This is a genomic window from Pseudomonas sp. PDM24 (genome assembly GCF_019218905.1).
In the GTDB taxonomy this organism is placed as follows: Bacteria; Pseudomonadota; Gammaproteobacteria; order Pseudomonadales; family Pseudomonadaceae; genus Aquipseudomonas.
Genome location: NZ_JAHUWR010000006.1, coordinates 283,249 through 398,591 on the forward strand (window position 1 = coordinate 283,249; position 115,343 = coordinate 398,591).

The 115,343-nt window shown below is 58.6% G+C and carries 102 protein-coding genes, 2 tRNA genes and 3 pseudogenes (1 of these 107 running past the window's edge); 47 read left to right on the forward strand and 60 right to left on the reverse strand.

Going from position 1 to position 115,343, the window contains the following annotated elements; translation table 11 throughout:
• Positions 1-141 precede the first annotated feature (141 nt).
• The 9 genes and pseudogenes from KW837_RS20870 (at position 142) to KW837_RS20910 (ending at position 10,929) form a co-directional block, all read left to right on the forward strand.
• Positions 142-786, forward strand: a complete 645-nt coding sequence (locus tag KW837_RS20870) for a glutathione S-transferase N-terminal domain-containing protein (RefSeq protein ID WP_218398357.1) — start codon at positions 142-144, stop codon at positions 784-786.
• Between the two features lie 211 nt (positions 787-997).
• A complete protein-coding gene (locus KW837_RS20875) occupies positions 998-3,448 on the forward strand; it encodes a penicillin acylase family protein (protein WP_218398359.1) in 2,451 nt (816 codons plus the stop codon).
• A 251-nt stretch (positions 3,449-3,699) separates the two neighbouring features.
• Entirely contained in the window at positions 3,700-4,731 is a 1,032-nt protein-coding gene (locus KW837_RS20880; protein ID WP_218398361.1) for a ligase-associated DNA damage response exonuclease, read from the forward strand.
• A pseudogene (locus KW837_RS20885) lies at positions 4,728-6,415 on the forward strand (ATP-dependent DNA ligase). Before KW837_RS20880 ends, KW837_RS20885 begins: the two are co-directional and overlap by 4 nt.
• Before the next feature lie 330 nt (positions 6,416-6,745).
• Entirely contained in the window at positions 6,746-7,528 is a 783-nt protein-coding gene (locus tag KW837_RS20890; protein WP_218398362.1) for a transporter substrate-binding domain-containing protein, read from the forward strand.
• Positions 7,529-7,584: 56 nt separating this feature from the next.
• On the forward strand, positions 7,585-8,313 hold the full coding sequence (locus tag KW837_RS20895; protein WP_218398364.1) for an ABC transporter permease: 729 nt from the start codon (positions 7,585-7,587) through the stop codon (positions 8,311-8,313).
• Entirely contained in the window at positions 8,310-9,020 is a 711-nt protein-coding gene (locus KW837_RS20900) for an ABC transporter permease (protein WP_218398366.1), read from the forward strand. Before KW837_RS20895 ends, KW837_RS20900 begins: the two co-directional genes overlap by 4 nt.
• Before the next feature lie 12 nt (positions 9,021-9,032).
• The gene (locus KW837_RS20905) at positions 9,033-10,151 is read left to right on the forward strand and encodes a succinylglutamate desuccinylase/aspartoacylase family protein (protein WP_218398369.1); all 1,119 of its coding nucleotides are present in this window, start codon (positions 9,033-9,035) and stop codon (positions 10,149-10,151) included.
• 13 nt (positions 10,152-10,164) lie between these two features.
• Positions 10,165-10,929 (forward strand): ABC transporter ATP-binding protein, encoded by a 765-nt coding sequence (locus KW837_RS20910; RefSeq protein WP_007904656.1) that lies wholly within the window; start codon positions 10,165-10,167, stop codon positions 10,927-10,929.
• A gap of 124 nt (positions 10,930-11,053) precedes the next feature.
• Here KW837_RS20910 and KW837_RS20915 read toward each other — a convergent pair whose 3' ends face one another.
• Both KW837_RS20915 and dcd read right to left on the reverse strand, forming a co-directional pair.
• Positions 11,054-11,260 carry a hypothetical protein gene (locus tag KW837_RS20915; protein ID WP_218398371.1) on the reverse strand — a complete coding sequence of 69 codons (207 nt, stop codon included), beginning with the start codon at positions 11,258-11,260 and terminating at the stop codon, positions 11,054-11,056.
• A 107-nt stretch (positions 11,261-11,367) separates the two neighbouring features.
• Positions 11,368-11,934: a dCTP deaminase gene (dcd, locus tag KW837_RS20920; RefSeq protein ID WP_007904652.1), complete on the reverse strand. Its 567-nt coding sequence runs from the start codon at positions 11,932-11,934 to the stop codon at positions 11,368-11,370.
• A 354-nt stretch (positions 11,935-12,288) separates the two neighbouring features.
• On the opposite strand from dcd, the gene KW837_RS20925 reads away from it, so the two are divergent.
• Entirely contained in the window at positions 12,289-12,498 is a 210-nt protein-coding gene (locus tag KW837_RS20925; protein WP_002554837.1) for a cold-shock protein, read from the forward strand.
• A 166-nt stretch (positions 12,499-12,664) separates the two neighbouring features.
• Here the strand turns inward: KW837_RS20925 and KW837_RS20930 are convergent, their stop codons facing one another.
• The gene (locus KW837_RS20930; protein WP_123499324.1) at positions 12,665-13,672 is read right to left on the reverse strand and encodes a DUF481 domain-containing protein; all 1,008 of its coding nucleotides are present in this window, start codon (positions 13,670-13,672) and stop codon (positions 12,665-12,667) included.
• A 167-nt stretch (positions 13,673-13,839) separates the two neighbouring features.
• On the opposite strand from KW837_RS20930, the gene KW837_RS20935 reads away from it, so the two are divergent.
• The 4 genes from KW837_RS20935 (at position 13,840) to KW837_RS20950 (ending at position 18,625) form a co-directional block, all read left to right on the forward strand.
• Positions 13,840-14,193, forward strand: a complete 354-nt coding sequence (locus KW837_RS20935) for an MGMT family protein (RefSeq protein ID WP_007940587.1) — start codon at positions 13,840-13,842, stop codon at positions 14,191-14,193.
• 44 nt (positions 14,194-14,237) lie between these two features.
• Complete coding sequence (locus KW837_RS20940; protein WP_218398373.1) at positions 14,238-15,797, forward strand: AmpG family muropeptide MFS transporter; 1,560 nt, start codon at positions 14,238-14,240, stop codon at positions 15,795-15,797.
• Positions 15,798-15,938: 141 nt separating this feature from the next.
• The gene (locus KW837_RS20945; protein ID WP_218398376.1) at positions 15,939-17,654 is read left to right on the forward strand and encodes a proline--tRNA ligase; all 1,716 of its coding nucleotides are present in this window, start codon (positions 15,939-15,941) and stop codon (positions 17,652-17,654) included.
• Positions 17,655-17,671: 17 nt separating this feature from the next.
• Entirely contained in the window at positions 17,672-18,625 is a 954-nt protein-coding gene (locus KW837_RS20950; RefSeq protein WP_218398380.1) for a hypothetical protein, read from the forward strand.
• Positions 18,626-18,738: 113 nt separating this feature from the next.
• On the opposite strand, the gene dinB is transcribed toward KW837_RS20950, so the two are convergent.
• Positions 18,739-19,800, reverse strand: a complete 1,062-nt coding sequence (gene dinB / locus KW837_RS20955) for a DNA polymerase IV (protein ID WP_123499332.1) — start codon at positions 19,798-19,800, stop codon at positions 18,739-18,741.
• Between the two features lie 300 nt (positions 19,801-20,100).
• Between dinB and KW837_RS20960 the strand changes: the two genes are divergently transcribed.
• The 4 genes from KW837_RS20960 to KW837_RS20975 all read left to right on the forward strand — a co-directional run bounded on the left by KW837_RS20960 (position 20,101) and on the right by KW837_RS20975 (position 24,690).
• Positions 20,101-20,177, forward strand: a tRNA-Met gene (locus tag KW837_RS20960).
• Positions 20,178-20,398: 221 nt separating this feature from the next.
• Positions 20,399-20,475 (forward strand) — tRNA-Met (locus tag KW837_RS20965).
• 277 nt (positions 20,476-20,752) lie between these two features.
• On the forward strand, positions 20,753-23,395 hold the full coding sequence (mprF, locus tag KW837_RS20970; RefSeq protein WP_218398382.1) for a bifunctional lysylphosphatidylglycerol flippase/synthetase MprF: 2,643 nt from the start codon (positions 20,753-20,755) through the stop codon (positions 23,393-23,395).
• Positions 23,395-24,690, forward strand: a complete 1,296-nt coding sequence (locus KW837_RS20975) for a virulence factor family protein (RefSeq protein WP_218398384.1) — start codon at positions 23,395-23,397, stop codon at positions 24,688-24,690. Before mprF ends, KW837_RS20975 begins: the two co-directional genes overlap by 1 nt.
• A 248-nt stretch (positions 24,691-24,938) precedes the next feature.
• Here KW837_RS20975 and KW837_RS20980 read toward each other — a convergent pair whose 3' ends face one another.
• A complete protein-coding gene (locus KW837_RS20980) occupies positions 24,939-25,226 on the reverse strand; it encodes a type II toxin-antitoxin system RelE/ParE family toxin (RefSeq protein ID WP_218398386.1) in 288 nt (95 codons plus the stop codon).
• Between the two features lie 11 nt (positions 25,227-25,237).
• Positions 25,238-25,528 carry a Phd-YefM gene (locus KW837_RS20985; protein ID WP_007904631.1) on the reverse strand — a complete coding sequence of 97 codons (291 nt, stop codon included), beginning with the start codon at positions 25,526-25,528 and terminating at the stop codon, positions 25,238-25,240.
• 524 nt (positions 25,529-26,052) lie between these two features.
• Here KW837_RS20985 and KW837_RS20990 point away from each other — a divergent pair.
• A complete protein-coding gene (locus tag KW837_RS20990; protein ID WP_218398388.1) occupies positions 26,053-26,379 on the forward strand; it encodes a DUF3077 domain-containing protein in 327 nt (108 codons plus the stop codon).
• A gap of 186 nt (positions 26,380-26,565) precedes the next feature.
• Here the strand turns inward: KW837_RS20990 and KW837_RS20995 are convergent, their stop codons facing one another.
• Positions 26,566-28,467, reverse strand: a complete 1,902-nt coding sequence (locus tag KW837_RS20995; protein ID WP_218398390.1) for a potassium transporter Kup — start codon at positions 28,465-28,467, stop codon at positions 26,566-26,568.
• 290 nt (positions 28,468-28,757) lie between these two features.
• Between KW837_RS20995 and rimO the strand changes: the two genes are divergently transcribed.
• The 6 genes from rimO (at position 28,758) to tsaA (ending at position 33,964) form a co-directional block, all read left to right on the forward strand.
• Complete coding sequence (rimO, locus tag KW837_RS21000) at positions 28,758-30,095, forward strand: 30S ribosomal protein S12 methylthiotransferase RimO (protein WP_123499342.1); 1,338 nt, start codon at positions 28,758-28,760, stop codon at positions 30,093-30,095.
• Between the two features lie 111 nt (positions 30,096-30,206).
• Positions 30,207-30,680, forward strand: a complete 474-nt coding sequence (locus tag KW837_RS21005) for a GNAT family N-acetyltransferase (RefSeq protein WP_192344253.1) — start codon at positions 30,207-30,209, stop codon at positions 30,678-30,680.
• A gap of 191 nt (positions 30,681-30,871) precedes the next feature.
• A complete protein-coding gene (locus KW837_RS21010) occupies positions 30,872-31,582 on the forward strand; it encodes an rRNA pseudouridine synthase (protein ID WP_218398392.1) in 711 nt (236 codons plus the stop codon).
• A 75-nt stretch (positions 31,583-31,657) separates the two neighbouring features.
• On the forward strand, positions 31,658-32,128 hold the full coding sequence (locus KW837_RS21015; RefSeq protein ID WP_008010137.1) for a DUF1456 family protein: 471 nt from the start codon (positions 31,658-31,660) through the stop codon (positions 32,126-32,128).
• Positions 32,129-32,307: 179 nt separating this feature from the next.
• Positions 32,308-33,078 carry an SDR family oxidoreductase gene (locus KW837_RS21020; protein ID WP_218398395.1) on the forward strand — a complete coding sequence of 257 codons (771 nt, stop codon included), beginning with the start codon at positions 32,308-32,310 and terminating at the stop codon, positions 33,076-33,078.
• Between the two features lie 184 nt (positions 33,079-33,262).
• Positions 33,263-33,964, forward strand: a complete 702-nt coding sequence (gene tsaA, locus KW837_RS21025) for a tRNA (N6-threonylcarbamoyladenosine(37)-N6)-methyltransferase TrmO (protein WP_218398397.1) — start codon at positions 33,263-33,265, stop codon at positions 33,962-33,964.
• Positions 33,965-34,140: 176 nt separating this feature from the next.
• Here tsaA and fpr read toward each other — a convergent pair whose 3' ends face one another.
• Positions 34,141-34,920 (reverse strand): ferredoxin-NADP reductase, encoded by a 780-nt coding sequence (gene fpr, locus KW837_RS21030; protein WP_003443014.1) that lies wholly within the window; start codon positions 34,918-34,920, stop codon positions 34,141-34,143.
• Between the two features lie 121 nt (positions 34,921-35,041).
• On the opposite strand from fpr, the gene KW837_RS21035 reads away from it, so the two are divergent.
• Positions 35,042-35,968 carry a LysR family transcriptional regulator gene (locus tag KW837_RS21035; protein WP_192344250.1) on the forward strand — a complete coding sequence of 309 codons (927 nt, stop codon included), beginning with the start codon at positions 35,042-35,044 and terminating at the stop codon, positions 35,966-35,968.
• Here KW837_RS21035 and KW837_RS21040 read toward each other — a convergent pair.
• From KW837_RS21040 to KW837_RS21050, 3 genes are all read right to left on the reverse strand, one after another.
• Positions 35,965-36,327 carry a diacylglycerol kinase gene (locus KW837_RS21040; RefSeq protein ID WP_019580981.1) on the reverse strand — a complete coding sequence of 121 codons (363 nt, stop codon included), beginning with the start codon at positions 36,325-36,327 and terminating at the stop codon, positions 35,965-35,967. The genes KW837_RS21035 and KW837_RS21040 overlap by 4 nt on opposite strands.
• 75 nt (positions 36,328-36,402) lie before the next feature.
• Positions 36,403-37,053, reverse strand: a complete 651-nt coding sequence (gene erdR, locus KW837_RS21045) for a response regulator transcription factor ErdR (protein ID WP_007907284.1) — start codon at positions 37,051-37,053, stop codon at positions 36,403-36,405.
• 239 nt (positions 37,054-37,292) lie between these two features.
• Positions 37,293-38,036 carry a tRNA-uridine aminocarboxypropyltransferase gene (locus KW837_RS21050; protein WP_008072711.1) on the reverse strand — a complete coding sequence of 248 codons (744 nt, stop codon included), beginning with the start codon at positions 38,034-38,036 and terminating at the stop codon, positions 37,293-37,295.
• A gap of 189 nt (positions 38,037-38,225) precedes the next feature.
• Between KW837_RS21050 and KW837_RS21055 the strand changes: the two genes are divergently transcribed.
• The gene (locus KW837_RS21055) at positions 38,226-38,651 is read left to right on the forward strand and encodes a PA3611 family quorum-sensing-regulated virulence factor (protein ID WP_218398399.1); all 426 of its coding nucleotides are present in this window, start codon (positions 38,226-38,228) and stop codon (positions 38,649-38,651) included.
• Here KW837_RS21055 and KW837_RS21060 read toward each other — a convergent pair whose 3' ends face one another.
• Positions 38,652-38,846 (reverse strand): hypothetical protein, encoded by a 195-nt coding sequence (locus tag KW837_RS21060; RefSeq protein WP_007907277.1) that lies wholly within the window; start codon positions 38,844-38,846, stop codon positions 38,652-38,654. It abuts the gene before it with no gap.
• Between the two features lie 488 nt (positions 38,847-39,334).
• Between KW837_RS21060 and KW837_RS21065 the strand changes: the two genes are divergently transcribed.
• Positions 39,335-40,453 carry a TIGR00730 family Rossman fold protein gene (locus tag KW837_RS21065; RefSeq protein ID WP_218398401.1) on the forward strand — a complete coding sequence of 373 codons (1,119 nt, stop codon included), beginning with the start codon at positions 39,335-39,337 and terminating at the stop codon, positions 40,451-40,453.
• Between the two features lie 42 nt (positions 40,454-40,495).
• Here KW837_RS21065 and recX read toward each other — a convergent pair whose 3' ends face one another.
• From recX to KW837_RS21110, 9 genes and pseudogenes are all read right to left on the reverse strand, one after another.
• Positions 40,496-40,963 carry a recombination regulator RecX gene (gene recX, locus KW837_RS21070; protein ID WP_218398403.1) on the reverse strand — a complete coding sequence of 156 codons (468 nt, stop codon included), beginning with the start codon at positions 40,961-40,963 and terminating at the stop codon, positions 40,496-40,498.
• Between the two features lie 8 nt (positions 40,964-40,971).
• Complete coding sequence (gene recA, locus KW837_RS21075; protein ID WP_007907270.1) at positions 40,972-42,024, reverse strand: recombinase RecA; 1,053 nt, start codon at positions 42,022-42,024, stop codon at positions 40,972-40,974.
• Between the two features lie 83 nt (positions 42,025-42,107).
• The gene (locus tag KW837_RS21080) at positions 42,108-42,608 is read right to left on the reverse strand and encodes a CinA family protein (protein WP_218398405.1); all 501 of its coding nucleotides are present in this window, start codon (positions 42,606-42,608) and stop codon (positions 42,108-42,110) included.
• Positions 42,609-42,688: 80 nt separating this feature from the next.
• Positions 42,689-42,988 (reverse strand): annotated as a pseudogene (locus tag KW837_RS21085) (hypothetical protein).
• Positions 42,970-43,533 carry a glycoside hydrolase family 19 protein gene (locus KW837_RS21090; RefSeq protein ID WP_218398407.1) on the reverse strand — a complete coding sequence of 188 codons (564 nt, stop codon included), beginning with the start codon at positions 43,531-43,533 and terminating at the stop codon, positions 42,970-42,972. Before KW837_RS21090 ends, KW837_RS21085 begins: the two are co-directional and overlap by 19 nt.
• Positions 43,534-43,752: 219 nt before the next feature.
• The gene (locus KW837_RS21095) at positions 43,753-44,100 is read right to left on the reverse strand and encodes a phage holin family protein (RefSeq protein ID WP_218398409.1); all 348 of its coding nucleotides are present in this window, start codon (positions 44,098-44,100) and stop codon (positions 43,753-43,755) included.
• A 129-nt stretch (positions 44,101-44,229) separates the two neighbouring features.
• Positions 44,230-44,810 (reverse strand): annotated as a pseudogene (locus tag KW837_RS21100) (DUF642 domain-containing protein).
• A 7-nt stretch (positions 44,811-44,817) separates the two neighbouring features.
• Positions 44,818-45,006, reverse strand: coding sequence for a Com family DNA-binding transcriptional regulator (locus KW837_RS21105; RefSeq protein WP_218398411.1), 189 nt, complete (start codon positions 45,004-45,006; stop codon positions 44,818-44,820).
• Positions 45,007-45,483: 477 nt separating this feature from the next.
• Entirely contained in the window at positions 45,484-46,218 is a 735-nt protein-coding gene (locus KW837_RS21110; RefSeq protein WP_008072692.1) for an XRE family transcriptional regulator, read from the reverse strand.
• 200 nt (positions 46,219-46,418) lie between these two features.
• Here KW837_RS21110 and mutS point away from each other — a divergent pair, with 200 nt between their 5' ends.
• A complete protein-coding gene (gene mutS / locus KW837_RS21115; RefSeq protein ID WP_218398413.1) occupies positions 46,419-48,998 on the forward strand; it encodes a DNA mismatch repair protein MutS in 2,580 nt (859 codons plus the stop codon).
• A 142-nt stretch (positions 48,999-49,140) separates the two neighbouring features.
• Positions 49,141-49,464 carry a ferredoxin FdxA gene (fdxA, locus tag KW837_RS21120; RefSeq protein ID WP_003222178.1) on the forward strand — a complete coding sequence of 108 codons (324 nt, stop codon included), beginning with the start codon at positions 49,141-49,143 and terminating at the stop codon, positions 49,462-49,464.
• A gap of 617 nt (positions 49,465-50,081) precedes the next feature.
• Here fdxA and rpoS read toward each other — a convergent pair.
• From rpoS to KW837_RS21160, 8 genes are all read right to left on the reverse strand, one after another.
• The gene (rpoS, locus tag KW837_RS21125) at positions 50,082-51,089 is read right to left on the reverse strand and encodes an RNA polymerase sigma factor RpoS (RefSeq protein ID WP_008072688.1); all 1,008 of its coding nucleotides are present in this window, start codon (positions 51,087-51,089) and stop codon (positions 50,082-50,084) included.
• Positions 51,090-51,195: 106 nt separating this feature from the next.
• On the reverse strand, positions 51,196-52,053 hold the full coding sequence (locus tag KW837_RS21130; RefSeq protein ID WP_218398415.1) for a peptidoglycan DD-metalloendopeptidase family protein: 858 nt from the start codon (positions 52,051-52,053) through the stop codon (positions 51,196-51,198).
• Positions 52,054-52,264: 211 nt separating this feature from the next.
• On the reverse strand, positions 52,265-52,900 hold the full coding sequence (locus KW837_RS21135) for a protein-L-isoaspartate(D-aspartate) O-methyltransferase (protein ID WP_173667553.1): 636 nt from the start codon (positions 52,898-52,900) through the stop codon (positions 52,265-52,267).
• A gap of 41 nt (positions 52,901-52,941) precedes the next feature.
• Positions 52,942-53,691, reverse strand: a complete 750-nt coding sequence (surE, locus tag KW837_RS21140; protein WP_123501180.1) for a 5'/3'-nucleotidase SurE — start codon at positions 53,689-53,691, stop codon at positions 52,942-52,944.
• Positions 53,679-54,737 carry a tRNA pseudouridine(13) synthase TruD gene (gene truD / locus KW837_RS21145; protein WP_218398417.1) on the reverse strand — a complete coding sequence of 353 codons (1,059 nt, stop codon included), beginning with the start codon at positions 54,735-54,737 and terminating at the stop codon, positions 53,679-53,681. The genes surE and truD overlap by 13 nt, the downstream gene beginning before the upstream one ends.
• Positions 54,734-55,207 (reverse strand): 2-C-methyl-D-erythritol 2,4-cyclodiphosphate synthase, encoded by a 474-nt coding sequence (ispF, locus tag KW837_RS21150; protein ID WP_218398419.1) that lies wholly within the window; start codon positions 55,205-55,207, stop codon positions 54,734-54,736. Before ispF ends, truD begins: the two co-directional genes overlap by 4 nt.
• A 43-nt stretch (positions 55,208-55,250) precedes the next feature.
• Complete coding sequence (fghA, locus tag KW837_RS21155; protein ID WP_218398421.1) at positions 55,251-56,096, reverse strand: S-formylglutathione hydrolase; 846 nt, start codon at positions 56,094-56,096, stop codon at positions 55,251-55,253.
• 8 nt (positions 56,097-56,104) lie between these two features.
• Complete coding sequence (locus KW837_RS21160) at positions 56,105-57,217, reverse strand: S-(hydroxymethyl)glutathione dehydrogenase/class III alcohol dehydrogenase (protein ID WP_018927002.1); 1,113 nt, start codon at positions 57,215-57,217, stop codon at positions 56,105-56,107.
• Between the two features lie 106 nt (positions 57,218-57,323).
• Here KW837_RS21160 and KW837_RS21165 point away from each other — a divergent pair, with 106 nt between their 5' ends.
• A complete protein-coding gene (locus KW837_RS21165; RefSeq protein ID WP_218398423.1) occupies positions 57,324-58,220 on the forward strand; it encodes a LysR substrate-binding domain-containing protein in 897 nt (298 codons plus the stop codon).
• Between the two features lie 154 nt (positions 58,221-58,374).
• Here the strand turns inward: KW837_RS21165 and ispD are convergent, their stop codons facing one another.
• The 23 genes from ispD to rpsB all read right to left on the reverse strand — a co-directional run bounded on the left by ispD (position 58,375) and on the right by rpsB (position 84,530).
• Positions 58,375-59,082 carry a 2-C-methyl-D-erythritol 4-phosphate cytidylyltransferase gene (ispD, locus tag KW837_RS21170; RefSeq protein WP_218398425.1) on the reverse strand — a complete coding sequence of 236 codons (708 nt, stop codon included), beginning with the start codon at positions 59,080-59,082 and terminating at the stop codon, positions 58,375-58,377.
• On the reverse strand, positions 59,079-59,357 hold the full coding sequence (gene ftsB, locus KW837_RS21175; protein WP_007907178.1) for a cell division protein FtsB: 279 nt from the start codon (positions 59,355-59,357) through the stop codon (positions 59,079-59,081). The genes ispD and ftsB overlap by 4 nt, the downstream gene beginning before the upstream one ends.
• A gap of 171 nt (positions 59,358-59,528) precedes the next feature.
• Positions 59,529-60,818, reverse strand: coding sequence for a phosphopyruvate hydratase (gene eno, locus KW837_RS21180; RefSeq protein WP_008072676.1), 1,290 nt, complete (start codon positions 60,816-60,818; stop codon positions 59,529-59,531).
• A gap of 155 nt (positions 60,819-60,973) precedes the next feature.
• The gene (gene kdsA / locus KW837_RS21185) at positions 60,974-61,819 is read right to left on the reverse strand and encodes a 3-deoxy-8-phosphooctulonate synthase (RefSeq protein ID WP_008072675.1); all 846 of its coding nucleotides are present in this window, start codon (positions 61,817-61,819) and stop codon (positions 60,974-60,976) included.
• A 5-nt stretch (positions 61,820-61,824) separates the two neighbouring features.
• A complete protein-coding gene (locus KW837_RS21190) occupies positions 61,825-63,456 on the reverse strand; it encodes a CTP synthase (RefSeq protein WP_008072674.1) in 1,632 nt (543 codons plus the stop codon).
• Positions 63,457-63,730: 274 nt separating this feature from the next.
• Positions 63,731-65,059: a tRNA lysidine(34) synthetase TilS gene (gene tilS / locus KW837_RS21195; protein ID WP_218398427.1), complete on the reverse strand. Its 1,329-nt coding sequence runs from the start codon at positions 65,057-65,059 to the stop codon at positions 63,731-63,733.
• Between the two features lie 134 nt (positions 65,060-65,193).
• On the reverse strand, positions 65,194-66,141 hold the full coding sequence (locus tag KW837_RS21200) for an acetyl-CoA carboxylase carboxyltransferase subunit alpha (RefSeq protein WP_007907168.1): 948 nt from the start codon (positions 66,139-66,141) through the stop codon (positions 65,194-65,196).
• A 152-nt stretch (positions 66,142-66,293) separates the two neighbouring features.
• Entirely contained in the window at positions 66,294-69,815 is a 3,522-nt protein-coding gene (dnaE, locus tag KW837_RS21205) for a DNA polymerase III subunit alpha (RefSeq protein ID WP_218398429.1), read from the reverse strand.
• 82 nt (positions 69,816-69,897) lie between these two features.
• Positions 69,898-70,539: a ribonuclease HII gene (rnhB, locus tag KW837_RS21210; RefSeq protein ID WP_063342641.1), complete on the reverse strand. Its 642-nt coding sequence runs from the start codon at positions 70,537-70,539 to the stop codon at positions 69,898-69,900.
• The gene (gene lpxB / locus KW837_RS21215) at positions 70,539-71,666 is read right to left on the reverse strand and encodes a lipid-A-disaccharide synthase (RefSeq protein WP_008072670.1); all 1,128 of its coding nucleotides are present in this window, start codon (positions 71,664-71,666) and stop codon (positions 70,539-70,541) included. The genes rnhB and lpxB overlap by 1 nt, the downstream gene beginning before the upstream one ends.
• A gap of 2 nt (positions 71,667-71,668) precedes the next feature.
• Positions 71,669-72,445 (reverse strand): acyl-ACP--UDP-N-acetylglucosamine O-acyltransferase, encoded by a 777-nt coding sequence (gene lpxA, locus KW837_RS21220; protein WP_063342640.1) that lies wholly within the window; start codon positions 72,443-72,445, stop codon positions 71,669-71,671.
• Positions 72,442-72,882 (reverse strand): 3-hydroxyacyl-ACP dehydratase FabZ, encoded by a 441-nt coding sequence (gene fabZ, locus KW837_RS21225; protein ID WP_008154051.1) that lies wholly within the window; start codon positions 72,880-72,882, stop codon positions 72,442-72,444. The genes lpxA and fabZ overlap by 4 nt, the downstream gene beginning before the upstream one ends.
• Positions 72,883-72,990: 108 nt before the next feature.
• Complete coding sequence (gene lpxD, locus KW837_RS21230) at positions 72,991-74,046, reverse strand: UDP-3-O-(3-hydroxymyristoyl)glucosamine N-acyltransferase (protein ID WP_218398432.1); 1,056 nt, start codon at positions 74,044-74,046, stop codon at positions 72,991-72,993.
• A gap of 3 nt (positions 74,047-74,049) precedes the next feature.
• Complete coding sequence (locus tag KW837_RS21235) at positions 74,050-74,553, reverse strand: OmpH family outer membrane protein (protein ID WP_007907155.1); 504 nt, start codon at positions 74,551-74,553, stop codon at positions 74,050-74,052.
• A gap of 45 nt (positions 74,554-74,598) precedes the next feature.
• Complete coding sequence (gene bamA / locus KW837_RS21240; RefSeq protein WP_218398434.1) at positions 74,599-76,989, reverse strand: outer membrane protein assembly factor BamA; 2,391 nt, start codon at positions 76,987-76,989, stop codon at positions 74,599-74,601.
• Positions 76,990-77,061: 72 nt separating this feature from the next.
• A complete protein-coding gene (gene rseP, locus KW837_RS21245; RefSeq protein ID WP_192344216.1) occupies positions 77,062-78,414 on the reverse strand; it encodes an RIP metalloprotease RseP in 1,353 nt (450 codons plus the stop codon).
• Between the two features lie 52 nt (positions 78,415-78,466).
• The gene (gene ispC / locus KW837_RS21250) at positions 78,467-79,657 is read right to left on the reverse strand and encodes a 1-deoxy-D-xylulose-5-phosphate reductoisomerase (RefSeq protein ID WP_218398436.1); all 1,191 of its coding nucleotides are present in this window, start codon (positions 79,655-79,657) and stop codon (positions 78,467-78,469) included.
• Complete coding sequence (locus KW837_RS21255) at positions 79,654-80,460, reverse strand: phosphatidate cytidylyltransferase (protein ID WP_218398438.1); 807 nt, start codon at positions 80,458-80,460, stop codon at positions 79,654-79,656. Before KW837_RS21255 ends, ispC begins: the two co-directional genes overlap by 4 nt.
• Complete coding sequence (uppS, locus tag KW837_RS21260) at positions 80,460-81,215, reverse strand: polyprenyl diphosphate synthase (protein ID WP_095631671.1); 756 nt, start codon at positions 81,213-81,215, stop codon at positions 80,460-80,462. The genes KW837_RS21255 and uppS overlap by 1 nt, the downstream gene beginning before the upstream one ends.
• Positions 81,216-81,228: 13 nt before the next feature.
• Positions 81,229-81,786, reverse strand: a complete 558-nt coding sequence (frr, locus tag KW837_RS21265) for a ribosome recycling factor (protein ID WP_007907979.1) — start codon at positions 81,784-81,786, stop codon at positions 81,229-81,231.
• Positions 81,783-82,526, reverse strand: coding sequence for a UMP kinase (pyrH, locus tag KW837_RS21270; RefSeq protein WP_003172271.1), 744 nt, complete (start codon positions 82,524-82,526; stop codon positions 81,783-81,785). Before pyrH ends, frr begins: the two co-directional genes overlap by 4 nt.
• Positions 82,527-82,736: 210 nt before the next feature.
• Entirely contained in the window at positions 82,737-83,600 is an 864-nt protein-coding gene (gene tsf, locus KW837_RS21275) for a translation elongation factor Ts (RefSeq protein ID WP_123501154.1), read from the reverse strand.
• A 192-nt stretch (positions 83,601-83,792) separates the two neighbouring features.
• Positions 83,793-84,530 (reverse strand): 30S ribosomal protein S2, encoded by a 738-nt coding sequence (gene rpsB / locus KW837_RS21280; protein WP_007907989.1) that lies wholly within the window; start codon positions 84,528-84,530, stop codon positions 83,793-83,795.
• A 373-nt stretch (positions 84,531-84,903) separates the two neighbouring features.
• On the opposite strand from rpsB, the gene map reads away from it, so the two are divergent.
• From map to KW837_RS21300, 4 genes are all read left to right on the forward strand, one after another.
• The gene (gene map / locus KW837_RS21285; protein WP_095631674.1) at positions 84,904-85,686 is read left to right on the forward strand and encodes a type I methionyl aminopeptidase; all 783 of its coding nucleotides are present in this window, start codon (positions 84,904-84,906) and stop codon (positions 85,684-85,686) included.
• Between the two features lie 45 nt (positions 85,687-85,731).
• On the forward strand, positions 85,732-88,434 hold the full coding sequence (locus KW837_RS21290; protein WP_123501152.1) for a [protein-PII] uridylyltransferase: 2,703 nt from the start codon (positions 85,732-85,734) through the stop codon (positions 88,432-88,434).
• 124 nt (positions 88,435-88,558) lie between these two features.
• Complete coding sequence (gene dapC / locus KW837_RS21295; protein ID WP_218398440.1) at positions 88,559-89,761, forward strand: succinyldiaminopimelate transaminase; 1,203 nt, start codon at positions 88,559-88,561, stop codon at positions 89,759-89,761.
• Positions 89,762-89,949: 188 nt separating this feature from the next.
• Complete coding sequence (locus tag KW837_RS21300; RefSeq protein WP_218398442.1) at positions 89,950-90,705, forward strand: M12 family metallopeptidase; 756 nt, start codon at positions 89,950-89,952, stop codon at positions 90,703-90,705.
• 22 nt (positions 90,706-90,727) lie between these two features.
• Here KW837_RS21300 and KW837_RS21305 read toward each other — a convergent pair whose 3' ends face one another.
• Positions 90,728-90,886, reverse strand: a complete 159-nt coding sequence (locus KW837_RS21305; RefSeq protein WP_218398586.1) for a hypothetical protein — start codon at positions 90,884-90,886, stop codon at positions 90,728-90,730.
• 409 nt (positions 90,887-91,295) lie between these two features.
• Between KW837_RS21305 and KW837_RS21310 the strand changes: the two genes are divergently transcribed.
• From KW837_RS21310 to KW837_RS21325, 4 genes are all read left to right on the forward strand, one after another.
• Positions 91,296-91,658, forward strand: coding sequence for an ArsC family reductase (locus KW837_RS21310; protein WP_007907995.1), 363 nt, complete (start codon positions 91,296-91,298; stop codon positions 91,656-91,658).
• Positions 91,659-91,691: 33 nt separating this feature from the next.
• Positions 91,692-92,726, forward strand: coding sequence for a 2,3,4,5-tetrahydropyridine-2,6-dicarboxylate N-succinyltransferase (gene dapD / locus KW837_RS21315; protein ID WP_123501148.1), 1,035 nt, complete (start codon positions 91,692-91,694; stop codon positions 92,724-92,726).
• Between the two features lie 170 nt (positions 92,727-92,896).
• Complete coding sequence (locus KW837_RS21320) at positions 92,897-94,102, forward strand: aminotransferase class V-fold PLP-dependent enzyme (protein WP_218398445.1); 1,206 nt, start codon at positions 92,897-92,899, stop codon at positions 94,100-94,102.
• Positions 94,099-94,509 (forward strand): SufE family protein, encoded by a 411-nt coding sequence (locus tag KW837_RS21325; protein ID WP_218398447.1) that lies wholly within the window; start codon positions 94,099-94,101, stop codon positions 94,507-94,509. The genes KW837_RS21320 and KW837_RS21325 overlap by 4 nt, the downstream gene beginning before the upstream one ends.
• 80 nt (positions 94,510-94,589) lie before the next feature.
• On the opposite strand, the gene tcdA is transcribed toward KW837_RS21325, so the two are convergent.
• On the reverse strand, positions 94,590-95,402 hold the full coding sequence (gene tcdA, locus KW837_RS21330) for a tRNA cyclic N6-threonylcarbamoyladenosine(37) synthase TcdA (protein ID WP_371317155.1): 813 nt from the start codon (positions 95,400-95,402) through the stop codon (positions 94,590-94,592).
• A 287-nt stretch (positions 95,403-95,689) separates the two neighbouring features.
• On the opposite strand from tcdA, the gene KW837_RS21335 reads away from it, so the two are divergent.
• The 4 genes from KW837_RS21335 (at position 95,690) to KW837_RS21350 (ending at position 100,923) form a co-directional block, all read left to right on the forward strand.
• Positions 95,690-98,281 (forward strand): glycosyltransferase, encoded by a 2,592-nt coding sequence (locus KW837_RS21335; RefSeq protein ID WP_218398451.1) that lies wholly within the window; start codon positions 95,690-95,692, stop codon positions 98,279-98,281.
• Between the two features lie 219 nt (positions 98,282-98,500).
• Positions 98,501-99,652 carry a succinyl-diaminopimelate desuccinylase gene (gene dapE, locus KW837_RS21340; RefSeq protein ID WP_123501141.1) on the forward strand — a complete coding sequence of 384 codons (1,152 nt, stop codon included), beginning with the start codon at positions 98,501-98,503 and terminating at the stop codon, positions 99,650-99,652.
• Positions 99,652-100,461 carry a putative RNA methyltransferase gene (locus tag KW837_RS21345; RefSeq protein ID WP_218398453.1) on the forward strand — a complete coding sequence of 270 codons (810 nt, stop codon included), beginning with the start codon at positions 99,652-99,654 and terminating at the stop codon, positions 100,459-100,461. Before dapE ends, KW837_RS21345 begins: the two co-directional genes overlap by 1 nt.
• Positions 100,462-100,545: 84 nt before the next feature.
• Positions 100,546-100,923: a hypothetical protein gene (locus KW837_RS21350; RefSeq protein WP_218398455.1), complete on the forward strand. Its 378-nt coding sequence runs from the start codon at positions 100,546-100,548 to the stop codon at positions 100,921-100,923.
• Positions 100,924-100,969: 46 nt separating this feature from the next.
• On the opposite strand, the gene KW837_RS21355 is transcribed toward KW837_RS21350, so the two are convergent.
• The 3 genes from KW837_RS21355 to KW837_RS21365 form a co-directional block, all read right to left on the reverse strand.
• A complete protein-coding gene (locus KW837_RS21355) occupies positions 100,970-102,562 on the reverse strand; it encodes a hypothetical protein (protein ID WP_218398457.1) in 1,593 nt (530 codons plus the stop codon).
• 356 nt (positions 102,563-102,918) lie between these two features.
• Complete coding sequence (locus tag KW837_RS21360) at positions 102,919-104,754, reverse strand: hypothetical protein (protein WP_218398459.1); 1,836 nt, start codon at positions 104,752-104,754, stop codon at positions 102,919-102,921.
• Positions 104,755-105,094: 340 nt separating this feature from the next.
• Positions 105,095-105,304, reverse strand: coding sequence for a cold shock domain-containing protein (locus KW837_RS21365; protein WP_218398461.1), 210 nt, complete (start codon positions 105,302-105,304; stop codon positions 105,095-105,097).
• Positions 105,305-105,471: 167 nt separating this feature from the next.
• Between KW837_RS21365 and plsB the strand changes: the two genes are divergently transcribed.
• The 4 genes from plsB to KW837_RS21385 all read left to right on the forward strand — a co-directional run bounded on the left by plsB (position 105,472) and on the right by KW837_RS21385 (position 109,891).
• Positions 105,472-107,955 (forward strand): glycerol-3-phosphate 1-O-acyltransferase PlsB, encoded by a 2,484-nt coding sequence (plsB, locus tag KW837_RS21370; protein ID WP_218398463.1) that lies wholly within the window; start codon positions 105,472-105,474, stop codon positions 107,953-107,955.
• Positions 107,956-108,069: 114 nt separating this feature from the next.
• The gene (locus KW837_RS21375; protein WP_218398465.1) at positions 108,070-108,672 is read left to right on the forward strand and encodes a hypothetical protein; all 603 of its coding nucleotides are present in this window, start codon (positions 108,070-108,072) and stop codon (positions 108,670-108,672) included.
• Between the two features lie 103 nt (positions 108,673-108,775).
• On the forward strand, positions 108,776-109,174 hold the full coding sequence (locus tag KW837_RS21380; protein ID WP_123498137.1) for a YbaY family lipoprotein: 399 nt from the start codon (positions 108,776-108,778) through the stop codon (positions 109,172-109,174).
• Between the two features lie 27 nt (positions 109,175-109,201).
• Positions 109,202-109,891, forward strand: coding sequence for a DUF4197 domain-containing protein (locus tag KW837_RS21385; RefSeq protein ID WP_218398467.1), 690 nt, complete (start codon positions 109,202-109,204; stop codon positions 109,889-109,891).
• A 108-nt stretch (positions 109,892-109,999) separates the two neighbouring features.
• Here the strand turns inward: KW837_RS21385 and KW837_RS21390 are convergent, their stop codons facing one another.
• The 3 genes from KW837_RS21390 to KW837_RS21400 form a co-directional block, all read right to left on the reverse strand.
• Entirely contained in the window at positions 110,000-111,346 is a 1,347-nt protein-coding gene (locus tag KW837_RS21390) for a Fic family protein (protein ID WP_218398469.1), read from the reverse strand.
• A 175-nt stretch (positions 111,347-111,521) separates the two neighbouring features.
• A complete protein-coding gene (locus tag KW837_RS21395) occupies positions 111,522-114,593 on the reverse strand; it encodes an efflux RND transporter permease subunit (protein WP_218398471.1) in 3,072 nt (1,023 codons plus the stop codon).
• 6 nt (positions 114,594-114,599) lie between these two features.
• A protein-coding gene (locus tag KW837_RS21400; protein ID WP_218398473.1) for an efflux RND transporter periplasmic adaptor subunit crosses the window boundary here: on the reverse strand, positions 114,600-115,343 show its 3' portion. The gene runs 357 nt beyond the window's last position; the window shows 744 of its 1,101 coding nt (coding positions 358-1,101); its start codon lies off the right edge, out of view; its stop codon occupies positions 114,600-114,602.

Genomic DNA, 115,343 nt, shown 5'->3' on the forward strand with positions numbered 1-115,343 from the left:
CTTTTCTCCTGCTGGGGCATTGAATTTCCCGCACTTCAGCATCACCTCTTCCTGCTGGCAAGCCATCAAACGCAAACAGGACGACCTGATGCCGGCGGTCGCTGTCCGTACCTGACGATATCTCTTGATTTGGAGTACTTCATGATCGACTTGTATTACTGGACCACCCCCAACGGGCACAAGATTTCGATATTCCTGGAAGAAGCCGGCCTGCCGTACAACGTTTACCCGATCAACATCAGCCAGAACGACCAGTTCAAACCCGAATTCCTGAAGATCTCGCCGAATAATAAAATCCCGGCCATCGTCGATCATGAGCCGGCCGATGGCGGTGAACCGTTGGCACTGTTCGAGTCGGGGGCGATTCTGCTGTACCTCGCGGAGAAAACCGGCAAGTTCCTGCCCAAGGATCTGCGCGGACGCCAGCAAGCGTTGCAATGGTTGTTCTGGCAGATGGGTGGACTGGGGCCAATGGCCGGGCAAAATCATCACTTCAGCCAATTCGCACCAGAGAAAATCCCCTACGCGATCAAGCGCTACATCGACGAAACCGCCCGCCTCTATGGGGTGCTCGACAAGCAACTGGCCAACGATGACTTTGTCGCCGGCAGCGAATACAGCATTGCCGACATGGCGATCTACCCGTGGATCGTTTCTCACAAGTGGCAAAGCCAGAACCTGGAAGACTTCCCCAACGTATTGCGCTGGTTCACCCACATCCAGAACCGCCCGGCGACGGTGAAGGCATATGCGCTGGTGGCCAAGGTCAATCCGCCTAAATCCTGATAGAAGATCAAAAGATCGCAGCCTCGTTTCACTCGACAGCTCCTACACGGTTTTGCATGCCCTGTAGGAGCTGTCGAGTGAAACGAGGCTGCGATCTTTTTTGCGTTCCACAAACAATTCCTGAAATAACCCCATACCCCGCTTGCGCGGCTTCCTCCTGCTCACTAACGTAGCGCCTTTATTGCGTCACTACCCCCGCAGGAGCTTTGCCATGGCCTCGCCAGCCCTCACACATTTTCTTCCCCGGTTCGGCGTTGCCGCAGCAGTGGCCGGTGTTTTAAGCCTGACCGGTTGTCAGACCTGGAACACTCAAGACACCCTCCCGCCGACCTCCGGCGTGCAACCGCTCAAGGGCCTGGCGCAGAACGTTTCGATTCGGCGCAATGCCATGGGCATGCCGCTGATTGAGAGCAACAGCTTCCACGATGCGCTGTTCACCCTCGGTTACGTGCATGCCAGCGACCGCATCAGCCAAATGGTCACTCTGCGTTTGCTGGCCCAGGGCCGTCTGGCGGAGATGTCCGGTTCGGACTTGCTCGACGCCGACCGCTACATGCGTGCGGTCAATCTGAAGAAAAGTGCGGGTGAGCTGTACAAAGCCTCTTCGCCGCGCCTCAAGCGTTTCTTCGAAGTCTATGCCCGTGGGGTCAACGCCTACCTGTTCCGCTACCGCGACAAATTGCCTGCGGACCTGGCCGCCACTGGCTACAAGCCTGAGTACTGGAAACCGGAAGATTCGGCGCTGATTTTCTGCCTGCTGAATTTCAGTCAATCGGCGAACCTGCCGGAAGAAATTTCCTCATTGATGCTGGCCCAGACAGTCAGTACCGACAAGCTGGCGTGGCTTGCACCGTCCGCTCCCGATGAAAAACTGCCAGTCGCAGAAGCGGAAAAACTTCAGGGCATCAAACTCAATGGGCAAATCCCGGGGCTGAGCGAAATCAGCAAAGCCACGGGCCAACTGTCCGACCTGAATCTGCTGGGCGCCACGTCTTCGAACAACTGGGCGATTGCCCCGCAGCGCAGCCGCAGCGGCAAAAGCCTGTTGGCCAGCGACAGCCATGGGCCGCTGGGCGTGCCGTCGCTGTTCAGCTACGTGCAGATTCGCGCGCCGAAATACCAGGCCTCCGGCGTGACCATTGCCGGGCTACCGATGGTGCTCGGTGGTTTCAACGGCAAAGTGGCGTGGAGCATGACCACGGTCATGGGCGACAACCAGGACCTGTTCCTGGAAAAAATCAAACGCCAGGGCAACGGCCTTTCCTACGAAGTCAGCGGCAAATGGCAGCCGGTGATCGTGCGCAACGAAACCTACTTCGTCAAAGGCCAGAAGCCGATTCGCGAAGCGGTGTACGAAACCCGCCACGGGTCGCTGCTCAACAGCGCCCAAGGCACTGCACTGGCGAATGGTTTCGGCCTGGCCTTGCAGACGCCGAACTTCACCGACGACAAAACCCTGGATGCGTTTTTCGACCTGTCTCGAGCGCAGAGCGTCGAGAAAGCCTCGGACGCCAGCCGTGAAATACGCGCCATCGCCCTGAATCTGGTGTTTGCCGATGCCAGCAACATCGGTTGGCAAGTCACCGGTCGCTACCCGAACCGTCGCGAAGGCGAAGGCTTGCTGCCGTCGCCGGGCTGGGAAGGTCGTTACGACTGGGACGGTTACGCCGACCCGATGCTCCATCCGTATGACCAGGACCCGGCTCAAGGCTGGCTCGGCACCGCCAACCAGCGGGTCATTCCCCATGGCTACGGCATGCAGCTGTCCAATTCCTGGTCGGCGCCGGAGCGCGGTGAACGCATGGCCGAACTGGCGGGCGTCGGCAAACACGACACGCGTAGCCTGATCGCCATGCAATACGACCAGACCACCACCTTCGCTGCCAAGCTGAAGAAGATGTTTGAAGCACCGGGCATGTCCCAGCCACTCAAGCAAGCCATCGAAGCGTTGCCGGTGGCCGATCGCGGCAAGGCTCGCGAGGCTTATACGCGCTTGATGGCTTTCGACGGCAAACTCAGCCCGACCTCCGCCGACGCGGCGATTTACGAGCTGTTCCTGCAGGAAAGCACTAAACAGATTTTCCTCGACGAACTGGGCCCGGAAAGCAGCCCGGCGTGGAAAGCCTTTATCGCCAACGGCAAGTTGTCCTACGCGGCGCAGGCCGATCATCTGCTGAGCCGTGAGGACAGTCCGTTCTGGGACGACCTGCGCACCTCCCAGAAAGAAGACAAACCGGCGATTCTCGCCCGTAGCCTCGCGGCCGCGATCAGTGCGGGTGACAGCCAGTTGGGTGGCGATCACAAAGCCTGGCAGTGGGGCAAACTGCATCGCTACGAATGGAAGAACGCCAGCGGCCAGACCGTGCGCGGTCCGCTGGCAGCCGGCGGCGACCACACCACGCTCAACACCGCCGCGTTCACCTGGGGCCAGGACTTCAACACCACGCTGGCGCCGGCCATGCGCTTTATCGTCGATTTCGGCCAGGCCGAACCACTGATGGGCCAGAACGGTAGCGGCCAGTCCGGCAACCCGGCCAGCGCGCACTATCTCGACAGCGTCGAGCCATGGCTCAAGGGGCAATACATCAGCCTGCCGATGCAGCCACAGAACTTTGACAAGGTGTATGGCAAGACGCGGTTGACGCTGACGCCTGGCAAGTAACCTCGAGTGGGACCGGGCTTGCTCGCGAAAGCATGCTGCCGGTCCCATTGATGTTGAATGTGCCGCCGTCTTCGCGAGCAAGCCCGCTCCCACATTTGATCGCATTCTTTCTGGCAGAACTCGATTGAATGTGGGAGCGGGCTTGCTCGCGAAAGCGGCCTGTTTAACGCCTCCATCTTCCCCAAAATAAATAGAACTTCTCGTCTCGCGCGAACCTCCTAGCTAACAGGCCTCTCCATTTGGGTAACAACATGGACCTTGTTATCGCTCGTCCTGAAGGTTTGTACTGCCCGCCCGGTGATTTCTATATCGACCCATGGCAGCCGGTCGAACGCTCGATCATCACCCACGCCCACAGCGACCATGCTCGCCATGGCAATCAACATTATCTGGCCGCGGCGCCGGGTGCAGGCATCCTGCGTGCGCGTCTGGGCCAGGACATCAACCTGCAAACCTTGCCTTATGGCGAGCCATTGCTGCACCGCGGTGTAAAACTGAGTTTTCACCCCGCGGGCCACGTACTCGGCTCCGCCCAGGTACGTCTGGAATATGGCGGGGAAGTCTGGGTCGCCTCGGGGGATTACAAGACCGAGCCCGATGGCACCTGTGCGCCATTCGAACCGGTGCGTTGCCATACGTTCATCACGGAATCGACGTTCGGCCTGCCGATTTACCGCTGGCAACCCCAGACGCAGATCTTTGCCGAGATCAATCAGTGGTGGCGGGCCAATGCGGCGGCCGACAAGACCAGCGTGCTGTTCTGCTATGCCTTCGGCAAGGCCCAGCGGATTCTCCACGGCATCGATGCCAGCCTCGGCCCCATTCTGGTCCACGGCGCGGTTGAACCCATCAATCGGATTTATCGTCAGAGCGGCATTTATTTACCGCCAACGGTCTATGCCGGCGACGTTAAAAAGCATGACCCGATGATGCGCAAGGCCTTGGTCCTCGCGCCTCCTTCGGCGGGTGCCAGCCCTTGGGTACGGCGTTTCGGTGATTACAGCGATGGCTTCGCCAGCGGTTGGATGCGCTTGCGCGGTACACGGCGCCGGCGCAGTGTGGACCGCGGCTTTGTGCTATCGGATCACGCCGACTGGCCCGGCCTGCTTTGGGCCATCGAACAAACCGGAGCCGAACGCGTGATCGTCACCCATGGTTCGATCGGGGTATTGGTGCGCTATCTGCGCGAACAAGGCCTGGATGCCATGAGTTTCAGCACCGAATATGGCGATGATGAAGAAACCACAGTCCTCGAACCCGAGAGCGCCGAGGTGCTGGCATGAAAGCCTTCGCCGACTTGTATGCCGAACTCGACGCCACCACCTCGAGCAACGCCAAACTGGCGGCGATGCAGAGCTATTTCGCCCAGGCCGCACCCGAAGATGCCGCCTGGGCGGTGTACTTTCTGTCCGGTGGGCGCCCTCGACAATTGGTGCCGGTACGAATGCTGCGGGAAATGGCCACAGCGTTTTCCGGGCTCCCACCCTGGTTGTTCGAAGAGAGTTATCAGGCCGTCGGTGATCTGGCGGAAACCATTTCGCTGGTGCTGCCCGAAATGTCCCACACCTCTACCGATGGCCTGGCCGTGTGGATTGAAGACAAACTGCTGCCGCTGCGTAACGCGCCCCCGCTGACTCTCGCCGAATGCTTGCCCGCCTTGTGGGCGCAACTGGATCGCCAGAGCCTGATGCTGTGCATCAAACTGATCACCGGCAGTTTCCGTGTCGGGGTCTCCAAATTGCTGGTTACCCGCGCCTTGGCGGCGATGGCTGGGCTCGACAGCAAACGCGTGGCCCAGCGGCTGGTGGGTTACACCGATTTGTCTAACCGCCCAAGCGCCGCCAGTTACCTGAAGCTGATCGCCCCCGAATCACCCAATGAGCATGCCCAACGGGGTGGTCAGCCCTACCCGTTTTTCCTCGCCCATGCGTTGTCGCACCCGGTCGAACAGTTCGAAAACCTGCTCGGACCGGCCAGCCAATGGCAAGTGGAATGGAAGTGGGACGGCATCCGCGCCCAGGTGGTCAAGCGTGACGGGCGCTTGTGGATCTGGTCGCGTGGTGAAGAATTGGTGAGTGACCGTTTCCCCGAACTGGACAGCCTGGTTTATGACTTACCCGACGGCACGGTGATTGACGGTGAAATCGTCGCCTGGAAAACCGCACAACCAGGCACCGAGGACGCCTTCGACCCGAGTCGACGTCGTCACCCGCCGTGCAACCCTTCGCGCTGTTGCAACAGCGGATCAGCCGTAGAACGCTGAGCAGGAAAATCCTCGATGAGGTGCCCGTGGTGATCCTGGCCTATGACCTGCTGGAATGGCAGGGTGAGGATTGGCGTAACCAGACTCAAGCCACGCGCCGCACTCAGCTGGAGCAACTGATCCTCAACTGCGCAAACCCGGTATTAATGAGCTCGCCGGTGCTGACCGGCGAAGACTGGTTCGACCTTGGCCGTCAACGGGAAGCCTCCCGCAGACTGGGCGTCGAAGGCATGATGCTCAAGGCCCGCGATGCGCTGTATGGCGTCGGGCGGACCAAGGACATGGGCGTGTGGTGGAAATGGAAAGTCGACCCGTTCAGCGTTGATGCGGTGCTGATCTATGCCCAGCAGGGCCATGGCCGCCGGGCCAGCCTCTACTCTGATTACACGTTCGCGGTGTGGGACGGTCCTCCCTCTGCCCGCGAGCGAACGCTGGTGCCTTTCGCCAAGGCTTACTCCGGGTTGACTGACGAAGAAATGCGTCAGGTCGACAGCATCGTACGCAAGACCACGGTGGAAAAATTCGGACCGGTGAGTAGTGTGAAACCGACTTTGGTGTTTGAGCTGGGATTCGAGGGTATTGCCCTGTCGAAGCGGCATAAGAGCGGGATTGCAGTGCGGTTCCCGAGGATGCTGCGTTGGCGGCAGGACAAGTCGGTGGAGGACGCTGACAACTTGGCGACATTGCAGGATTTGCTCGCCTGACCTGATTTCGGTGAGCTGATCCTGTAGGAGCGAGGCTTGCCCGCGAAGGCGTCCCCAGGTACGCCAAAAGCTTCGCGGGCAAGCCTCGCTCCTACAGACAGATTGGGCATTAGGACAAGCCCTCTCCCCACATTTAGCACCATCCTGGCGCAGGGATCTGGCGATGCCCGTTTTCGTGCATAAAATCCCGCTTTGCCGCTTCTTGTATTACCTTTTAAACGCTTGTTCGGGACTCTGGTTCGGAAATTGCTACTTTTAATAGGTCTTACGCTTTTCAGTAACAGTACTTCTGCGCCACAAGCGCTCATATTGGTTCTTAGGGATTGAATAATGAAAAAAGCATTGCTGACCCTTTCTGCACTGGCGTTGTGCATGGCTGCCGGCTCCGCGCTGGCCAAGGAATACAAAGAATTGCGTTTTGGCGTTGACCCTTCTTACGCGCCGTTCGAGTCCAAAGCAGCCGACGGTAGCCTGGTAGGCTTCGACATCGACCTGGGCAATGCCATTTGCGCCGAGCTGAAGGTCAAGTGCAAATGGGTCGAAAGCGATTTCGACGGCATGATTCCGGGCTTGAAAGCCAATAAATTCGACGGTGTGATCTCTTCGATGACCGTCACCCCGGCCCGCGAAAAAGTCATCGACTTCTCAAACGAGTTGTTCTCCGGCCCAACCGCTTACGTGTTCAAGAAAGGTTCCGGCCTGACCGAAGACGTCGCTTCGCTGAAGGGTAAAACCGTCGGTTACGAGCAAGGCACCATCCAGGAAGCGTACGCCAAAGCGGTGCTGGACAAGGCTGGCGTAAAAACCCAGGCCTATCAGAACCAGGATCAGGTGTATTCCGACCTGACTTCCGGCCGTCTCGATGCAGCGATCCAGGACATGCTGCAAGCCGAACTGGGCTTCTTGAAGTCGCCAAAAGGCACCGATTACGAAATCAGCAAGCCAGTCGACAGCGAATTGCTGCCTTCCAAAACAGCGATCGGTATCTCGAAAGGTAACAAAGACCTCAAGGCACTTTTGGATAAAGGTATCAAAGCGTTACACGACGATGGCACCTACGCCACCATTCAGAAGAAACACTTTGGCGATCTGAATCTGTACAGCGGCAAATAATGCCCGGCGCCCATCTCGCGATGGGCGCTTTTTTCACCCGATCAGGTTGCTGATTTATGTTCGAAAACCTATTACAAAACCTGGGGCTCTCAGCCTTCAGCCTCCAGGGCTTCGGTCCGTTGCTGATGGAAGGCACCTGGATGACCATCAAATTATCGGTGTTGTCGCTGTTGGTGGCCGTTTTGCTCGGCTTGCTGGGCGCCAGTGCCAAGCTGTCAAAAGTCAAACTGGTGCGGGTACCGGCCCAGCTCTACACCACGCTGATTCGTGGGGTGCCCGACCTGGTGCTGATGCTGCTGATCTTCTACAGTCTGCAAACCTGGCTGACCTCGTTTACCGACTTCATGGAATGGGAATACATCGAGATCAACCCGTTCAGCGCCGGGGTCATCACCCTGGGCTTCATTTATGGTGCGTACTTCACCGAAACGTTTCGCGGGGCGATCCTCGCCGTGCCACGGGGCCAGGTCGAAGCCGCCACCGCCTACGGCCTCAAACGCGGCCAGCGTTTTCGTTTCGTGGTGTTCCCGCAAATGATGCGCTTCGCCCTGCCGGGTATCGGCAACAACTGGATGGTGATGCTCAAGGCCACCGCGCTGGTCTCGATCATCGGCCTGGCCGACTTGGTCAAAGCCGCGCAGGACGCCGGTAAAAGCACTTATCAACTGTTCTATTTCCTGGTGCTGGCTGCGCTGATTTACCTGCTGATCACCAGCGCCTCCAACGTCGTCCTGCGCTGGCTCGAACGCCGCTACGCCGCCGGCTCCCGGGAGGCCGTACGATGATCGAACTCTTGCAGGAATACTGGAAACCCTTCCTTTATACCGACGGTTACAACATCACCGGCCTGGCCATGACCCTGTGGCTGCTCAGCGCTTCGATCTTCATCGGCTTTCTGGCGTCGATCCCGCTGTCCATCGCCAGGGTTTCGCCCAAGATCTACATCCGCTGGCCAGTGCAGTTTTACGTCTACCTGTTCCGGGGTACACCGCTGTATATCCAGCTGCTGATTTGCTACACCGGTATCTACAGCCTGGCGGCCGTGCGCGCCCAGCCGGTCCTCGATGCGTTCTTTCGCGATGCGATGAACTGCACGATCCTGGCCTTTGCCCTGAACACCTGCGCCTACACCACGGAGATCTTCGCCGGGGCGATTCGCAGCCTGCCTCACGGAGAAATCGAAGCGGCCAAGGCTTACGGCCTGTCAGGCTGGAAGCTCTACGCCTACGTGATCATGCCGTCAGCCCTGCGTCGCTCGTTGCCCTATTACAGCAACGAAGTGATTCTGATGCTGCACTCGACCACCGTGGCGTTCACCGCGACCATCCCGGATGTATTGAAAGTCGCTCGCGATGCGAACTCTGCGACCTTCCTGACATTCCAGTCGTTCGGCATCGCCGCGCTGATCTACCTGACCGTTACCTTTGCGCTGGTCGGCCTGTTCCGTCTCGCCGAACGCCGATGGCTGGCCTTCCTCGGGCCGACTCACTAGGACAACTCGTACATGCGCCACCAGATTCATGACCTGCTGGCCCCGCTGCCGGGGACCGTGCGACAGATTCACAGTTTCCACTTCGGCCCGTCGTCGGCCAAAGGCAAGATTTACATTCAGTCCTCCCTGCATGCCGATGAATTGCCTGGCATGCTGGTGGCCTGGCACCTCAAGCGACGTCTGGCGGAGCTGGAAGCCGCCGGCCGGCTGCGCAGCGAAATCGTACTGGTGCCCGTGGCCAACCCGGTCGGCCTGGAACAAGTGTTGATGGACGTTCCACTGGGCCGCTACGAGCTGGAAAGCGGGCAGAACTTCAATCGCTGGTTCGTCGACTTGAGTGAAGAAGTCGGCAACGAGATCGAAGGCCTGCTCGGCGACGATCCGCAATGTAACCTCGAACTGATCCGCGACAGCCTGCGCAAGGCGTTGGCGCGGCAGACCGCAGGCACTCAACTGCAATCCCAGCGCCTGACCCTGCAACGGCTGGCCTGTGATGCAGACATGGTGCTGGACCTGCATTGCGATTTCGAAGCCGTGGCGCACCTTTACACCACGCCCGAGGCCTGGCCGCAGGTCGAGCCGCTGGCGCGCTACATCGGTTCCGAAGCCAGCCTGCTGGCCACCGACTCGGGTGGCCAATCGTTCGATGAATGCTTCACTCTGCTCTGGTGGCAGTTGAAAGAGCGCTTCGGCGAGCAGTTCGAGATTCCGCTGGGCAGTTTTTCAGTCACTGTCGAATTACGCGGCCAGGGTGACGTCAATCACCCGCTGGCCAGCCTCGACAGCCAGGCGCTGATCGATTATCTGATTCATTTCGGCGCGATTGCCGGTGAGCCGGCGCCATTACCGGAACTGCCCTACCCGGCCACCCCGCTGGCCGGCGTTGAACCGGTGGCGACGCCGGTGGGCGGGCTGCTGGTGTTCACGGCCCTGCCCGGGGAATACCTGGAGGCCGGACAACTGATCGCCGAAGTCATCGACCCGATCAATGATCGCGTCACCCCTGTTCATTGCACCGCCGCCGGGCTGATGTACGCCCGTTCGCTGCGACGCATGGCCACTGCCGGCATGGTGATCGCCCACGTCGCGGGCACCGAAGCCTATCGCAGTGGCTACCTACTTTCGCCTTGAGGATGCATGCCCCATGTACAAACTGACCATTGAAGGCCTGCATAAAAGCTATGGCGATCATCAGGTGCTCAAAGGCGTTTCGCTCAAGGCCAAAACCGGCGACGTCATCAGCCTGATCGGCGCCAGCGGCTCGGGTAAAAGCACCTTTTTGCGCTGCATCAACTTTCTCGAACAACCCAACGACGGAGCCATGAGCCTGGATGGCCAGACGATCCGCATGATCCACGACCGTCACGGCATGCGCGTGGCCGATGCAGATGAGCTGCAGCGGATTCGCACCCGCCTGGCCATGGTGTTCCAGCACTTCAACCTGTGGAGCCACATGACGGTGCTGGAAAACATCACCATGGCCCCGCGCCGGGTCTTGGGTTGCAGCAAGCAAGAGGCCGAAGACCGTGCCCGACGTTACCTCGACAAGGTTGGCCTGGCGGCGCGCGTAGCGGATCAGTACCCGGCGTTCCTGTCGGGCGGCCAGCAACAGCGGGTAGCCATTGCCCGTGCACTGGCCATGGAACCGGAAGTCATGCTGTTCGACGAACCGACCTCGGCGCTCGACCCGGAACTGGTGGGCGAAGTGCTCAAGGTCATCCAGGGCCTGGCCGAAGAAGGCCGGACCATGATCATGGTCACCCACGAAATGAGCTTCGCCCGTAAGGTATCGAGCCAGGTGCTGTTCCTGCACCAGGGGCTGGTGGAAGAAGAAGGCGCGCCGGAAGACGTGCTGGGCAACCCGAAGAGCGAGCGGTTGAAGCAGTTCCTCAGCGGCAACCTGAAGTAACTTCCGCCCTTGTAGGAGCGAGGCTTGCCCGCGAAGGTGTCGGCACATTGCGCATTGATATGACTGGAAGGACGCCTTCGCGGGCAAGCCTCGCTCCTACAGAAATCAGGTTGTCCCACAGGCATCAGACAACAGGCGCGGGAGGCGGCTCATCCGGCAGGGTGGGCTCCCCGGGTTCTGTCGGATCTTCATTGGGTGTGTCGGGATCAGGCTGATGGGGGATGCCCCCTGCCATGACGGGCGGATGTGCCAACAAGGACCAGGCCAGCACGCCAACCTGATTGGGCTCAAGCCTTGCCAGTTCGGCACTTATTCGCGGATCGATCTTCATGAAGCACTCCTGAGCGATGGCCCGATCCGCCTTGCGCGAATCGGAGCAGTACATTCCATAGAGTGTACGCCCGCTCAGGAATTCCAACGGCTTGTCAGACGGCTGACTCAGGTACGCGGCAGGGTCACGCCACGCTGCCCCTGATACTTGCCGCCACGGTCCTTGTAGGAGACTTCGCACTCTTCGTCCGACTCAAGGAACAACATCTGCGCCACGCCTTCGTTCGCGTAGATTTTCGCCGGCAGATTGGTGGTGTTGGAGAACTCCAGGGTCACGTGACCTTCCCACTCAGGCTCGAGCGGCGTGACGTTGACGATGATGCCGCAACGCGCGTAGGTGCTTTTACCCAGGCAAATGGTCAATACGTTACGCGGGATACGGAAGTATTCGACGGTGCTGGCCAGAGCGAAGGAGTTCGGCGGAATGATGCACACGTCGCTGTGGATGTCGACGAAGCTGCCAGCATCGAAGTTTTTCGGGTCGACGATCGCCGAATTGATGTTGGTAAACACCTTGAAGTGATTGGTGCAACGCACATCGTAGCCGTAGCTGGACACGCCGTAGGAGATCACACGGCTATCGTCGCTACCGCGCACCTGGCGCTCGACGAAAGGCTCGATCATGCCGTGTTCCTGCGCCATGCGGCGAATCCACTTGTCCGATTTGATGCTCATGGCGGGTGTCCTGAATAGCGAGGTAGAAAAATTCTGTCCGGCATCTTACCGGGCAGGCGCGCCGGGTTCAAAGTCCGGGAGACAATTCTCGCCGATCCCCCGTGAATCCCGGGTCTTCACCGCCATTCAATGCACCGTCAGTCATGAAAACAGAGAAACCTTCGCAAGAAACATTGGCACGTTCCGGAAAAAGGGTTAAGGTGGCGCCACTGTGCTGCTTGTGTCACTGAGAATCTCTACACGATATGTTGAATTTCGATCCAACCATCTACAAGAATTTTTCCTGCTCTTTGCACTCAGTCTCGGCCAGGGTTCTTCCTGCGTCGCAGTTATCTTTGTTCAAGGAGTTACACCATGTCTAATCGCCAAACCGGTACCGTTAAGTGGTTCAACGATGAAAAAGGCTTCGGCTTCATCACTCCACAATCCGGTGACGACCTGTTCGTTCACTTCAAAGCTATCCAATCCGACGGCTTCAAAAGCCTGAAAGAAGGCCAACAGGTTTCTTTCATCGCTACCCGCGGTCAGAAAGGCATGCAAGCTGAAGAAGTTCAAGTTATCTAACTTTTACTTGCTTTAGTAAAAAGCCCCGCCCTCAAAAGCGGGGCTTTTTTGTGCCTGTGTGTTTTGCATGGCAAAAAAGATCGCAGCCTTCGACAACTCCTACAGGACGTACCTCAATCCTGTGTAGGAGCTGCCGAAGGCTGCGATCTTTTGATCTTTCAGCGTGTTACCAGGTCACGCCAAACCCTGCGGTGTATCGAGTCTTGCTCAGGTCGGCCTCTTCGCTACCGCTGATGATGTCTTTCTCGGCCTTCAGGTTCAGCGACGCCCAATCGGTGACTTTGTAGCGCAGGCCGACCTCGGCATCGAGGGCGTAATCCGCCACGCCCGACAGCGGCTTGCCGACCTCGCCATTGGTGAAGAATTCGACCTTCTTGCCGACCAGATAACGGTTGTAGTCCCACTTCATCGCCAGGGAGTAGAAGTTTTCCTTGTTGCCGTTGGAATATTCATAGTCCGTGTTGTTCAGCAGCGAGCCCAAGGAGAAAGCGCCCAGCTCGTTATCCCAGAATTGATAACCGGGGCCGGTACCGATGGTGCGCTGACGGGCGAGCTCTTCGACCTTGTCGCGCTTATAGTTCAAACGACCTTGCCAGAACCATTTCTCGGTAAGAAAACGGTCGAGGGCGTACTCACCCCGCCAATTATCCGTGGTGACCACGTCATCCTGGAATTCGCGGTTGTACTCGCCTTCTGCCGTGTGTCGCCATCTGCCATGGCGCGCACTGGTCTTGAAGTCGACGTCATAATCATCCGTGTCTTTTTCGGCACGCTGGTAATCCAGCGCCATATCGACATGCCCCTTCCAGACCAGATCCTCAACCACCGGTTTAGGCTTGAGCATCTGCTGGATACTGGCCAGCTCCACGGTCTTGGGGCCATCGCCGTTGGCCAGGGTGACTTTGCCGTCCTCTGCCGCGTGCAGCGACTTGGCCTTCTCACCGGTGTAGGCATCCTGTTTGACCAGCAGTTGCTGATCGCTTTCCAGGGTTTTGACCTGATTCCAGTCGATCGGAACCGCGCCCGCGTACTCGGTCTGAATCAGCAGCTTGCCACCATCGAATACGGTGATTTTGCCGCTCAGTTTGTCACCGTTCTTCAACCAGACGGTATCGGCAAGCAAGGGAGTGGAAGCACTGACGACAGCGAGGCACAGCAAGGTTCTGGACAACATAAGCGAATCGAAGGCTCAACTTTGCGAAAAAAAGTCGGCATTATCCTTACGAATAAGGCCATGACAAGGACTGACCCGACTTTTTCTATTGAGTTCATTTCTCAATCGGCGATCCTGGATTTACTCTACAGACGGTCAAATGCGCATTTTTTCAGGAAGCCCGGGACGTGACCGACTCAACCGCTGAAACCGAAAGCGCAGCGCAAATCCGACGCACGGCGCTCTACCTGACCCTGGCGCAAGTGCCTGAGGGCAAAGTCGTGAGTTACGGCCAGCTCGCCGAGCTAGCCGGACTGGGTCGTGCTGCCCGCTGGGTCGGGCGAACACTGAGCCAATTGCCCGGTGACACCAAACTTCCCTGGCACCGGGTACTGGGTGCCGGCGGTCGGATCAGCCTGCCTGTGGGCAGCCCTTCGGGGGATGAACAACGGGCCCGATTGCGCATGGAAGGCATCAGTGTCCTGAACAATCGTGTTGATATTCAGCGCCATGGGTGGCGCCCGGTAGAGCACAGCGGTTAGAGTGCGCGCTTTGTTTCCGTAATCCTTGAGGCAGACTCCAGCCCATGCCCCGTAAAACCTGGCGCGCCGCGCTCGCCGCCTATGCCAGCCCCTCGACGCTCGTGCTGTTGCTGCTTGGTTTCGCCGCCGGCTTGCCCTACATGCTGGTGTTTTCGACGCTTTCAGTCTGGCTGCGCGAGGCCGGTGTTGCCCGCGAAACCATCGGCTATGCAAGCCTGATCGGCCTGGCCTACGCCTTTAAATGGGTCTGGTCCCCGCTGCTCGACCAATGGCGCCTGCCACTTCTGGGCAAGCTTGGTCGACGACGCTCCTGGCTGGTACTGGCCCAGGCACTCGTCATCCTTGGCCTGATCGGCATGGGATTCTGCGACCCGCAAAAGCACCTGTCCTGGTTGATCGCGATCGCCGTGGTCGTCGCCTTCGCCTCGGCGACGCAAGACATCGCCGTCGACGCTTATCGCCTGGAAATCGCCGACGAAACCCGCCAAGCCGCGCTGGCGGCCAGTTACATGGCCGGTTATCGGGTCGCGGCCCTGCTGGCGACGGCCGGCGCACTGTTCTTCGCCGAAGGCTTCGGCTCCACTGGCTTCAACTATAGGCATGCAGCGTGGACCGGCACCTACGTGCTGTTCGGCGTCTTGATGGTCCCGGCGCTGCTGACCACCCTGTTCATGCGCGAACCACCGGTGCCTCTGCGTACTCAATTACAGGCCGGGCGCTACAGCTTTGTGCACCAATTGGCGTCGGTGTTCGTGCTGATCGTGCTGCTGGTGTCCGTACCGGCCATGTTCACCCAGCTCTACAACACTGACTTCGCCAGCGTACTGTTCAACGGCGTCAGCGTACTGGACCTGCTGCTTGAAGACCGTGCGTTCCTGCGGGCGATTCTCTATATCACGCTTACCGGCCTGTGCTTGTCGGCCATGGGCCGCCGTGGCTTGGCCCCGGTGCTGACACCAGTCAATGACTTCATCCTGCGTTACCGCTGGCAAGCCCTGCTGCTGCTCGGACTGATCGCCACCTATCGGATGTCCGATACGGTCATGGGCGTGATGGCCAACGTGTTCTACATCGACCAGGGGTTCACCAAGGATCAGATTGCCAGCGTCAGCAAGATATTCGGCCTGATCATGACGCTGGTCGGTGCCGGCATGGGCGGCCTGCTGATCGTGCGCTTCGGCATCCTGCCTATCCTGTTCATTGGCGGCGTTGCATCGGCCGGTACCAACCTGCTGTTCCTGATGCTCACGGATATGGGTGCCAATCTGCAGATGCTGATTGTCACTATTTCACTGGATAACTTCAGCTCGGGGCTGGCGACTTCGGCATTTGTCGCTTACCTGTCGAGCCTGACCAATCTCAAGTTCTCCGCCACCCAGTACGCCCTGCTCAGCTCGATCATGCTCCTGCTGCCCCGCCTCATCGGCGGCTACTCAGGGGTCATGGTGGAAAAATTCGGCTATCACAACTTCTTCCTGATCACCGCCCTGCTGGGCGTTCCGACTCTCCTGTTGATCGCGCTGCACTGGTTCCAGGAAAACCGCCGCGCGGGTCCGACACCGACGCCGGAACCGGTGCAGTCCCAGGTCGCGGAAGAATCGTAGGCACTTAAGCCAGAAGTGTCGCAGAGGGCGGGCAGATTCTCGCCCTCTGCGACACTGCCGGCCGCACTCCTGTACGCCAGCTGATCTCGCCCGTACAATGTTCCGTCATTTCTCGTCATCAGCAACCGACAACGGCCAACCATGCGCACCAGTCAATTTTTGCTCGCCACACAGAAAGAAACGCCTTCCGACGCGGTCGTCATCAGCCATCAGCTGATGCTGCGCGCCGGCATGATCCGCAAACTCGCCTCGGGCCTGTACACCTGGCTGCCCATGGGCTTGCGAGTGATGCGCAAGGTTGAAGCCATCGTGCGTGAAGAAATGAACGCCGCCGGCTCTCTCGAAGTGTTGATGCCGAGCACTCAACCGGCTGAACTGTGGCAGGAATCCGGTCGCTGGGAAGAGTACGGCCCTGAATTGCTGCGCTTCAAGGATCGCCACGGTCGCGACTTCTGTGCCGGCCCGACTCACGAAGAAGTCATCACCGACCTGATGCGCAACGAGCTGAGCAGCTATAAACAGCTGCCGATCAACCTGTATCAGATCCAGACCAAATTCCGTGACGAAATCCGCCCACGCTTCGGTTTGATGCGCGGCCGCGAATTCATCATGAAGGACGCCTATTCGTTCCACGCTGATCAGCCTTCGCTGCAGATCACCTACGACCGCATGCACCAGGCGTACTGCAACGTGTTCACCCGTCTGGGCCTGAAGTTCCGCCCGGTTGAAGCCGACAACGGCTCGATCGGTGGTGCCGGCTCCCACGAGTTCCACGTGCTGGCCGAATCCGGCGAAGACGACATCGTCTTCAGCAACGGTTCCGACTACGCAGCGAACATCGAAAAGGCCGAAGCCGTGCCGCGCGAAACCTCTCGTGCCGCGCCTACCGAAGAACTGCGCCTGGTCGACACGCCGAACGCCAAGACCATTGCGCAACTGGTCGAAGGCTTCAATCTGCCGATCGAAAAAACCATCAAGACCTTGGTGGTGCACGCTGAAGAGAAAGGCAAACTGATTGCCCTGATCATTCGTGGCGATCACGAGCTGAACGAAATCAAGGCCGCCAACCAGCCTGGCGTTGCCAGCCCGCTGGTCATGGCTTCCGAAGCCGAACTGCGCGACGCCATTGGCGCCGGCGCCGGTTCTCTTGGCCCGTTGAACCTGCCACTGCCGATCATCATCGACCGTTCCGTCGAGCTGATGAGCGACTTCGGCATCGGTGCCAACATCGACGACAAGCACTACTTCGGCGTGAACTGGGAACGTGATCTGCCGGTTCCGACCGTTGCCGACCTGCGCAATGTCGTGGCCGGTGATCCGAGCCCTGACGGCAACGGCACCCTGGAAATCAAGCGCGGCATCGAAGTCGGGCACATCTTCCAGCTGGGCAACAAGTACAGCAAAGCGATGAAGTGCGAAGTGCTGGGTGAGAACGGCAAGCCGGTCACCCTGGAAATGGGCTGCTATGGCATTGGCGTATCTCGTGTAGTGGCGGCTGCCATCGAACAGAACAACGACGAGAACGGGATTATCTGGAGCGACGCTCTGGCTCCGTTCCAGGTTGCCCTGGTTCCGCTGCGCTACGAAACCGAACAGGTTCGTGAAGCCACCGACAAGCTTTACGCAGAACTGACTGCCGCCGGCTTCGACGTGCTGCTGGACGACCGCGACAAGAAAACCAGCCCGGGCATCAAGTTCGCGGACATGGAGCTGATCGGCATTCCACACCGGATCGTGGTCAGTGACCGCGGCCTCGCCGACGGCAATCTGGAATACAAGAGCCGCACAGAGGCCGAGGCGCAAGCGCTGCCGGTCGCTGACGTGCTGTCTTTCCTCCAGGCCCGTATCCGCCGCTGACACCAGATAGAGACGTCATGTTCAAGCGAAACACCTTAGGCCTCGGTGGCGCCGCCCTGTGCGGCGCCCTGCTGGTCAGCGGCTGTGCCAATCAGATGTCACAACGCAGCGAGCACGAGGAACGGGTCGAGCGCAAATTGCTCGACCACAGCCTGCAGATCGATGTCGGCGAGCCCAAGGTGCTTGAGCTGCCACAACGTCGGGTGAAAATCCACGAGCAGAAGACTTTCGAAGTCACCGAGTTCGAAGTCACGCGCCGCTATGATCGCTATACACCTTACCAACCCTGGAGGGAGGTCTATGAGATCCCGCTGGGCGCGGTGGCCGTGGTGGCCGGTGTCGGTGCGAACGTGGTCAACGTGTTCGCCCTTGGCAATCTGCCGGACAGTGTGACGAAGGACTGGCTCAGCTATGGTTTCGCCGGGCTCAACCCGTTCATGAACGCGCAGTCCCATGGCCGGGCGCAACAGAACCTGGCGGGTATCGACGAAGTCCAGCGCGACAAGCGCACGGAATACTCGAGCCTGCCGTGGAGCGAGCGCCCGGTGCAGGTCAAGGCGGGCAAGAACACCTTCGAACTGACCACCGACCGTAACGGCGTGTTGCGCCTGAACCTGCTGGACAGCCCGTTCGCCGAACATGAGCTCAATCATCTGGGCAAGCTGCAGATCAGTGTCGAGGACAACAAGGACGATGTGCATACCGACTCGTCCCTGGCGATCAGCAGCAACTTGCGCGGCAAGCTGCTCGAAGCGCATGGGTTGATTTACGACGACCTCGAAGACGACGAAGTGAGCCAGTGGGTATACCGGGTCAAACGCCTGTCGGAACTGGGTCTGGAAGAAGAAGCCAGTGAACTGGAACAGAGCCTGATCGAACTGACCCGCAACGATCCCGAGTTGCAGACCGAATTCCTCAAGTCATTGACCAAGGATGCCGGGCGACTGGTGGCGGATCCGGGGCCGAATTAAGGCCAAAAGCTTCGCGGGCAAGCCTCGCTCCTACAAGGATTACGCAATACCTGTAGGAGCGAGGCTTGCCCGCGAAGGCGTCATTGCATACACCACCGCACAAAAACCTGCCCCTACCGCTCAAACAACTCCATCTGCTCAAACCCGCCCCGCAAATCCTCCAGCCTCACCCCAACCCCCAACAACCGCACCGGTTTCCCACCACGGTTAAAGGCCTGGGTCAGCAGCAACTGATAACTCCCCAGATCCCGCCCGGCCCCGGCCTGCTCCAAAGTAGTCTGGGTAAAGTCATGAAATTTCACTTTGACGAACGGCTTGCCCGGGCGATAGCTGCTATCGATCCGTGCCATACGGCCATTCAGGGAGTCCAGCAACTCGGGCAATTTATCCAGACAACTCACCAGATCCGGCAGATCCGTGTCGTAGGTATTTTCGACGCTGATCGATTGCCGCCGACTGTCGTTATGCACCAACCGCTCATCGATCCCCCGGGCCAGGCTCCAGAGCCGCTCGCCGAAGCTGCCGAATTCGCGCACCAGCGCCAACTTGTCCCATTCGCGCAAATGCGAGCAATCGACGATGCCGAGCCTGCCGAGTTTGTCGGCGGTCACTTTGCCGACACCGTGCAGCTTGCTCACTGGCAAACCACTGACAAAGTCTTCCACCTGATCCGGCGTGATCACGAACAAACCGTTAGGCTTCTTCCAGTCACTGGCGATCTTGGCGAGAAACTTGTTCGGCGCCACGCCGGCCGACACGGTGATGTGCAACTGATTGGAGACACGGCGGCGAATGTCCTGGGCGATTCGCGTGGCGCTGCCGCCAAAATGCGCGCTGTCCGACACGTCGAGGTAGGCCTCATCCAGGGAAAGCGGCTCGATCAGGTCGGTGTAATCGCGAAAGATCGTATGAATTTCCTTCGATGCTTCTCGATAGGCCTCCATGCGCGGCTTGACGATGGTCAGGTCCGGACAGAGTTTCAAGGCATGTCCGGAAGACATGGCCGAGCGAACGCCATAAGCCCGCGCTTCATAGTTACAGGTGGCAATCACCCCACGCCGATCCGCCGAGCCGCCCACCGCCAATGGCTTACCGGCCAGGCGCGGGTCGTCACGCATCTCGATAGCGGCGTAGAAACAGTCACAATCGACGTGGATGATTTTTCGCTGCGTCATATAAAAGCAGTGTTCATGGCGAAGAAATGAGGTGTGGGTTGAGTCATATCGGCAGTATCTCACTGACACCTGTATATAGCACCAGTACTCTGAATGTTCTTTTTCCTTTGTAGGAAAAGCACCGGAGATTTATTTTCTCAATCGAAAGAGCCCCCTCAATAGAGCCACAACCCTTGCCCTGCCTGCCTTTCAGGCCGATCAGCAGCTCCTTGTTTCACCTAAGCGCTTGAACAGGAACAGGTTTTATCGAGATTGAAGGTTGACAGCCCTGCGATCCGCAGTAGAATGCCGACACACAGACGCGGGATGGAGCAGTCTGGTAGCTCGTCGGGCTCATAACCCGAAGGTCGTCGGTTCAAATCCGGCTCCCGCAACCAAACATCAAAAAAGGCTACTCGAAAGAGTGGCCTTTTTTGTGCGTGCCTGTTTTATAAAAAATCAGCGGTCTATGCCTTACCGCACAGAAACAAGAAATCGTTCTGATTCCGAAACTTAGGTCTCCCCTTCGACCATTCGCCGTCGTTTTAAACTTATTTGAGCCATACTGGGATTAACGGTTGACACTCCGGCGTTCGCCTGTAGAATGCCGCCACACAGACGCGGGATGGAGCAGTCTGGTAGCTCGTCGGGCTCATAACCCGAAGGTCGTCGGTTCAAATCCGGCTCCCGCAACCAAACATCAAAAAAGGCTACTCGAAAGAGTGGCCTTTTTTGTATCTGTTGAAAAAGTCCTTTCGCAACAATGATCTGTCACTGTGCAGTGAGCCGTTCGGGATCGCCGGACTGTGACTTCAGCCCAGGCTGAACCACAGGCAGAACCCTCTACGACTGATAACGCGCCATCGCCCACATCTGGTGAGAGGCGTTAATATTTGTGATTATTTTTTTCCACAGGGATTGGTAACTTGGCTGGATACCTCCATCCTGTCGCGCACAATCCAAGAGGTGATTGATGCGCGCCAACTCGTCTGATTCACAAGACACCGTCACAGCGACACAACCGATCAAAGCCGAGCGTTTACGCTTGCTTGATCGAATCAGCAAATACCGTCAGCCCATCGGGCTGGCAGTCACTTTGCTTTTGTTCGCCATTGCGCTGATTGCCTGTCGTCACCTGCTGAGCGAACTCGATCTGTACGCGCTGCACGACTCGATTCTGGAAGTGCCGAAACCGGCCTTGCTAGGTGCGCTCGGCGCGACCGTCATCGGCTTCATCATTCTGCTGGGTTACGAATGGTCGGCCAGCCGTTATGCCGGCGTGACGCTGGCGCCGCGAATATTGGCATTGGGCGGCTTCACCGCATTTGCCATTGGCAATGCCATCGGCCTGTCGCTGTTGTCAGGCGGCTCGGTTCGCTACCGTTTATATGCACGGCATGGTGTGGGGGCTTCGGAAGTCGCGCACATGACCTTGTTTGCCAGCCTCTCGCTCGGCTGCGCCCTGCCGCCCCTGGCCGCCCTCGCCACCCTCAGCAACCTGCCCGCCGCCTCCGTGGCCCTGGGTTTCTCCGAGACGTTGCTGGGTGCGATTGCAGTGGCCGTGCTGCTGCTCTCAACAGTACTGGCCATCGGCATCTATCGCCGTCGCTTGCCGGAACAGCCTTATCCCGACAACCTGCTGGTCAAGGTCGGTCGCCGCACCTTGCGCCTGCCGGGTCGCCGCCTGACGTTCCTGCAACTGGTCATTACCGCCCTGGACGTGGCCGCCGCCGCGACGGTGCTCTATCTGTTGCTACCGGAAGCACCGCCCTTTGGTGCCTTCCTGCTGGTTTATCTATTGGCCCTGGCCGCTGGCGTGCTCAGCCATGTACCGGGTGGTGTCGGGGTATTCGAAGCGATTTTACTCGCCGCCTTCGCCGACAAGCTCGGCGCCGCACCACTGGCCGCCGCCCTGCTGCTCTACCGTCTGATCTACGTGGTGTTGCCGCTGCTGGTGGCTTGCGTACTGCTGCTGATCAACGAAGGCCAGCGCCTGTTTCAAACGCGCCAGTCGTTGCGTGCTGCATCTGGCATGGCCGCACCGATTCTGGCGGTGCTGGTGTTCCTGTCCGGCGTGGTGCTGCTGTTTTCCGGCGTGACGCCGGAGATCGATACCCGCCTTGAACACATCGGTTTTCTGATACCACATCGACTGGTCGACGCTTCGCACTTCGGCGCCAGCCTGGTGGGCGTGCTCTGCCTGCTGCTGGCTCAGGGGCTGCGTCGCCGCCTGTCAGCCGCGTGGATGCTGACCACCATTCTGTTGTTGGTCGGCGCCCTGCTCTCACTGCTTAAAGGGTTCGACTGGGAAGAGGCTTGCCTGATGACCCTGACGGCGAGTTTGCTGGGGGTTTTCCGGCGCTCGTTCTATCGCCCCAGCCGCCTGACCGAAGTGCCGTTTTCGCCGCTGTATCTGGTGGCCAGCCTCTGCGTACTCGGCGCGTCGATCTGGTTGCTGCTGTTCGCCTATCAGGATGTTCCGTACAGCCATCAACTCTGGTGGCAGTTCACCCTCGACGCCGATGCCCCGCGAGGCTTGCGCTCGTTGCTTGGCGCCGCGGTCCTGCTGGTGGTGGTGTCCCTGACCTGGCTGCTGCGCACCGCGCGCCCGGTGATCCATCTGCCAACGCCCGATGAACTGGACCGCGCGGTAAAGATTCTCATGGCCTCAGCCCAACCGGATGGCGGCCTGGCCCTGACCGGTGACAAGGCGCTGCTGTTTCACCCCAACGACGAGGCGTTTCTGATGTACGCCCGCCGTGGCCGCAGCCTGGTGGCGTTGTATGACCCGATCGGCCCGTCCCAGCAACGGGCGGAAATGATCTGGCAGTTCCGCGACCTCTGCGATATCCACCACGCCCGCCCTGTGTTCTATCAAGTGCGCGCGGAGAATTTGCCGTACTACATGGACATCGGCCTGACCGCGATCAAGCTCGGCGAAGAAGCCCGGGTTGATCTCAAGCGTTTCGATCTCGAGGCCAAAGGCAAAGAGATGAAGGACCTGCGCTACACCTGGAACCGCGGCACCCGTGACGGCCTGTCACTGGAGATCCATGAGCCGGGGCAAGCGCCGATGGATGAGCTCAAGGTGATTTCGGACGCCTGGCTGACCGGCAAGAACGTGCGCGAGAAAGGCTTCTCGCTCGGGCGTTTCAGTGATGATTACCTCAAGCACTTCCGTGTCGCGGTGATTCGTTTCGAAGGGCGCCCGGTGGCGTTCGCCAACCTGCTCGAGACCTACGGCCATGAACTGGCCAGCCTCGACCTGATGCGCGCGCACCCCGACGCCCCCAAGCTGACCATGGAGTTCATGATGGTCGGCCTGATTCAACATTATAAAAATCATGGATACGCGCGCTTCAGCCTGGGCATGGTGCCGTTGTCGGGGTTGCAACCCCGGCGCGGCGCACCACTGACCCAGCGCTTGGGCTCGATGGTATTCCGCCGTGGTGAGCAGCTGTACAACTTCCAAGGTTTGCGCCGCTTCAAAGACAAGTTCCAGCCCGACTGGGAACCCCGTTATATGGCCGTGCCCGCCGGACTCGATCCGCTGGTTGCCCTGGCCGACACTGCCGCCCTGATAGCAGGCGGCTTGACTGGATTGGTGAAACGCTGATGATTCAACGCTCCCTGCGGTACGTACTGGCCACACTGGTAGTGCTGGCCCTGATGGTCGGTGGCGGTTACTGGTACCTGAAACGCCCGGCGCCAGAACCGACCCTCGAACTGCTGGCGCCGGCCGATGGCGCCGCGATGACCCGCGTCATCCCCGGCAACACGCCGCGCGCCCAGGTGCTGGTGGCGGTCAATGAAGAGCAGAAGCTCAGCGACAAACAATTGCTGACCCTGAGCCGCAGCGGCTCGGCGCAGATCGTCCAGGTGATCCTGCCCAAGGACTGCATCCTGCAAGGTCGCGCCCTGCAAGCCGGCCTCAGGCAACTCAAAGGCCCGGCAACCCTGGTCAGCGGCATCGGCCCTGGCGCCGTGCTGGCGTGGCGCTGGCTGGCCGAACAGAAGGACGACAAGGCCCAGGCCATTTCGGTTGACCTGGCCCTGGAAAAACCCGGCTGCACGCACCTGCTGCCAAAAATTGCCGCTCACGGTCACTGGCTGGTGGCCTGGAACGACAACCCGGACGATACCAGCGCCGGCTTCGTGCGTGACCAGCCCAACGCCGAAACCAGCATCAGCGACTACGACATCAACCTGCCGCAAGTGCTGAACAACGAACTGCGCAAAATCCTCGTCGGCGGCGATAAAGCTGCTGGTGGCCTGCAGATCCCGGTGGTCGAAGTCCCGGCCGGTCAAGCCAAGGACACCGTCACCCTGTTCCTTTCCGGCGACGGCGGCTGGCGCGACCTGGACCGTGATGTAGCCGGCGAAATGGCCAAGATCGGCTACCCGGTGGTCGGCATCGACACCCTGCGCTACTACTGGCAGCACAAGAGCCCTGAGCAAAGCGCGTTGGACCTGACCGAACTGATGCAGCACTACCGGCAGAAATGGGGCACCAAGCGCTTCATCCTGACCGGTTACTCATTCGGCGCCGACGTACTGCCCGCCATCTACAACCGCCTGCCGGAAGCGGAGCAGCAGCGGGTCGACGCAATCATCCTGCTGGCCTTCGCCCGCACCGGCAGCTTCGAAATCGAAGTCGAAGGCTGGCTCGGCAACGCCGGCAAAGAAGCCGCCACCGGCCCGGAAATGGCCAAGCTGCCCGCCGCAAAAGTGGTGTGCATCTACGGTGAAGAAGAAGTCGATGAGAGCGGCTGCACCGACAAGACCGCCGTGGGCGAAGCGATGAAACTGCCTGGCGGCCACCACTTCGACGAGAACTACCCGGCTTTGGCACAGCGGTTGGTGGATGCTATCGAGAAGCGTCAAGCCAAAGAGACGGCCGCTCAAGAGTGATCTGAGCCGCGCTCACAAAAAAGCCCCCGCAGCCCTAAGGTGAGGGGGCTTTTCATATTTACCTGCTCAACTACACACCATAGATCCCTGTGGGAGCGGGCTTGCCCGCGATAGCGGTATGTCTGTCACATCAATATCGGATCTGCCGCCGCCATCGCGGGCAAGCCCGCTCCCACAGGATCTGCGCTGCACTCAGATAAATGGCTACAAAGAAGCCCACGCTGCCGCAAGGCGGCAGGGCTTTTTAATTAGAGACGGCGCTCTGCCGCGTCGTAAACCTCTTCATCACGTCGCGCACCGACGGCGACGATCAAAACCTGGATCGCCTGTCCATCGACTCGATAAACAATCCGCGTGTCACCTGTGCGGATCCGTCTGCAACCTGCAAGACTGGCTCTTAGGGGCTTGCCGCTCTTGTCCGGCTCGCCGTTGATAATCCGCTCTTCGATAACATCAAGAATGCGATTCGCCGCCACAGCTCCCAGCAGATCCAGATCCTTCTGAACCTGCGGATGATAGATAACGCCCCAAACCATCCACAGCTCCTTTAGTCTTTCCTGGCGTACCGCGCCCGCATATCGTCGTGGCTGACGGCCTTGGCCTGATCAAAACCTATCAATCGTTCCCGAGCCGCTGCTTCAACCCGAAGGTCCTCAAGCTCGTCGAGCATTTCCTGATACGCATCGACATTGATAATGACCGCTGCCGGCTGATTGTCTTTGAAAATGACCAGCCGCTCAGTGGCTCGGCTGGAAATCTCTTTTAGCCTCGCGCTGAACCCCCTGACCATTGCCGTCACCGAAATCGCTTGGTCAGCACGCTCCAGTAATGCCGTCATACTCACCTCTCTACACACTCATGCAAATTTGAACACACAGTTCTACGCAGAGTATCGCGTCGAATTCCACATACAGCAAGCTGCAAAAAACGCGAATCTACCAACCTGCGTTTTTCCATGTCTACAAAAAATGAGCCGAACGACTTGTGAATTCTTTCGCCACGTTTAGTTTCGTTTACTTAAGGTTTCGCAATATCAGATGACGTCCGCAGACCTTGTAGGCAAACTCCGAATCGTCCTTTTTGGGCACTTTGCCGCCTTGTTGCGTTTTTCTTCGACGGGATACTCTCCGGACGTCGCTGACCATTCAGCGATCGGGCTTGGAAACCCGTCGAGTTAAGTGCAACAGCGCCCCCCATCAGTACGGCAGCGGTTTTTACAGCTGCGATCCTGTTATGGCGGCTGTGCGTGGGACGCCTTCGGGCGTGCCGGTTCCTTAGCTCCCGGTTTTCCAACCTGCGCACAGCTGCCACCCATTCGCTTGGAAACGAACGTGGCCGCTCCCTCGGGTTAAGGAGTTAGACATGAGCAAAACAGATTCGCCCGCCCCCTCAGAACTGAAAACCATCGGCTTCACGCCACTCATCTACTGCTCCGATCAGGCGTTGTTCAACGTCCGCGCCGGTGTCCCCATCGTTGATGCCTTGTCGCAAGCCTCCGACCTGCTGTTCCTCGCCAAATCGTTTGCCGAGGATGCGGCCTACATAAAAGACACCGACCGCCACGCCTGGGCCGCGCATTATTTGACGGCTATGTCCAAGGCCGTGATTGATGATGTGGTGAAGGTACTGACCCCGCGACCTGCCCGGACGAAGGCTGAATCTGAAGAAGAGCTGCCTGGAAGCCAGTAAAGGCTCAAATCCCCTGTGGGAGCGGGCTTGCCCGCGATGACGGTGGCAGATCCGGCATTGATGTGACAGACATACAGCTATCGCGGGCAAGCCCGCTCCCACAGGGATTTTCGTAGGTTCGGATCAAGTGCCAGACACAAAAAAGCCCCCGCTACCTTCATGGCAACGGGGGCTTTTCGTTGTGGCTTACATCTCGACTTGCGTACCCAACTCAATCACCCGGTTCAACGGCAAATTGAAGAACCGCAAATTGCCATTGGCATTCTTCAACATGAAGGCGAACAACGCCTCGCGCCAGCGGGCCATGCCTTCGAGTTTGGAGGCAATAACCGTCTCGCGGCTGAGGAAGTAGGTAGTGCGCATCGGGCTGAAATTCAGGTCATCCAGATGGCACAGTTTCAAGGCCTCAGGCACGTCCGGCTCGTCGGTGAAGCCGAAGTGCAGGATCACCCGGAAGAACCCTTCGCCGTAGGAATCGACCGCGAAACGCCGTTGCGGCGGGACGCGCGGGATGTCTTCGTACACCACTGTCAGCAACACTACTTGTTCGTGCAGCACCTGGTTATGCAGCAGGTTATGCAACAGCGCGTGAGGCACGGCGTCCGGACGGGCGGAGAGGAACACCGCCGTGCCCTGGACCCGATGCGGCGGTTGCACGCGGATGCTGCTGATGAAGATCGGCAGCGGCAACCCGCCCTCGTCCATTCGCTCCACCAGCAGTTGCTTGCCGCGTTTCCAAGTGGTCATCAACACGAACAGCACGATACCGGCAATCACCGGGAACGCACCGCCCTGAATGATTTTCGGCACGTTGGCGGCGAAGTACAGACCGTCTACCAACAGGAAACCCAGCAACACCGGAACAGCGAGGATCGGTGGCCACTTCCACAGCAGCAGCATCACCGCCGACACCAGGACGGTGGTCATCAGCATCGTGCCCGTCACCGCCACGCCGTAGGCCGAAGCCAACGCGCCGGAGGACTCGAAGCCCAGCACCAATAGAATTACGCCAACCATCAATGCCCAATTCACCGCGCCGATATAGATCTGGCCTTGCTCGGCACTGGACGTGTGCTGGATGTGCATGCGCGGAATGTAGCCGAGCTGGATCGCCTGACGAGTCAGGGAGAACGCACCAGAAATCACCGCCTGAGAGGCAATTACCGTGGCCAGGGTCGACAACCCCACCAACGGAATCAGCGCCCAGCTCGGTGCCAACAAGTAGAACGGGTTACGGGCGGCTTCCGGATCACCGAGCAGCAACGCACCCTGACCGAAGTAGTTCAGCACCAGGGCCGGCAGCACCAGAATGAACCAGGCCCGGGCGATCGGCTTGCGGCCGAAGTGGCCCATGTCGGCGTATAACGCCTCGGCACCGGTCAATGCCAGCACCACAGCGCCAAGAATCGCGATCCCCATGCCCGGGTGGACCATGAAGAAGCGCACGCCCCACACCGGATTCATCGCCTGCAACACTTCCGGATGCTGACTGATGCCATACACGCCCAGCGCGCCCAGCACCAGAAACCAGGTGACCATGATCGGCCCGAACAGAATGCCGATCCGCGCCGTACCGTGACGCTGAATCAGGAACAATGCCACCAGCACGATCAACGACAGCGGCACCACCCAATGGTCGATGCCCTCGAATGCCAGCCCAAGGCCTTCAATCGCCGAGAGAACGGAAATCGCCGGGGTGATCATGCTGTCGCCATAGAACAGCGCCGCGCCGATCAGCCCGCAGACTACCAGCAGCGTGCGCAATTTTGCATGTCCCCCCGCCGCTCGTCGCGCCAGCGCGGTCAAGGCCATGATCCCGCCTTCGCCCTGGTTGTCGGCACGCAGCACAAACATCATGTATTTGATGGAGACGACCCAGATCAGCGACCAGAAGATCAGCGCCAGAATGCCCAGCACGCCGTCATGGTTGACCGGCACGCCATAGCCACCGGAAAACACTTCTTTGAGGGTGTACAGCGGACTCGTGCCGATATCGCCATAAACCACCCCGACTGCTGCGACCAGCATGCCGATCGGCTTCGCCGCCGAATGCTCGCTGACCGCCACCTGACTACTTGCCTGCCCCATCCAAAAACTCCTACTGCTCAGACTCGGACTTCTTATAAGAAGCACTATGCTTTGTGGCGCAGCATGCGCTGTTTTACGTGTTGTTACAGACGTTTTATTGACTGTAGAAAATCGGTAAAGCGTAAAGGCGCGAAGCATAGCGCAGCACTCGTCGCATTTCCCTGCATAAAGCTGGTCAAGTGCGCCTCTCATCGCTAGAATTGCGCACTTTTTGACCAGAGACGCAACATAGCGTCCGTCTGTCGCCTTGCCGACTTCGGCTGGAGGCGTCCCAAATACCGAGGTTAGACATGTCCACCACTCCTGCGCCGGCCAATCCAAAGGTTGGCTTCGTATCCCTGGGTTGCCCGAAAGCACTGGTCGACTCCGAGCGCATCCTTACCCAGCTGCGCATGGAAGGCTATGACGTTGTGTCCACCTATCAGGACGCCGATGTCGTGGTGGTCAACACCTGCGGCTTCATCGACTCGGCCAAGGCGGAGTCCCTGGAAGTGATCGGCGAAGCCATCAAGGAAAACGGCAAGGTCATCGTGACCGGCTGCATGGGCGTCGAAGAAGGCAACATTCGCAACGTACACCCAAGCGTGCTGGCCGTGACCGGTCCGCAGCAGTACGAGCAAGTGGTCAACGCCGTGCACGACGCCGTGCCGCCGCGTCAGGATCACAACCCGCTGATTGACCTGGTGCCGCCGCAAGGCATTAAGCTGACCCCGCGCCACTACGCCTATCTGAAGATTTCCGAAGGCTGCAACCACAGCTGCAGCTTCTGCATCATCCCGTCGATGCGCGGCAAACTGGTCAGCCGCCCGGTCGGTGACGTGCTCGACGAGGCTCAGCGCCTGGTCAAGGCCGGCGTCAAAGAGCTGTTGGTGATTTCCCAGGACACCAGCGCCTACGGCGTCGACGTGAAATACCGCACCGGCTTCTGGAACGGCGCGCCGGTGAAAACCCGCATGACCGAACTCTGCGAAGCCCTCAGCACCCTCGGTGTCTGGGTGCGCCTGCACTACGTGTACCCGTACCCACACGTCGACGAGCTGATCCCGCTGATGGCCGCCGGGAAAATCCTGCCGTACCTGGACATCCCGTTCCAGCACGCCAGCCCGAAAGTCCTCAAAGCCATGAAACGCCCGGCCTTCGAAGACAAAACCCTGGCGCGGATCAAGAACTGGCGCGAAATCTGCCCGGACCTGATCATCCGTTCGACCTTCATCGTCGGCTTCCCTGGCGAAACCGAAGAAGACTTCCAGTACCTGCTGAACTGGCTGACCGAAGCCCAGCTGGACCGCGTTGGTTGCTTCCAGTACTCGCCGGTCGAAGGTGCACCGGCCAATCTGCTGGACGCGGCCATTGTGCCGGACGACGTCAAGCAAGACCGTTGGGACCGCTTTATGGCGCACCAGCAGGCCATCAGCTCGGCGCGCCTGCAAATGCGCATCGGCCGTGAAATCGAAGTGCTGGTCGATGAAGTCGACGAGCAAGGTGCGGTCGGCCGTTGCTTCTTCGATGCCCCGGAAATCGACGGCAACGTCTTCATCGACAACGGCAGCAACTTGAAGCCAGGCGACAAAGTCTGGTGCAAAGTGACCGACGCCGACGAATACGACCTGTGGGCTGAACAGATCTAAACGCAAAAAATACAAAAAGCCCCGCTCTCTTGACGAGATGCGGGGCTTTTTTACGTCTATCGTTTTGTGAGAGAAGAACTCGCGTCATCCACGCAACAGAGGCCAGCGGGCATGCGCCAACACTCGGTCATTCACACACCGAAACAGAGCGACTACGAAGAACTCACCCAAGTGTGGGAAGCCTCGGTGCGCGCCACCCATGACTTTCTGCCCGACAGCTACATCGACCTGCTGAAGAATCTGGTGCTGACCCGCTACCTCGACGCGGTGATGCTGATCTGTACCAAAGACTCACGCCAGCGCATCACCGGGTTCGCCGGCGTGGCGGCGGGCAAGATCGAAATGCTCTTCATCGACCCGGCGCATCGCGGCAAAGGCCTGGGCAAGCAATTGCTGCGCTATGCCCTGGAACACCTGAACGCCGATGAGCTGGACGTCAATGAGCAGAATCCGCAGGCCTTGGGATTCTACTTCAAGCAGGGTTTTGAGGTGATCGGTCGCTCCGAGCACGACGGTATGGGTCAGCCGTATCCGTTGCTGCACATGCGCTTACGCCAAAACCAGCAACACTCGCAGCACGGCTGACACAACACAGAACAAAATGTGGGAGCGGGCTTGCTCGCGAATACGGTGTGTCATTCAACAGATAATTTGACTGATCTACCGCCTTCGCGAGCAAGCCCGCTCCCACAAAAAGCCGTACAGCGCAAATGGAGCCGGGATTAACCGGCGCCCAGCAGGTACAATGCCCACCCCTTTTTTGTTACGGCCCTGTCATGACTGACCCGATTCGTCTCTCCAAACGCCTCATCGAACTCGTCGGCTGTTCCCGTCGGGAGGCTGAGCTGTTCATCGAGGGCGGCTGGGTCACCGTGGACGGCGAGGTCATCGACGAGCCGCAGTTCAAGGTCGACACCCAAAAAGTCGAGCTCGATCCCGAAGCCAAGGCAACCGCGCCGGAGCCGGTGACCATCCTGTTCAACGTCCCTGCGGGCATGAACGCGGAAACGGCCATGGCGACCATCAGCGCCGAGACCCTGAGCGAAGAACACCGCTACGGCAAACGCCCGCTCAAGGGCCACTTCCTGCGCCTGACCGCCAGCACCGATCTGCAGGCCAATGCCAGCGGTCTGCTGGTGTTCACACAGGACTGGAAGATCCTGCGCAAACTCACTGCCGACTCCGCCAAAATCGAGCAGGAATACGTGGTGGAGGTTGAAGGCGACATGGTGGCTCACGGCCTCAACCGCCTGAACCATGGCCTGACCTACAAGGGCAAGGAATTGCCGCCGGTCAAAGCCAGCTGGCAGAACGAAAACCGCCTGCGCTTTGCGATGAAGAACCCACAACCGGGCGTGATCGCCCTGTTCTGCCAGGCCGTCGGCCTGAAGGTCGTCGCCATCCGCCGCATCCGCATCGGCGGCGTGTCCATCGGCAAAGTGCCGTTGGGGCAATGGCGCTACCTGTCCGGCAAAGAGAAGTTCTAAGACTTTTCACGCCGCCCTACATTTCGGCGCCGCGGCTTATGCGACGCCCACTGCTGAATATCAGGATTGCACACCATGATTCATAACGACGTACTGCGCAGCGTGCGCTACATGCTCGACATCAGCGACAAGAAAGTCATCGAGATCATCAAGCTCGGCGGCATGGACGTGTCCATGGAAGACCTGCTGACGTACCTCGACAAGAAAGAGGAAGACGAGGAAGGCTTCGTACGCTGCCCGGACGAAGTCATGGCGCATTTCCTAGATGGCCTGGTGATCTTCAAGCGCGGCAAGGACGAAAGCCGTCCGCCGCAGCCGATCGAAGTGCCGGTGACCAACAACATCATCCTGAAGAAACTGCGTGTGGCCTTCGAACTGAAGGAAGACGACATGCACGCGATCCTCAAGGCGGCCGAGTTCCCGGTGTCCAAGCCTGAGCTGAGCGCGTTGTTCCGCAAGTTCGGCCACACCAACTACCGCACCTGCGGCGACCAGTTGCTGCGTAACTTCCTCAAGGGCCTGACCCTGCGCGTTCGCCCGCAGTAAATCGCCCACGAACCTGTAGGAGCACAGCTTGCTGGCGAAGGCGATCTTCAAAACGCCATCGCCAGCAAGCCGTGCTCCTACAGGGCTGTATAGACCCCCATTCCTCGCAAAAATAGTGGCTCCGCTTCCAGCGGCTGACGACTAGGGTGTACTGACCCTTTGCCTTCAGGACTCGCCCTATGCACCCGTATTTTTCTCTCGCAGGCCGCACCGCTCTGGTGACCGGCGGCACCCGCGGTATCGGCAAAATGATCGCCAAGGCTTATGTCGAGGCTGGCGCCACTGTGTACGTGTGTGCCCGCGATGCCGACGCCTGTCAGCAAACTGCCAACGAACTGAGTGCCTTCGGGGTTTGTCATGCGGTAGCTGCCAACCTGGCCCACGAAGAAGGCGTCCAGCAATTGGCTGCGCACCTGAGTGAACAGATCGGTCAGCTGGATATTCTGGTGAACAACGCCGGCACCACCTGGGGCGCGCCGCTGGAGAGTTACCCGGTCAAGGGCTGGGAAAAGGTCATGCAGCTCAACGTGACCTCGGTATTCAACTGCATCCAGCAATTTCTGCCGCTGCTGCGCAAGGCCGGTTCGGCGGCGAATCCGGCACGGATCATCAACATTGGTTCGGTCGCCGGGATTTCGTCCTTCGGCGAACAGGCGTATGCCTACGGCCCGAGCAAGGCTGCCCTGCATCAACTGTCGCGGATTCTGGCGCGGGAGCTGGTGAGCCAACACATCAACGTCAATGTGATTGCACCGGGACGGTTCCCGAGCAAGATGACGCAGCACATTGGCAATGATGAGCAGGCGTTGGCGGAGGATACGGCGCTGATTCCGATGAAGCGCTGGGGCCGGGAGGAAGAGATGGCTGCCTTGGCGATCAGTTTGGCGAGTACGGCAGGCGCGTATATGACTGGGAATATTATTCCTTTGGATGGTGGGTTCAGCCTTTAATCCGTGGTGCGGCCTTCGCGAGCAAGCCCGCTCCCACATTGGATCTCCTGTGGCCGCACCATTTGTGGCCAGCATCAATCCAGTGTGGGAGCGGGCTTGCTCGCGAAGGCGATCTGTCAGTCACCGCCGACCCAAGGGTCAATCGGGTATCATGCCCGCCCACACCCCGCCTCGACCCCAAACCATGACCTACAGCGTTTCCCCCATCGGCTTCGTGCGCTCCTGCTTCAAGGAGAAGTTCGCCATTCCGCGCCAGCCGCAGCTGGCCCCGGCCGCTCGAGGCGTGCTGGAACTGGTCGCGCCGTTCGATCAGGGTGATGCGGTGCAGGGGCTGGAACAGGTCAGTCATGTCTGGCTGCTGTTCCTGTTCCATCAGGCCCTGGAAGAAAAGCCACGCCTGAAAGTCCGCCCTCCCCGCCTGGGCGGCAACAAATCCATGGGCGTATTTGCCACTCGGGCAACGCATCGACCCAATGGCATCGGTCAATCGGTGGTCAAACTGGACAAAGTCGAAGCCAATCGGCTGTGGATCTCCGGCATCGACTTGCTCGACGGTACGCCGGTGCTCGACATCAAACCCTATGTGCCTTATGCAGACATCATCGATACGGCGTCCAACAGCATCGCCAGCGCCCCGCCATCGCTGATTCCCGTGCAGTGGACAGACTCAGCACTGCAACAGGCTCACAGCCACGCTCAACGGCTTGATGAGCCCTTGGTTGAGCTGATCGAACAATGCCTGGCACAAGACCCACGCCCGGCGTACCAGATTCCTACGCCAGAAAGGGAATACGGCGCGCAGTTCTGGGATGTGGATGTGCGCTGGCATTACCCCACGCCCGACCTGATCCGCGTCCTCGAAGTCATTCCCGTATCCAACGCGTAGGAAATTTCCGGCATAAAAAAGCCCGCGCAGCCTTAAGGCAACGCGGGCTTTTTATGGTCAACACCAAACCAATGTGGGAGCGAGCTTGCTCGCGAAAGCGGACTCTCAGTCAACATCATCGTTGAATGTTAAACCGTCTTCGCGAGCAAGCCCGCTCCCACATTTTTCAGCGAAAGTTACTTCTCGACGAACGCACGCTCGATCAGGTAATCACCTGGCTCGCGCATCCGCGGCGAAACTTTCAGGCCGAAGCTGTTCAACACTTCGCTGGTCTCGTCGAGCATGCTCGGGCTACCGCACAGCATGGCGCGGTCGTCCTGCGGGTTGATCGGTGGCAGACCGATGTCGCTGAACAGCTTGCCGCTGCGCATCAGGTCGGTCAGGCGGCCTTCATTCTCGAACGGCTCGCGGGTCACGGTCGGGTAGTAGATCAACTTGTCACGCAGCGCCTCGCCGAAGAACTCGTTCTGCGGCAGGTGCTCGGTGATGAACTCGCGGTAAGCGACTTCATTGACGTAACGCACGCCGTGGCACAGGATCACTTTTTCGAAACGCTCGTAGGTTTCCGGGTCCTGGATCACGCTCATGAACGGCGCCAGACCGGTACCGGTGCTGAGCAGGTACAAATGTTTGCCCGGCTTCAAGTCATCCAGCACCAGGGTGCCGGTAGGCTTTTTGCTGATGATGATCTCGTCGCCTTCCTTCAGATGCTGCAACTGGGAAGTCAGCGGGCCATCAGGCACTTTGATGCTGAAGAACTCGAGATGCTCTTCCCAGTTCGGGCTGGCAATCGAGTAAGCGCGCATAAGCGGGCGGCCGTTGGGCTGTTGCAGGCCGATCATCACGAACTGACCGTTCTCGAAGCGCAGGCCCGGATCGCGGGTGCACTTGAAGCTGAACAGAGTGTCGTTCCAGTGGTGAACACTGAGGACACGCTCGTGGTTCATGTTGCTCATGTACGTGGGACTCCTGGAGATTTGCCTGCGCCGATGATGTGCGCAATTGCAGCGCATTCTAATGGCAGCGACAATATCTGTTAACTGGATTATTAAGATAAGGGTTATCGGTTATATCGATATGCGATTTACTCTCCGTCAACTTCAAGTATTCGTCGCCGTCGCCCAGCAGGAAAGCGTATCCCGTGCTGCATTGACGCTCAACCTCTCACAATCGGCGGCGAGCACTTCAATCACCGAGCTGGAGCGTCAGTGCAGCTGCCAACTGTTCGATCGCGCCGGCAAACGGCTGAGCCTCAACGCCCTCGGCAAACAACTGTTGCCGCAGGCGGTGGCCCTGCTCGACCAGGCCAAGGAGATCGAAGACTTGCTCAACGGCAAGTCCGGTTTCGGCTCTTTGGCGGTCGGCGCGACCCTGACCATCGGCAATTACCTCGCCACTCTACTGATCGGCAGCTTCATGCAGCGTCATCCGGAAAGCCAGGTGAAGCTGCATGTGCAGAACACTGCCAACATCGTGCAACAGGTCGCGCATTATGAAATTGATCTGGGTCTAATCGAAGGCGACTGCAGCCATCCGGACATCGAAGTGCAGAGTTGGGTCGAAGATGAGCTGGTGGTGTTCTGTGCGCCTCAGCACCCCTTGGCCAAACGTGGCATTGCGACCATGGAGGCGCTGAGTCATGAGGCGTGGATTCTCCGCGAACAAGGCTCGGGCACACGGCTGACGTTCGACCAGGCCATGCGACACCATCGCAGCGCGCTGAACATTCGCCTGGAACTGGAACACACCGAAGCGATCAAGCGCGCGGTGGAATCAGGTTTGGGGATTGGCTGCATTTCGCGCCTGGCGCTGCGCGATGCGTTCCGCCGCGGCAGCCTGGTGCCCGTGGAAACACCGGATCTGGACCTGGCGCGGCAGTTCTATTTCATCTGGCACAAACAGAAATATCAGACATCGGCGATGCGCGAATTCCTCGAACTGTGCCGCGCGTTCACCGCCGGGGTTCAGCGCAGCGACGAGATCGTCCTGCCCACCATCGCCTAAAGCAGAATCACCGCCCACACCAGCGCGATCATGCTCAACGCCACTAATTGAGCAGCGCTGCCCATGTCCTTGGCGTTCTTGGACAGTGGATGCAACTCAAGGGAAATGCGGTCGATGGCCGCTTCCACCGCCGAATTGAGCAGCTCGACGATCAAGGCCAACAGGCAGACCGCAATCAGTAGCGCCTGCTCGACGCGGCTGACGTTGAGGAAGAATGACAACGGAATCAGGATGGCATTAAGCAACACCAGTTGCCGGAAGGCTGCTTCCCCAGTGAAGGCCGCGCGCAGGCCGTCCAGGGAGTAACCAGAGGCGTTGAGAATGCGTTTGAGGCCGGTCTGGCCTTTGAAAGGTGACATAAAGTAGGCAACTGACCAAAAAGGAGTGGGAAAGCTAGATGAAGCAAAGTCAAAAAAGCGTGAACACGTAGCTCCTTAGTTGCTCGAAATTGACTCAAGTTGTTGCAAGAGCAGCGCCGCCTGAGTCCGGGTCCGCACATTCAGCTTACGGAAAATGGCCGTGACGTGGGCCTTGATCGTCGCCTCGGAAACACTCAACTCATAAGCAATCTGCTTGTTCAGCAAACCTTCACAGACCATGGTCAATACACGGAACTGCTGGGGTGTCAGGCTGGCGAGGCCTTCGCTGGCAGCCTTGGCTTCGGCGGAAACGCTGACCGCTTCGAAGGCCTGGGGCGGCCAGAAAACGTCGCCATCCAGCACCGCGCGTACGGCTTTCTGAATGACGCTCAAATCACTGGACTTGGGAATGAAACCGCTGGCGCCGAATTCACGGGATTTCACCATGATCGATGCTTCTTCCTGAGCCGACACCATCACCACCGGAATCTGCGGGTACTGCCCACGCAACAGCACCAACCCGGAAAAACCGTAAGCCCCCGGCATGTTCAGGTCCAGCAATACCAGATCCCAGTCGGCCTTTTCGTCCAGACGGGTTTCCAGCTCGGCAATGCTCGCCACTTCCACCAGACGGACATCCGGGCCCAGGCCCAGGGTCAACGCTTGATGCAGGGCGCTACGAAAAAGAGGGTGGTCATCGGCAATCAGGATTTCGTATGTGGCCATTTTTCAAATGATCCTGTTTTTTTATGGGACGCCTGATGCATTCAGGCCTCGCCAAAACAACTCGAGGTGCAGCCACGCAGCAGCACCAACAGGGCACGTTCAACGCCAATTACGTAAAAAAAGCAGCGTTTCAAACCTTGGCCGCGCCCTAATCGGCGCCAAGCATGCCCAGCGAAACCGGGGTGGTCAAGTTGCGTGGCCCTGCCAGCGAGCCTGGTTCCTTGCAGTATGGGCGATGCTCAGCAGATCACGGGCGCCGCGTGCTGTACAAAGGGCATCAGCTCGGCATGGGCCGGTGTTGCAACATTCATATCCAGCTGATGTTTAGCGTCCAGATAATGCTGGCTGAACACATCAAAATAAGCGTCCAGCGCCGAAGCAGCGTCTGTATCACCGGCAAGATCGAGGCACAGCGCCGCCACTTCCGCCGTGCACAGGTGCTCGCTGCGAGTGGACCTGCGCAATCGGTATCGTGAAAGTTTCTCAGGAAGCAGGCTCAGAATCGGGAACGCATCAAAATAGGGGCTTTTACGGAAAATCTTCCGGGCTTCGGTCCAGGTGGCGTCCAGCAGAATGAACAATGGGCGCTTGGTGCTATCGACCTCGACGCTGTGGGTAACTCGCTCGGGCTCGACGTATTCGCCAGGAAACACCAGATAGGGTTGCCATTGCGGGTCGGCCAACAGCGCCAGCAGTTGTTCATCGATTTCCGTGCGCGACCAGATGAATGCGTGGTTGTCGCGCACCACATCGGCAATCAGCCAACCGGTATTGCTCGGTTTGAATACTTCTTTATTGGTCATGATCAGGCACACGCCGCTACGGGTGTCGACCTGCGGGCGCCAGGCACACAGGCAGTGACTCTCGATCACACGGCAGGCACGGCAACGGGTTGCTCGCCAACCACGGGCCTGAATCGGCTTGATACCCTCTTCCTCTCGCTGATCGCGCAAGCGGGCTACGGCGTTGGGGGCGTGGTTCATCGTTGGCAACACCGGCAGACAGGAAAACTCGACACAAACGGCACTCGGCAAGGCAATAAAGGCCAGCAGTTTATCAGAGCAGCCGGCGCAAGCCTGTACCGTCCAGGCCGCCTCCCCTATAATTCGCCGCCACTGAACGCATAGTCACGTGACGGGTCGAACCACCAGTCACTGAACCAGGAGAGTTTCATGCTGCGCCTTATCGTTCCCACCGCTGCCATTCTGCTGGCGTCGTCCTTCAATGCTCAGGCTGCTTCCTTGAGTGAGCAGAATCTGAACAGAGAGCTGCGAAACGTCGCCGTACAAAGCAGTGTCGGCACTCCACGGGCGATCAACGAAGACCTTCTGGATCAGGGTTATACCGTCGAAGGCAATCAGCTGATCAATCATCTGAGCGTTCAGAGCAGCCACGCCGACAAGATGCGCGCCGATCCGAAAGCCGTGTACTTCCAGCTTGGCGCCTCCGTCTGCAGAAACGACGGGTTCCGCAAGCTGATGGCCAAGGGGGCGGTCATGCGTTATGACTTCACCGAAGTGAAAACCAATCGCCCGGTCGGCTCCGCAAGCTTCCAGGAATCGGATTGCCCGAAAGCCACACCGGCCAAGAAAAAGTAATCAACGAGAATTGGCGCGCCGCTGTTCATCCTCGGCGCGCAGTTCCGCCAACAACGCCTGCAAGTAGCGCGAACGTCGCTCCCCACCCTCCAGACGCCGGCAGCACTCCTCTTCGAGACTCAAATGATTGGTCTCGGCTGACAACTTCAGCAATCGATACAGTTGCGCATCGATTTCCAGAGTGACTCTGGGCATGGTTTCCCGCCTCCGTGCACGCATTGATCGTCGTTGATCACGCGAAAAATCCCTGAATTGCTTGAACGTTGCGTCCTGCCATTGACGCAAAGTTGTCGTGTCACGCCTGTAACTTAGTAAATCAGAGCGCAGGACAAACGGCTTGCGTTCAGACGAGCGGTGAAAGCACCTTGCAAATCGTCAATAAGCGATTGCCAGGAAAGACTTTGCGGCGCAATGATCAAGCAGCAAAAATCGTCGCGAGGGTCTAAATTCAAAGTGTTCATGTGGTTTTTTTCAGGGCAGAAAAGGGGCTGCCCATTGCGTGTCTTATTGTGCGAACGTTTCTTTCATTCAAGGGATAAGCAGAGCCCGTATGGATGGCTCGATTGCAACCGAGTCAGGTGGAGCGCCCAGGCAAGGGCTTGGGCAGACAGCGACACAAGGGGTGTCGCGGCGCCGACGATTGTTTTGTCGGGCCAAGGGTTCTGTGCAGAAGGAGAAGTTGAATGCCTTACCAACCGAATGACCTCCTGAGCCGTCATTTTCAAGAAAGCGGCCACGACCTCACCAGCAAGGTCGAAGAACAACTCAACCTGGTTTCCCCCAACAGCCCCAACATCCCGATTTACCGCGACATGATCCTGACTGTGCTGCGCATGGCCCAGGAAGATCACAACCGCTGGAATGCCAAGATCACCCTGCAAGCCTTGCGCGAACTCGAACACGCCTTCCGTGTGATGGAGCAGTTCAAAGGACGACGCAAAGTCACTGTTTTCGGCTCGGCCCGCACGCCGATAGAACACCCGTTGTATGGTTTGGCCCGAGAGCTTGGCGCCGCACTGGCGCGCTCGGACATGATGGTCATCACCGGTGCCGGCGGCGGCATCATGGCGGCGGCCCACGAAGGTGCAGGTCTGGAACACAGCTTGGGATTCAATATCACTCTGCCCTTCGAGCAACATGCCAATCCCACGGTCAATGGCACCGGGAATCTACTGCCCTTCCACTTTTTCTTTACCCGAAAGCTGTTCTTCGTCAAGGAAGCCGATGCGCTGGTCCTGTGCCCAGGCGGTTTCGGTACGCTGGATGAAGCGCTGGAAGTGCTGACCCTGATTCAGACGGGCAAAAGCCCATTGGTGCCCGTGGTGCTACTGGATGCGCCGGGCGGCAAGTTCTGGCAAGGCGCGCTGGACTTCATTCACCATCAACTGGAGGAAAATCGCTACATCCTGCCAACCGACATGAAGCTGTTGAGTCTGGTCTACAGTGCCGAAGAGGCAGTGGAGCAGATCAATCAGTTCTACAGCAACTTCCACTCCAGCCGCTGGCTCAAGCATCAGTTCGTGATTCGCATGAACCACAAACTCAGCGACCGGGCGCTCGAACATATACAGGAGGCATTCGCCGACCTGTGCCTGAGCGACCATTTCCATCAGCACGCCTACAGCGGTGAGGAGCACGACGAAGCACAGTTCAGCCATCTGGCGCGACTTTCCTTCACCTTCAACGCCCGCGATCATGGCCGTCTGCGGGAGCTAGTGGATTACATCAACCTGCCGGAAAACTGGGCCCAGTCCAAACCCCAGGCGCAACAACGCACACGGGAACCGTCCAAGGTAACGTGAGGCAAAAAAAACGGCCCGCTATCGAAATAGCGAGCCGTTCATTCAATCGTTCATCCCTCGGCCACTGAACAAGCGGCTGATCATTTCCATGGAATATCCCCGATAACTCAGGAACCTGCCCTGTTTGGCACGTTCCCGGGCGTCTATCGGTAAGTGCCCGGAGAATTTTCGCCGCCAGGTGTCTTCCAGTTGTTCCTGCCAGTTGATACAGCTCTCGCGCAAGGCGAGTTCGATATCGGTACGTTGCAGACCGCGCTGGCTCAACTCTTCGCGAATTCGCAAAGGGCCATAACCGGAACGGGCGCGGTAGGAAACGAAGCTCTCGAGGTAACGGGACTCGGACAACAGGCCCTCTTCCGTCAAGCGGTCGAGTGCTGTGTCGATCATTTCAGGGAGGGCGCCGCGCTGACGCAGTTTACGCGTCAGCTCGACTCGACCATGCTCGCGTCGCGCGAGCAGGTCCATTGCGGTTCGCCGCACCGCGACGAGTGTATCGAGTACGGCGGTCATCGGATCAATCAGATATCAGCGTCAGCCAGGTCATCAGCCGTCTCTTTGACCGGCGATGCTTTGACGTCCGGCGCTGGGGTCAGCAACTTGTCACGCAGTTGCTTCTCGAGCTTGGCGGCGATTTCTGGATTGTCTGCCAGGAACTTGGCCGAGTTGGCCTTGCCCTGACCGATCTTGGTGCCTTCGTAGGCATACCATGCACCGGATTTCTCGACGAAACCGTGCAGAACACCCAGGTCGATCATCTCACCGTTGAGGTAGATGCCCTTGCCGTAAAGAATCTGGAACTCGGCCTGACGGAACGGCGAAGCCACCTTGTTCTTCACAACCTTGACGCGGGTTTCGCTACCGACGACTTCATCACCTTCTTTCACCGCGCCAGTACGGCGGATGTCCAGACGAACCGAAGCGTAGAACTTCAGCGCGTTACCACCGGTGGTGGTTTCCGGGCTGCCGAACATCACGCCGATTTTCATGCGGATCTGGTTGATGAAGATCACCAGGCAGTTGGCGTTCTTGATGTTACCGGTGATTTTACGCAGCGCCTGGGACATCAGACGGGCTTGCAGGCCCACGTGCATGTCGCCCATTTCGCCTTCGATTTCAGCCTTCGGCACCAGAGCAGCCACGGAGTCGACGATGATCACGTCAACCGCGTTGGAACGCACCAGCATGTCGGTGATTTCCAGGGCTTGCTCGCCGGTGTCCGGCTGGGAAACCAGCAGGTCGTCGACGTTGACGCCCAATTTGCCGGCGTACTCAGGGTCGAGGGCGTGTTCGGCGTCGACGAATGCGCAGGTCGCGCCGGCTTTTTGAGCCTGGGCGATCACCGACAGTGTCAGGGTGGTTTTACCGGAGGATTCAGGACCGTAGATCTCAACGATACGGCCTTTTGGCAGACCGCCAATGCCGAGCGCGATATCCAGACCCAGAGAGCCAGTGGAAATAGCCGGGATCGCCTGACGGTCCTGATCGCCCATACGCATTACGGCACCCTTGCCGAATTGACGTTCGATCTGACCCAGGGCCGCAGCCAAGGCTTTCTTCTTGTTGTCGTCCATTAAAGTCCTCACGTAATCAATAAGGCCTGACGGCCAACACCTGTATAAGTAGCCAGTATTATTCCACAGCGTTTCAGGATCGCCTACCCCTGATTTGAGATTTCTCCAGCGGCATGGCGCAGCAGCCCCTCTAGCGCGGCCTTCACCGTTTGTCGGCGGACCTCGTCACGGTTACCGGCAAAGTACTGCACCTCGCTGAACACCTGCTCACCCACCCCCCAGGCCAGCCACACCGTGCCCACGGGCTTGCCCGGCGAACCACCATCCGGCCCCGCCACACCGCTAACGGCCACGGCAAAACGCGCCCGGCTTTTTTCCTGCGCGCCGCGGACCATGGCCTCGACCACCTCGCGACTGACCGCCCCGACAGTTGGAAACAACTCAGCCGGGACATCCAGTTGCTGGGTTTTCTGACGGTTGGAGTAGGTGACATAACCGGCCTCGAACCACGCCGAACTCCCCGGAATACGGGTGATTGCCTCGGCAATCCCGCCACCGGTACAGGATTCGGCGGTGGTGACGTGGGCATTGAGAACCTGCAAGCGTCTGCCAAGTTCAGCGGCCAACTGAGTGATATCTTTCACGGCTCTCTCCTGATCGAGCGGAATGAGGCCTACCGTACACGAGCCGATCACGCTTGCAAGGTTCAGGATCGATCAAAATGTTAGCGAGCAAAGGCTCTGATATAAGCCTGACGGCCTGCAAGGCAATCAATCCGCGGTCGCCGGCATTGGTGATAGCGACAATTCGTTGAGCATGCACCGGGGGCTCGCTACGTCGCGGGTGCCACCGTCAACTGGTCGAGTTTCTCGGCCTGCAACCCGGCCAGTTCCGCCAGTTGCCGGCCATAACGCCAGTCCTGAAGTCGCCAGGCCAGCGCCGCCGAGCCGCCGGCCAACACAACCGGAAACACAACAACGCCAATGATGCGGTAAGACATCGGGATCAAACCGAAGGCTGGCATAACACCGCCCTCGCCCGCGCCCAGAGATGCAAGCGATCCTGCAAACCGTTCAGGCCGCCGTTGATGCGGCGGGTGATGCTGTTGAACTGGTCGCGGTCGGCCAGTTCATTGAAGCCATTTTGCTCCCAGAACCAGGCAGCCGATTCAGCGGCCCACCGCGGCTTTTCCAGAAGTCCTGGCAAAAACAGCAAACGATCATCACCGAAGAGTCCGAGACTGCACTGACGGTAATTGTCGCGACCCGTGATCTGAATCAGGCCTCGGCCACGGTATTTTTGACCGTCGCCGTCGGGCTCTGGCGTATTACCCAGGCGCACAGTCAGTGCGCCGGTGTCGTACTTGCTCAAGTATTGAGCGCAGCCCAACTCACGTACGTACTGCAACTGCCCCGACTCATGACCGACTTGCGCAAGGAACGCAGCGATGCGTTTCGGGGTATTGATGTTGCGGTGGGTCATGGCGATGTTGAGCGCAGAAATGAAAACGCCTGCTTGGGAGCTGGCGTTGGGCATAACGATCTGTAGTTGTTGCTGCGTAACAGTCATATAGCCTCCAGAATGCCGGCGGCGACTCGATCTACAAGACTTGGGCAGTGATCACGCAGTTGGTCAATCAGTGGAATGATCTTCATCGTGTTTTCACCGGGTAATAAAACCCCGCTTGAGTGCGGGTTTGAGTGAAAGGTACTGGCCGTGGGAAACCCGCGTCCGTGCGGGTCGGATGCCGGTAGGCATCGCTGCTCGCCATTCCATTGGGCTTTGTATTCAGTGATCCTGGCGGGTATCTGGCGGCGGCACTTCGCAAACGCCAATCCGCTTGGCCGCCCAGCGCTCATAAAGACCGATGGAAACATCCGCTCCGGCCATCGCCGTCAGACAACCGAACGCGCCAGCCGCCCAGATCGACATGCCTGCGGCGTACAGCAACATGATGGCCGAGACTCCGCAGACCATGCAGGCCCCGGATCGCAAGGCCAGACGCCGCAGCAATGACCACCCGCGAGCGCCCTCCTTGTCGGCGCGCCACATTTCACCAGACACCCCACCCACCAGGGCGAGAACGATGACCAGCCAGATCGGCATGTCCAGCAACGCTTGTTGCTCGTTTGTCATGTCACGCCTCCTGGGGGTGATTAATGAGTAATTGATGGTGTGTTTCGGATGCAGCCTTGGTGATCAGCGGTCGCCGCTCAAGCGCAGAGAAACGACTGCAAATCCTGTTGATGGCAGGCGACCAGGTGGTTAAACAGGCTCAACGATTACGTTGTCGATGAAGGCAAAGTTGGCGTACGGGTTCTGCTCGTTGGGGAAGGCCAGGGTCGTTTTAGCCGTGGTGGCGGTGAAGTCGTAAGTGATGGTGCTCCACTCGACTGTTGTACCGTTGGCGGACGGGGTGTTGAAGGTGACGGTTTTCCCCGCCACATTCACCTGGATGACACCGTCGCCGGAGCGACCGGCGTAGCGCGAATTACCCGCGCTGAGGTCAATCGGTACTGGGCGCCGACCGTGGTAGCAAAGTTCTGCTGAATGCCGCCGCCGTTGCCATAAACGTAGTTGGCCAGGTCGACGATCACAACGCCATCCGCGGCGACGGAGCCGCCGATCGCGGCAGGCATATTGAAGTACTCGGCACCGGACAGAAACGTCGTCCAACCCGTGATGAAGTTGGCTTGCTCCGTGGTATCCAGTATGCAACTACCGCTGCAGCCTGGCTGTTCAAAGCTGCCGTTGACCAAAAGGTTGGCGGCAACAGCGTTGCCCCCAGCGCCGAGCAGAGCAACGGCCAGCAACAGCGGGGCAATGTATTCCCTGAAACCGTTCATGATTCACCTAGTGAGTTAATTGAGTTATTTGCGCTGCTGATGCAGTGCTCATGTCGCTCACAGGCGATCGCTCGAGGCTCGTTGCCTTCACATGATTCAGCGTCCCGCATCGGGAACATTTGATCTGGAGCTCGGTGTACTCACCCACTCGGGCGAGAAGTCTTTTGCACTGCCCACATCTGCAATCTTTCAACATCGAGATGCCTCCTGGCTTCTGCCGAGTCCTTTCTGTAATTGAGGTTGATAAACCTCGGACGAGGTGGGCATTCCCGGCGCTAACCGGAATGCGATCCTTCGCATTGACCTTTCGGCGCTACTGGCGCGGTACGAGTCCATTCAAATTGTTTTTCCGACCGCGGCCCCTGCCCGCCGGATAACTGCTTGTGGTGCTTTACGCTGCACACCCGGGTCAGTTGCCAACCCTCTGAACCGTTGAGGCCGGTTCATCGCTGCCTTTGTGGTGGAACTAAAGAGCTTCGTTTCGAGCCGCCTTGTCGGGCGGCTTGAGACAAAGAATATGCATGGATGCATATACAGTCAATGCATAAATGCATTTATTTATGCATTATAAATGCACAGGCGCATGAAAGCCCCGCAAGCAAAGGCGTTGGCGGTTTTTCGATAGGCGAAAAAAAACCCGCCGGGCAGCGGGTTTTATCTGACAGCGGTGAGGTTAACGGGCGTACATGCCCCACCAGAAGACGTGACCGAGGATGACGATCTGCTCTTCCTGGATTTCCTGGAAGCTGTAGTCCTCGTCCGGATGCTCATCGCGGTTGAAGCTGCGCAGGCGAATCCCTGTCGGCAGGCGATAAAGCTGTTTCACCCGCAACTGGCCGTTGTGGTTGATGGCGTAGAGGTCACCGTCGACGATGTCACCAATCCCGCATTTACCGGCATTCACCCCGACCGTGGCGCCATCGCGCAGCACCGGCAACATGCTGTTGCCGCGCACGGTCACGCATTTGGCCTGATCGAACTGCACGCCGTTATGGCGCAGGCTGCGCTTGCCGAAGCGCAGGCTAGAGCGCTCGCTCTCTTCGATGACGAATCTTCCTGATCCAGCAGCCAATTCAACCTCGCGAAGAAAGGGGACCGACACCTCGTCGTCATCGACGGGCGTATCGTCGTCCCACAGGCTTATGTCCTTGAGTTCCGAATGCGACTCATCGCGCCCGGCGCTGGCGGCGTGCGCGACATCCGCACGGCCACGCAACTGGTCGGTGCTCACGGCGAAGTATTCGGCAATCTTCGAAATATGTTTATCCGAAGGATCGACGATCTTCCCGCTGAGGATCCGCGAGAGAGTGGATTGAGGCACGCCGGTGCGACGGTGAAGCTCCGTGGGGGAGATCCCGTGCTGATCGAGCAGTGCTCTTAAGACGGTAGAAACATTGCGTTTTTGCATAACGTGCATAGTGCTTGATCTTTTTTCGGAAGACAAATGCTGATTTGCATAGATCGTGCATAGAGAGCAGAAATGTGCCTTGGCGCTTTCATGCCTGCGTAGGTCGGACTGCCCATGTTAACCTTGCGCCCATCGCGGAAAAGCCGGGCCGATGCCCCTCCTTTGCCCTACACCTTTCAACGAGTTTTCCTGAATTTCCGATGAATAAAGCCCTCTCCGATCTGTCCTCCCACACCCCGATGATGCAGCAGTACTGGCGCCTGAAGAACCAGCACCCTGATCAGCTGATGTTCTACCGCATGGGTGACTTCTACGAGATCTTCTATGAAGACGCGAAGAAGGCCGCCAAGTTGCTGGACATCACTTTGACGGCTCGTGGGCAATCGGCGGGGCAGGCGATTCCGATGTGTGGGATTCCTTACCACGCCGCGGAAGGTTACCTGGCGAAACTGGTGAAGCTCGGCGAGTCGGTGGTGATTTGTGAGCAGGTCGGCGACCCGGCCACCAGCAAAGGCCCGGTGGATCGTCAGGTGGTGCGGATCATCACCCCTGGCACAGTCAGCGATGAAGCGCTGCTGGATGAGCGCAGGGACAACCTGATCGCGGCGGTGCTGGGTGACGAGCGTCTGTTCGGGCTGGCGGTGCTGGACATCACCAGCGGCAACTTCACCGTGCTGGAGATCAAGGGCTGGGAAAACCTGTTGGCGGAACTGGAGCGCGTCAATCCGGTGGAGCTGATGATCCCGGATGATTGGCCGAAAGACCTGCCGGCGGAAAAACGTCGTGGGGTTCGTCGCCGTGCGCCGTGGGATTTTGAACGTGACTCGGCACTGAAAAGTCTTTGCCAGCAGTTTTCCACCCAGGACCTGAAAGGATTCGGCTGCGAGAACCTGACCCTGGCGATCGGCGCCGCCGGTTGCCTGCTCAGCTACGCCAAGGAAACCCAGCGCACCGCCCTGCCGCATTTGCGCAGCCTGCGTCATGAACGCCTGGATGACACCGTGGTGCTGGACGGCGCGAGCCGTCGCAACCTGGAACTGGACACCAACCTGGCCGGCGGTCGCGACAACACCTTGCAATCGGTGGTCGACCGCTGTCAGACCGCCATGGGCAGCCGCTTGCTGACTCGCTGGCTGAACCGTCCGCTGCGGGATTTGACCGTATTGCTGGCGCGTCAGAGCTCGATCACCTGCCTGCTCGACGGTTACCGTTTCGAAAAGCTGCAACCGCAGCTCAAGGAAATCGGTGACATCGAGCGGATTCTGGCGCGGATCGGCCTGCGCAATGCCCGTCCTCGTGACTTGGCGCGCCTTCGCGACGCCCTCGGTGCACTGCCAGAGTTGCAAGTGGCGATGGCCGAGCTTGAAGCCCCGCACATCATTCAATTGGCGACGACCACCAGCACCTATCCGGAACTGGCGGCATTGCTGGAAAAAGCCATTATCGACAACCCGCCCGCCGTCATCCGTGACGGCGGCGTGTTGAAAACCGGTTACGACAGCGAACTCGACGAACTGCAATCGCTCAGCGAAAACGCCGGGCAGTTCCTGATCGATCTCGAAGCGCGTGAAAAGGCCCGCACCGGCCTGTCGCACTTGAAGGTCGGCTATAACCGGATTCACGGATACTTCATCGAGTTGCCGAGCAAGCAGGCCGAATCGGCGCCTGCGGACTATATTCGGCGGCAGACCCTCAAAGGTGCCGAGCGCTTCATCACGCCGGAACTGAAGGCGTTCGAGGACAAGGCGCTGTCCGCCAAGAGCCGCGCCCTGGCCCGCGAGAAAATGCTCTACGAAGCGTTGCTCGAAGACTTGATCGCCCAGTTGCCGCCCTTGCAAGACACCGCCGCAGCCTTGGCCGAGCTGGATGTGCTGAGCAACCTCGCCGAGCGCGCACTGAATCTGGACCTGAACTGCCCGCGTTTTGTCAGCGAGCCGTGCATGCGCATCACCCAGGGTCGTCACCCGGTGGTCGAGCAAGTACTCACCACGCCGTTCGTGGCCAATGACCTGAGCCTTGACGACAATACCCGCATGCTGGTGATTACCGGTCCGAACATGGGCGGTAAATCCACCTACATGCGTCAGACCGCATTGATCGTGCTACTGGCGCATATCGGCAGTTTCGTGCCGGCGGCCAGTTGCGAATTGTCCTTGGTAGACCGAATCTTCACCCGAATCGGCTCCAGCGATGACTTGGCGGGCGGGCGCTCGACCTTCATGGTTGAAATGAGCGAAACCGCGAACATTTTGCACAACGCCACCGAACGCAGCCTGGTGCTGATGGACGAAGTCGGTCGCGGCACCAGCACCTTCGACGGTCTGTCCCTGGCCTGGGCGGCGGCTGAGCGTCTCGCGCACCTGCGGGCCTACACCCTATTCGCCACCCACTATTTCGAGCTGACAGTGCTGCCGGAAGCCCAGCCACTGGTGGCCAACGTGCACCTCAATGCCACCGAACACAACGAACGCATCGTGTTCCTGCACCACGTGCTGCCTGGGCCTGCCAGCCAGAGCTATGGCTTGGCGGTTGCGCAGTTGGCCGGTGTACCGAGCGAAGTGATCGTGCGGGCTCGCGAGCATCTGAGCCGACTGGAATCCACAGCGCTGCCTCATGAGGTTGCGAAGCCGGCCAAAGGCAAACCGGTCACGCCGCAGCAGAGCGACATGTTCGCCAGCCTGCCGCATCCGGTGCTGGATGAACTGGCCAAACTTGATCTGGACGACATGTCACCGCGTCGTGCGCTCGAAATGCTCTATACACTAAAGACACGGATCTAACGCACTTGCCTGCAAGCTGTTAGAATCTCGCGCGGTTTGGGATGCTGCAGGCCAATAGCCTGACCTGCAGACTATCGCTCCCGAACCTGGCGACCCCAACGTGAAGGGGCTCCGCTGCCGCCGCCTGAGGAGAAAATTAGAAATGACCTTCGTCGTCACCGACAACTGCATCAAGTGCAAGTACACCGACTGCGTAGAAGTCTGTCCGGTGGACTGCTTTTACGAAGGCCCGAACTTCCTGGTGATTCACCCGGATGAGTGCATCGACTGCGCACTGTGCGAACCAGAATGCCCTGCCGTGGCCATCTTCTCCGAAGATGAAGTTCCGGAAGATATGCAGGAGTTCATTCAGCTGAACGTTGAGCTGGCGGAAATCTGGCCCAACATCACCGAGAAGAAAGAATCGTTGCCCGATGCCGAAGAGTGGGATGGCGTCAAAGGCAAGATCAAAGACCTCGAACGCTGATTACCCCGTGTTCTCGAAAAGGCCCCTTGTGGGCCTTTTTGCTTTTCCAAAGATCAAAAGATCGCAGCCTTCGGCGGCTCCTACAGAGATTGCGCATGCTCGTGAAATCATGGGTGTACGTGGTTTGTGTAGGAGCTGCCGAAGGCTGCGATCTTTTGATTCTTGATGTTTTGCTTTTCTGCAGGCAAAAAAAGGGGCGGTATGACCCGCCCACATTTTTTCCCTATTCCTTGTGTTCCTTTTCATCGTCCTGATGAATCGCTTCCTGCGATGTCCGTTCCCCTCTTCCTTGAAGGGCGTGTCTATCCGTCGACACAGTTCAAATATTAGAGAATTCCCCACTAAGAGCAATCGGCCTCTGTCGCGGAAAGCGTCTGTCACACGCTGTTAATCTAAAAAAATAATCATACAAATCAATAATATAAACGAATACCACAAGTTAAATAGACAACTGCCAGGGTGTAAAAATAACGAACACTTACGAAAGAGTAAGCAAAGACTTACAACACGAGACTACAAACCTGAGGTGGTGCAAAAGAACAACGCAATTCTTAAATTCCGGGCAACAAAAAGCCCCAAACCAGTCGGGGCTATTCGTTACCGGTTGAACGAGTTGCTTATTGGAACAGCGACTCACTCGACAGGCCGTTTTTCTCGAGAATCTCCCGAAGACGCTTGAGGCCTTCAACCTGAATTTGCCTGACCCGCTCCCGGGTCAAGCCGATTTCCAGGCCTACGTCTTCAAGCGTGCTGCTCTCGTGACCTCGCAAGCCAAAGCGGCGAATGACCACCTCGCGTTGCTTGTCGGTCAGCTCCGAGAGCCACTGATCGATGCTCTGTGACAGGTCGTCGTCCTGCAACAGTTCGCATGGATCGGTCGGGCGGTCATCGGTAAGGGTGTCCAGCAGGGTTTTATCCGAATCCGGACCCAGCGAGACGTCGACCGAAGAAACCCGCTCGTTCAGGCCTAGCATGCGCTTGACCTCGCCTACCGGTTTCTCCAGCAGGTTGGCGATTTCTTCGGGTGAGGGTTCATGATCGAGCTTTTGAGTCAGCTCCCGTGCAGCCCGCAAGTACACATTGAGCTCTTTGACCACATGGATCGGCAACCGGATGGTCCGGGTCTGATTCATGATCGCGCGCTCGATGGTCTGACGAATCCACCAGGTGGCGTAGGTCGAAAAGCGGAAACCGCGTTCAGGATCGAACTTTTCTACTGCCCGGATCAGGCCGAGGTTGCCCTCTTCGATCAGGTCCAGCAGCGACAGCCCACGATTGACGTAACGACGGGCGATTTTCACCACCAGCCGCAGGTTGCTTTCAATCATGCGCTTGCGCCCGGCCGGATCGCCACTTTGCGACAAGCGCGCAAAATGAACTTCTTCCTCCGGGGAGAGCAATGGGGAAAAGCCGATTTCGTTGAGGTACAGCTGAGTGGCATCGAGTGCCCGTGTGTAATCGATGTACTTGTGTTGCTTAAGCGAAGCGGAGTGTTTGGATTTGGCACGAACGGAAGGTGGTGCATCCCCTTCATCATTCGACATCGAATCCGTGGCGATGCCGGTCTCCATCAGGAGAACCTCATCGTCGATGTCAAACTCCGGCACTTCTTTACTGAGAGCCATTGTTATAGTCCTTTGGTGAGTTCGACCTCAAGCTCAAGCGGCGCCTTGATCCCTGGCAACGCTGGAGCCTGTTCCCTCTACGTGACGGAACAGGCTGGTTAACAAATCAACGACGTGGCAGGAATTGCAGCGGATCTACAGGTTTACCTTGTCGGCGAATCTCAAAATGCAGTTTCACCCGGTCTGTACCCGTTGACCCCATTTCGGCAATTGTCTGTCCGACTTTGACCTGCTGCCCCTCCCGAACCAACAGCCTGCGGTTATGTCCGTAGGCACTGACGTAGGTGTCGCTGTGTTTGATGATGACTAATTCGCCGTAGCCCCTTAAGCCACTCCCGGCGTATACCACCGTCCCATCAGACGCAGCTAAAACAGGCTGTCCCAAATCTCCGGCGATATCAATTCCTTTATTCAAACTACCGTTTGAAGAGAATTTACCAATCAGAATGCCATTAGAAGGCCACCCCCAGCCCGTCGGGGCCGGACCGGCAGGAGGAAGTGGAGCGGGTGCCGGCTTGTTGGCGACGGACGGTGCAAGCACTGTTGTAGTGGTTGTAGCGCCATTTGCCTGGCGCCGAATTACGGTGGTTTTACTCGACGACGAAGGTGAGGAACTGGACGAACTCACTACCGCCGTCGGCGTTGAACCGCTGCGACCGTCGAAGCGAATTGTCTGACCCGGATGGATCGTGTAAGGCGTAGGAATGTTGTTCCGTGCTGCGAGGGCTTTGTAGTCCCAACCGTAGCGAAAAGCGATGGAGAACAAAGTGTCCTTGGGTCGGACAACATATTGGCCGGTGGTCACGGCCGGACGCTGGGCGACCGCGTTGTTGCGATCGACGACGCTCGCACTACCTGATTTGGTGCTGGAACATCCGACCAGCAAGGTACTCAAGACAAGGCCAGTCACCAGACGCTGAAAGCTCGTTATACCCATTCGCTGCGCAATGACTGTGAGACTCACCCGCCGCTCCCTTTGTGGTGGCTGAAAATATGGATTGCCGTGCTCCGGCACGAAATGTCGCAAGTATAACGGGCCGAACAGGCTTTAACTTTAATGAAGCGGATTCGCTTCGCGCACACGTTTGCTGCCTGAAGATGAATTGCGTTTAACCAATCGATGCCGCTGTAAGACCCGGGCAATCGAAGAGAATTCAGCGCGCTGAAACAAATGCTCAGGCCAACGGCCCGTTGAGCAATGGGACAAAGCGCACCGCCCCCAGAACACGTCTGGAAAAGCCCTGTTCCTCACGGATGATCAACATCAATTGTTGAACTTCACCGGAGCCGACCGGAATCACCAGTCGCCCACCCGGTGCCAACTGATCGAGCAGTGCCTGAGGCACATCGGTGGCCACGGCGGTGACGATGATGCCGTTGTAAGGCGCCAATGCCGGCCAGCCTTCCCAACCATCGCCCCAGCGAAATACCACGTTGCGCAGGTTCAGTTCCACCAGGCGCTCCTTGGCCCGGTCTTGCAGAACCTTGATTCGCTCCACGGAAAAAACCCGCTCGACCAATTGCGACAGCACGGCCGTCTGGTAACCCGAACCGGTGCCGATTTCCATCACCTTGTCCAACGGACCGGCTTCCAGCAGCAGCTCGCTCATGCGCGCCACCATATAAGGCTGGGAGATGGTCTGGTTATGCCCGATCGGCAGCGCCGTATCTTCATAGGCTCGATGAGACAACGCCTCATCGACGAACAGATGACGCGGGGTGCGACGGATGACTTCCAGCACCTTGGCGTTGGAAATACCTTCTTCATAGAGGCGCTGAATCAGACGCTCACGGGTCCGTTGCGAGGTCATCCCGATACCGCGATGCAGAATATGATCTTGTTCACGAGCCATTAACGCAGACCCTCCAGCCAGCCATCGAGACTTCTGAAGGCATCATTAAAGGTGCGATCCAGTTGCAGTGGCGTGATTGAAACATAGCCTTGCATCACCGCATGGAAATCGGTACCCGGGCCGCCATCTTCAGCGTCCCCCGCCGCGGCGATCCAGTAACCGGATTTACCCCGCGGGTCGACCACTTTCATCGGTGCCGCAGCGCGGGCGCGATGACCGAGGCGGGTCAGCTGGATACCACGGATGTGCTCCAGCGGCAGGTTGGGAATGTTCACGTTCAGTACCGTGCGCGGTGGCAGATCAAGGTCCGCGTGAGCCTCTACCAGTTTGCGCGCAAAGTAAGCGGCTGTGGGAAGGTTCTCTACTTGCCGTGAGACGAACGAAAAGGCAAACGAAGGACGCCCAAGGAAGCGCCCTTCGAGGGCCGCCGCCACAGTGCCGGAATACAGCACGTCATCCCCCAGGTTGGCCCCTAGGTTGATGCCGGAAACCACCATGTCCGGCTCAAGCTCCAGCAAGCCGTTAAGGCCCAGGTGCACGCAGTCGGTGGGTGTGCCGTTAAGGCTGATAAAGCCGTTGGCCAGGGTTTGCGGGTGCAACGGACGGTCGAGCGTCAGCGAGCTGCTGGCGCCGCTTTTGTCCTGGTCCGGGGCGATAACCACGCATTCGGTGTAATCCGCCAGCGCAGCATAAAGCGCGGCGAGACCGGGTGCGGTTACCCCATCGTCGTTAGAAATCAGAATACGCATGGGCTGTCCGTCTGCCCCACCGGCACCAGATCGACGAGTTCACGCACCAATACGGTGGCGAAGCATCCGGCCGGCAGGACGAATTCCAGTTGCAGAATGTCAGGCTCGGGATAATGCCACGTCAACCCGCCAATGGGCAGCCGCAGGATGCGACGTTCGTGGCTCATTCCGGCGTTAATCAACCAATCGCGCAGATCCGCTTCGCGCGCGGCGATAGCCTGCTCCAGTTCATGGACTGCGCCTGACGTCGGCGAGTCACCTTTGCCCCACTGCGGGCCGGTCGGGTGCAGGTCGAGAATCGCCAGACGAGGATCGCTGCATTCGGCTTCACCCGCCGGGAAGAAACTGCGGCTGTCGGTGAACGCCAGCAGATCGCCCACCTGCGCGCGCTGCCAGGTGCCATCGGCGACCCGCGCCGCCAACACTTGATTGAACAGAAAACTGCGCGCGGTGGAAAGCAGCCGCGAACGCACATTGCGTTGCTCCGGCAGGGCCTTGCGCGCCGCCCAGGCACGAGCATCGACCACGTTACCGCCGTCAAAGCCGAAACGCTGGGCGCCGAAATAATTGGGAATACCTTGCTTGGCGATCAGTTGCAGACGCGCTTCGATCGCTGCCTTGTCACCGGCGAACTGGGTCAAGCGCAAGGTGAAGCCGTTGGCCGAGTGGGCACCGCGTTGCAGTTTGCGTTTATGCCGACCGGTCTTGAGGATTTTCAACGTGTCGTTTTCCGCCGCCGACAGATCAGGATCAGCCTTGCCCGGCAGTTGCACGCTGAACCACTGGCGCGTCAGCGCCTGACGGTCCTTGAGGCCGGCATAGCTGACGGTGCGCAACGGCACACCCGCCGCCTTGGCGATGCGCCGTGCCGCTTCTTCGGTATTGAGACCGCGCTTTTCCACCCAGATCCATAGGTGTTCGCCATCGCCGCTCAGGGGAATATCAAGGACTTCGTCGACCTGGAAATCTTCAGCCGTGGCTTTCAGTACCGCGCTGCCCAGGGATTCACCATAAGCCCGGGGGCCAAGCAATTGCGCCTCGTTCATGTGCGCAGCAACAAGGCAACGGAGTGCACGGCAATACCTTCTTCGCGACCGACAAAGCCAAGCTTTTCGGTGGTGGTAGCTTTCACGTTCACTTGATCCAACTCAACTTGAAGATCCGCGGCAATCAGCGCGCGCATCGATTCGATATGGGGGGCCATTTTCGGGGCTTGGGCGACGATGGTGTTATCGACGTTGCCGATTTTCCAGCCCTTGGCGTGGATCAGCGCGACAACGTGACGCAACAGCACACGGCTGTCGGCGCCCTTGAATTGCGGGTCGGTGTCCGGAAAATGCTTGCCGATATCACCCAGCGCGGCAGCGCCGAGCAACGCGTCGCTCAAGGCGTGCAGCAGGACGTCACCGTCGGAGTGAGCGAGCAGCCCGAAGCCGTGTGCAATCCGCACGCCGCCCAGAGTGATGAAATCGCCTTCAGCGAAACGGTGCACATCATAGCCGTGGCCAATACGCATAAAAAAACGCCCCGATTGTTGTCAGGGCGTGATTCTACCTGCATTAGAGGCCTAGAGCGCGTGCGTGATGTTGCAAGTGGTCGTCAATGAAGCTGGCGATGAAGAAATAACTGTGGTCGTAGCCCGGTTGCAGACGCAACGTCAGCGGATGACCTGCCAGTTTGGCGGCCTGTTGCAAGGCTTCAGGCTTGAGCTGGGTGGCCAGGAAATCATCGCGATCACCCTGATCGACCAGCAGCGGCAGCTTCTCGTCAGCCTCGGCGATCAATGCACAGGCATCCCATTCGCGCCACTTCGAACGGTCTTCGCCCAAGTAACGGGAAAAAGCTTTCTGGCCCCAAGGGCAATCCATTGGATTGTTGATCGGCGAGAACGCCGACACCGACAGATAACGCCCCGGATTGCGCAACGCACAGACCAACGCGCCGTGGCCGCCCATGGAGTGACCACTGATGCCACGCTTGTCCGATGTCGGGAAATGCGCTTCGACCAATGCCGGCAATTCCTGCACGACATAGTCATGCATCCGATAGTGGCGGGACCACGGTTCCTGCGTAGCATTCAGATAAAATCCGGCACCGAGGCCGAAGTCCCAGGCGCCATCCGGATCACCCGGCACATCAGGACCGCGAGGGCTGGTGTCCGGTGCGACGATGATCAGCCCCAGCTCGGCGGCCATGCGCATGGCGCCGGCCTTTTGCATGAAGTTCTCGTCGGTGCAGGTCAGGCCAGACAACCAGTACAGCACCGGCAGCTTACCGCCCTGCTCCGCTTGCGGCGGCAGGTACACGGCAAACACCATGTCGCAACCGAGCACGTCGGAGCGGTGCCGGTAGCGCTTGTGCCAGCCACCGAAGCTTTTCTGGCAGGAGATATTTTCCAGGCTCATGACCGACCTCAGAAATGGATGACGCTACGGATGCTTTTGCCTTCATGCATCAGGTCAAACGCCTTGTTGATATCTTCCAGGCCCATGGTGTGGGTGATGAAGGTATCCAGCGGGATCTCGCCGGTCTGGGCCATTTCGACATAGCTCGGCAACTCGGTACGCCCACGCACACCACCGAATGCCGAACCGCGCCAGACGCGACCGGTCACCAGTTGGAATGGACGGGTGGAGATTTCCTGACCGGCACCGGCCACGCCGATGATCACCGACTCACCCCAACCCTTGTGGCAGCATTCAAGTGCAGCACGCATCAACTGGACGTTGCCGATGCATTCGAAGGAAAAGTCGACGCCGCCATCAGTCATGTCGACGATCACTTCCTGAATCGGACGATCGAAGTCTTTCGGGTTTACACAATCGGTAGCGCCCAATTGCCTGGCGATCTCGAACTTGGCCGGATTGATGTCGATGGCGATGATCCGCCCAGCCTTCGCTTTGACCGCGCCAATCACCGCCGACAGACCGATGCCGCCCAGACCGAAGATCGCGACGGTGTCACCCGGTTTGACCTTGGCGGTGTTGATCACCGCGCCGATGCCGGTGGTGACGCCACAACCCAGCAGGCAGACTTTTTCCAAGGGTGCTTCTTTAGGAATTTTGGCGACGGAGATTTCCGGCAGCACGGTGTACTCGGAGAAGGTCGAGGTGCCCATGTAGTGGAAAATCGTTTCGCCCTTGTAGGAAAAACGCGAAGTCCCATCCGGCATCAGACCTTTACCCTGGGTCGCACGAATCGCCTGGCAGAGGTTGGTTTTGCCCGACAGACAGAATTTGCACTTGCCGCATTCCGGGGTGTACAGCGGGATCACATGGTCGCCGACGGCAACCGAAGTCACGCCCTCGCCGATCGCTTCGACCACCGCGCCACCTTCGTGACCCAGGATCGACGGGAAGATGCCTTCCGGGTCCGCGCCCGAGAGGGTGTAGGCATCGGTATGGCAAACACCGGAGGCGACGACGCGCAGCAGAACTTCCCCAGCCTTGGGCATGGCGACATCGACTTCAACGATCTCGAGGGGTTTCTTGGCCTCGAAGGCAACGGCGGCGCGCGACTTGATCATGCTGACTCTCCAGTGAATAAAAACAAGACAAGGAGTGTAATACAGCGGCTTACGATGAATAATCTGGACAAAAGCAAAACATTATTGCCATACAGGGATAATCCTGATGTCCGAAAACCGCTGGGAAGGCATCGATGAGTTCGTTGCCGTGGCCGAGTGCAGCCAATTCACTGCCGCGGCCGAACGCCTTGGGGTGTCTTCTTCTCATATCAGTCGCCAAATCGTACGACTGGAAGAGCGCCTGCAAACCCGTTTGCTCTATCGCAGCACCCGCCGGGTCACCTTGACTGAGGCGGGGCAAACCTTTTTGCAACATTGCCAGCGTTTGCAGGACGGTCGCGAAGAAGCCTTGCGCGCTGTCGGCGACCTGACCAGCGAACCCAAGGGCATGCTGCGCATGACCTGTGCCGTGGCCTACGGCGAACGATTCATCGTGCCGCTGGTGACTCGCTTCATGGGGCTGTATCCACAACTGCGCGTCGACATCGAGCTGAGCAACCGCCCGCTCGATCTGGTGCATGAAGGGCTGGACCTGGCCATCCGCCTCGGCCGCTTGCAGGATTCCAGATTGGTCGCGACGCGCCTGGCACCACGGCGCATGTACCTGTGCGCCTCACCGTCCTACCTGGAACGGTATGGTCGCCCACACAGCTTGTCGGAATTGAGTCGCCATAACTGCCTAATCGGTAGCTCGGACATCTGGCAACTGGAACAGAACGGGCGGGAATTTTCCCAGCGAGTACAGGGAAACTGGCGCTGCAACAGTGGGCAGGCGGTGCTGGATGCCGCGCTACAAGGGGTTGGGTTATGTCAGTTGCCGGATTACTACGTGCTGGAATACCTGAAAAACGGCGAATTGATTTCGCTGCTGGAAGCCCATCAGCCGCCGAACACAGCGGTTTGGGCGCTTTACCCACAGCAACGGCATCTGTCGCCGAAAGTGCGCAAGTTGGTGGATTACTTGAAGGAGGGGTTGGCCAAACGGCCGGAGTATCGTGGTTAGATCTGCCAATGCATTCAGCGATAGATTCGTTGACTGGACCACCGCTTTCGCGAGCAAGCCCGCTCCCACATTGGTTCTGTGTCATACCCCAAACACGTAACCGACGGAGATCAAATGTGGGAGCGGGCTTGCTCGCGAAAGGCGCGACTCGGGCTTAGCGGCGGTTAGCCCAACGCTGGCGCAACCACTCAAGGTCTTCGGGACGAGTGACTTTGATGTTATCGGATCGCCCTTCAATCAGGCGCGGCGCCAATCCCGCCCATTCCATGGCCGAAGCTTCATCGGTGATGACAACGTCGGCCACCAGACTATCGGCCAATGCCCGATGCAACGCGCCAAGGCGAAACATCTGCGGCGTATAGGCCTGCCAGATCACGCTGCGATCCACCGTTTCCAGCACGCGCCCATGCTTGTCGACCCGCTTGAGGGTATCGCGCGCAGGCACCGCCAATAGACCGCCAACCGGATCATCAGCCAGCTCACTGAGCAATTTATCGAGATCATCACGCGCCAGATTCGGTCGTGCAGCATCGTGCACCAACACCCAATCCTCATCGTCAGCGCCTTGGGCATGCAAATGTAGCAAGGCATTGAGTACCGACCCGGAGCGCTCGGCGCCACCTTCGACCCGCTGAATACGCGGATCGGCAGCACAGGCCAGGTTCGGCCAGTAAGGATCGTCGACTGCAAGACTGACCACCAACCCCTTCAGGGCAGGATGATCGAGGAAACAGCCGAGGCTGTGTTCGAGAATAGTGCGCCCGCCCAGTTGCAAGTATTGCTTGGGACGGTCCGCGGCCATACGGGCACCGACGCCCGCGGCAGGAATCACGGCCCAGAAGGCCGGTAGCGAATTAATCATTGGGCCAACTGGTAAAGGGTTTCACCGTCCTTGACCATGCCCAACTCATGACGAGCCCGTTCTTCAACGGTCTCCATGCCCTTTTTCAATTCGCTGACTTCGGCGTCCATCACCCGATTGCGCTCCAGCAACGCCTCGTTCTCGGCGTGTTGATCCGCAATCTGCTGCTTCAGCTCGGCCACTTGCGCCAGACTGCCATTACCCACCCACAGGCGGTACTGCAGGCCGGCCAGCAGCAAAAGCAAGACGAGAAACAACCAATTGGGACTGCGCATCGAATATCAGGTATCCAGTGAAAAAAGACAGCCATGCCATAACTTTGAAGCTTCTGATAGCACGAAGCCTGGAAGAACCAGGCTTGTGCTAATAAGGCATCAGATTAGTGGCAAATTCATCGCTGTCGCGATTTTTCGACACAATCCGGTGTCTTTTTTACTCTTTGCTACTCAGCCGCGGAATTCGCTACGGCCGTTGTACTTGGCTTTGCCATTCAACTGCTCTTCGATACGCAGCAGTTGGTTGTACTTGGAAACACGGTCGGAACGGCACAGGGAGCCGGTCTTGATCTGGCCAGCCGCAGTGCCCACAGCCAGGTCGGCAATGGTCGAATCTTCGGTTTCGCCGGAGCGGTGCGAGATTACGGCGGTGTAACCAGCGGCCTTGGCCATCTGGATCGCTTCCAGAGTTTCGGTCAGGGTGCCGATCTGGTTGAACTTGATCAGGATCGAGTTGGCGATCTTTTTATCGATGCCTTCTTTCAGGATCTTGGTGTTGGTCACGAACAGGTCGTCGCCTACCAGCTGAGTCTTCTCGCCGATTTTGTCGGTGAGGATTTTCCAGCCCGCCCAGTCGGACTCGTCCAGACCGTCTTCGATGGAGATGATCGGGTAACGCTCGGTCAGGCCTTTCAGGTAGTCAGCGAAACCTTCAGCGGTGAACACCTGGCCTTCGCCGGACAGGTTGTACTTTCCGTCTTCGTAGAATTCGCTGGCCGCGCAGTCCAGGGCCAGGGTCACGTCGGTGCCCAGCTTGTAACCGGCGTTGGCCACGGCTTCGGAGATCACTTTCAAAGCGTCTTCGTTGGAGGCCAGGTTCGGCGCGAAACCACCTTCATCACCAACGGCAGTGCTCAGGCCGCGAGCCTTCAGAACGGCTTTGAGGTGATGGAAAATCTCGGTGCCCATGCGCAGACCTTCCGAGAAAGACTTGGCGCCGACTGGCTGAACCATGAATTCCTGGATGTCGACGTTGTTATCGGCGTGCTCGCCACCGTTGATGATGTTCATCATCGGAACCGGCATCGAGTAAACACCCGGGGTGCCGTTCAGGTTGGCGATGTGAGCGTACAGCGGCAGGTCCTGGTCCTGAGCGGCTGCCTTGGCCGCGGCCAGGGAAACGGCGAGGATCGCGTTGGCGCCCAGGGTCGCTTTGTTTTCGGTGCCGTCCAGCTTGATCATCGCGTGATCCAGCGCTTTCTGGTCGCTTGGGTCTGTACCCAGCAACAGGTCGCGGATCGGACCGTTGATGTTGGCGACGGCTTTCAGAACGCCTTTGCCCAGGTAACGGCTCTTGTCGCCATCACGCAGCTCGAGTGCTTCACGCGAGCCAGTGGAAGCACCGGATGGCGCGCAAGCGCTGCCGATGATGCCGTTATCGAGAAGCACATCTGCTTCCACAGTGGGATTGCCACGGGAGTCGAGAACTTCACGACCTTTGATGTCGACGATTTTTGCCATTGTTGTGAACACTCCAAAGTTGACGAAAACGACGCAGCTGAAGGAAATCTTTATCGTCGGCAAGCGACAGACAGGGGGCAGGCTTGCGGACGATAAGGCTCAAGCCCGAGGGCCTGAGCGTTAAACCGTGCAGTACTTTACCGGAGAATCGGGGTTTACGCGGTTTCTACTGTCGGAAAACTTTTAACCAATTCGTCCAGTGCCTTGAGCTGGGCCAGGAAGGGTTCCAGTTTGTCCAGACGCAAGGCGCAAGGGCCGTCGCATTTGGCGTTGTCCGGGTCCGGGTGCGCTTCGAGGAACAGACCGGCCAGCGACTGGCTCATGCCGGCCTTGGCCAGGTCGGTGACCTGGGCACGACGACCGCCGGCTGAATCGGAGCGACCGCCAGGCATTTGCAGCGCGTGGGTCACGTCGAAGAACACCGGGTACTCGAACTGCTTCATGATGCCGAAGCCAAGCATGTCGACGACCAGGTTGTTGTAGCCGAAGCTCGAACCACGCTCGCAGAGGATCAACTGATCGTTACCGGCTTCTACGCATTTGTTCAGGATGTGCTTCATTTCCTGAGGCGCGAGGAACTGGGCTTTCTTGATGTTGATCACCGCGCCGGTCTTGGCCATCGCGACCACGAGGTCGGTCTGGCGCGACAGGAAGGCCGGCAACTGGATGATGTCGCAGACTTCAGCGACAACCGCGGCCTGATCAGGCTCGTGGACGTCGGTGATGACCGGCACACCAAAGGCTTGCTTGATGTCCTGGAAAATCCGCATGCCCTCTTCCAGGCCGGGGCCACGGTAAGAGGTCACAGAAGAACGGTTAGCCTTGTCGAAACTGGCCTTGAACACGTAAGGGATACCGAGTTTTTCGGTGACCTTTACGTACTCTTCGCAGACCTGCATGGCCATGTCGCGGCTTTCCAGCACGTTCATGCCACCGAACAGCACCATTGGCTTGTCGTTGGCAATTTCGATGTTGCCTACGCGGATGATCTTCTGTGCCATCTGGTTTACGCCTTCTTCTGGTGTTGGGCCAAAGCGGCTTTGACGAAGCCGCTGAACAACGGGTGACCGTCGCGCGGTGTCGAGGTGAACTCAGGGTGGAACTGGCAAGCGACGAACCATGGATGATCCGGTGCTTCGACCACTTCAACCAGCGCGCCATCACCGGAACGACCGGAGATTTTCAGACCGGCCTCGATGATTTGCGGCAGCAGGTTGTTGTTCACTTCGTAGCGATGACGGTGACGTTCGACGATCACGTCCTTTGCATAGCAATCGTGCACCAGGGAACCTGGCTCAAGCAGGCAATCCTGAGCGCCGAGGCGCATGGTGCCACCCAGATCGGAGGTTTCGGTACGGGTTTCGACTGCCCCAGTGGCATCTTCCCACTCGGTGATCAGACCCACCACCGGGTGACCGCTGGTGCGATCGAACTCGGTGGAGTTGGCGTCTTTCCAGCCCATGACGTTACGAGCGAACTCGATAACGGCCACTTGCATGCCCAGGCAGATACCCAGGTATGGAATCTTGTTTTCACGAGCGTATTGAACGGCAGTGATCTTGCCTTCAACGCCACGCAGACCAAAGCCACCCGGTACCAGAATCGCGTCGACGCCTTCCAGCAGCGCGGTGCCCTGGTTTTCGATGTCTTCGGAATCGATGTAGCGCAGGTTGACCTTGGTGCGGTTGCTGATGCCGGCGTGACTCATCGCTTCGATCAGCGACTTGTAGGCGTCCAGCAGCTCCATGTACTTGCCGACCATCGCGATGGTGACTTCGTGCTCCGGGTTCAGCTTGGCATCTACCACCGCTTCCCACTCGGACAGATCGGCGCTGTCGCATTGCAGGCCGAAACGCTCGACAACGAAATCATCCAGGCCCTGGGAGTGCAGAATGCCCGGGATCTTGTAGATGGTGTCGGCGTCTTCCAGCGCGATCACCGCACGTTCTTCAACGTTGGTGAACTGCGCGATCTTGCGACGCGAAGAGATGTCGATCGGGTGATCGGAGCGGCACACCAGCACGTCTGGCTGCAGGCCAATGGAACGCAGTTCCTTGACCGAGTGCTGAGTCGGCTTGGTTTTGGTTTCGCCGGCAGTGGCGATGTACGGCACCAGCGTCAGGTGCATCAGCATCGCGCGCTTGGCGCCGACTTCGAAACGCAATTGACGGATCGCTTCGAGGAACGGTTGCGATTCGATGTCACCCACGGTGCCACCGATCTCGACCATGGCCACGTCGGCATCGCCGGCGCCCTTGATGATCCGGCGCTTGATTTCGTCGGTGATGTGCGGGATCACCTGAATGGTTGCGCCCAGGTAATCACCACGGCGCTCTTTGCGCAGGACGTGTTCGTAGACACGGCCGGTGGTGAAGTTGTTGTTCTGGGTCATGGTCGTGCGGATGAACCGCTCGTAGTGGCCCAGGTCCAGGTCGGTCTCGGCGCCGTCGTGGGTGACGAACACTTCACCGTGCTGGAACGGGCTCATGGTGCCCGGGTCAACGTTGATGTACGGGTCCAGCTTCAGCATGGTGACCTTAAGTCCCCGCGCCTCCAGGATGGCCGCCAATGAAGCCGAGGCAATGCCTTTCCCCAATGAAGAAACAACACCGCCCGTGACGAATATGTAGCGCGTCATGAAAAACCCTAGAAGTCTGCGTTAAAGCGGTCCGAGCCGCCGGGGAAAGCGAAGGAAGGCCGAAGCCCCCGATCACCTGCATTAATCACAGTGCATCTTTCAAAAAAACCGCCGCGTTGGGACAGACCGGCAGGTGAAACACCGGTAGGTTGCTCGCTACACATTTTTTGGAATCGCCCAGCAAAGACTGCTTGGTAATCGGCAACTCCTGCGATTCAGGCGAATCCACAGAAGTTGTATCAAGAAGGGAGCGTAGTCTACCGGAAAGCCCCTTTCAGCTCAAACCTTGATCTTCGATCTGCGGCTGCCAATGCAAATACCAGCCATCTTGCTCACCGCCATTTAGCCCCCGCAGGTTCGCCACCGCCAGCAATTGCTGGCCTCTGTAGACCAGCGGCAATCTGCCACGGGCGAAGCCCGGCACACCGCGTTCATTGAGTAAACGCTTCAAGTCACGGTGGCCGCGATCGGGCAGGTTCATCACCTCGCCTCCCTCACGATAGCGGATCTGCAGCGGGCCAACGGGGATCTGACCGGTGAACGTAAGTACACCGTTATCCGGCAACGCCAGTGATACCGAGGGCTCAGCCCAAGACACCGGGGATGGCGGAGTGCGCAGCCAGCCACCCGACAACCACCAGACACGCCTACCCGCGCGATGCAATTCACCCGCCGCCAGCCGCCAGACCGGACGCGCATCGCCGGTCGCATCACGCAAATTTTCCCAACCCGACCAATGGTCACTGTCCGGCAAAGTCGTTAGCGGTTTGAGCCAATGACTTAGCGCATTGCGCTGACGCGCATCAGACAGTTTTTCCAGTGGTGCCAGCGCCAGCGACGGCAAACCCAGCCAATCGAAATCGCTGACCGTGGTGGCATGGGCCAGATCGATTTGCGCCAATTCGTCGAGCAGTTCTTGCGCTTCGCTCAGATGCGCAGCGCTGCGCGCCATGGTCGCCACCGCTTGCGGCCAGCGCGCAGTCAACACCGGGAACACTTGATGACGCAGATAATTGCGCGAGAACTGGCGGTCCTGGTTCGACGGATCCTCGATCCAGCCCAACTGATATTCAGTCGCGTAGGCCTCAAGCTCGGCACGCGTTACGTCGAGCAACGGCCGCAACAGATGCCCCCGACCCAAAGGACGCTCGCTCGGCATTCCCGACAACCCTCTCACCCCTGCCCCACGCATCAGCCGAAACAACAGGGTTTCCGCCTGATCGTCGCGGTGTTGGCCCGTGAGCAGCACGTCACCGACGTGAGTCGCCGCGATGAAGGCGCCATAACGCGCATCCCGCGCCGCACGCTCAAGGCTGGCGCCCGATTCAACTTGAACGCGCACGACCTCTAGCGGCACTCCCAGCGCATCACAGACCGACTGACAATGTTCCGGCCACGCATCAGCCGCAGCCTGGAGGCCGTGGTGGACATGGATGGCAGTCAGCGCCGGCAGGGATTGGGTTTTCGCAAGGTGCGCGAGAAGGTGCAGCAGGACGGTGGAGTCGAGACCACCGGAGAACGCGATGCGCCAGGTTGTGGCGTTGCGCCACGGTGCAAGATTCAGCAAGAGTCTGGCAGGCAAATCAATCGTGGGCTGACTCATATCGATCACTTCGCACAAATCAAATGTGGGAGCGGGCTTGCTCGCGAAGGCGGTTCAACATTCAACACATCAGTCGACTGTTATACCGCTTTCGCGAGCAAGCCCGCTCCCACATTATTAAAGCCGAGGTCAGATCAGAGACCGTAGCTCATCAGACGCTCGTAACGACGGGCCAACAGCGCCTTGTTATCGAACTTCTTCAACATCGCCAGTTGCGAGCTCAGCTCGGCGCGGATCGAGGCAGCCGCAGCGGCCGGATCACGATGAGCGCCGCCCAATGGCTCGCCGATCACTTTATCGACAATGCCCAGGCCCTTCAGACGCTCGGCAGTGATGCCCATGGCTTCAGCTGCATCCGGGGCTTTCTCGGAAGTTTTCCACAGAATCGAAGCGCAACCTTCCGGCGAAATCACTGCATAGGTCGAGTACTGCAGCATGTTCAGCTGGTCGCAGACGCCGATCGCCAATGCACCACCGGAACCACCCTCACCGATCACGGTGGCGATGATTGGGGTTTTCAGACGAGCCATGACGCGCAGGTTCCAGGCAATCGCTTCGCTCTGGTTGCGCTCTTCGGCGTCGATACCAGGGTAAGCACCCGGAGTGTCGATGAAGGTCAGGATCGGCATTTTGAAGCGTTCGGCCATTTCCATCAGACGGCACGCCTTGCGGTAGCCTTCCGGACGCGGCATGCCGAAGTTGCGGCGAACCTTCTCGCGCACTTCGCGGCCTTTCTGGTGACCGATGATCATCACCGGCTGATCATCCAGACGGGCAACACCACCTACGATGGCAGCGTCGTCGGAGAAGTGACGGTCGCCGTGCAGTTCGTCGAACTCGGTGAAGATGTGTTCGATGTAGTCCAAGGTATACGGACGTTTCGGGTGACGCGCCAGACGTGCGATCTGCCAGCTAGTCAGCTTGCCGAAGATGTCTTCGGTCAGCGTGCTGCTCTTGTCCTGCAGGCGGGAGATCTCATCGCCGATATTCAGCGAATTGTCATTACCGACCAAGCGCAACTCTTCGATCTTGGCTTGCAGGTCGGCGATCGGCTGTTCGAAATCTAGAAAATTCGGGTTCATAGGCGTCCGTCTTGGGTCGACCTTCCAAGAGAGCTTGGGCCGGCCGGTTGTCTATTCGCGCCCTACCTTAAGGGACAGGCGCGTTCAGGTCGAGATTAAAAATTCGGGTCGGGATCAGGCGCGCTCTAATGGTAAAGAATGGCACCTGACCGTCAACGGTATTGGAGGAAGACGTTGTCTCGCCCGAACTGGTCACGCAGGGCTTGAATCAAGGCATCCGCCGGATCGATCCGCCAGGTCTCGCCGAACTGCAACAAGGCCTTCGCATCGGGACTGGTGTACTCCATGGTGATCGGGCACGCGCCGCGGTGGCGCTTGAACAGCTCACCCAGCCAGCGTAGCTGATCGCCTTTCAAATCCTTGGTGTGCAATTTCAGGCGCAGGCTTTCGGCCAGGTTGGTGCGCGCATCTTCCATGCTCATCACGCGCTTGACCCGCAGCCGCAGGCCGCCAGAGAAGTCATCATTGCTGACTTCGCCTTCGACCACCACCATCGCGTCGGTCTGCAACAGCGACTGCGCGGAGTGGAAGGCGTCGGCGAACAGCGAGGCCTCGATCCGCCCGGAGCGGTCGTCGAGGGTAATGAAACCCATCTTGTCGCCCTTTTTGTTCTTCATCACACGCAGGGCGATGATCATGCCCGCGACCGTCTGGGTATCGCGAGCAGGCTTCAGGTCGATAATGCGCTGACGGGCGAAGCGACGGATCTCGCCTTCGTATTCGTCGATCGGGTGACCGGTCAGGTACAGGCCCAAGGTGTCTTTTTCCCCTTTCAGGCGTTCCTTGAGGGTCAGTTCCTTGGCCTTGCGATGATTGGCGTAGACGTCGGCGTCGTCCTCGACGAACAACCCGCCAAACAGGTCGGCGTGGCCACTGTCGTGGGTGCGCGCAGTTTGCTCGGCAGCCTTGATCGCCCCTTCCATCGCGTTCAACAAGACCGCGCGGTTCTGGTCAATGCTGGCTTGATAGGCTTTGGGTTCGTCATGGAAATACGGGCCCAGACGATCCAGCGCGCCGCTGCGGATCAAACCGTCCAGGGTACGCTTGTTGATTCGCTTGAGATCGACACGGGCGCAGAAATCGAACAGATCCTTGAACGGTCCGTCCTGACGCGCCTCAGTGATCGCTTCCACCGGTCCTTCGCCCACCCCCTTGATTGCGCCGAGGCCATAAATAATGCGGCCTTCGTCATTCACCGTGAACTTGAACTCCGAAGTATTCACATCCGGCGCGTCGAGACGCAGCTTCATGGTGCGAATTTCTTCGATCAAGGTCACGACCTTGTCGGTGTTGTGCATATCCGCCGACAGTACCGCGGCCATGAACGGCGCCGGGTAGTGGGTTTTCAGCCACGCGGTCTGGTACGACACCAGGCCATACGCGGCGGAGTGGGATTTGTTGAAGCCGTAACCGGCGAACTTTTCTACCAGGTCGAAGATGTTACCGGCCAGGTCGGCGTCAATATTGTTGGTGGCACAACCTTCAATGAAACCGCCACGTTGCTTGGCCATTTCCTCGGGTTTTTTCTTACCCATGGCTCGACGCAGCATGTCTGCACCGCCAAGGGTGTAACCGGCCATGACCTGAGCAATCTGCATCACCTGTTCCTGATACAGGATGATGCCGTAAGTCGGCGCCAGGACTGGCTTGAGGCCTTCGTACTGGTAATCCGAGTGCGGGTACGCGAGCTCCGCGCGACCGTGCTTACGGTTGATGAAGTCATCCACCATGCCTGATTGCAACGGGCCCGGACGGAACAGGGCCACCAGTGCGATCAAGTCTTCCAGGCAGTCGGGCTTGAGCTTTTTGATCAGCTCTTTCATGCCGCGCGACTCGAGCTGGAACACCGCAGTGGTTTCAGCTTTTTGCAACAGCGTGTAGGTCGGTTTGTCGTCCAGCGGAATGAACGCGATGTCCAACGGTGGCTCGTTGACCTTGGCGCGATCGCGGTTGATGGTTTTCAGCGCCCAGTCGATGACTGTCAGGGTCCGCAGGCCCAGGAAGTCGAACTTCACCAGACCGGCCGCCTCGACGTCGTCCTTGTCGAACTGGGTTACCAGGCCATCGCCCGCTTCGTCGCAATAAATCGGCGAGAAGTCGGTCAGCTTGGTCGGCGCGATTACCACACCACCGGCGTGCTTGCCGACGTTACGCACAACGCCTTCAAGCTTGCGCGCCATTTCCCAGATTTCCGCAGCCTCTTCATCGACCTTGATGAAGTCGCGCAGAATCTCTTCCTGCTCGTAGGCCTTTTCCAGAGTCATGCCGACTTCGAACGGAATCATCTTCGACAGACGATCCGCCAAACCGTAGGACTTGCCCTGAACCCGCGCCACGTCACGGACCACCGCTTTCGCCGCCATGGAACCGAAGGTGATGATCTGGCTCACCGCGTTACGGCCGTATTTCTCGGCCACGTAATCGATCACCCGGTCACGGCCGTCCATGCAGAAGTCGACGTCGAAGTCGGGCATGGAAACCCGTTCCGGGTTAAGGAAACGTTCAAACAGCAGGTCATATTCCAGCGGGTCGAGGTCGGTGATTTTCTGCACATAGGCCACCAGCGACCCGGCACCCGACCCACGACCCGGACCTACCGGCACGCCGTTGCTCTTGGCCCACTGGATAAAGTCCATCACGATCAGAAAGTAACCGGGGAAGCCCATCTGGATGATGATATCCAGCTCGAAATTCAACCGGTCGACATAGACCTGACGCTTGGCTTCGTAGTCTTCGGTGGTGTCCTTGGGCAGCAGAACGCTGAGGCGCTCTTCCAGACCGTCGAAGGAAACCTTGCGGAAATACTCGTCGATGGTCATGCCATCGGGAATCGGGAAGTTGGGCAGGAAGTGTTTGCCCAGTTTCACCTCGATGTTGCAGCGTTTCGCGATCTCAACCGTGTTTTCCAGCGCCTCGGGCAAGTCGCTGAACAGCTCGGCCATTTCCTCGGCACTTTTGAGGTATTGCTGATCGCTGTAATTCTTCGACCGCCGCGGATCGTCGAGGGCGCGACCCTCACCGATGCATACGCGGGTTTCGTGGGCTTCGAAGTCTTCCTGCTTGATGAAACGCACATCGTTGGTGGCCACCAGCGGCGCGCCGATCTTCGCCGCCAGCGCCACGGCGCCGTGCAGTTGCTCTTCGTCATTGGGGCGGCTGGTGCGCTGGACTTCCAGATAGAAGCGATCCGGGAACACCGCCATCCACTCGCGAGCCAGGGTTTCGGCTTCGTCCGGGTTGCCGCTGAGCATGGCCAGACCGATCTCGCCCTCTTTCGCCGCCGACAGCATGATCAAGCCTTCGCTGGCTTCAGCCACCCACTCGCGCTCGATGATCACCGAGCCATTGCGCTGGCCGTCGATGAAGCCACGGGAGATCAGCTCGGTGAGGTTGCGATAACCCACCGCATTCATCGCCAATAGGCTGATCCGGCTCAAGGAGTTGTCCGGATCCTTGTTCGACAGCCACAGGTCGGCGCCGCAGATCGGCTTGATCCCCGCCCCCATGGCCGCTTTATAGAATTTGACCAGGGAACACATGTTGTTCTGGTCGGTGACCGCCACGGCAGGCATGTTCATGCCGACCAGGGTCTTGACCAGCGGTTTGATCCGCACCAGACCGTCGACCAGGGAATATTCAGTGTGCAGGCGTAGATGAACGAATGAAGCCGGCATAGTGATCCTGTCTAGAAACTAGAAACGTGAAGACAACAAGGCCCGGATTGTACCGGGCCTTGAGTAAAACATCAGCCTGCGACTAACTCCCGATCAGGTTTTCCCGCGCTTCATACGCCAAGCGTACCGGGGCGAACGAGCGACGATGGATTGGGGTCGGCCCCAAGCGGGCCAGCGCTTCCAGATGAACGGGTGTCGGGTAGCCTTTATGGCCTCCGATCCCGTAACCCGGATAAATCAGTTCGAATGCCGCCATTTCTCGATCACGGCTGACCTTGGCCAGAATCGATGCCGCGGCAATGGCCGGCACCTTGCCATCACCCTGGATCACCGCTTCGGCGCGCATCGAGAGTTTCGGGCAACGGTTGCCGTCGATCATCGCCAGTTTCGGCTGAATGTGCAGCCCCTCGACGGCACGCTGCATGGCCAGCATGGTGGCGTGAAGAATGTTCAGTTCGTCGATTTCTTCTACTTCAGCCCGAGCGACATACCAGCTCAGGGCTTTTTCGCAGATTTCGTCGTAAAGCGCTTCGCGACGGGCTTCGGTGAGCTTTTTGGAATCGTTGAGGCCCAGGATGGGGCGGCTCGGATCGAGGATCACTGCCGCCGTCACCACCGCACCGCACAGCGGGCCGCGACCGACCTCATCGACACCCGCTACCAGATCTACAACCTCATCGACCAGCATAAAATCCAGGCCCAGCTGCTTGCTTGCTTTGCTCATTATGCTCTGCCAATCAGGTTCAGTACCGCGTCCGCTGCCTGATTGGAGGCGTCCAAGCGCAGGGTTCGGTGGATTTCGTCAAAGCCTCGGGTCTGCTCCTGGCCACCTTCGATCAGTGGCGACAGGGTCTGGGCCAAGGCCTCAACCGTCGCATCGTCCTGCAACAACTCCGGCACCAGCAGGCGCTGGGCCAGCAGATTCGGCAACGAGACGTAGGGACTCTTCACCATCCGTTTGAGAATCCAGAACGTCAGCGGTGCCAAGCGATAAGCGACCACCATCGGCCGCTTGTACAACAAGGCTTCCAGCGTAGCGGTGCCCGAAGCGATCAACACGGCGTCGCAAGCAGCCAGGGCCAGATGGGACTTACCGTCGAGCAAGGTCAGTGGCAGATCACGACCGGCCAGCAGCTCTTCAAGCTGGGCCCGGCGCTGCGGGCTCGCGCATGGCATGACGAACCGTACGCCCGGGCGCATGGCGCGCACGCGCTGGGCAGTGTCGAGGAACAGCGCACCAAGGCGCCCGACCTCACCACCCCGGCTACCCGGCATCAGGGCGACCAGCGGCCCATCCGGCAAGCCAAGTTCGGCCCGCGCTGCGGCGCGATCAGCCTCAAGCGGAATCGCATCGGCCAGGGAATGGCCGACAAACCGCACCGGCACGCCCTTCTCTTCATAAAATTTAGCTTCGAACGGGAACAGCGTCAGCATCAGGTCGCAACCTTCGCGAATCTTCAGCACCCGCTTCTGTCGCCAGGCCCAGACCGACGGGCTGACGTAATGCACGGTCTTGATCCCGGCCTGACGCAGTTTGAGTTCGATATTGAGGTTGAAGTCCGGGGCATCGATACCGATGAACACGTCCGGCTTCTCGGCGATCAGGTCTGCGACCAGTTTTTTGCGACGCGCCAATAGCTCGCGCAAACGGCCCAGCACTTCCACCAGCCCCATGACAGAAAGGCGTTCCATCGGGAAATACGACGTCAGGCCTTCAGCCTGCATCAGCGGACCGCCGACACCGATGAACTCGACCGCCGGATGCTGAACCTTGAGTGCGCGCATGAGGCCCGCACCCAAAATGTCACCGGAAGCCTCTCCCGCCACCAGCGCAATACGCAAATTGGCCATGGTTAACGGGTGATGCCGCGGGTCGAAGACTGGATGGAGTCACGGAACACCGCGACTTCCGGGAACTGCAGCGAGGGTTCGGCCAGCTCGACAAGCGCCTGCTCGACCGTCAGGCCCTGGCGGTAAACCACCTTGTAGGCACGACGCAGCGCGTGGATCGCATCTTCGCTGAAACCGCGACGGCGCAGGCCTTCGAAATTCATGCTGCGGGCTTCGGCCGGGTTGCCGAATACCGTGACGTAGGCTGGAACGTCCTTGCCAATGGCAGTGCCCATGCCGGAAAAGCTGTGGGCACCAATGTGGCAATACTGGTGAACCAAGGTAAAACCGGACAGGATCGCCCAGTCTTCAACGTGTACATGGCCCGCCAACGCGGTGTTGTTGACCAGGATGCAGTGGTTGCCGATAACGCTGTCGTGACCGATGTGGGCATAGGCCATGATCAGGTTGTGATCGCCCAGGGTCGTTTCCGAACGGTCCTGAATCGTCCCGCGGTGGATCGTCACGCCTTCACGGATGACGTTGTGGTCACCGATGACAAGACGGGTTTCTTCGCCCTTGTATTTCAGATCGGGCGTGTCCTCGCCTACCGAAGAAAACTGGTAGATGCGGTTGTGCTTACCGATTCGGGTCGGGCCCTTGAGAATCACATGCGGCCCGATCACTGTCCCCTCGCCGATTTCCACACCTGCGCCGATGATCGACCAAGGGCCGACTTCGACGTCGTCGGCCAGAATGGCCGTCGGATCGATGATTGCGCGAGGGTCAATCAAACTCATAGTTTGCGTTCCGCGCAGATGATTTCAGCGGAGCAGACTGGCTTGCCATCGACCGAAGCCTGGCATTCGAACTTCCAGATCTGACGCTTGCAGCTGATGAAGCGCGCTTCGAGGATCAACTGATCGCCTGGAGTGACGGGCTGACGAAAACGCAGCTTGTCGGAGCCGACGAAGTAGTAAAGCGTGCCGTCAGCGGGCTTCACGTCGAGCATTTTGAAACCGAGGATGCCGGCAGCCTGAGCCATCGCTTCAATGATCAACACGCCCGGCATGATTGGATGCGCAGGGAAGTGACCATTGAAGAACGGTTCGTTGATGCTGACATTCTTGTAGGCGCGAATGCGCTTGCCTTCCACATCCAGATCCACGACCCGGTCCACCAGCAGGAACGGGTAACGGTGAGGCAGGTATTCGCGAATCTCGTTGATGTCCATCATTTCGGGGGGAAGCCTATGTAAAGATTGGGAGCGCGCGACTGACGCGCACTCCTCTAGCAAATCAAGGAGGCAGTCTAACGGCTGTGCACACTTGATATGGAAATGGTATCAGCCATCTGATGAAGCATTACCGTCAGGGGTCACGTCCCCTACACGCTTTTCCAGCTGTCGCAGACGTCGCGCGATGTCATCGAGCTGACGGATACGGGCCGCGCTTTTACGCCATTCGGCTGCCGGTTGCATCGCCGTACCGGAAGAATAGGAACCCGGCTCGGTAATCGAGTGGGTCACCATGGTCATCCCGGTCAGGAAAACGTTGTCGCAAATCTCGATATGACCCACCAGACCCACGCCACCGGCGAGCATGCAATGCTTGCCGATTTTGGTGCTGCCGGAGATCCCCACACAGGCGGCCATGGCAGTGTGATCACCGACCTGGACGTTGTGAGCGATCTGAATCTGGTTGTCGAGCTTCACACCATTGCCGATAACGGTATCGGCCAGTGCGCCGCGATCGATAGCGGTATTTACGCCTATTTCCACGTCATCGCCGATCGAAACGCCGCCGATCTGGGCGATTTTCTGCCAGACACCTTTCTCGTTGGCAAAACCGAAGCCTTCACCGCCGAGCACAGCACCGGATTGAATCACCACCCGTTTGCCAATGCGTACGTCGTGATACAGCGTGACGCGCGGGGCCAACCAGCCGCCCTCGCCGATTTCGCATCGCGCACCGATGAAGCATTGAGCCCCAACGGTCACACCTGCGCCAATACGCGCCGCACTTTCGATGACCGCAAAGGCACCGATGCTCGCCGCCGGGTCGACCACTGCATCCGCCGCCACCACCGCTGTCGGGTGAATACCGGCAGGCGCCTTGGGTTTGGGATCGAACAAGTGGGAAACGCGCGCGTAGGCCAGATACGGATCCGGCACCACCAGTGCATCACCGGCAAAACCTTCTGCGTCAGCGGCCTTCAGCAATACGGCTGCGGCCCGACTGTCAGCCAGGTATTTACGGTATTGAGGATTTGCCAGAAAGCTCAACTGAGCTGGGCCAGCCTCTTGCAAAGTGGCTAGCCCAGTAATTGCTTTCTTCGGGTCGCCACGTAAAGTGGCGCCGAGGAACTCGGCCAACTGGCCGAGCTTTATAGTCGCTGTCATGGGTTACTTCAGCTGATTCATGCGCTCGATAACCTGGCGAGTGATGTCGTACTGAGGCTTGACATCAATCACTGCGCCACGCTCGAAGACCAGGTCAAAAGCACCTTTCTTGATGACTTCTTCCACAGCGCTGTCCAGTTTCGGCTTGAGCTGTTTCAGCATTTCACGGTCGGCAACGGCTTTGGCTTCGTTCAGTTCCTTGGACTGGAACTGGAAATCACGGGCCTTTTGCTTGAATTCGAGCTCAAGACGTTCACGCTCGCCTTGTTGCATTTTGTCGCCGCCAGCCATCAGACGGTCCTGGATACCCTTGGCGCTGCTTTCCAGGCTCTTGAGCTTGGTCAGTTGCGGGCCAAACTTCTTCTCGGCATCCACGGCGTATTTTTTCGCCGCGTCGGATTCCAGCAGTGCCATCTGATAATTCAGTACGGCGATTTTCATATCGGCAAAAGCCGGTCCTGCAACCAGTACGGTCGCCAGGAGAACCAATTGAGTCAACTTACGCACGATGCACTCCTACAAAATCCATTGTCGTTATCTTGGGTCAGACACTTAGAACGTCTGGCCGAGGGAGAATTGGAACACTTGAGTCTCAGCGTCATCCGGCTTCTTGATTGGCATGGCCAACGCGAAGCTCAAAGGCCCCAGCGCGGTGACCCATGTCACGCCTACACCGACGGAGCTGGCGACGTTGCTCAGACTGATTTCATTGCACTCGGTTTGAGCGGTCGAACCGACATTGGCGTTCGTCGTCTTGTCGCACTTGGAGTCGAATACGTTACCCACATCCCAGAATAGCGAAGTACGCAGGGAACGCTGATCCTTGACGAATGGCAGCGGGAACAGCACCTCGACACCACCCTGGATCAGGACGTTACCACCGAATGGCAGCGGATCCTGGTCCGGGTCGGCGAGCGTACCGGCGTTACCCGTGACAGCCTGACCACGGCTAGGTGTACTGCGCGGGCCAAGCGTACTGTCCTTGAAACCGCGAACCGAGTTGAAACCACCAGCATAGTAGTTCTCATAGAACGGCAAACCATCGGTCGAACCGTAGCCATCGCCATAACCCAGTTCGGTGTGAAGCCGCACAGTGTAGTTTTCAGTAATTGGCTGGAACAACTGGCCACGGTAATCAAGTTTGAAGAACGACAGGTCGCTGCCCGGGGTGGTGGTTTCCAGAGTCAGGCTCTGGGAATGGCCACGGGTCGCCAATACGCCTTTGTTCAAAGTGGACTCGGACCAACCGGCCGAAGCCTTGAAGTTCAGGTAGCTGTCGCCCTCACGGTTAACGAAGTCGAAAATCTCGTCAACGGTGTACTGACCAGTCTTGATCTCGTCCTGCTGCGCAGTCAGACCGAAGGTCAGACGCGAAGTCTCGCTGATCGGGTAGCCGACGCTCACGCCCGCACCCAGGCTGTCTACGGCATAGCTGGCCACGTCGACGTCGAGGTCGTCGTAGTCGGTAGTGCGGTAGAAAGCGTTGTAACCCAGGCTCACACCGTCAGCAGTCCAGTACGGGTCGACATAACCGAAGTTATAGCGGCTCTGGTATTCACTGCGGGTCAAACCGACGCTGACCTTGTTACCGGTACCCAGGAAGTTGTTCTGGGTGATCGAACCACCAAGGATCAGACCGGCACTCTGGGCGAAACCGACGCTGGCGGTAATCGAGCCGGACGCCTGCTCTTCAACGCTGTAGTTCACATCAACCTGGTCATCGACACCGGGCACGGCCGGCGTCTCGACGTTGACTTCCTTGAAGAAGCCCAGACGTTCCAGACGTGTCTTGGATTGATCGATCAGGTAAGTCGAAGCCCAACCGCCTTCCATCTGACGCATTTCACGGCGCAACACTTCGTCTTCGGACTTGGTGTTGCCACGGAAGTTGATGCGGTTCACGTAAGCACGCTTGCCCGGATCGACAGCGAACGTGATATCGACCGTGTGATCGTCATCGTGAGGCTGAGGTACGCCGTTGACGTTAGCGAAGGTGTAACCCTCGTTACCCAAGCGACGGGTGATCAGTTCGGACGTGGTGGTCATCAGCTTGCGCGAGAACACCTGGCCTTTCTGAACCAGCAGAAGGGACTTGATCTGGTCTTCAGGGACTTTCAGGTCACCGCTGAGCTTGACGTCACGAACGGTGTACTTCTCGCCTTCGTTGACGTTGACGGTGATGTAAACGTGCTTCTTGTCCGGGGTGATGGACACCTGGGTCGAAGCGATATCCATATTGATATAGCCGCGATCCAGATAGTAGGAGCGCAGACGCTCCAGGTCACCGGAGAGTTTTTCACGAGCGTACTTGTCATCGTTCTTGAAGAACGACAACCAGTTGCTGGTCTTGAGTTCGAACAGGTCGATGAGGTCTTCATCAGGGAAAACAGTGTTACCCACCACGTTGATGTGCTGGATAGCTGCAACGGTGCCTTCGTTGATGTTGACCTTCAGGCCCACGCGGTTACGCGGCTGTGGCACCACCTCGGTATCGACGGTAGCGGAGTAGCGGCCCTGAGCGACGTACTGACGCTGCAGCTCGTTACGCACACCTTCGAGGGTGGCGCGCTGAAAGATCTCGCCTTCGGCCAGACCGGATTGTTTGAGGCCCTTCATCAGGTCTTCAGTGGAGATCGCCTTGTTGCCTTCGATCTCGATACTGGCGACTGACGGACGCTCGACTACAGTAATGACGAGGACGTTGCCATCGCGACCCAGCTGGATATCTTGAAAGAACCCGGTTTTGAACAACGCACGAGTGGATTCCACCAGGCGACGATCATCCGCCTGTTCGCCGACGTTCAACGGCAAGGCACCAAAGACGCTACCCGCGGAGACCCGCTGTAGGCCATTGACGCGAATATCAGAGATAGTGAAGGACTCGGCGTGAACTTCGGCGATCATCAATACGGTGAGAACCGCAGTTAGCAGCAGACGTTTCATGAAGTCCTTTCTTATTCCAACTGGCAATAAAAACTGCCGCAAAATGCGGCAGATTCGCAATTCAGCGAAGCGTTACAGTCGGCCCAGATCATTAACCAGAGCAAGTAACATCACCCCGACCACCAAACTGATACCGATCTGTATCCCCCAACCTTGCACCCGATCCGACAAGGGGCGACCACGCGCCCACTCGATCAGATAAAACAACAAATGCCCCCCATCCAGTACAGGAATGGGCAACAAATTCAGAACCCCCAGGCTAATACTCAGATAAGCAAGGAAATTCAGGAAATCAGCGACGCCCGACTGGGCAGAAGCGCCCGCCACTTTAGCAATGGTTATCGGTCCACTCAAGTTTTTTACCGAGAGCTCACCGAACAACATTTTCTTGAGCGAATCGAGGGTTAGCACACTCATGGTCCAAGTGCGTCGGGCACCCTCGCCAATCGCAGCCACCGGACCGTAACTGACTTCGCGAATCATCTCTGGTGGCCAATCGACCGCTTTCACCCCAGCGCCCAGATAACCACTGGGCGATTTGCTCTCGCCGCGAGCGGCCAACGTCACAGGGACGTCGATTTGAGCACCATCGCGCTCGACGCGCAGCATGATTTTGGTATCCGGATGCATACGGACGATGTCGACTACCTGCTGCCAGTCGTCCAGCGCCTTGCCATCAAGGGCCAACAAGCGGTCACCCGGCTTCAGGCCCGCAGCCTTCGCCGGCCCTTTCGGATCAAATTCGGCCAGGACTGGAGGCAACGCCGGACGCCAAGGACGAATGCCCAACGAGCGAATCGGATCTGGCTCCTCAGCCCCCTTGAGCCACTTGTCCAGCACCAGCTCACGGGGTGAGTCCACCGTGGAGCCCTGTTCGCGGACCAGCAACTGAATGGCACCGCTCTCGCCCAGACGACGGATCAGTTGCAGGTTCACCGCGGCCCAGCCGGAGGTTGGCTCGCCATCGATAGCCATGATTTCCTGGCCCGGACTCAAACCTGCCTTGGAAGCAATACTGCCAGACTCTACCGCGCCGATAACCGGTCGGACCTGCTCGCTGCCCAGCATTGCCAATGCCCAGAAAAACACCATTGCCAATAGAAAGTTGGCGATCGGGCCGGCCGCGACGATGGCGATGCGCTGACGGACAGATTTGCGATTGAAGGATTGATCGACCTGGTCGGCCGGGACCTCGCCTTCGCGCTCGTCGAGCATCTTCACGTAGCCACCCAACGGGATGGCGGCAATTACGAACTCAGTGCCTTTGCTGTCGTGCCAGCGCAACAACGGCATGCCAAAGCCCACGGAGAAACGCAGCACTTTGACCCCACAGCGACGCGCGACCCAGAAATGGCCGAACTCGTGGAAGGTGACCAGCACACCCAGCGCTACCAGGGTGCCGACAATCATATAGAGCGCGCTCATGTACTTTCTCCGCAATCCTATCAGTGCTGCATGGGGCAACGTATTGCAGCACTTATCGCCCGTGACGGCTCAACCATTGCCCGGCCAGTACCCGTGCTTTCGCATCAGCCGTAAACACTGCCTCGAGATCATTCACTGCAACCACAGGCTCGAGGTTCAACGCTTCCTCGATAATACTCGCGATTTCCAGGTAGCGAACCCGTCCGTCGAGAAACGCCGCCACAGCCACCTCATTCGCGGCATTGAGCATGGCCGGCGCGCTATTGCCAGCTTCGGCGGCTTGACGCGCAAGGCGCAGGCACGGAAAACGTTCCTCATCGGGCGCCTGGAAATCCAGGCGAGCGATGGCAAACAGGTCCAGCGGCGCAACACCCGAATCGATTCGCTCTGGCCAGGCCAGGGCATTGGCAATCGGCGTGCGCATGTCCGGATTGCCCAACTGCGCCAATACTGAACCATCGATGTAGTCGACCAGCGAATGAATCACGCTCTGCGGGTGAATCACCACTTCGACCTGAGAAGGGGTAGCGTCGAACAGCCAGCAAGCCTCGATCAGCTCGAGCCCTTTGTTCATCATGCTGGCCGAATCCACTGAAATCTTGCGCCCCATGGACCAATTCGGATGGGCACACGCTTGTTCGGGGGAAACATGCTCCAGTTCGGCCATGGGCGTCTGCCGGAACGGGCCGCCAGAGGCTGTCAGTAAAATCCGACGCACCCCGACCGCGCCAAGTCCACGAGCGAAATCCTGTGGCATGCACTGGAAAATCGCGTTGTGTTCGCTGTCGATCGGCAGCAGCACTGAACCGCTTTTGCGCACGGCCTGCATAAACAGCGCACCGGACATCACCAGCGCTTCTTTATTGGCCAGAAGAATCTTCTTGCCAGCCTCGACCGCCGCCAGAGTCGGACGCAAGCCCGCCGCACCGACAATAGCCGCCATTACCGCATCGACTTCCGGATCGGAGGCGACCTGACACAAGCCCTCCTCCCCTACCAGAACCCGGGTCGACAGACCGGCCGCGCGCAAATCGTCCTGCAAGCGTCGGGCAGCACCAGATTCCGGCACGACGGCGAAGCGCGGCACATGACGTACACACAGCGCCAACAGTTCACTCAAACGAGTGAAACCGCTCAAGGCGAAAACCTGATAACGCTCGGGATGACGGGCGATGACGTCGAGGGTGCTCAGACCAATCGAACCGGTCGCTCCCAGCACGGTAATCTGTTGTGGGCGGCTCACGGTGCTGCCATCCACAGCAGCACGGCGAATACCGGAATCGCCGCCGTCAGGCTATCGATTCGGTCCAGCACGCCGCCGTGACCAGGCAGCAGATTACTGCTGTCCTTGATCCCCGACTGGCGCTTGAACATGCTTTCGGTGAGGTCGCCCACCACCGAAATGAACACGATTATTGCGGCACCGAACAGCCCCATCAGCATCTGAGCGAAACTCCAGTCCCGCACAAAACCGACGATTGCTGTAATCACCAGACTCACCAGCAAGCCGCCGTACACGCCTTCCCAGCTTTTGCCAGGGCTAACCTGTGGCGCCAGCTTGCGTTTGCCGAAGGCCCGACCGGAAAAGTACGCACCGATATCGGCCCCCCAGACCAGCACCATCACCGCCATGATCAGCCAGTTACCCAAAGGCTCCTGCTTGATCAGGACCAGCCCCTGCCACGCCGGCAACAGAATCAACAAACCGATCACCAGCTTGCAGGCAGCACTGGCCCAATGTTGACTGGACTGTGGATAGGTCAATACCAGGTACGTGGCCATGCCCCACCAGAGCACCGCGGCACCCAACACCCAAGGCGCGAGCCCCGGCAGGATGTGCATGAAAAACAGCATCAACGCAACCACAGCGGCATAGGCAAGGCGAATCGACTGAGCAGCGAAACCTGCCAACCGCGCCCACTCCCACGCCCCAAGCGTCACCACCAGCCCGATGAACAGCGCAAAACCGGACCCTTCGAGCAGGAAAAACCCGCCCAGGGCAATCGGCAGCAGAATCAGTGCCGTGATGATTCGTTGTTTAAGCATTAAACCCGGGCTCCAGCCTCGACCTGCTCGCTCGTTTTACCGAAGCGACGCTGGCGAGAAGCGAAATCGGCTAGCGCATTGCGCATGGCGTCGTGTTTGAAGTCCGGCCAGAACAGGTCGGAGAAGTACAACTCGGCGTAAGCCAGCTGCCACAGCAGGAAATTGCTGATGCGATGCTCGCCACCGGTACGGATGCACAAGTCTGGCAACGGCAGATCACCGGTCGCCAGACAGGTTTGCAACAGCTCGGGGGTAATGTCCTCCGGACGCAGATGCCCGGCCTGAACTTCACGGGCCAGACGCTGCGCGGCTTGCGCGATATCCCACTGACCGCCGTAGTTGGCAGCGATCTGCAGGATAAAGCGGTTGGCACCGACAGTCATCGCCTCGGCTTCGCGCATGGCGGCCTGAAGCTCCGGATGAAAACGCGAGCGATCACCAATGATGCGCAAACTGATGTTGTTGTCGTTGAGGCGCTTGGCCTCGCGACGCAATGCCTTGAAGAACAGATCCATCAAGGCACTGACTTCATCGGCCGGGCGCTGCCAGTTCTCGCTGGAGAACGCGAACAGGGTCAATACTTCGACCCCGGCCTCGGCACACACTTCGATCACCGCACGCACCGCATCCACGCCCGCTTTATGTCCGGCGACACCCGGCATAAAGCGTTTTTTCGCCCAGCGATTATTACCATCCATGATGATCGCGACATGGCGCGGCACCGCGGACGGCGCAGTCTGCTTTGTCTTATCCATTAAAACGTGACCCTTATACGGCCATCAGGTCTTTTTCTTTCTGCGCCAAATTCGCGTCAATTTCAGCCACGTACTTTTTGGTCAGATCATCAATTTCGCCAGTAGCGCGACGCTCTTCGTCTTCGCTGATTTCCTTTTCCTTGACCAGATCCTTGAGTTGGCTGTTCGCATCACGACGGATGTTGCGCACCGCAACACGGGCATCTTCAGCGACATCGCGAGCCTGCTTGGTGAAGCCCTTACGGGTTTCTTCGGTCAGGGCCGGCATGGAGATCAGCAGCAACTCGCCGAGGTTGGTCGGGTTGAGGTTCAGACCCGCGCTACCGATGGCCTTGTCGACGGCACCCAGCATGTTGCGCTCAAAGGCAACCACTTGCAGGGTACGGGCGTCTTTCACGGTGATGTTCGCCACTTGCTTGATCGGCGTGTCGGAGCCGTAGTACGGAACCATGACACCTTCCAGAATGCTTGGGTGCGCCTGGCCCGTACGAATACGGCCGAAGTTGTGCGCCAGCGATTCGACGGATTTTTTCATGCGCTCTTGAGCGTCTTTCTTGATTTCGTTGATCATTGTTGGCCTTCCTCGATCAGAGTCCCTTCAGCGCCGCCATGTACGATGTTCAGCAGGGCGCCGGGCTTGTTCATGTTAAATACGCGCAACGGCATCTTGTGGTCGCGGCACAGGCAAATAGCCGTCAGATCCATCACGCCCAGCTTGCGATCCAGTACTTCATCATAAGTCAGATGATCGAACTTCTCGGCATGCGGGTCTTTGAATGGATCAGCCGTGTAAACGCCATCGACCTTGGTTGCCTTGAGCACGACGTCAGCGTCGATTTCGATTGCACGCAAGCAAGCTGCCGAATCCGTGGTGAAGAACGGATTACCGGTACCAGCCGCAAAAATCACGACTTCCTTGGCATTCAGGTGGCGCATGGCTTTGCGGCGATCATAGTGATCGGTCACGCCAACCATGGAAATGGCCGACATCACGATGGCCGAGATATTGGCACGTTCCAGCGCATCACGCATCGCCAGGGCGTTCATCACAGTGGCCAGCATGCCCATGTGGTCGCCAGTGACCCGATCCATGCCGGCCGCGCTGAGCGCCGCACCGCGAAACAGGTTACCCCCGCCGATCACCAGACCAACCTGGACACCGATGCCGACCAGTTGGCCAACTTCCAGCGCCATGCGATCCAGAACTTTCGGATCGATCCCGAACTCTTCCGAGCCCATCAGGGCCTCGCCGCTAAGCTTGAGTAGAATGCGTTTATAGCGAGCCTGATAACCACTGCCCTGCTGAGCCATTGCGAATCTCTCCTGCGGCGTATTTTAAAAAATTCTTTGCGGGCTGTTTGCAGCCTGCGTTCACTCTAGCTTGACGCTATCACAGCGCCATCGGAACACGGCTTTGTAAGCCAGTTCCGACGAGAAGCCAAATAAATTGGCATCCCCATCTGAAAAGAGGCTGCGCGCGTGAGCGGGCAGCCTCTTCAGGGCGACAGTTAAAAAACCGTCTTATTGCTTGGCAGCAGCCAGTTGGGCAGCAACTTCTTCAGCGAAGTTGTCGACCGGCTTCTCGATGCCTTCGCCTACTTTGAAGTAGGTGAAGGAAACGATTTCAGCACCGGCTTTCTTGGCCAGCTCGCCGACTTTGATTTCAGGGTTCTTGACGAACGCCTGCTCAACCAGGCTGGCTTCGGCCAGGAACTTGCTGATACGGCCTTTGACCATGTTTTCAACGATGTTTTCCGGCTTGCCGGCGATCTTGTCAGCGTTGAGAGTCAGGAACACGCCCTTCTCACGCTCAATCGCTTCAGCGGAAACTTCCGACGGCAGCAGGAATTCAGGGTTGGTCGCCGCTACGTGCATAGCGATGTCCTTGGCCAGCTCAACAGTGCCGCCTTTCAGGACAACTGCAACACCGATCTTGTTGCCGTGCAGGTAACCACCAACAACGTCACCTTCAACGCGCGCCAGACGACGGATGTTGACGTTTTCGCCAACCTTGCCGACCAGTACCAGGCGATCAGCTTCTTGAGCTTCGATCAACGGAGCAGCTTCAGTCAGCTTGTCAGCGAACGCTTTTTCAACGCTTGCAGCAACAAATGCCTTGAAGTCGTCCTGCAGAGCCAGGAAGTCGGTCTGCGAGTTCACTTCCAGCAGAACGGCGGATTTGCCGTCTTCTTTCAGAGCGATCGCGCCTTCAGCCGCTACGTTGCCAGCTTTCTTGGCAGCCTTGATGGCGCCCGAAGCACGCATGTCATCAATGGCTTTTTCGATGTCGCCGCCAGCCTTGGTCAAGGCCTTTTTGCAATCCATCATGCCTTCGCCGGTACGCTCGCGCAGTTCTTTGACCAACGCTGCAGTAATCTCTGCCATTTTCAAATTCCTCTTGGATAGGTTTTCAACCATTCCACCCGATCGAACGGGCGTTCAATTCTTCCCGAACCACCCTTGTTAGCCGCTGCACGTTACAGATGATGTAGCTGCGCTGCTCACAAATGGTTTTCGAGGTGGCAAAAAGGGGGCCAAGCCCCCTTTTTGCTTACTGAGTCAACGCCAGGGCGTCAATTACTCAGCTGCAGCTGCCGGAGCTTCTTCAACGAACTGCTCGGTACCGCCAGCAACGTGGTTGCGACCGCGGATTACAGCATCAGCCATCGAACCCATGTACAGCTGGATAGCGCGGATTGCGTCATCGTTGCCTGGGATGATGTAGTCAACGCCTTCCGGGCTGCTGTTGGTATCGACTACGCCGATAACCGGGATGCCCAGCTTGTTGGCTTCGGTGATCGCGATGCGCTCGTGATCAACGTCGATAACGAACAGAGCGTCTGGCAGACCGCCCATGTCCTTGATACCACCCAGGGAACGATCCAGCTTCTCAAGATCGCGAGTGCGCATCAGCGCTTCTTTCTTGGTCAGCTTGGCGAAAGTACCGTCTTCGGCTTGTACTTCAAGGTCACGCAGACGCTTGATGGAAGCACGGATGGTTTTGAAGTTGGTCAGCATGCCGCCCAACCAGCGGTGATCGACGTACGGCGAACCGCAACGTGCTGCTTCTTCAGCAACGATCTTGCCAGCGGAACGCTTGGTGCCGACGAACAGAATCTTGTTTTTGCCCTGGGCCAGACGCTCTACGAAAGTCAGAGCTTCGTTGAACATTGGCAGGGTTTTTTCAAGGTTGATAATGTGGATCTTGTTACGCGCGCCGAAAATGTACTTACCCATTTTCGGGTTCCAGTAACGGGTCTGGTGACCGAAGTGCACACCGGCCTTCAGCATATCGCGCATGTTGACTTGGGACATGATAGTTCCTTAATAAGTCGGGTTTGGCCTCCACGTATCCCAATGACCAACCAGCAGCATCAGCTGAAGGCACCCAGGTCATCGTGTCGACACGTGTGTGGATTTAAGCTTCCCAGGGTATCCCCGGAAAGCGGCGCATTTTATATCACAAGGCAGAAAAAAACGAAACCCGGATTCTGAAAACCTGAGGAATGCTTTTGGCCCCTGCCTTGGAATCTCCCCAGAATGCGCCATCCTATAGAGAGAAGCGATGCACAGAGGCTCAGATTTGCGCTGATCGTCTGGTAGAATCGCGTTTTTCAGGGCTGCGAAGATCGCTCACGCAATGCCCATTTCGTTTTAGAAGGCGCCATTGAGCGCAGAGAGAGCCTGTATGACCGTCACCCTCAAAACCCCAGAGGACATCGCAAAAATGCGGATCGCCGGCAAATTGGCCGCCGATGTGCTGGAAATGATTGCCGATTATGTCAAACCGGGTGTCACCACCGAAGAACTGGACCGCATCTGCCACGACTATATCGTCAATGAGCAGAAAGCCATCCCTGCCCCGCTCAACTACAAGGGCTTCCCGAAGTCGATCTGCACCTCGATCAACCATGTGGTCTGTCATGGCATTCCGAACGAGAAACCATTGAAGGATGGCGACACGCTGAACATCGACGTCACCGTGATCAAGGACGGTTACCACGGCGACACCAGCCGCATGTTCCACGTCGGTACCGTGCCGGTCTGGGCCGAACGTCTGTCCCAGGTGACTCAGGAATGCATGTACAAGGCCATCGAACTGGTCAAACCCGGCTGCCGCCTGGGCGATATCGGTGAAGTGATCCAGAAGCACGCAGAAAAGAACGGCTTCTCGGTGGTTCGCGAGTTCTGCGGGCACGGCATCGGCAAGGTGTTCCACGAAGAACCACAAATCCTGCACTACGGCCGCGCCGGCACCGGCATGGAACTGAAAGCAGGCATGACCTTCACCATCGAGCCGATGATCAACCAGGGCAAGGCCGATACCAAGGTGTTGGGCGACGGCTGGACCGCTATCACCAAGGATCGCAAGCTGTCGGCGCAGTGGGAGCACACCCTGCTGGTGACCGAAACCGGTTACGAGATCTTCACCCTGCGCAGCGACGATACCATCGCGCGCGTTTCGGCCTGATCCCGCCCGCTCCGTTCCCAGCCTTATAGAAAGGAAAGCCAATCGATGCCGCAGGTGGATCCCGAACTCTTCGACCGCGGCCAGTTCCAGGCTGAACTGGCCCTGAAGGCAAGCCCTATTGCTGCTTTCAAGAAGGCGATCCGTCAGGCCCGCGAGGTGCTCGACGAGCGGTTCCGCAGTGGCCGGGACATTCGCCGACTGATTGAGGATCGCGCCTGGTTTGTCGACAACATCCTGCAACAAGCCTGGGAACAGTTTAACTGGAGCGAAGACGCCGATATCGCCCTGGTGGCAGTCGGCGGCTATGGTCGTGGCGAGCTACACCCCTATTCCGACATCGATCTGCTGATTTTGCTGGACAGCGCCGATCACGAAATTTTTCGGGATTCCATCGAACGTTTTCTGACGTTGCTGTGGGACATCGGCCTGGAAGTCGGCCAGAGCGTTCGTTCGGTGGACGAATGCGCCGTCGAGGCCCGTGCCGACCTGACGGTCGTCACCAATCTGATGGAAAGCCGCACCATTTGCGGCCCCGAGCGGCTGCGCCAGCGCATGCTGGATGTCACCAGCACCGCGCACATGTGGCCGAGCAAGGAGTTCTTCCTGGCCAAGCGCGCCGAGCAAAAGGCCCGTCACCACAAATACAACGACACCGAATACAACCTGGAACCCAACGTCAAAGGCTCGCCCGGTGGCCTTCGGGATATTCAGACGATTCTCTGGGTGGCCCGTCGCGAATACGGCACCCTGAACCTGCGGGCCTTGGCGGGCGAAGGTTTCCTGGTGGAGAGCGAAAACGCCCTGCTGGCCTCGTCCCAGGAGTTTCTGTGGAAGGTACGTTACGCCCTGCACATGCTCGCCGGCCGCTCAGAAGACCGCCTGTTGTTCGACCACCAGCGTTCCATCGCCGGGCTATTGGGGTTCGAAGGCAACGACGCCAAGCAAGCCATCGAAAACTTCATGCAGCAGTATTATCGGGTAGTCATGAGCATTGCCCAGCTCAGCGACCTGATCATCCAGCACTTTGAAGAAGTGATCCTGGCCCCCGAAGACGAAGCACCACCACAGCCGATCAACTCGCGGTTCCAGCTGCACGACGGCTACATCGAGGCGCGTAGCGACAACGTGTTCCGCCGTACGCCATTCGCCATGCTCGAGATCTTTGTGCTGATGGCCCAGCAACCGGAAATCAAAGGTGTACGCGCCGATACCATCCGTCTGCTGCGCGAGAATCGTCATCTGATCGATGACGACTTCCGCAACGATATTCGTAATACCAGCCTGTTCATCGAGCTGTTCAAGTGCAAAATCGGCATCCACCGCAATCTGCGGCGGATGAACCGTTACGGCATCCTTGGGCGCTATCTGCCGGAGTTCGGCTTCATTGTCGGGCAGATGCAGCATGACCTGTTTCATATCTATACGGTCGACGCGCACACCCTGAACCTGATCAAGCACCTGCGTAAGCTGCAGTACACCCAGGTGTCGGAAAAATTCCCGTTGGCCAGCAAGCTCATGGCCAAACTGCCCAAACCCGAACTGATTTACCTGGCCGGTCTTTATCACGACATTGGCAAGGGCCGGCATGGCGATCACTCGGAAATCGGCGCCGTGGACGCCGAAGCTTTTTGCCAGCGCCACCAGTTGCCGATCTGGGACAGCCGTCTGATCGTATGGCTGGTGCAGAACCATTTGATGATGTCGACCACGGCCCAGCGCAAAGACCTGTCCGACCCGCACGTGATCCACGATTTCGCGCAGACCGTCGGCGATGAAACCCGCCTCGATTATCTGTACGTGCTGACCGTTGCCGACATCAACGCAACCAACCCGACGCTGTGGAACTCCTGGCGCGCGAGCCTGTTGCGCCAGCTCTACACCGAGACCAAGCGCGCCTTGCGTCGTGGTCTGGAAAACCCGGTGGATCGCGAAGAGCAGATCCGCCAGACCCAGAGCGCGGCACTGGACATTCTCGTACGCGGCGGCAACGATCCGGACGATGTCGAGCAGCTCTGGGCGCAACTGGGCGATGACTACTTCCTGCGCCACACCGCCGGCGACGTGGCCTGGCACACTGACGCGATTCTGCAGCAGCCGGCCGACGGCGGCCCGCTGGTGCTGATCAAGGAAACCACCCAGCGCGAGTTCGAGGGCGGTACGCAGATCTTCATCTATGCACCGGACCAGCACGATTTTTTCGCCGTGACCGTGGCAGCGATGGACCAGCTCAACCTGAACATTCACGATGCCCGGGTCATCACCTCCAGCAGCCAGTTCACCCTCGACACCTATATCGTGCTCGACACCGATGGCGATTCGATCGGCGACAACCCGGCGCGGGTCAAGCAGATCCGCGAAGGCCTGACCGAAGCCCTGCGCAACCCGGACAATTACCCGACCATCATCCAGCGTCGGGTGCCGCGCCAGCTCAAGCATTTTGCGTTTGCGCCACAGGTCACAATCCACAACGATGCTCAGCGTCCGGTGACCGTGCTGGAGCTCAGTGCGCCCGACCGTCCGGGGTTGCTGGCGCGGATCGGCACGATCTTCCTGGAATTCGACTTGTCGCTGCAGAACGCCAAGATCGCCACCCTGGGCGAGCGCGTGGAAGACGTGTTCTTCATCACCGATGCGAACAATCAGCCGCTGTCCGACCCGTTGCTGTGCAGCCGCTTGCAGGATGCCATCGTCGAACAGCTGAGCGTCAGCCAGGAACCCGATATCAAACTGTCCCGATTCAGTATCTGAACCAACAATTTCCCCTGTGGGAATGGACTTCCTGTGGACAGGGGCTTGTTGTGGCGAGAGGGCTTGCCTCACCACAACAAGCCCCCTGCACCACACTAGCCCTCCCACATTGAACGAGGCCCTCATGAACAACGCTCTGAACCAGTTGCAGCCCTACCCGTTCGAAAAGCTCCGCGCCCTGCTCGGCAGCGTCACGCCAAACCCGGAAAAGCGCGCCATCGCGCTGTCCATCGGCGAGCCGAAACACCGCTCACCAGCTTTTGTCGCTGAAGCCCTGGCAAGCAATCTGGATCAGATGGCCGTGTATCCGACTACCCTCGGCATCCCTGCCTTGCGTGAAGCTATCGCCGCCTGGTGCGAACGCCGCTTCAGCATCCCGAACGGCTGGCTCGACCCGGCGCGCAATGTGCTGCCGGTCAACGGCACCCGCGAAGCGCTGTTCGCGTTCACCCAGACCGTGGTCAACCGTGGTGACGACGCATTGGTGGTCAGCCCGAACCCGTTCTATCAAATCTACGAAGGCGCGGCATTCCTCGCCGGCGCCAAGCCGCATTACCTGCCGTGCCTGGATGAAAACGGCTTCAACCCGGATTTCGACGCTGTTTCACCGGACATCTGGAAACGCTGCCAGATCCTGTTCCTGTGCTCGCCGGGTAACCCGACCGGTGCACTGATTCCGGTCGAAACTCTGAAGAAGCTGATCGCCCTGGCTGACGAATACGACTTCGTGATCGCCGCAGACGAGTGCTACAGCGAGCTGTATTTCAACGAACAAACCCCACCGCCAGGCCTGCTCAGCGCATGCGTCGAACTGGGTCGCAAGGACTTCAAGCGTTGCGTGGTGTTCCACAGCCTGTCCAAGCGTTCCAACCTGCCGGGCCTGCGTTCGGGCTTCGTGGCCGGTGATGCCGATATTCTCAAAGGCTTTCTGCTGTATCGCACCTATCACGGCTGCGCGATGCCGGTTCAGACCCAACTGGCCAGCGTTGCCGCATGGAATGATGAAGTGCATGTACGCGCCAACCGTGCGCTGTACCGCGAGAAATACGATGCGGTGCTGGAGATCCTCAGCCCGGTGATGGACGTGCAGCGCCCGGACGGTGGTTTCTACCTGTGGCCGAATGTGAACGGTGATGACGCGGCATTCTGCCGTGATCTGTTCGAGCAGGAACACGTGACCGTGGTACCGGGTTCTTACCTGTCACGCGATGTGGATGGCGTCAATCCAGGCGCCGGGCGTGTACGCATGGCATTGGTCGCGCCTTTGGCCGAATGCGTAGAGGCGGCTGAGCGAATTCGCAACTTCATTACAACACGCAACAACTAACAACTAACAACTATTACGCCTGCACCGCGCAATGCGGCGCAGGCCAACTTAGACAACAACGCAAACCCCTCAATCATCAACTCCGCATTAACCATTATACGTAATAACTTGCACAACCAAACCCATAGACAATTCCATTCAACTAAAATACTTTCAAGGCTCACTCACAACCAATCAAATACAACAACATGAATCAATATAACTACTGCAACCCCCTTAAACCCACCGACCCGCTCGCGTCTTATGATGCTGCAATTAACGAGCGCCCCGGTAACAATACAAACAGCAGCGGCGGTCGAAACAAACGCAGCGTTGGTGAGCACACCAAGTACTGGCGCCCCGGAAGAACATTAAAAATTCTCGTTTACCGCTATAACGAACAGTCATTTGAAGCCGTAAAAAATGGCGCAAACAAATGGCTTCCCTACATCAATCTAAACTTCGAATTCATTGAAATGGACGAAGAAGACATCTATGACTCCGATGACTTTCTAGGCGATATCCGGGTCAACTTTCAACCCTTATTAAAAAATGGCGGTAGCTCACAACTGGGTACCGACGCACTGACCGGCAGTCCCCATACCCCATCGATGGTATTGGGAACTGACTTTGCCTCACCCCATTACGAGTATGTGGTCATCCATGAGTTTGGACATGCACTGGGCTTGAACCATGAACATCAACATCCAGATGCCGCGATACCATGGGACCGAGAAAAAACCTATGCACACATGGAAATCGATTCAAAACTGTCCCGTGCAGATGTTGACGCCAACGTCTTTCCACTCGAGCGTACTGCCAATCGGACCTATACGCCCTACGACCGGCATTCAGTGATGCATTATCAAGTCCTCAACGAACTCACTGTGGGCGACTGGCATCAACCCAAGAACTTGCACATCAGCGAGGGAGACATCTCCGCCATGCGCGCGATTTATCCATAATCATCACAGTACACGTTGGCGGTTACTTGACGGCCCCCAGCTTGACCTCGCTTGGATCAAGCTCCCCCAACACCTCGCGCAGCACGTCATCACCGATCTGGTGATGACGACTGAGGCTGTACAACTCCAGGCGCTGCGCCCGCAGCGCCCTGAACGTCACCAGGCCCGAGGCATCGTTCATCAGCGCCTCGCCCTGCAGCATACCAACGGTAACGGCAACGGGATCACCCGTCCGATCAGGCGCGAAACGCCGACCAGCATCAACAGGATCAGGACGGAATAGGCGGTTTGCATAAAGCGTGATTCCCAGACAATCGACAGCATTGAAGTGACATGTCAGCCGCTTAGACTGCGACCTGGCCCTTGCACCAATGTCGCACGCCGGCACACCGCGCCTTCTGTAGGAGCCGAGCTTGCTCGCGAAAGCAGAGGGTCAGTCAACATCATTGCTGGATGTCATACCGCTATCGCGAGCAGGCTCGCTCCTACAGGTTTGGCGGTAACGAATGAACCACAGCCGACGCGAAACCGTCCGGTCATGGCATAATCCTTCACCTTTTATTTTCAGCACCTGCAAAGGGGGCAATTCCTTGACCGCTTCAAGCAAAACGTTGCACCTTTTCGGCATCAAAGCCTGCGACACCATGAAAAAGGCGCGCACCTGGCTCGATGAACACGCTGTCAGCTATGACTTTCATGATTACAAAACGGTCGGAATCGACCGTGAACACCTGAGCCAATGGTGCGACGAGCACGGCTGGCAAGTGGTGTTGAACCGTGCAGGCACGACCTTTCGCAAGCTCGACGACGAACGCAAAGCCGATCTCGACCAGCGCAAGGCCATCGAACTGATGCTCGCACAACCTTCGATGATCAAGCGCCCGGTGCTCGATCTCGGTGACCGAACCCTGATTGGCTTCAAGCCAGATATCTACGCGGCCGCGCTCAAGTAAGGCAGCCCGTTCCATTTTGTTAGAGGTATCAACATGTCCACTACCCTGTTCAGCCTGGCCTTTGGTGTCGGCACTCAAAACCGTCAAGGCGCATGGCTGGAAGTGTTTTACGCGCAGCCACTGCTCAACCCGTCGGCCGAACTGGTCGCCGCCATTGCGCCGGTTCTGGGCTACACCGACGGCAATCAGGCCATCGCCTTCAGCACCGCTCAGGCGTCCCAACTGGCCGAAGCGCTGAAAAGCGTCGACGCTGCACAAGCGGCACTGCTGACCCGTCTGGCCGAGAGCCACAAGCCGCTGGTCGCCACGCTGCTGGCCGAAGATGCACAGCTGAGCTCCACACCTGAGGCTTACCTCAAGCTGCACCTGCTGTCCCATCGCCTGGTCAAGCCCCACGGCCTGAACCTGGCCGGGATCTTCCCGTTGCTGCCGAACGTGGCCTGGACCAGCCAGGGCGCGATCGATCTGGCCGAACTGGCCGAGCATCAACTGGAAGCCCGTCTGCGCGGCGAGCTGCTGGAAGTGTTCTCGGTGGACAAGTTCCCAAAAATGACCGACTACGTGGTACCGGCCGGCGTGCGTATCGCTGACGCGGCGCGCATTCGCCTGGGTGCTTACGTGGGCGAAGGCACCACCGTCATGCACGAAGGTTTCGTCAACTTCAACGCCGGCACCGAAGGCCCGGGCATGATCGAAGGCCGCGTTTCCGCTGGCGTATTTGTCGGCAAGGGTTCGGACCTGGGCGGCGGTTGCTCGACCATGGGCACCCTGTCGGGTGGCGGCAACATCGTGATCAAGGTCGGCGAAGGCTGCCTGATCGGTGCCAACGCTGGTATCGGTATCCCGTTGGGCGATCGCAACACTGTTGAGTCGGGCCTGTACGTGACGGCCGGCACCAAGGTTGCACTGCTGGATGAGCACAACAAACTGGTCAAAGTCGTTAAAGCCCGTGAACTGGCCGGTCAGCCTGACCTGCTGTTCCGCCGCAATTCGGAGACCGGTGCAGTGGAGTGCAAAACCCACAAATCGGCCATCGAACTGAACGAAGCGCTGCACGCTCACAACTAAGCAGAGCGTCAAACGATCACCTGAACTTGTAGGAGCGAGGCTTGCCCGCGAAGCTTTTGGCGCCAGTAATGACGCCTTCGCGAGCAAGCTTCGCTCCTACACAGGTCCGGCGTAGACCCGACCATCAGGTCAGGCGTACACCCCGCCCATGTTCACCAGGGCCCGATAACATGCTGATTCCCTCTCCTTGGCGCGCCGATTTCCCGGCCATCGCCGCCCTGCAACGGCAAGACCAGACTTATCTGGACAACGCCGCCACCACGCAAAAACCTCAAGCCCTGCTGGATGCCCTGGCGCATTACTACGCCAACGGCGCGGCCAACGTGCATCGGGCGCAACACTTGCCCGGCGCCCATGCCACCCAGGCGTTCGAAGATAGCCGCAACAAAGTCGCGCAATGGCTCAACGCCGGCGATTGCGGGCAGATCATCTTTACCCACGGCGCGACGTCCGCGCTGAACCTCTTGGCCTATGGCCTGGAACACGTATTCAATCCGGGCGATGAAATTGTCATCAGCGCTCTGGAGCATCACGCCAACCTGTTGCCATGGCAGCAACTGGCCCACCGTCGCGATTTAAAACTGGTGATCCTGCCGCTGGATGTCGACGGTTTGATTGACCTTGAAGCCGCCGCTCGCCTGATCGGCCCGCGTACCCGCCTGCTGGCGATCAGTCAGCTGTCCAACGTGCTCGGCGCCTGGCAGCCGTTGCCCGCATTACTGGCGATGGCCAAAGCGCACAACGCAATGACCGTGGTTGACGGCGCTCAAGGCGTGGTGCATGGTCGGCATGACGTGCAGGCGCTGGGTTGCGACTTCTATGTGTTTTCCAGCCACAAGCTCTACGGCCCGGATGGCCTGGGTGCGCTGTTCGGTCGTCATGAAGCGCTGGAGCAACTGCGCCCCTGGCAGTTCGGCGGCGAAATGGTGCTGGATGCCAACTACCACGATGCACGCTTTCGTCCTGCGCCACTGGGGTTCGAGGCGGGTACGCCACCGATTTCCAGCGTGATTGGCCTGGGGGCGACCCTGGATTATCTGGCCGGGCTGGATCAGGACGCCGTGTCCGCCCATGAAGCGGCGCTGCATGACTATTTGCTCAAAGGCCTTGAAGCGCGCAACGGCATTCGTCTGCTAGGCAAGCCGCAACTGGCACTGGCCAGTTTTGTCGTCGAAGGTGTGCATAACGCTGATCTGGCGCATTTGCTGACCGAACAGGGAATCGCCGTTCGCGCCGGTCATCATTGCGCCATGCCGTTGCTCAAAAGCCTTGAACTGGCCGGGGCGATTCGGGTGTCGTTAGCGTTGTACAACGACTCCGAAGACCTTGAACGTTTTTTTGAAGCGCTGGATCAGGCTCTGGAGTTGTTGCGATGACCTTGCCCGCCGATGCCGTCACCGCGCTGGATACTTTTCAGCAGGCTGCGAGCTGGGAACAGCGGGCGCGGTTGCTGATGCAATGGGGTGACCGTCTGCCGCCGTTGAGTGATGTGGATAAAGTCGAGGCCAACCGCGTGCATGGCTGTGAGAGCCAGGTGTGGCTGGTCGGTGCGCTGCAGGACGGGCACTGGCAATTCAGCGCCAGCAGCGATGCGCGCTTGATTCGCGGGTTAGTGGCGCTGCTGCTGGTGCGGGTCAACGGCTTGTCCGCAGTTGAGTTGCAGCAGGTGGATTTGGCGGATTGGTTTAATCAGCTGGGGCTCTCGCGGCAGTTGTCGTCGTCGCGCAGTAATGGCCTCAACGCCGTGCTACAGCGGATGCGGGATTTGTCTACGCCCCTGTAGGAGCGAGGCTTGCCCGCGAAGGCGGTGTGACAGATAAAACGCCTTCGCGGGCAAGCCTCGCTCCTACATAGGATGGTGTTTCAAACCTGCGGCTTGACCCGATCCGCCGGGCGCCGAACCCCGGCCACAATCTTATCCACAGCCTTGGTCGCCGCGACCATGCCGAATGTCGCCGTCACCATCATCACCGCGCCAAAGCCGCCGGCGCAGTCGAGCTTCACGCCATCACCGACAAAACTCTCCTGCAAGCAAATGCTGCCATCCGGTTTCGGGTAGCGCAGTTGCTCGGTGGAGAACACGCAGGGCACGCTGTAGTGACGGGTCACGGTGCGGGAGAAGCCGTAGTCGCGGCGCAGCGTGGAACGCACTTTCGACGCCAGCGGATCATTGAACGTGCGGTTCAGGTCGCAGACCTGAATCAGTGTCGGGTCGATCTGCCCGCCCGCGCCGCCGGTGGTGATGATCTGGATCTTGCGACGTTTGCACCAGGCGATCAGCGCCGCTTTGGCGTTGACGCTGTCGATGCAGTCTATAACGCAGTCGATGTTCGGCGTGATGTACTCGGCCATGGTTTCACGGGTGACGAAGTCCGCCACCGCATGCACCGTGCAGTCCGGGTTGATCCCGCGCAGACGCTCGGCCATCACCTCGACCTTGGGCTTGCCGACGGTGCTGTCCAGCGCATGCAGCTGACGGTTGACGTTGCTGACGCAGACGTCGTCCAGGTCGAACAGCGAAATCTCGCCCACGCCACACCGGGCAACAGCTTCCGCCGCCCAGGAACCGACGCCACCGACGCCGACGATCGCTACATGGGCCGCACGCAAGCGCTCAAGGCCTTCGATGCCATACAAGCGGGCGATGCCAGCAAACCGCGGATCTTCTGTACTCATGACCATTACCCCAAAAACCGGCGCGCATTATAGGGCCGTCGGCGGCCAAGAGCATCTTTGGGTCTATAAACGGCGGTCTTGACTGCCTTAATTGCCTACAAATTTATTGGAATTGGGCTACAACGCCCCGGTCAAAGAACTTAAGTCGACTTGGATTGCCCAACGTCCGGCATTTCCCTGTCCGCTGTACGGTCAGTGAACGCCCGGTGTAGGATGCGCGCCCCGCCCCTTGGCAGCCGGCCGCCGACTGTTCCTTCGTTCAGTAGCCCCTGGAACCTGAAATAGCTATGTCATCGCGTAAATTTGGACTCAACCTGGTCGTGGTTCTTGCAATCGCCGCCTTGTTCACCGGTTTCTGGGCGCTGGTCAATCGCCCCGTCACCGCCCCCAACTGGCCTGAACAGATCTCCGGCTTTTCGTACTCGCCGTTTCAACAAGGCCAGTACCCGCAAAAAGCCCAGTACCCGACCGACGATGAAATGCGTCGCGACCTGGAGATCATGAGCAAGCTGACGGACAACATCCGGACCTACTCGGTCGACGGCACGCTGGAGAACATTCCCAAACTGGCGGAAGAATTCGGCCTGCGGGTGACCTTGGGTATCTGGATCAGCCCGGATGAAGAGCGCAACGAGCGCGAGATCACCCGCGCCATCGAAATCGCCAACACCTCGCGCAGCGTGGTTCGCGTGATTGTCGGTAATGAGGCGATCTTCCGTAAGGAAATCACTGCAGCAGAGCTGAGCCTGATCCTGGATCGCGTCCGCGCGGCCGTAAAGGTTCCGGTCACCACCTCCGAACAGTGGCATGTCTGGGAAGAAAACCCGAGCCTGGCCAAGCACGTCGACCTGATCGCGGCTCACGTTCTGCCCTACTGGGAGTTCGTTCCCGTGGATAAGGCCGGTCAGTTCGTTCTTGACCGCGCCCGTGACCTGAAAAAGATGTTTCCGAAAAAGCCTCTGCTGCTCTCCGAGGTAGGCTGGCCGAGCAACGGCCGCATGCGCGGTGGCGCCGATGCGTCGCCGGCGGACCAGGCGATTTACCTGCGCACATTGGTCAACAAGCTCAACCGCCAGGGCTTCAACTACTTCGTGATCGAAGCCTTCGACCAGCCGTGGAAGGCCACTGACGAAGGTTCGGTGGGCGCGTATTGGGGTGTGTTCAACGCCGCGCGCCAACAGAAATTCAATTTCGAAGGCCCGGTGGTCGCGATCCCGCAATGGCGTGTGCTGGCGATCGGCTCGGCGGTATTGGCCCTGCTGTCCCTGACCCTGCTAATGATCGACGGCTCGGCCCTGCGTCAACGTGGCCGCACCTTCCTGACCTTTATCGCGTTCCTGTGCGGTTCGGTATTGGTGTGGATCGGTTATGACTACAGCCAGCAATACAGCACCTGGTTCAGTCTGACGGTGGGCTTCCTGCTCGCCCTCGGTGCACTCGGGGTGTTTATCGTTCTGCTGACCGAGGCCCATGAACTAGCCGAAGCGGTCTGGACCCACAAACGCCGGCGTGAATTCCTGCCAGTGGTGGGTGATTCGGACTACCGACCGAAGGTGTCGATTCACGTACCTTGCTACAACGAGCCGCCGGAGATGGTCAAACAGACCCTCAACGCCCTGGCCAATCTCGACTATCCGGACTTCGAAGTCCTGATCATCGACAACAACACCAAAGACCCGGCGGTCTGGGAACCGGTGCGCGATTATTGCGAAACCCTCGGCCCGCGCTTCAAGTTCTTCCACGTGGCACCGTTGGCTGGCTTCAAGGGCGGCGCGCTGAATTACCTGATTCCGCATACCGCCAAGGATGCCGAAGTGATTGCGGTGATCGACTCGGACTACTGCGTCGACCCGAACTGGCTCAAGCACATGGTGCCGCATTTCGCCGATCCGAAAATCGCCGTGGTGCAATCGCCACAGGATTACCGCGACCAGAACGAAAGCACCTTCAAGAAGCTCTGCTACGCGGAATACAAAGGCTTCTTCCACATCGGCATGGTCACCCGCAACGACCGTGACGCGATCATCCAGCACGGCACCATGACCATGACCCGGCGCTCGGTGCTCGAGGAACTGGGCTGGGCCGACTGGTGCATCTGTGAAGACGCCGAGTTGGGTCTGCGCGTGTTCGAAAAAGGCCTGTCGGCGGCGTATTACCACGACAGCTACGGCAAAGGCCTGATGCCTGATACCTTCATCGACTTCAAGAAACAGCGTTTCCGCTGGGCCTACGGAGCGATTCAGATCATCAAGCGTCACACCGCCAGCCTGCTGCGCGGCAAGGACACCGAACTGACCCGTGGCCAGCGTTACCACTTCCTCGCGGGCTGGTTGCCGTGGGTGGCGGACGGCATGAACATCTTCTTCACCGTCGGCGCACTGTTGTGGTCGGCAGCTATGATCATCGTGCCGCAACGGGTCGATCCGCCGTTGTTGATTTTCGCGATCCCGCCGTTGGCGCTGTTCGTGTTCAAGGTCGGCAAGATCATCTTCCTGTACCGCCGTGCGGTCGGGGTCAACCTCAAGGATGCGTTCTGCGCAGCATTGGCAGGGCTGGCGTTGTCGCACACCATCGCCAAAGCGGTGCTGTACGGTTTCTTCACCAGCAGCATTCCGTTCTTCCGCACCCCGAAAAACGCCGATAACCATGGCTTCTGGGTGGCGATTTCGGAGGCGCGCGAAGAGGTGTTCATCATGTTGCTGTTGTGGGGCGCGGCGCTGGGGATCTTCCTGGTGCAAGGCCTGCCGAGCAACGACATGCGCTTCTGGGTGACCATGTTGCTGGTGCAGTCACTGCCATACCTGGCGGCGCTGATCATGGCGTTCCTGTCGTCGCTACCCAAACCGGTGGCTGAAGCCACGACCGCACCGGCTGTCTAAATCAGTACAGATGCACTAAACGGCGGCCAATGGCCGCCGTTTTGCTTTAAGATAACCGCCATTTTGCAGGCCTTGGCCGGGCACGTACCAACGGCCGAACGCCATACCTGTGGGAGCGGGCTTGCTCGCGAAGCTTTTGGCGTCAGTGATGGCCCCTTCGCGAGCAAGCCCGCTCCCACATTTAGCCCGCGCCCATATTTCATGTTTTCGGAGCTTTCCATGACGGCCCACGCCGACCTTTCGCCGACCCTTCAACTCGCCATCGACCTGATCCGCCGTCCGTCCGTGACGCCGGTCGACGCCGATTGCCAGAAGCAGATGATGCAGCGCCTGGGCGATGCCGGGTTCAAGCTGGAACCGATGCGCATCGAAGAGGTGGATAACTTCTGGGCGACCCACGGTAAACACGAAGGCCCGGTGCTGTGCTTCGCCGGCCACACTGACGTGGTTCCGACCGGCCCGGTAACCGCCTGGCAGATCGACCCGTTCAACGCGGTGATCGACGAGCACGGCATGCTCTGCGGCCGTGGCGCGGCCGACATGAAAGGCAGCCTGGCCTCCATGACCGTGGCAGCCGAGCGCTTCGTCGCCGACTACCCGGACCACAAAGGCAAGGTCGCTTTCCTGATCACCAGCGACGAAGAAGGCCCGGCCCATCACGGCACCAAGGCTGTGATCGAACGCCTCGCCGCCCGTAAAGAACGTCTGGACTGGTGCATCGTCGGCGAACCGTCGAGCACCACCCTGGTCGGTGACGTGGTCAAGAACGGCCGTCGCGGCTCCCTCGGCGCCAAATTGACCGTGCGCGGCGTGCAGGGTCACGTGGCCTATCCGCACCTGGCGAAGAACCCGATCCACCTCGCTGCCCCGGCGCTGGCCGAGCTCGCCGCCGAACACTGGGACCACGGCAACGATTTCTTCCCGCCGACCAGTTTCCAGATTTCCAACGTCAATTCCGGCACTGGCGCGACCAACGTGATCCCGGGTGATCTGGTGGCGGTGTTCAACTTCCGCTTCTCGACTGAATCCACCGTCGAAGGCCTGCAAAAGCGCGTCGCCGACATCCTCGACAAGCATGGCCTGGACTGGCACATCGACTGGGCCCTGTCCGGCCTGCCGTTCCTCACCGAACCGGGTGCGCTGCTGGACGCCGTGTCGTCGAGCATCAAGGACATCACCGGTCGTGAAACCAAGGCCTCCACCAGCGGCGGCACCTCCGACGGCCGCTTCATCGCGACCATGGGCACTCAGGTTGTCGAACTGGGCCCGGTCAACGCGACGATTCACCAGGTCAATGAGCGCGTGCTGGCGGCCGATCTCGATGTGCTGACCGAAATCTACTACCAGACTCTGATCAAGTTGCTCGCCTGATGCTCGCATGTCCGATCTGCAGCGAACCGCTGAACACGGTGGACAACGGCGTGGCTTGCCCCGCCGGGCATCGTTTCGACCGTGCGCGGCAGGGTTACCTGAACCTGTTGCCGGTGCAGCACAAAAACAGCCGCGACCCTGGGGATAACCTGGCGATGGTCGAAGCCCGTCGCGACTTCTTGAACGCAGGCCATTACGCGCCAGTGGCCAAGCGTCTGGCGGAACTGGCCGCGCAATACGCGCCCCAGCGCTGGCTGGACATCGGTTGTGGCGAGGGTTACTACACCGCGCAAATCGCTGAAGCCTTGCCCAACGCCGATGGCTATGCGCTGGACATTTCCCGGGAAGCGGTCAAACGTGCCTGCAAACGCAACCCTGCCCTGACCTGGTTGATCGCCAGCATGGCGCGGGTGCCACTGGCCTCTGGCAGTTGCCAGTTTCTCGCCAGCGTTTTCAGCCCGCTGGACTGGGAAGAAGCCAAGCGCCTGCTCAGCCCCGGCGGCGGCCTGATGAAAGTCGGGCCGACCAGCGGCCATCTGATGGAATTGCGCGAGCGACTGTACGACGAAGTGCGCGAGTACACCGATGACAAGCATTTGGCGCTGGTGCCGGAAGGCATGGCGCTGCAGCACAGCGAAACCCTAGAGTTCAAACTGACGTTGGTCAGTGGTCAGGATCGCGCGAACCTGTTGGCCATGACACCCCACGGCTGGCGCGCCAGCGCCGAACGCCGGGCGGCGGTTATCGAACAGGCCGAGCCGTTCGAGGTCACTGTTTCGATGCGCTACGATTATTTTGTTCTTCAATAAACTCTTAAATTTTGGTCTTGAGCAAACAACTTGAGGCCGGCTAAATCCGCGAATGGATTTTTCAGACCCGCAGTGAGGACATCCATGCGCCAACCCGATATCGAGATTTACCTGAAAGACGCCGACGTCGACTACAAGGCCATCGCGGCCTGGCTCGGCGCGGCTTTAGGCCCGTGCACCGACTGGGTTCAGAAAGGCCAGACCTACAAGTGCAAGGCCGGCAGCGTGCCGGTCACCTGGTTGCCGAAAGCCGTGGGCAAATGGAACAGCCTGTTCCTGGACAGCGACCAGACCCCATGGGAAGACGACATCGCCTGCGCCCGCGCAGCCTTTGCCGCGCTGAACGTCGAAGTGCGTTGCGCACCGGGTAGCTGGGTCGAGGAAGAAGGTGAAGAGACGGCCGATCGCTGGATACGCATCAGCGCCGATGGTGAAGAAGAAATCACCTGGAAAACTGCTTAAGCAACAATCAGGCAGGCCGTCCAGGCGACCTGCCCTTTTCCGCCCTCTAAATACCTTGGTCCGCAGCTCTGTAGCTGAACAGGCTTGCTGCCGGCATGTTGGGTGCGACCCGGATGACCGGAATCGATCGGCCCGTCATCTTGTAGAAATCCCGTTGTATGAATTTCGCCTGTTCAAGCCCCGCATTTCCATTCGAACCGTCGAGATAAAAGAACGCTTTGATGGGGAGCGTCCCGGTGTTCTGAGGCCAGGTTTTGATCACGATTTCGTTTTGCCTCCAGCGAATGTGTTCGGCCATCGGGTTGTCCCTCGCAGAAAGGCTCAGGGCAAATGAGGACTGGTCGGTACCGAAGCCACACTGATGGAGATAGCGACTTTCATTGGTCGGTGGATAAGCCTGCATATGCGTGCGCCAGGCTGCAACAGTTACGATGCCCTGTGCAGCACAGGGCCTGCTGGTTTGTGGAAACTGCGAGGAGTCACCACACCCACTCGAGTACCGATTGCCGGTCCCCGCATCATAGGCAAAGGAACAAAGCACCTGAAGCGGGTATCCCCCGTTCTCGGTGAAGGCCTGCGCTGGCTTGAGAATCAGCCCGTGATTTCTCCCCTCCTGCAGTCGACTCATCCCCAGGTCAGACCGCATATAGCTGAACGAAACACCTCCCAGCCTCACAGCGCCCGGACTGGGATTCCACGCGCGAAATGCGGGCGAGGCATCGACTACCCTGATCAGCACTCCGTTGCATTCATATGCAGCTTTATTACCCGGACAGGTATTGCTGGTGTTGGAATACTGCGCATTAAGCTCATTCGCCACACGCTGTCCATCGGTCGGAGCTGTTGAACCAACGATCCTGACCACCAGCGGCGACGACGTAATCAGACTGCCCGCACCGCTCACCTTGTAGGTGTAAGTCAGATTGACCGTACGCCCCTTGTTTTCAGTCACCCACGCCTTGGGCAACTTGAACGTCAGTGTGCCTACGGTGGATACGGTCTGGATTGGCGCATCACGCAGCGCAACGCCGGTCAGGCGCACGCCGACGGTATCCCTTGGCGCCAGGTTCGGGTAACTGACCTGCACGTTGGCCTCGGTGCCGAGGGTATCGGCGTTCAACTCGCCGGCTGGCGCTTCGACCACCTTGAACACATTCAGGCCCTGAGCGCCCACCACACGGATGAACAACGGTGACGATGAAATCAGGCTGCCCGCCCCCCCCACCTTATAGATATAAGTCAGAAGGACCCCACGCCCCTTGTTTTCAGTCACCCACGCCTTGGGCAACTTGAACGTCAGCGTGCCCACGGTGGACACGGTCTGGATTGGCGTCTCACGCAGTGCCACGCCGGTCAGGCGCACACCGACGGTATCGCGGATCGCCAGGCTCGGGTAACTCACCTGCACGGTGGCATTGGCGCCCAGGGTGTCGGCATTCAACTCACCGGCAGGTGCTTCAACCACCTTGAACACTGTGGCTTGCTGGGTAGTGAACACCTCGCCACCGCCCTGCACCGGTATTGTCATGACCGAAGACTTTGCCGGGTCGGAAGTCGGCAGTTCATGGTCGGATGGGATGCCTTGCGAATTGCACCCGGCCACAGTCAGCACCAGCAAAAAGCCAATGATTCTCCACATGTCGATCACTCCCGACTGTTTCTGCGCCCGCCAATGCGAGCTCAGAGATAATGTTCCCTGAGATTAGGCTGGTGAAAAAAAGCAATCTACTGTCAGATATGACAGGTGGCTAAACATCCAGCATCAGGGTGAGAAATTACGCGACGTGGGTTGAGAGGGAAGGTGAGGAGACAGCGGATCGCTGGATGCGCCTCAACGCCGATGGTGAAGAAGAGATCACCTGGAAAACCGCTTGAAAGCAAAAGATCGCAGCCTTCGGCAGCTCCTACAGTTGGAATGCATTTCCCTATAGGAGCTGCCAAAGGCTGCGATCTTTTGATCTTGAGGTTTACAAGCCGCACCTGGAATCGCTGCCCTCAGTTCCAGTTGCCCACGACCTGATCAGCCTTTATGAATTCGAACTGCGCGGACTCGGCAGTTGTTCTGGGCAGCGTCAGTTTGATAATTGGTATCGCCTTGCTGGAGTACTTGTAAAAATCCTGCTGATTATATCGGGCGTTCGCCAGGCCGTTGCTCGTATAAAAGAACGCCTTGATCGGAATGGTTGTATGGATGTTCTGTGGCCAGGTAGCCAGACGGATTTCATTCCAGGAGTTGAACGACTCGGCTCCCATTAACTTCATGGCTAGTATCCCCTGATAAAACGCATTTGCAGCCAGAGCTCCTTGGCTGGATCGTACGTTGAAACCGCACTGACGCTGGTATTTCCATCCTGCCGGCCCTTGATTGTAATGGGTGAGCCATCCTGCTGCCGTGGTAATTCCCTGCTGCTCGCAAGAGCGACTGACGGTTGGATAATTACTGGATACACCACAACCCTGGTCGGCCCTGATGTCACTGCCCCCGTCTATTGGAAAAGCGCATAGAACCGGAATTTCCATACTCCCCGTCGGGCGTTGTTGTGATGGAAAAAAAACGAAACCACTGGTGTTTGGATAGTTGGCAGGAAATGCTTTGAAGAGAGCATCTTTACGCAAGTAGAAAAACGAAACACCACCGTTCTGCTGCGAGAGTGGACTGGGGTTCCAGGCGCGATAGCCGGCGCCGTTAATCGTCGCCCGCAATATGACACCCGAGCACAGCGCGGCAGGTAGCGAAGCACTGCCACAATTTTGTCGCGTATCGGCGTACTGCGCATTGAGGTCATTGGCAACACGTTGCCCATCTCCTACAGGCACTTCACCAATAACCCGGATGGGCAACGGCGACGAGGTGATCAGACTGCCCGCACCGCCCACCTTATAGGTGTAAGTCAGATTGACCGTATGCCCCTTGTTTTCAGTCACCCACGCCTTGGGCAACTTGAACGTCAGCGTGCCCACGGTGGACACGGTCTGGATTGGCGCATCACGCAGTGCCACGCCGGTCAGGCGCATGCCGACGGTATCGCGGATCGCCAGGCTCGGGTAACTGACCTGCACATTGGCCTCGGTACCGAGGGTATCGGCGTTCAACTCGCCGGCTGGCGCTTCGACCACCTCGAACACATTCTGGTCCTGAGCGCCCACCACATGGATGGGCAACGGCGACGAGGTGATCAGACTGCCCGCACCGCCCACCTTATAGGTGTATGTCAGATTGACCGTATGCCCCTTGTTTTCAGTCACCCACGCCTTGGGCAACTTGAACGTCAGCGTGCCCACGGTGGACACGGTCTGGATTGGCGCATCACGCAGTGCCACGCCGGTCAGGCGCACGCCGACGGTATCGCGGATCGCCAGGCTCGGGTAACTGACCTGCACATTGGCCTCGGTACCGAGGGTATCGGCGTTCAACTCGCCGGCTGGCGCTTCGACCACCTTGAACACATTCAGGTCCTGAGCGCCCACCACATGGATGGGCAACGGCGACGAGGTGATCAGACTGCCCGCACCGCCCACCTTATAGGTGTAAGTCAGATTGACCGTATGCCCCTTGTTTTCAGTCACCCACGCCTTGGGCAACTTGAACGTCAGCGTGCCCACGGTGGACACGGTCTGGATTGGCGCATCACGCAGTGCCACGCCGGTCAGGCGCACGCCGACGGTATCGCGGATCGCCAGGCTCGGGTAACTGACCAGCACATTGGCCTCGGTACCGAGGGTATCGGCGTTCAACTCGCCGGCTGGCGCTTCGACCACCTTGAATACCGACGACTGCGCGGCGGAAATACTCTGAACATCATCCTGTTGCGGTGATGACAGGGCTGTCATTGCTCGGATGGAGGATGCGGGCGGGACGTGTGTGGAAGTGGATTGCACCGCGCATCCAGCAACACCCAAGACCAACAAAATCGAAATACTTTTCCACATGACCGCTTTCCTCTCGAATGGAGCAAAGCCCTGAAAGATCTGACTCCAGGGATCGTATTTCGCGAGGGTAGGCGTGAGGAAAAAAACCGTCCACTGTCAAAACTGACAGGTGGCCATTCATACAGCATTGCTTTCAGGTTTTACCCGCTCACAAAAAAGATCGCAGCCTTCGGCAGCTCCTACAGGTGTACACAAAGCCCTGTAGAAGCTGCCGAAGGCTGCGATCTTTTGATCTTGAGGTTTACAACCCTACAACGTCTTCTGCCTGCAAGCCCTTCTCCCCGCTCACCACCGCATACTCAACCTGCTGACCTTCCGTCAGCGAGCGATGACCTTCGCCGCGAATAGCGCGGTAGTGCACGAACACGTCCACCCCGTCCTCACGCTGAATGAAGCCATAGCCCTTGGCGTCGTTGAACCACTTCACATTGCCGGTTTCGCGTGCAGCCATATCTAGTTACCCCCTTGTTTTTATTTTGAACGGCCGAGTATATGACAGCCGCGAAAACTCTCAACTCAAGTTTACTTAGGCGCTTTTTTGCCGATTTTCGGCGAATACGGCACACTATCTGCCGCCCGAGCAAACGCTCGGTTTTTTTCCACTCACGCAGAAGCCGTATGACCCGTTCCCCGTTCCGCCGTCTTGTGTTTGGCACCCTGCGCCGACTGCTGTACCTCTGGGTTCGCTCGGAGACGATCAATCAGTCGTCGTTCACCCTTAACCTCGACCGCAGCCGGCCGGTGTTCTACGTCCTGCAGAATCCTTCACTGACCGACCTCGCCGTGGTCGATACCGAATGCAGCAAGGCCGGCCTGCCGCGCCCGGTGTTGCCGGTGTCGGTAGGCGCGTTAATAGAACCCGCCGCGTTCTTTTACCTGACGCCGGAGCCCGACTGGCTCGGCCGTCAGGACAAACGCGGTGCGCCACCGACCCTGACCCGTCTGGTCAGCGCCCTGAGCCAGAACGCCGCCGAAGACGCGCAGATCATTCCGGTGAGCGTGTTCTGGGGCCAGTCGCCGGACAGCGAATCGAGCCCGTGGAAACTGCTGTTCGCCGACAGCTGGGCGGTCACCGGGCGTTTGCGTCGACTGCTGAGCATCATGATTCTGGGGCGCAAGACCCGGGTGCAGTTCTCGGCGCCGATTCATTTGCGTGAACTGATCGATCACAACAAAGGCCACGAGCGCACCGTGCGCATGGCCCAGCGGATTCTGCGGGTGCACTTTCGCAACCTGAAAGCCGCGGTGATCGGCCCGGACATTTCCCACCGCCGCAACCTGGTCAAAGGCCTGCTCAATCAGCCCTCGGTCAAACAGGCGATCCTCGACGAAGCCGAACGCGAGAACATCTCGCCGGAAAAAGCCAAGGCCCAGGCCCTGCGCTACGGCAACGAAATCGCCTCGGACTACACCTACACCGCGATCCGTTTTCTGGAAGTGGTGCTGAGCTGGTTCTGGAACAAGATCTACGACGGGATCAAGGTCAACCACATCGAAGGTGTGCAAAAGGTCGCCCAAGGTCACGAAGTGATCTACGTGCCGTGCCACCGCAGCCACATCGACTATTTGCTGCTCTCCTATCTTCTGTTTCGCAACGGCCTGACCCCGCCGCACATTGCCGCCGGGATCAACCTCAACATGCCGGTGATCGGCAGCCTGCTGCGCCGTGGCGGTGCGTTCTTCATGCGCCGCACCTTCAAGGGCAACCCGCTCTACACCTCGGTGTTCAACGAATACCTGCACACCCTGTTCACCAAAGGCTTCCCGGTCGAGTACTTCGTCGAGGGCGGCCGTTCGCGCACCGGGCGCATGCTGCAACCGAAAACCGGGATGCTCGCGATCACTCTGCGCAGCTTCCTGCGTTCGTCACGCATGCCGATCGTCTTCGTGCCGGTGTACATCGGCTATGAGCGCGTGCTGGAAGGCCGCACCTACCTCGGCGAATTGCGTGGCGCGAGCAAGAAGAAAGAATCGATTTTCGACATTTTCAAAGTCATCGGCGCGCTCAAACAGCGCTTCGGTCAGGTCGCGGTCAACTTTGGCGAGCCGATCAAACTGGCGGAGTTCCTCGACAGCGAACAGCCAGACTGGCGCCAACAGGAACTCGGTCCGCAGTTCAAACCGGCCTGGCTCAACGAAACCACCAACCGCCTCGGCGAAAAAGTCGCCCAGCATTTGAATGAAGCGGCGGCGATCAACCCGGTGAATCTGGTGGCCCTGGCGTTGCTGTCCACCAGCCGTCTGGCCCTGGACGATCGCGCCATGGCGCGGGTGCTTGATCTGTATCTGGCGCTGTTGCGCAAGGTTCCCTACTCCTCGCACACCACCCTGCCGGAGGGCGACGGTCGGGCGCTGATTGAGCACGTGAAAGACATGGACCTGCTGTCCGAGCAAAGCGATGCGCTGGGCAAGATTCTGTACCTGGACGAACAAAACGCCGTCCTGATGACCTACTACCGCAACAACGTGCTGCACATCTTCGCGTTGCCGTCGTTGCTGGCGAGTTTCTTCCAGAGCACCTCGCGCATGAGCCGCGAGCAAATCCTGCGCTACACCCGCGCGCTATATCCGTACCTGCAATCGGAGCTGTTCATTCGCTGGACGCTGGACGAACTCGATGGCGTGGTCGATCAATGGCTCGAAGCCTTCGTCGAGCAAGGCCTGCTGCGTTTCGAGAACGACGTGTACCTGCGTCCGGCACCGAGCTCGCGGCATTTCGTGCTGCTGACACTGTTATCAAAAAGCATCGCCCAGACTTTGCAGCGCTTTTACATGACCGTTTCCTTGCTGCTCAACAGCGGCCAGAACAGCATCAGCGCCGAAGAACTGGAAGATCTGTGCACGGTCATGGCCCAGCGCCTGTCGATCCTCCACGGCCTGAACGCCCCGGAGTTCTTCGACAAGAGCCTGTTCCGTCACTTCATCCAGACAATGCTGGACCTCGACGTGCTGCGCCGCGACGAAGCCGGCAAGTTGAGCTATCACAAACTGCTCGGCGAACTGGCCGAAGGTGCGGCCAAACGGGTATTACCGGCGGAGATTCGTTTGTCGATCCGTCAGGTGGCGCTGCATCGCAGTGAAGATGCGGCGGATCAAGTTTAGTTGAGGCTACCTGTAACTTTCTGACAATGATTACAAGAACAAGGACGTTCTTATAACCACCAAGTTATGAATTAATAGAGGTCCTCTACAACTAATCCCGATACGGATATTGCGATGAACCCATTAGAAAATATTAACCCACACGTAACGCTCACCTTTAGTTTGCCTGAAGACTTTCTGCCGCCCAGCGGTGGCGAAGGCGAAACTTATATAAGTGTTCATACCGCGAACTCTTCCACCCCCATCAAAGTGGCGCAATCCCGTGACCCCGTACTGCGTAGTGGGCGCTGGAACTTTTCATTTGCACACAACTATTCCGATGTCAGCGTTAAATACCTTGTCACCGTCAGCATGACCCACAACGGCGTTCCACTGCTGATTGACCTGGACTACTTCGTGATCGTCCATCGTGCGCCGCACCGACAAATCCTGCACCTTAGCCCTATCGGCCGCCTCTACCTCCAGGCACAGGAGCCTCAAGCGGTTCAACCTGAACACGCAGTAACCGTTGTTGCCCACGAGCACGACAATACGGCTGCACAATTGACGCAAATACATATCAGCGAAAAAATGGCGGAAGCGTTTTACCTGGAATACGATCCGGACACTGTCGTACCTGGTAAACGCTATACGCTGACAGCCACTGAAAATGAATACCGCAATTCAATTGCAGTATCTCCAGAATCCGTTGTATTGAAACCCTTTAGTAGAACCTGAAAAAGCGCTGCCAGAAGATTCATGGGGCGAAATCGCCGGAAAAAACCGTTAAATTGCCGTTGGCGTTCGTCTACTTCGAGCGCCAACGACAGGGATTCAATTCATGAAAAAACTCTCATTTCTAGGGCTTACGGCTCTACTCGCAGCCTGCCAATCAATACAACCTGCTGCGAAAACCAGCCTCAATGGCGAAGTTTTCTACCTGCAACGCATCGCCCTGCCGCCGAGCGCAACATTGAGCGTCAGCCTGCAGGACATTTCCCTCGCCGACGCGCCCGCCGTTATCCTCGACGAACACAAAGGCCCGGTCAAAGGCCAGGTGCCGCTGCCGTTTCATCTGAGTTACGATCCAGCGCAGGTCAAACCGGGCCATCGTTATTCGGTTAGCGCACGGATCGAAGTGAATGGCGAACTGATGTTCATCACCACCGAACATCATGCCGTGCAGCTGGATGGCAGCGATCCGCAGCCACTGAAAATCCGCGTCGACGCCGCCCGCTAATTCTCTATTTTGAACAAGGAAGCCGCCATGCTCCGCCCTACCCTTCGCTTCGCCGGCCTGTGCGCAGGCTTGATGATCTGCGCCAACGCCTTGGCCTTGTCGCTCAATGACCTGTCGCAACAAGACGCCACCGGCGGTCTCAAGGACGCTCTGACCCAAGGTGCGCAACTGGCCGTTAAACAACTCGGCACACCCGGCGGCTTCAGCAACAACCCGGACGTGAAAATCGAACTGCCGGGCAAGCTGGGTAAGGTCGCCAAGAAAATGAAACAGTTCGGCATGGGCGATCAGGTCGATCAACTGGAAACCAGCATGAACAAAGCGGCTGAGGCGGCCGTGACGCAGGCTCAGCCGATTCTGGTGGATGCGGTGAAGAAGATGACCGTGGAGGATGCCAAGGGGATTCTCGGCGGCGGCAAGGACTCGGCGACTCAGTACCTGAGCAAAACCAGCCGCGAGCAGATCCGCACCAAGTTCCTGCCGATCGTCAAACAAGCCACCGACCAAGTCGGCCTGGCCCAGCAATACAACGCGTTCGCCGGACAAGCCGCGACCCTGGGCGCGCTGGATGCGAAAAACGCCAACATCGAAAGCTACGTGACCGAGCAGGCGTTGAACGGTTTGTTCGAGATGATTGGCAAGCAGGAACAAACCATTCGCCAGAACCCTGCGGCGGCGGCGACCAGTTTGGCGAAGAAGGTATTTGGTACGCTCTAAGCCTCAACTCCGATCCTGTAGGAGCGAGCTTGCTCGCGATTGCGGTGTGTCAGCCACAGTATGTCGACTGACACGGACTCATCGCGAGCAATCTCACGCCCCCGGGGATCAGACCGCGGACGCTGCCCGCAGGAAGAACACCCACTCGCGCCCCATCCTCCTTTTCTCGAACACCATCAACTCGACCAAACCATTCAGAGTGGCTGACGCGGTGTTGTAAGAGCAGTTCAGATTCTCCTTCACATTGACCGCCGTGAACTCCTTGGCCATACCACTCTTGGCCACTTGGTATACGGCTCGCTGTTTCTCGGTCAATCGGTCGAAAAAACCAGACTCCAGCAGCCATCGATCAAAGCTTTCGGTATAGGCCAGGCTTTTTCGATAAGCCTCGGTAAAAGCGCTGACAGCCCGGGAGATGACTGAACACTGGAAATCGATGAAGTAGGTCAGGTCCAGATCATCGGCCTCGGTATTCAGATACGAGCGCCCGTATTTCACCGGCGCATTGCGCAGCAACAAGCTGATCGCGATGTAGCGAAAGGCCGAGAAGTCATTCTTGAACATGAACCAGTAAAACAGTGCCCGTGCGACCCGGCCGTTGCCATCGCGAAAAGGATGCTCATAACCCAGTGCAAAATGCAGCGCGATTCCTTTGATCAATGGATGAAGGTAATCCACTTGACCGGGATCGTCGTGAGACTGGTTGATCCACTTCGACAGCACCTGCAATCGCGACACGAGCCCCGCTGCGGGAGGCGGCGTATGCACGGTATTACCTTCGCCATCCTGCACCACCACGTCATCGTTGACCCTGAAGGCACCCGGTGAATATTGCGGGTCATCGATACCTTCGACGCCGACACGATGCATCGCCGCGATCAGCTCGACGCTCAAGGGCTCATATCGCTTTTCCCAGGCGAAGTTCATCATCTTGTAGTTACCGATGACCATCCTCTCATCCGGCGTACGCGGCAGGCGCTTGCGCTTGAGCATGTCCTTGGCCACCCGGGTGGTGGTTGCCGCGCCTTCGAGCTGGCTGCTGCTGATGGCTTCGTCTTCGATCAGATCGTTGAGCAGATAGCTGAAATGCGCTCGTTCGCCGATCTGGCCAGTCATGTATTCCAGCGCTGCCGTCGTCGCTTGTCGATCGACGGCCGAAACAGCTTTCTGGGCCAATGGGGTCAGCACAAATTGGCCCCATTGAATGGGCTCGCACAATGGCAAAATGCTGGAATACTGTGCGGTCCGGGCTTTCTTGACCAAGGCCCAGCACAGGTTCGCATCCAGTCCAGGCGCCCAGCGGTAGCGCAACTCATCGAAAGGAAGGTAGCGGCCCTGATCGTCCAGCGGCTTGAGCAGTGCGAGGTAGTCCGAGAGGCGTTCCTTGTGGGGTGACTGCCCCAACAGATCGAACACCGGGTCGGATCTGCCCCTGAGCATGGGCGGTTTTTTCATTATCGGTGTCTCAAAAACTCACGAAGTTGAGTCTTGAGTACAACAGCGCACCTACGTTGACTCAATATCAGACGGATCTGAAATATGTGTAGGAGCTTGGACCGCCTTCGCGGGCGAGCCTCGCTCCTACAATGGAGTGACCATGGTCGGCCCGAAGGCCGCCAAGATCAAACAATCACACCGGCTCTTGCTTGACCCTGAACCAAGCCGCATACAACGCCGGCAAAAACAGCAACGTCAACGCCGTCGCCACAATCAGCCCGCCCATGATCGCCACCGCCATCGGCCCGAAAAACACACTGCGCGACAATGGAATCATCGCCAGCACCGCCGCCAACGCCGTCAGCACAATCGGTCGGAACCGCCGCACCGTCGCCTCGATAATCGCCTGCCAAGGCTTAAGCCCGGCAGCGATGTCCTGCTCAATCTGATCCACCAGAATCACCGAATTACGCATGATCATCCCGGACAAGGCGATGGTCCCGAGCATCGCCACAAAACCAAATGGCTGGCGGAACACCAATAGAAACAGCGTCACACCGATCAGCCCCAGTGGCGCCGTCAGAAACACCATCACCGTGCGTGAGAAACTGCGCAGTTGCAGCATCAGCAACGTCAGCACCACCACAATGAACAACGGCACGCCAGCATTCACCGAGCTCTGCCCACGGGCCGAGTCTTCCACCGTACCGCCGACGTCCAGCAAATAGCCGTCCGGCAATTCGGCGCGAATCGGATCCAGGGTCGGCATGATTTGCTGCACCAGTGATACCGGTTGTTCCTTGCCGTAGATGTCGGCGCGAACCGTCACGTTGGGCAGGCGGTTACGGTGCCAGATGATGCCTTCTTCGAAGCCGTATTCCAGCGTCGCGATCTGCGACAGCGCCACGCTGCGACCGTTGTCGGTCGGCACGGCCAGGCTTGGCAGCAACGCCAGCTCGGTGCGCTCATGCACCGTGCCGCGCAGCAAGATCTCGATCAACTCGTTGTCTTCGCGGTACTGGCTGACGCTGGCACCGGTCAGCGAGCTGCGCAGGAAACCCGACAGGTTCGCCGTGCTCACACCCAGCGCCCGTGCGCGGTCCTGATCGACGTTCAGATAAACGACTTTGCTCGGCTCTTCCCAGTCCAGATGCACGTTGGCCACGTGTGGGTTCTCGCGAACCTTGGCCGCGACTTTACGGGCCAATGCGCGGACTTCCTCAATGTGCTCACCGGTGACCCGGAACTGCACCGGATAACCAACCGGAGGACCATTCTCCAGCCGCGTGACCCGCGAACGCAGGGCCGGGAATTGTTCATTGAGGGTTCCAATCAGCCAGGTGCGCAGGGTTTCGCGGTCTTCGATGGTTTTGGCCAGCACGACAAATTGCGCAAAGCTCGCAGCCGGAAGTTGCTGATCCAGCGGCAGGTAGAAACGCGGCGAACCGGTGCCGACGTAAGCCACGTAGTTGTCGATCCCGGCCTGATCCTTGAGCAGGCCTTCGAGGCGTTTGACCTCCTCGGCGGTGTTACTCAGGGAGGCACCTTCGGCCAACTTCAGATCGACCATCAACTCCAGTCGCCCAGAAGCCGGGAAAAACTGCTGCGGCACGAAACGGAACAACACCACTGAGGCGACGAACATCACGATGGTCAGGACGATCACCGTTTTGCGCCGGCGCACGCACCACTCCACTAGCCGTCTGACGCGCTGATAGAACGGCGTGCCATAAGGGTCGGGTTGGCCGTCGCCAGTGCCATGCTTGGCGGCGTGAATTTTCGCCAGGTCCGGCAGGAGTTTTTCCCCCAGATAAGGCACAAAGACCACGGCGGCAATCCACGATGCCAACAGGGCGATGGTCACCACCTGGAAGATCGAGCGGGTGTATTCGCCGGTGCCCGATTGCGCGGTGGCAATCGGCAGGAAACCGGCAGCGGTGATCAGCGTTCCGGTGAGCATCGGGAACGCAGTGCTGGTCCAGGCGTAGCTGGCGGCTTTGACCCGGTCGAAGCCCTGCTCCATTTTGATCGCCATCATTTCCACGGCGATGATTGCGTCGTCCACCAGCAACCCCAGCGCCAGTACCAGCGCGCCAAGGGAAATCTTGTGCAGGCCTATCCCTAGGTAATACATGCAGGCGAACGTCATCGCCAACACCAGCGGAATCGCCAGCGCCACCACCATGCCGGTGCGCACACCGAGGGAGAAGAAGCTCACCAGCAATACAATCGCCAGCGCCTCCACCAGCACCTGAACAAACTCGCCGACACCGGTTTTCACCGCGGCGGGTTGATCGGACACCTTGCGCAACTGCATGCCAGCCGGAAGATTCTTCTGGATCCTGGCGAATTCGACTTCCAGCGCTTTGCCCAGAATCAGAATGTCACCACCGCTTTTCATGGCCACGGCCAGGCCGATGGCGTCTTCAGCCATGAAGCGCATGCGCGGCGCCGGTGGATCGTTGAAGCCACGACGAACGTTCGCCACATCGCCGATGCGGAACGTGCGATTGTCGACCCGGATCGGGAAGTTCTTGATCTCGTCGACGGTCTGAAAATTCCCCGAAACCCGTAGCTGCAAACGCTCGCTGGTGGTTTCGAAGAAACCTGCGTTGGACATCGCGTTCTGCTCTTCAAGCGCCTGCTGCACCGTCGCCAACGGCAATCCGAGGGTGGCCAGTTTGACGTTGGAGAGCTCGATCCAGATTTTCTCGTCCTGCAGCCCGAGCAAGTCGACCTTGCCCACATCCTTGACCCGTTGCAGCTGAATCTGGACGCGGTCGGCGTAGTCCTTGAGCACCGCGTAATCAAAACCTTCGCCGGTCAGGGCGTAAATGTTGCCAAAGGTGGTGCCGAATTCATCATTGAAAAACGGGCCCTGGATGCCCGGTGGCAGGGTCTGACGGATGTCGCTGATCTTCTTGCGGACCTGATACCAGAGGTCCGGGATTTCCACCGAATGCATGGAATCCCGCGCCATGAACGTCACTTGGGACTCGCCCGGGCGGGAGAACGAGGTGATCCGTTCGTACTCGCCGGTTTCCATCAGTTTCTTTTCAATACGCTCAGTGACCTGACGCGACACTTCCTCGGCCGTGGCCCCCGGCCAGTTGGTACGAATTACCATGGCCTTGAAGGTGAACGGCGGGTCTTCACTTTGGCCCAGCTTGGTGTAGGACAATGCGCCGACGACAGCCAGCAAGAGCATCAGAAACAGTACGATCTGGCGGTTACGCAGCGCCCATTCGGAAAGATTGAAACCCATCGGGGATTACTCCTTGTGCGCCAGATTGACCACACGGTTGGAGCGATCCACCGGGCGTACTTGCTGCCCGTCGTGAAGCACATGAACACCGGCCGCCACCACCCAGTCGCTGGCGTTCAGGCCTTCAAGCACCGGCACGGTTTTCTCACCGAATGCACCGACCCGCACCGGGGCTTTCTTCAGGGTGTTGTTGGCGCCGACCACCCACACATAAGTGGCACCGTTTTCCGCAGTGACCGCCGACAACGGCACCGACAACGACACCACATCGGCGGTCTGGATGTACACCCGGGCACTCTGGCCCAGTTCGGCGGGAACCTTGCCAGCGGTAAATGCAATGCGAGCGGCGAAGGTGCGCGATTTCGGGTCGGCCGCAGGCGACAACTCACGGATGCGTCCGGGGAAACGTTGATCGGGTTGGGTCCAGAGTTCCACCGAGACCGGTTGGCCGACCTTGAAGCGACCAAAACTCTGCTCCGGCAGGCTGATCAACACTTCGCGTTCGCCATCGGTGGCGAGGGTAAACACGGTTTGCCCGGCCGCGACCACTTGCCCGACTTCAACCGCACGCTTGGCCACCACGCCATCCTGCGGCGCGCGCAGCACCGCGTAACTGGCCTGATTGGTCGAGACGTTGAATTCGGCTTTGATTTGCTTGAGGCGTGCTTCACCGGAGCGGTAGAGGTTTTCCGCATTGTCGTACTGCGAGCGGCTGACCATCTGCCGCTCCATCAGGGTCTTGTAGCGATC

Bases quoted from the DNA above. Each gene is read 5' to 3' on its own strand.
- KW837_RS20870 (WP_218398357.1), top strand. From the start codon at position 142: ATGATCGACTTGTATTACTGGACCACCCCCAACGGGCACAAGATTTCG.
- KW837_RS20875 (WP_218398359.1), top strand. From the start codon at position 998: ATGGCCTCGCCAGCCCTCACACATTTTCTTCCCCGGTTCGGCGTTGCC.
- KW837_RS20880 (WP_218398361.1), top strand. From the start codon at position 3,700: ATGGACCTTGTTATCGCTCGTCCTGAAGGTTTGTACTGCCCGCCCGGT.
- KW837_RS20890 (WP_218398362.1), top strand. From the start codon at position 6,746: ATGAAAAAAGCATTGCTGACCCTTTCTGCACTGGCGTTGTGCATGGCT.
- KW837_RS20895 (WP_218398364.1), top strand. From the start codon at position 7,585: ATGTTCGAAAACCTATTACAAAACCTGGGGCTCTCAGCCTTCAGCCTC.
- KW837_RS20900 (WP_218398366.1), top strand. From the start codon at position 8,310: ATGATCGAACTCTTGCAGGAATACTGGAAACCCTTCCTTTATACCGAC.
- KW837_RS20905 (WP_218398369.1), top strand. From the start codon at position 9,033: ATGCGCCACCAGATTCATGACCTGCTGGCCCCGCTGCCGGGGACCGTG.
- KW837_RS20910 (WP_007904656.1), top strand. From the start codon at position 10,165: ATGTACAAACTGACCATTGAAGGCCTGCATAAAAGCTATGGCGATCAT.
- KW837_RS20915 (WP_218398371.1), bottom strand. From the start codon at position 11,260: ATGAAGATCGATCCGCGAATAAGTGCCGAACTGGCAAGGCTTGAGCCC.
- dcd (WP_007904652.1), bottom strand. From the start codon at position 11,934: ATGAGCATCAAATCGGACAAGTGGATTCGCCGCATGGCGCAGGAACAC.
- KW837_RS20925 (WP_002554837.1), top strand. From the start codon at position 12,289: ATGTCTAATCGCCAAACCGGTACCGTTAAGTGGTTCAACGATGAAAAA.
- KW837_RS20930 (WP_123499324.1), bottom strand. From the start codon at position 13,672: ATGTTGTCCAGAACCTTGCTGTGCCTCGCTGTCGTCAGTGCTTCCACT.
- KW837_RS20940 (WP_218398373.1), top strand. From the start codon at position 14,238: ATGCCCCGTAAAACCTGGCGCGCCGCGCTCGCCGCCTATGCCAGCCCC.
- KW837_RS20945 (WP_218398376.1), top strand. From the start codon at position 15,939: ATGCGCACCAGTCAATTTTTGCTCGCCACACAGAAAGAAACGCCTTCC.
- KW837_RS20950 (WP_218398380.1), top strand. From the start codon at position 17,672: ATGTTCAAGCGAAACACCTTAGGCCTCGGTGGCGCCGCCCTGTGCGGC.
- dinB (WP_123499332.1), bottom strand. From the start codon at position 19,800: ATGACGCAGCGAAAAATCATCCACGTCGATTGTGACTGTTTCTACGCC.
- mprF (WP_218398382.1), top strand. From the start codon at position 20,753: ATGCGCGCCAACTCGTCTGATTCACAAGACACCGTCACAGCGACACAA.
- KW837_RS20975 (WP_218398384.1), top strand. From the start codon at position 23,395: ATGATTCAACGCTCCCTGCGGTACGTACTGGCCACACTGGTAGTGCTG.
- KW837_RS20980 (WP_218398386.1), bottom strand. From the start codon at position 25,226: ATGGTTTGGGGCGTTATCTATCATCCGCAGGTTCAGAAGGATCTGGAT.
- KW837_RS20985 (WP_007904631.1), bottom strand. From the start codon at position 25,528: ATGACGGCATTACTGGAGCGTGCTGACCAAGCGATTTCGGTGACGGCA.
- KW837_RS20990 (WP_218398388.1), top strand. From the start codon at position 26,053: ATGAGCAAAACAGATTCGCCCGCCCCCTCAGAACTGAAAACCATCGGC.
- KW837_RS20995 (WP_218398390.1), bottom strand. From the start codon at position 28,467: ATGGGGCAGGCAAGTAGTCAGGTGGCGGTCAGCGAGCATTCGGCGGCG.
- rimO (WP_123499342.1), top strand. From the start codon at position 28,758: ATGTCCACCACTCCTGCGCCGGCCAATCCAAAGGTTGGCTTCGTATCC.
- KW837_RS21005 (WP_192344253.1), top strand. From the start codon at position 30,207: ATGCGCCAACACTCGGTCATTCACACACCGAAACAGAGCGACTACGAA.
- KW837_RS21010 (WP_218398392.1), top strand. From the start codon at position 30,872: ATGACTGACCCGATTCGTCTCTCCAAACGCCTCATCGAACTCGTCGGC.
- KW837_RS21015 (WP_008010137.1), top strand. From the start codon at position 31,658: ATGATTCATAACGACGTACTGCGCAGCGTGCGCTACATGCTCGACATC.
- KW837_RS21020 (WP_218398395.1), top strand. From the start codon at position 32,308: ATGCACCCGTATTTTTCTCTCGCAGGCCGCACCGCTCTGGTGACCGGC.
- tsaA (WP_218398397.1), top strand. From the start codon at position 33,263: ATGACCTACAGCGTTTCCCCCATCGGCTTCGTGCGCTCCTGCTTCAAG.
- fpr (WP_003443014.1), bottom strand. From the start codon at position 34,920: ATGAGCAACATGAACCACGAGCGTGTCCTCAGTGTTCACCACTGGAAC.
- KW837_RS21035 (WP_192344250.1), top strand. From the start codon at position 35,042: ATGCGATTTACTCTCCGTCAACTTCAAGTATTCGTCGCCGTCGCCCAG.
- KW837_RS21040 (WP_019580981.1), bottom strand. From the start codon at position 36,327: ATGTCACCTTTCAAAGGCCAGACCGGCCTCAAACGCATTCTCAACGCC.
- erdR (WP_007907284.1), bottom strand. From the start codon at position 37,053: ATGGCCACATACGAAATCCTGATTGCCGATGACCACCCTCTTTTTCGT.
- KW837_RS21050 (WP_008072711.1), bottom strand. From the start codon at position 38,036: ATGAACCACGCCCCCAACGCCGTAGCCCGCTTGCGCGATCAGCGAGAG.
- KW837_RS21055 (WP_218398399.1), top strand. From the start codon at position 38,226: ATGCTGCGCCTTATCGTTCCCACCGCTGCCATTCTGCTGGCGTCGTCC.
- KW837_RS21060 (WP_007907277.1), bottom strand. From the start codon at position 38,846: ATGCCCAGAGTCACTCTGGAAATCGATGCGCAACTGTATCGATTGCTG.
- KW837_RS21065 (WP_218398401.1), top strand. From the start codon at position 39,335: ATGCCTTACCAACCGAATGACCTCCTGAGCCGTCATTTTCAAGAAAGC.
- recX (WP_218398403.1), bottom strand. From the start codon at position 40,963: ATGACCGCCGTACTCGATACACTCGTCGCGGTGCGGCGAACCGCAATG.
- recA (WP_007907270.1), bottom strand. From the start codon at position 42,024: ATGGACGACAACAAGAAGAAAGCCTTGGCTGCGGCCCTGGGTCAGATC.
- KW837_RS21090 (WP_218398407.1), bottom strand. From the start codon at position 43,533: ATGACTGTTACGCAGCAACAACTACAGATCGTTATGCCCAACGCCAGC.
- KW837_RS21095 (WP_218398409.1), bottom strand. From the start codon at position 44,100: ATGACAAACGAGCAACAAGCGTTGCTGGACATGCCGATCTGGCTGGTC.
- KW837_RS21105 (WP_218398411.1), bottom strand. From the start codon at position 45,006: ATGTTGAAAGATTGCAGATGTGGGCAGTGCAAAAGACTTCTCGCCCGA.
- KW837_RS21110 (WP_008072692.1), bottom strand. From the start codon at position 46,218: ATGCAAAAACGCAATGTTTCTACCGTCTTAAGAGCACTGCTCGATCAG.
- mutS (WP_218398413.1), top strand. From the start codon at position 46,419: ATGAATAAAGCCCTCTCCGATCTGTCCTCCCACACCCCGATGATGCAG.
- fdxA (WP_003222178.1), top strand. From the start codon at position 49,141: ATGACCTTCGTCGTCACCGACAACTGCATCAAGTGCAAGTACACCGAC.
- rpoS (WP_008072688.1), bottom strand. From the start codon at position 51,089: ATGGCTCTCAGTAAAGAAGTGCCGGAGTTTGACATCGACGATGAGGTT.
- KW837_RS21135 (WP_173667553.1), bottom strand. From the start codon at position 52,900: ATGACCTCGCAACGGACCCGTGAGCGTCTGATTCAGCGCCTCTATGAA.
- surE (WP_123501180.1), bottom strand. From the start codon at position 53,691: ATGCGTATTCTGATTTCTAACGACGATGGGGTAACCGCACCCGGTCTC.
- truD (WP_218398417.1), bottom strand. From the start codon at position 54,737: ATGAACGAGGCGCAATTGCTTGGCCCCCGGGCTTATGGTGAATCCCTG.
- ispF (WP_218398419.1), bottom strand. From the start codon at position 55,207: ATGCGTATTGGCCACGGCTATGATGTGCACCGTTTCGCTGAAGGCGAT.
- fghA (WP_218398421.1), bottom strand. From the start codon at position 56,096: ATGAGCCTGGAAAATATCTCCTGCCAGAAAAGCTTCGGTGGCTGGCAC.
- KW837_RS21160 (WP_018927002.1), bottom strand. From the start codon at position 57,217: ATGATCAAGTCGCGCGCCGCCGTTGCCTTCGAGGCCAAGAAACCCCTC.
- KW837_RS21165 (WP_218398423.1), top strand. From the start codon at position 57,324: ATGTCCGAAAACCGCTGGGAAGGCATCGATGAGTTCGTTGCCGTGGCC.
- ispD (WP_218398425.1), bottom strand. From the start codon at position 59,082: ATGATTAATTCGCTACCGGCCTTCTGGGCCGTGATTCCTGCCGCGGGC.
- ftsB (WP_007907178.1), bottom strand. From the start codon at position 59,357: ATGCGCAGTCCCAATTGGTTGTTTCTCGTCTTGCTTTTGCTGCTGGCC.
- eno (WP_008072676.1), bottom strand. From the start codon at position 60,818: ATGGCAAAAATCGTCGACATCAAAGGTCGTGAAGTTCTCGACTCCCGT.
- kdsA (WP_008072675.1), bottom strand. From the start codon at position 61,819: ATGGCACAGAAGATCATCCGCGTAGGCAACATCGAAATTGCCAACGAC.
- KW837_RS21190 (WP_008072674.1), bottom strand. From the start codon at position 63,456: ATGACGCGCTACATATTCGTCACGGGCGGTGTTGTTTCTTCATTGGGG.
- tilS (WP_218398427.1), bottom strand. From the start codon at position 65,059: ATGAGTCAGCCCACGATTGATTTGCCTGCCAGACTCTTGCTGAATCTT.
- KW837_RS21200 (WP_007907168.1), bottom strand. From the start codon at position 66,141: ATGAACCCGAATTTTCTAGATTTCGAACAGCCGATCGCCGACCTGCAA.
- dnaE (WP_218398429.1), bottom strand. From the start codon at position 69,815: ATGCCGGCTTCATTCGTTCATCTACGCCTGCACACTGAATATTCCCTG.
- rnhB (WP_063342641.1), bottom strand. From the start codon at position 70,539: ATGAGCAAAGCAAGCAAGCAGCTGGGCCTGGATTTTATGCTGGTCGAT.
- lpxB (WP_008072670.1), bottom strand. From the start codon at position 71,666: ATGGCCAATTTGCGTATTGCGCTGGTGGCGGGAGAGGCTTCCGGTGAC.
- lpxA (WP_063342640.1), bottom strand. From the start codon at position 72,445: ATGAGTTTGATTGACCCTCGCGCAATCATCGATCCGACGGCCATTCTG.
- fabZ (WP_008154051.1), bottom strand. From the start codon at position 72,882: ATGATGGACATCAACGAGATTCGCGAATACCTGCCTCACCGTTACCCG.
- lpxD (WP_218398432.1), bottom strand. From the start codon at position 74,046: ATGACAGCGACTATAAAGCTCGGCCAGTTGGCCGAGTTCCTCGGCGCC.
- bamA (WP_218398434.1), bottom strand. From the start codon at position 76,989: ATGAAACGTCTGCTGCTAACTGCGGTTCTCACCGTATTGATGATCGCC.
- rseP (WP_192344216.1), bottom strand. From the start codon at position 78,414: ATGAGCGCGCTCTATATGATTGTCGGCACCCTGGTAGCGCTGGGTGTG.
- KW837_RS21255 (WP_218398438.1), bottom strand. From the start codon at position 80,460: ATGCTTAAACAACGAATCATCACGGCACTGATTCTGCTGCCGATTGCC.
- uppS (WP_095631671.1), bottom strand. From the start codon at position 81,215: ATGGATAAGACAAAGCAGACTGCGCCGTCCGCGGTGCCGCGCCATGTC.
- frr (WP_007907979.1), bottom strand. From the start codon at position 81,786: ATGATCAACGAAATCAAGAAAGACGCTCAAGAGCGCATGAAAAAATCC.
- pyrH (WP_003172271.1), bottom strand. From the start codon at position 82,526: ATGGCTCAGCAGGGCAGTGGTTATCAGGCTCGCTATAAACGCATTCTA.
- tsf (WP_123501154.1), bottom strand. From the start codon at position 83,600: ATGGCAGAGATTACTGCAGCGTTGGTCAAAGAACTGCGCGAGCGTACC.
- rpsB (WP_007907989.1), bottom strand. From the start codon at position 84,530: ATGTCCCAAGTCAACATGCGCGATATGCTGAAGGCCGGTGTGCACTTC.
- map (WP_095631674.1), top strand. From the start codon at position 84,904: ATGACCGTCACCCTCAAAACCCCAGAGGACATCGCAAAAATGCGGATC.
- KW837_RS21290 (WP_123501152.1), top strand. From the start codon at position 85,732: ATGCCGCAGGTGGATCCCGAACTCTTCGACCGCGGCCAGTTCCAGGCT.
- dapC (WP_218398440.1), top strand. From the start codon at position 88,559: ATGAACAACGCTCTGAACCAGTTGCAGCCCTACCCGTTCGAAAAGCTC.
- KW837_RS21300 (WP_218398442.1), top strand. From the start codon at position 89,950: ATGAATCAATATAACTACTGCAACCCCCTTAAACCCACCGACCCGCTC.
- KW837_RS21305 (WP_218398586.1), bottom strand. From the start codon at position 90,886: ATGAACGATGCCTCGGGCCTGGTGACGTTCAGGGCGCTGCGGGCGCAG.
- dapD (WP_123501148.1), top strand. From the start codon at position 91,692: ATGTCCACTACCCTGTTCAGCCTGGCCTTTGGTGTCGGCACTCAAAAC.
- KW837_RS21320 (WP_218398445.1), top strand. From the start codon at position 92,897: ATGCTGATTCCCTCTCCTTGGCGCGCCGATTTCCCGGCCATCGCCGCC.
- KW837_RS21325 (WP_218398447.1), top strand. From the start codon at position 94,099: ATGACCTTGCCCGCCGATGCCGTCACCGCGCTGGATACTTTTCAGCAG.
- tcdA (WP_371317155.1), bottom strand. From the start codon at position 95,402: ATGAGTACAGAAGATCCGCGGTTTGCTGGCATCGCCCGCTTGTATGGC.
- KW837_RS21335 (WP_218398451.1), top strand. From the start codon at position 95,690: ATGTCATCGCGTAAATTTGGACTCAACCTGGTCGTGGTTCTTGCAATC.
- dapE (WP_123501141.1), top strand. From the start codon at position 98,501: ATGACGGCCCACGCCGACCTTTCGCCGACCCTTCAACTCGCCATCGAC.
- KW837_RS21345 (WP_218398453.1), top strand. From the start codon at position 99,652: ATGCTCGCATGTCCGATCTGCAGCGAACCGCTGAACACGGTGGACAAC.
- KW837_RS21350 (WP_218398455.1), top strand. From the start codon at position 100,546: ATGCGCCAACCCGATATCGAGATTTACCTGAAAGACGCCGACGTCGAC.
- KW837_RS21355 (WP_218398457.1), bottom strand. From the start codon at position 102,562: ATGTGGAGAATCATTGGCTTTTTGCTGGTGCTGACTGTGGCCGGGTGC.
- KW837_RS21360 (WP_218398459.1), bottom strand. From the start codon at position 104,754: ATGACAGCCCTGTCATCACCGCAACAGGATGATGTTCAGAGTATTTCC.
- KW837_RS21365 (WP_218398461.1), bottom strand. From the start codon at position 105,304: ATGGCTGCACGCGAAACCGGCAATGTGAAGTGGTTCAACGACGCCAAG.
- plsB (WP_218398463.1), top strand. From the start codon at position 105,472: ATGACCCGTTCCCCGTTCCGCCGTCTTGTGTTTGGCACCCTGCGCCGA.
- KW837_RS21375 (WP_218398465.1), top strand. From the start codon at position 108,070: ATGAACCCATTAGAAAATATTAACCCACACGTAACGCTCACCTTTAGT.
- KW837_RS21380 (WP_123498137.1), top strand. From the start codon at position 108,776: ATGAAAAAACTCTCATTTCTAGGGCTTACGGCTCTACTCGCAGCCTGC.
- KW837_RS21385 (WP_218398467.1), top strand. From the start codon at position 109,202: ATGCTCCGCCCTACCCTTCGCTTCGCCGGCCTGTGCGCAGGCTTGATG.
- KW837_RS21390 (WP_218398469.1), bottom strand. From the start codon at position 111,346: ATGAAAAAACCGCCCATGCTCAGGGGCAGATCCGACCCGGTGTTCGAT.
- KW837_RS21395 (WP_218398471.1), bottom strand. From the start codon at position 114,593: ATGGGTTTCAATCTTTCCGAATGGGCGCTGCGTAACCGCCAGATCGTA.